Source organism: Paracoccus shanxieyensis, from assembly GCF_009711265.1.
Lineage (GTDB): Bacteria > Pseudomonadota > Alphaproteobacteria > Rhodobacterales > Rhodobacteraceae > Paracoccus > Paracoccus shanxieyensis.
Genome location: NZ_WMII01000010.1, coordinates 55,477 through 164,223, shown reverse-complemented (window position 1 = coordinate 164,223; position 108,747 = coordinate 55,477). Strand labels below are relative to the sequence as shown.

Sequence of the window (108,747 nt, the reverse complement as noted above, 5' to 3'; positions counted from 1 at the left end):
TGAGCCTTGAAACGCTCGCCCGTGTGACCGACAATCCAACCGTCAGGCTGCCCGCCGTGGCCACCTGAACAAGCCCTGACCTCTCCGAGGGTCGGCGCTCCTACACCACGCCGCGGGGCACTATCAGTCAGGGTTACATAAGTTGGCCTGTTGGACGTTTGCTCCGGGCGTCGCCTCGAATTGCCGCAGCAGGAAGTTTGCAAGCCACACGGTCGTCATATCAAGGTGCTGCACATTCAGATTGGACAACCGCCTTCGCCCACGCCGCCACGCAGGAACCGGATCCTGCGCATGACTGCTATGGACCGAACGGGATTCAGGCTGTGATAGAGACCTCTGAGCCAGAGATACGCCACACCAATCATCAGGCAATCGGCGATTCATCGATCAAGCGGCTGAAGCGTCATTCGGTGCCCTAAAAGCGCACCGGCTTTCGGCATTTTGACCCTGTGCAAAAAGAAGCGCCGCCGCCCCTTGCAGGGCTGGCGGCGCGTTCGCTTGAAGAAAGCCGTTTCGGCTTAGGCAGCCAGAAACTTCGCGACGGCCTTGCGGCGGACATCGTTTGCCAGCGCCGGGATGTCATGGCGGCTGATGCCAAGGTCGGCCAGATCGCGGCTGCGCAGGCTGTTCAGTTCTTCGGTGGTGCGCATGGCCGCGCGGCGGCCTGCCATATAGGCGCCAAGGCTGCGGCGCAGCAATGCGACAAGACCAGCTTCGTCGCGGCGGTCGATATTGGTGGCGGTCAGGGTCATCGTCTTGCTCCTGCTGTGTTGGGTCCGTTTGCGCTAACATAAATGCTGCGGCGCGGCATGAGCAGAGGGGCTTTCGACAATGCAGCTATGCCGCCGAAGCATCCGACGGCAGGATTGGTCAAGCAAGGTTAATGAAATCAGGGCGGCGACTGCGCCGGTTCAGTCGCGCCCGTCGATCCGCACGAAGTCCAGAACGCTGCCCTGCCCCGCCTGAACATCGGACCAGTCGTCGATCTGGAAATCCACCACCAGCGTCGCGGCAGTGGGATAGCGGCGGAAATCGGGATCCATCGGCGGACGGGCGGGCAGCAGCGCCGCGAATTCCGCAATGCCGGGGTTGTGGCCCAGCATCATCACCGTCGGCGCCTCGGCGCTGCGCAGGACGTTCAGCATCTGATCGGGGCTGGCGTGATACAGCTTCGGCTCGAACCGGATCCGCGGGCGCACTTCCAAGGGCGCAACCGCCACCCGCTCCCACGTTTCGCGCGTGCGCTGCGAGGTCGAACACAGCACCTCTTCCGGCTCATATCCCCGGCTGGCCAGCCAATCCCCCAGCGCCCGGGCCGAGCGACGGCCACGGTCGTTCAACGGCCGGTCGTGATCGGGCTGACCCGGATCGTCCCAGGACGATTTCGCGTGACGGGTCAGGATCAGTCGGCAGTGTCCAAGCGGAGTCATGCAATAGCCTTTGCGACCGAAAGAGGAATTAGGCCGCAGCCTGCCACAGCTTTAAGCAGGCTCGCAAGGGTCGATTCCATTCCCGGTTCCCCGGTCGCGGATCAAAGCTCACTGACGCCCTGACGCAGCCCGTGCGGCTTGACCCGAGGCTCGGTCGTGCGGATCAGCGAGCCCGCGCCATGTTCGGTGAACAGCTCCAGCAGCGTGGCATTGGGCACGCGGCCATCCAGAATGACCACGGCGCGCACGCCTTCGTCCACGGCCTTCAGCGCGGTTTCGGTCTTGGGAATCATGCCGCCCGCGATGGTGCCATCGGCGATCATCGCGCGCACCTGATCGGGATGCATCTGGGTCACCACCTCGCCCGTGCCGTCCTTGACGCCCGACACATCGGTCAGCAGCAACAGACGATCGGCCTTCAGCGCCCCGGCAATCGCCCCGGCAGCCGTATCGCCATTGACGTTGAACGTCTCATTATCGGCCATCCCCGTCGCCACGGGGGCGATGACGGGGATCAGCCCGGCATTGTAGAGGTCGCGGATGATCTGCACGTTCATTTCGACCGGGCGACCGACGAAGCCCAGTTCGGGATCGTCCGCTTCGCAGACCATCATGTCATCGTCCTTGCCCGAGATGCCGACGGCGCGCCCGCCCGCATCGTTGATGGCCTGCACGATGCGCTTGTTGACCAGCCCGGACAGCACCATCTCGACCACCTCGACCGTATCGCGGGTGGTGACGCGCTTGCCGCGCACGAAATTGCTTTCGATGCCCAGCTTCTGCAGCAGATCGTTGATCATCGGGCCGCCGCCATGCACGACGACCGGATGGATGCCAACCTGCTTCATCAGCACGATGTCGCTGGCGAATTCGGCCATTGCCGCGTCGTCGCCCATGGCATTCCCGCCGAACTTGACCACCACGACCGCGCCGGAATAGCGCTGCATATAGGGCAGTGCCTCGGACAAAGTGCGGGCGGTGGCCATAAAGTCGCGATTCATGTTCTGCTTTCTCATGATGGACCCCTGTTCGTTGCGATGGACCCTAGGACCGTTGCGCCCGAAGGTCCAGAGGATCGGGCGCTAGTCCAGCCCGGCGATGATCGCGCGCAGCGTGGCGATGCCCTGCCCCTTGTCCGAACTGGTGATGACGATTTCCGGATAGGCGGCGGGGTGCTTTTGCAGCGCCTCGGCGACCTGCGCCACGGTCGCGTCCATCGCGTCGCGGCCGATCTTGTCGCCCTTGGTCAGCACGACCTGAAACGGCACGGCGGCGCGGTCCAGCAGGCGCATGATCTCGTGATCCACGTCCTTCACGCCATGGCGCGAATCGATCAGTGCGAAGGCGCGCCGCAGCGTCGGCCGCCCCGAGAGATAATTCTTCAGCAGCGCCTGCCATTTCGCCACGACCGCGACGGGCGCCTTGGCAAAGCCATAGCCCGGCAGGTCGACCAGATAGGATTGTTCGCCCAAGGTGAAATAGTTCACCTCTTGCGTGCGGCCCGGCGTGTTCGATGCGCGCGCCAGACCATTGCGCCCGGTCAGCGCGTTGATCAGGCTGGATTTCCCGACATTCGAGCGTCCGGCAAAGCACACTTCGGGGCGGTCCGCCGGGGGCAGGCCGTCCATGGCGACGACGCCTTTCAGGAAATCGACCGGGCCCGCAAACAGCTTGCGCGCCGCCTCGGCCACTTCGGGATCGGGCTCCGGGGCGATGGGAAAGGCAACCTTCATGCCGCGATCCTGTCCTGCAAGGCGATCTGGCCGCCGGTGACGACCTCGGCATAGATGCCGAAATCCTTGTGTCCGAACTGCGCCTGCAGCGCCTCGGGCATGTCGATGTCGATCTGGCCGCTGTCGGTATTGGCGCTGGTCGCCGGGCAGCGACCGATGGTCTCGGTCACGCGCAACTCGACCCCGCCGATGGTCAGGATATGCCCGATCAGATCACGCTCGGCATAGGCGTCCCAGCCGTCGACCCACAGGTTCGCGCGCCAGCGTTCGATCCCCAGCCGTTGGCCCAGACGCTGTTCCAGATCACGCAGGCTGGCAAGCGACAGGATCGAGATCCACGGCTGGTTCACATCGGTCCAGCCGGTCGGCCCCTGCACCAGCCGCGTCGGCGCGGGCTTGTCGTCGGGCCAAAGCGGGCGCACCCAATCCAGCAGCAGATCGCCTTGCGTTTCGGGGTCGAAACGCAGCGCCGGACGAGCCGGATGGTTCAGCGTCAGCGCGCCTTCCGGCGCCCCCTCGCCCCAGCCGCCACTGACGGCCTGCAGCGGGGCCGAGGCCGCGCCGCGCAGAAAGCAGGACTTGGGAAGCCAGCGGCCGGGACGGTCGCCCGGCCCGGCATGACGTTCGCCGCCCTCGGTCAGCATCGCCCAGACCCGATCCCCCGGCAGCCGCTGGGCCGCGTGAAGCGGCGTGCGGGCAAGATCCTCGCCCCCCAGCGACTTGATCGGATGGCGGCGGATCCGCGCGATATATCCGGTCATTTACCGCCCTTGCTGCCGGTTTTCGGCGCGGGTTTTTCGGCCGCCGCGTCCCCCTTGCCGCGGGACGGCAGGCTGGAGCGGATATTGCCGAAGAAGTCGGGCCGGTGGCCGTGCATCGACATGATCGTGTATTGCTGCGCGATCGTGATGAAGTTGTTGGTGATCCAGTACAGCACCAGACCCGAGGCGAAGCCGCCCAGCATGAACATGAAGACCCAGGGCATCCACGCAAAGATCATCTTCTGCGCCGGATCGGCGGGGGCCGGGTTCAGTTTCTGCTGCATCCACATCGAGATGCCCAGAACGATCGCCAGAACCGGCAGCGTGAAGCTGTGCAGGAAGCTGCCAGCGCCCGGCGTGGCATAGGGTAGCAGACCGAACAGGTTCCACAGGCTGGTCGGATCGGGGGCGGACATGTCGTGGATCCAGCCGATCCACGGCGCGTGCCGCAGCTCGATGGTGACGAAGATCACCTTGTACAGCGAGAAAAAGATCGGGATCTGCAACAGCACCGGCAAACAGCCCGCAGCGGGGTTCACCTTTTCGCGCTTGTAAAGCTCCATCACCTCTTTTTGGTATTTCATCCGGTCGTCGCCGACGCGTTCCTTGATCGCCTCCATCTCGGGCTGCAGTTCCTTCATCTTCGCCATCGAGATGTAGGATTTGCGCGCCAGCGGGAAGACCAGGGTTTTCAGGATGAAGGTCAGTGCGATGATCGACCAGCCCATATTGCCGATGAAGCCGTGCAGCCAGTGCAGCAGGCGGAAGATCGGCTTGGTCAGGAAGTAGAACCAGCCCCAGTCGATCGAGTCGACGAAGCGGTCGATGCCCGGGTTCTGCTGATAGCCGTTGATGGTTTCCCAGACCTTGGCGCCGGCGAACAGATAGCTGGAGCTTGTCGCCGTCGCGCCGGGCGCCACGGTTTCGACCGGCATCCGGGTCTCGGTCTGATAGATATCGGCACCGGGGGCATATTTCACCACGGCCGTGAAGGGCGTGCCGGGCGCGGGCGCCAGCGTCGTCATCCAATATTTGTCGGTAAAGCCGACCCAGCCGTTTTCCTTGACATCGACCAGTTGCGCCGGACCTTCGCCCGCAGTCGGATCAAGTTCGGTCAGGGCCTTGTATTTTTCCTCAAGCAGCTTGCCGTCGGTCATGCCGACAGCGCCCTCGTGCAGCACGAAGAAGTTCTGCGTATCGGGCTTCCCGTGCCGCGCCAGAATGCCATAGGGCGCTGCGGCAAAGGGCGCGGTGCCGGTGTTTTCCAGCGTCTGCGTCACGGTGAACAGGAACTTGTCGTCCAGTTCATAGATGCGGCGGAAGATCTGGCCCGCGCCATTGTCCCAGCGCAGCGTCACGGGCTGGCCCGGCGACAGCGTGTCGCCCGACTCGATCTGCCAGACGGTCGCGGGACCGGGGACCAGCGCCGGATCGGTGCCCTGCGCGGGCATCCAGCCATAGACCGCATAATAGGGCTTCTGCACGGTGACCGTCGGATCGCCGCCGGGCGCCACGGGCGAGCCGTCGGCCTTCAGCGCCAGTTGCGAGGTCGGCGACAGCAGCCGGACAAAGGGCGAATTCGGGTCCAGCGTTTCGCGATAGCCGGTCAGCTCCAGATCGTCGATCCGGCCACCCGCAAGCGAGATCGAGCCACGCAGCGACGGCGATTCGATCTGGAAGCGACCCACAGGGGCGGCAGCGTCCGCCGCAGGTGCGGCATCGCCCGCCAAGGCCGGCGCGGTGCCGCCCTGCCCTGCCGCCTGCGGGGTCGCAGGCGCGTTCTGGCCGTCAACGGTCTGGCTTTGCGCCGTTTCCGGGGCCGGTTGCGTCGGCTCGGGCGCAAAGAAGAACGACCAGACGAGGATGACAAGCGCCGAAAGCACCATCGCCAGAATGAGGTTGCGGTTGTTGTCTTGCATGCCAAACCTGCCCTTTGTCGTCTTATGCCCCAAGGGGTTCGCGCCGCTTCAACAGAAGCGACCAGCAAAGGTCAAGGGAATTTCCAGAAAACCCGGCGCGGACAGGCCCGCGCGCGCCTGCCGGATCTGGCTTTTTCCACATTGCATCGCCGGTTTCCTGACGGCGATACAGCCCCCTTACGCCTTGCGCGGCACGACGAAGGGCGGCGGCAGGGCCAGATCGTGGCTTTGCAGAAAATCGTCCAGCTCGGTCGCGGACAGGATCGGAGCGACCGCCTTGCCCTGGACCGCGTCAAATCCGATCTGCGCAAGAAACGCGCGTTCGTCCAGCGTCGCCACGCCACAGGCCAGGGTCTGCAGTTTCAGATGCTCGGCCAGGGCCAGCACGGCCAGGATCATGCGCTGCTGATCGGCGCGGTGGTCGCACCCCGCGACAAAGCCGCGACCGATGCGGACCCTGCGGATGCCGAACATGCGCAGCGTATCCAGCCCGGCGCTGCCCGTCCCGAAATCCCCCAGCGCGATGCGGCAGCCGGCGGCGGAAAGCCGTTGCAGGCTGGCGGTCACCGGCATGCGGCCACCGCTGCGGCCAATGGGCTCGGTCACCTCGATCTCAAGCCGGGCGGGGGCCAGATCCAGCCGGTCCAGCTCCCACAGCACGGCCTCGGCCAGGGTCGGGTCGGCCAGTTCGCGATCGCTCATCGACAGGCTGACGAATGGCAGATCGCGGCCCAGCCGGTCCCAGCCGCGCAACGCCGCCAGCGACAGGCGCAAGGTGGTGCGGAACACCTCGGCCAGCGTCTGTTCATCCAGCCGCATCCGCAGATCGTGCAGATCCAGCGCGCCCAGTTCCGGATGGTCCACCCGACCCACGACACGCAGCCCAAGAATCCGGCCCGTATCGCAGCAAAGCTGCGGCTGAAAGCAGGTGCGGATCTGTTCCGGAGAGAACAGCGGCTCGGCCTGACTGACCTGCTGGCTGTCCACGCCGGAATATTCGACGAAGCGGATCTGCCCGGTTTCGGCCAAGGGGCTGCAGGCACGGATCGCGCGATGACCATAGGCCCAAAGCGCCGCAGCATCCGCCGCCCCGGCCATATCGCTGACGATCACCGCGTTGATCACCGGCGTCATGCGCAGATCGCCCAGATCGATGCTGCTGCGGCAGATCGCGCCAAGCTGCGCCAGAAGGCCCGGCAGCGCCTCGGTCCGGGCGGCAAGCAGGCCGCACAGCACCGTCTGGCCCGGCATCCGCCCGCGCGGCAGCAGCCGCAATTCCGTGCCCAGCCGCATGGCCAGCACATCCATCATCCTGTCCAGAAGCACCGGCCCGATGCTGGCGCGCAGCTGGTCGCCGTTTTCAACGCGCAGGATCAGCGCGGATTTGGGCGTGTCCCGCCGCGCCGCGCCGCCCGTGATCAGCCGGGCAAACCGCGCGGCCTTTCCGATACCGTATGCCATCTGTCATTCCGAATCATGTTTCCTGATCCGGAGACTAAGCGCAGGAAGCTTTTTGTTCCGTTAAAGTTCGCGCAGCACCGGCGCGTCGGATTGCGGTTTATCGCTAAAATCCGATGGAAAAAGCTGCGTGAAATCGAACAGCTTGGGATCGGGCAGATGCGAGGGGCGCACATTCATCAGCGCCCGGAACATCACCTGACGACGCCCCGGCGCGCGGCTTTCCCATTCGTCCAGCAGGCGCTTGACCTGCACGCGCTGCAGGCCTTCCTGACTGCCGCACAGATCGCAGGGGATCACCGGATAGTTCATCGCGCGGGAAAACCTTTCGCAATCGGCCTCGGCGATGAAGGCCAGCGGGCGCAGGACGTTCAGATCGCCCTCTTCGTTCAAAAGCTTGGGCGGCATCGAGGCCAGACGACCGCCGTGGAAAAGGTTCATGAAAAACGTCTCAAGGATATCGTCGCGGTGATGGCCCAGCACGACGGCCTGACAGCCTTCCTCGCGCGCGATGCGATACAGGTTGCCGCGGCGCAGGCGCGAACACAGCGCGCAATAGGTCCGGCCCTCGGGCACCTTTTCCTTCACGATGGAATAGGTGTCCTGATATTCGATGCGATGGGCCACCTGACGGTCGGTCAGAAACTCGGGCAGCACCGTCGCCGGAAAGCCGGGCTGGCCCTGATCCAGATTGCAGGCCAGCAGGTCGACGGGCAGCAGGCCGCGCCATTTCAGCTCGTGCAGCACCGCCAGCAGGGTATAGCTGTCCTTGCCGCCCGACAGGCAGACCAGCCATTTGTCGCCGGGGCGGATCATGTCATAGGTTTCGATGGCCGCGCGGGTTTCGCGCACCAGACGCTTGCGCAGCTTGCGAAACTCGGTCGAGGTCGGCGCGCCGCGAAACAGCGGGTGGATTTCCTCAAACGTATCGTCCTGGCTGTCAAGCTCGTCGCGCATGGCATTCATCCTGTTGGCATTCCCGTTTCATAGCATGGCGCGCCCGCGCCGTCAGTCCCGAGGTTCGGTTCCCGGCACCGGATCGAAGCCATGCCCGCCCCAGGGGTGGCACCGGCAGACGCGCCGGACCATCAGCCAGCCGCCCTTGGCCGCGCCATGCCGTTCCAGCGCCTCAAGCGCATAGGCCGAGCATGTGGGCTGAAAGCGGCAGCCATGCCCGACCCAAGGGCTGGCGACCAGCCGATATGCGCGCACCGGCAGCGCAACGATATGGGCCAGCGGCGTCATTTGCGCGGCGCGTGGATGCGGGACAGCGCCTGTTCAAGGTCGCGCTTCAGATCGGTGAAATCACGCTCGACCGTGACGCCGGGGCGACCGACCAGCACATAATCCCAGCCCGTCACCGCCAGACCCGGCAGGATGTCATGCGCCAAGGCACGCAGCCGCCGCTTGGCGCGGTTGCGCATCACGGCGTTGCCGATCTTCTTCGAGCAGGTAAATCCCACGCGGACGGCATTGCTGCCATCATCGCGGCGGCGGGCCTGCAACAGGAAGCCCTGCGCCCCCTGCCTGCGGGCCTGCGCGGCGCGCAGGAAATCTGCCCGCTTGCGCAGGATCTCCGGCTTCAGCGGCATGTCATGCCCTGAAATGCCGGAAGCCGCCCTGTCCGGTTCGCCAATATGGCTTTCCCGGTCAGCGGCGGCGTTTTCGGCGGCCTGATCCATCAGCGCTCCTACGCCTTGCGGCGCAAGACTTATGCGCTGAGCGACTTGCGGCCCTTGGCGCGGCGCGCGTTCAGCACGCGACGGCCACCCTTGGTCGCCATGCGCGCGCGGAAGCCGTGACGGCGGGCGCGAACCAGGTTCGACGGCTGGAAAGTGCGTTTCGACATCTTCAAACTCCGGGTCAAGGCGTGTCAGGGTATGGGCACTCAGCCCACGCAAGACGCGCCGGTCTATTCGAGACCCGCTGCATAGTCGCAGCCCGGACCTGAGTCAACCGCCTGTCGGGTCTTTTCGGCGGAAGTTGCGCGGGCGGGAACCGTTCCGCAGTCACGCATGTTTGAACTGCAACGCCGCAGCCATTATGTGGATGATGCAGCCACGAATTTCGGGTGGAATACAAAGGTCGACATGTCCCTGAATAGCCTTTCCGGGCGATTCGCGCTCCTGACAGGGATCTTCGTGCTTCTGGCCGAATTGCTGATCCTGCTGCCATCGATCGCGAATTATCGTCTGGATTTTCTGGAATCGCGGCTTGAGCGCGCGCAGATCGCCAGCCTTGCGCTGCTGGCGACCGATGAATCGCTGGCATCCGATCTGGAATCGGAACTGCTGGAGAATGCGGGCGTCTTCAACGTGGTGTTGCGGCGCAACGATGTGCGCCAGCTTGTGCTGTCCTCGCCCATCCCCGGCCCGATCGCCGCGACCTATGATCTGCGCGAACAGCCCTTCTGGGCGTCGATCCGCGACGCCATGCGCCAGTTGGCCGACCCTGACGACCGGGTGATCCGGGTCATCGGCGCGCCGGTGAACCAGGCCGGGCAGCTGATCGAAATCACTACCGACACCAAGCAGCTGCGGACCGAGATGATCGATTACGGCCTGCGCCTGCTGCTGATCTCGGCGGCGTTCTCGATCCTGACGGCGCTTTTGCTGAACGTCGCGGCGCAGCGCATGTTGCTGGTGCCGATCCGCCGCGTCATCAGCCACATGACCGCCTATGCCAATGCCCCCGAGGATGCGCGGCTGATCATCACCCCCTCGGCCCGACTGGCGGAACTGCGGCAGGCCGAAACCTCGCTGGCGGCGATGCAGACGACGGTGACGTCGGCGCTGAAGCAAAAGGCGCGGCTGGCGCAGCTGGGGCAGGCCGTGGCCCGGATCAGCCATGATCTGCGCAATATCCTGACCACGGCGCAGATTTTCGCCGACCGGCTGGAAACCAGCGAAGACCCCGCCGTGCGCCGCGCCGCGCCCAAACTGGTCAATTCGATCAGCCGCGCGGTGAACCTGTGCGAAACCACGCTGGCCTTCGGCAAGGCCGAAGAACCGGCGCCGTCGCTGTCGCGCTTCAACCTGTCGGCGCTGGTCGCCGAGGTGACCGAGGCCGAGGCGCTGGCCGCCGAAAGCGTCGATGGCAACGCGCCCATCGAGTTTCTCAGCGACGTGCCCGCAGGCTTGATGATCCGCGCCGATCGCGATCAGCTGTTCCGCGTGCTGTCGAACCTGTCGCGCAATGCCCGGCAGGCGATCGAGGCCACCCGCCAGCCCGGCACCATCGAAATCGGTGCCGGTGAGGACGAACAGGAATGGTTCATCCGCGTTGGCGATACCGGCCCAGGCCTGCCAAAGAAGGCGCGCGACTTCCTGTTCCAGCCCTTTTCGGGCGGGTCGCGCAAGGGCGGCACCGGGCTTGGTCTGGCGATTGCCGCCGATCTGGTGCGCAATCACGGCGGCCGTCTGGAACTGCTGCGCAGCGACGAAGAGGGCACGCAATTCTGCCTGCACCTGCCCCGCGAACTTGCCGGCAGCGTGGCGCGCGCGGATGCAGATTAAGCGGGCTTTTCAGGCCCAAGGCGAAACTTCGGGCGTTTTTGGAAAATCTTCATTTTCGCCCTTGCGCCCCCCCGGCACTATCTCTAGATAACCGCCTCACAGCGGACCCATAGCTCAGCTGGATAGAGCACCAGACTACGAATCTGGGGGTCGGGCGTTCGAATCGCTCTGGGTCCGCCATTTATCTCCCTGTAAATTGCCGGAAAAAAAGTCCGCTGCGGCGCGAGATTTCCTCGTGTCGCTGTTTGGCATGTCCGGCCTTTTCGGCGCGGCCAAGACCAAGGCCCCTTGGGGGTGTCATCCTGACAGCTTGCTTCTGCTGTTGACCAGCACCGGCGGCCCCAGGCCGCACAAGGCCGGATCAGACGCGCAGCCAGCGCGTTGGCTCAGGCATTTATTCGCCCAATGAAGACCTCAGGAAGCAATCCCGTCCAATATGTCCCGGCGTTGACCGCGCCCCTCAGGACGTGGCGAACATCTGGTAACCGGGATGGAACGCCAGCCGGGCCGAGGTGATGGCGCCAAGGTCGTTGAACGTCGTGCGTTGCAGGATCAGAAGCGCCGTGCCCTGCCGGGTTTCCAGCAGCCGGGCATCCCGGGCATTGGCGTTCTCGGCGGAAAACGCCATGTCGGCGCGCAGCCACGGGAAATTCCGCACCAGCCATTCATTGGCGTTGATGCGCTGGAAATCGATCGCCTCGGCGCCCGGCGCGGCCTGCGGGTTGATCCAGCGATCCTCGACCTGAAAGGGCTTGCCGTCCCCATAATGCACGGTGCGCAGATGGATCAGCAGCGCTGCCTCGGGCAGGGCCATGCGGGTCGAGGCATCGGCGGGCAGCGGGCTGAGCTTCTGGGCGATGACGCGGTGGCTGTATTCCATCCCCGCCTGCTCGATCTGCTCGCGCACGATGGGGATGGTCAGCGTGGCCTTGTGGGCGGGGTTCAGCGTGACATGTGTCCCCGCCCGGCGCTTGCGGTCCAGAAGCCCCTCTTCGGCCAGCAATTGCAGGGCCTTGTTCACCGTGGCGCGGGCGACGCCGAATTCTACGGCCAGTTCGGCCTCATCGGGGATGCGGTCGCCCTGCCGCCATTCGCGGTCCGCAATCCGGCGGCGCACTTCGCTGGTGATGGCCTGTGCCTTGCTGGAGCTTCGTTCGGTCACATGCGGTCCTCAAGGCGGCTGATCGTTGCCATATAGTCGGCGATGATCGCGTCGTGGTCCATATGCCTGCCGTCTTTCACCACATGACGGCCCGCCGACCATGTGTCGGTGACCAGACCGTCATGGCCGGAAAAGATCAGGCTGTCCAGCATCTGGTCCCCCTTGCGCCCCACCATCACCGGATTGGCGGTGTCGATGGCCACAAGATCGGCCCACAGGCCCGGCCTGATCGCGCCGGTATCGCGCCCCGCCGCCGTCGCGCCGCCGTCCAGCCCCGCATCATAGATCACGCGGCCGGTGGTTTTTCCCGGCACAGCCAAGATCGCCCGCCCGCGGTCGCGCAGGCGCTGGCTGTATTCCAGCGTCCGCATCTCCTCGGTCAGCGAGATGCGGATATTGCTGTCCGAGCCAAACCCATAGCGGCCCTGCGATCCCGCCCAGATCGTGCCGTTGAAGATCCCGTCGCCCAGCGAGGATTCGGTGATCGGGCACAGACCCGCGACAGCGCCGGTCGCGGCAAGGCGGCGGGTCTCATCCTCGGTCATGTGGGTCAGGTGGATCAGGGTCCAGCGCCGGTCGACGGCTTGATTGTCCAGCAGCCATTCCACGGGGCGGCGGCCATAGGCGGCGCTGATCTCATCGACCTCGGGGATCTGCTCGGCCAGATGCATGTGCAAGGGACGGTCCGGGCGCAGCGTGGTGCAGATCGCCAGCCCCTCGGGCGAAACCGCGCGCAGACTGTGCGGCGCGACACCGATCCCGGCATCGGCGGGCAGGTCGCGCAGCGTGGCCTCGGCACCGTCCAGCAGGCGCAGGAACTCCTCCGGGGTGGTGCCGAACCGGTCCTGACCGGGGGCCAGCGCGCGGCGGTCGACGCCGCCGAACTGGTAATGCACCGGCAGCAGGGTCAGCCCGATGCCGGTGCGGCGGGCGGCGGCGGAAATGCGGGCGGCCATCTCGGCGATATTGTCATAATGCCCGGCGCCGGGACGATGGTGTAGATAGTGGAATTCGACATTGGTGGCATAGCCCGCCTCCAGCATCTCCATCTGCACCAGCGCCGCGATCGCCTCGACATCCTCGGGCGTCAGCAGGTCCAGAAAGCGATACATGATCTGGCGCCATGTCCAGAACGTATCGCGCGGCTCGGGGCCCTTGGCTTCCGAAAGGCCGGCCATCGCGCGCTGAAAGGCGTGGCTGTGCAGGTTCGCCATGGCAGGCAGCAGCAGACCCACGCGCGGGCCGCCCGTGACGCCGGTTTCCACGCCCGAAATGCGGCCCTGATCGACCGTTACGCAGACATTTTCTGCCCATCCTTCAGGCAGCAAAGCCCGCTCTGCCCAGATCTTTTCCATCACGCCGCCCTTTTCTGCGTCAAAATAAGTTTAGACATAGAGATCCGTTAAGTTTAGACATAGAACGAATGAGAAATCAATCCGGGACGACAGCCGATGCAGCTTCTTGCGAATGCCCAGATCGCCACCATGACCGAAAAATCAGGCGGTTACGCCCTGATCCAGGATGGCGCGCTGGTGATTCAGGATGACAGAATCGCCTGGGTGGGCGCGCGGGCGGATCTGCCGCAGCACTATGCGGGTGCTGCCTTGCAGGATCTGGGCGGGCGACTGGTCACGCCCGGTCTGGTCGACTGCCACACGCATATCGTCTTTGGCGGCGACCGCGCCCGCGAGTTTGAAATGCGGCTGGAAGGCGCCTCGTATGAAGAAATCGCCCGCGCTGGCGGCGGCATCCTGTCCAGCGTCAACGCCACCCGCGCGGCGGATGACGCGGAACTGCTGGCCCGCGCCCTGCCCCGCGTCGACCATCTGATCGCCGAGGGCGCCACCACGCTGGAGATCAAATCGGGCTATGGCCTGACCGTCGCGGATGAGATGAAGATGCTGCGGGTGGCGCGGCAGATCGGGGAAAAACGTGCAATCCATATCAAAACCACATGGTTGGCCGCACATGCCCTGCCCGCCGAATACAAGGACGACCGCGCGGGCTATATCCGCGATGTGGTGATCGCAGGCATGGACGCTGCCCATGCCGAAGGGCTGATCGACGCGGTGGACGGCTTTTGCGAAGGCATCGCCTTCAGCCGCGACGAGATGGCGGCGATCTTTGATCACGCCCACGCCTTGGGGCTGCCGGTCAAGCTGCATGCCGAACAGCTGTCAGACCTGCACGGCGCGGCGATGGCGGCCGGGCGCGGCGCGATTTCGGCGGACCATCTGGAATGGCTGGGGCAGGACGGCATCGACGCCATGGCTGCGGCGGGCACGGTCGCGGTGCTGCTGCCGGGCGCGTTTTACACGCTGCGCGAAACCAGATTGCCGCCGGTTCAGGCGCTGCGCGACGCGGGCGTGCCCTTGGCGCTGGCGACCGACAGCAATCCGGGCACATCGCCGCTGACCTCGCTTTTGCTGACGATGAACATGGGGGCGACCCTGTTCCGCATGACGCCTGCGGAATGTCTGGCGGGCGTCACCGCCCATGCCGCGCGCGCACTGGGTCTGTCGGATCGCGGCACCTTGGCCGCCGGGCAGCGCGCCGATCTGGCGATATGGAATGTCGATCACCCGGCCGAGCTGACCTATCGCATCGGCTTCAACCCGCTTCATGCCCGCATCTTCGGAGGCGATCTTGTCTGACCTGAACCCTGAAACCTCGGATCCCGCGCCCGTCGAGGTCGTCCAAGGCGATAGTCCCGTCATCCTTGGCCTGCCGCATACCGGGACGTTTCTGCCCGAAGACATCCGCGCGGCGCTGAACGCGCGGGGTCGGGTGCTGGCCGATACCGACTGGCATATCGAGCGGCTGTATGACGGGCTGCTGCCCGGCGTGACCACGGTGCGGGCGACGTTTCACCGCTATGTCATCGACGCCAATCGCGGCCCCGACGATGCGAGCCTGTATCCCGGCCAGAACACCACGGGCCTTGTGCCGCTGACCGATTTCGACGGCCAGCCGATCTGGGACGTGGCACCGACCGAGGCCGACATCGCCGACCGCAAGGCCCGGTTCCACGCGCCCTATCACGCGGCGCTGGCGGCTGAAATCGCGCGGGTGCGCGCCCGGCACGGCGTGGCGATCCTTTACGATTGCCACTCGATCCGCAGCCATATCCCGTTCCTGTTTGACGGCATCCTGCCCGATTTCAACATCGGCACCGACAGCGGGCGCTCTTGCGCGCCGGCCATCGAGGCCGCCACGCAAGAGATCGCAGCCGCGACGGGCCGGACCCATGTTCTGAATGGCCGATTCAAGGGCGGCTGGACCACGCGGCATTACGGCCAGCCGGACCACGGCGTCCACGCCATCCAGATGGAACTGGCGCAATCCACGCATCTGGCGTCCGAAGCCCCGCCCTTTGCCTATGACGCGCAGAAGGCCGAAGCGTTGCGCGTGCCGCTGAAAGCGATTTTGACGAAACTCGCGGCGCTTGCCGCCGAACTGAAGGCTTGAACCCATGGACAACCCCCGTCACAACATCCGCGACATCTTCCCGGCAACGGGCACCGAGATCACCGCGAAAAGCTGGCTGACCGAGGCGCCCTTGCGGATGCTGATGAACAACCTGCATCCCGATGTGGCCGAAAACCCGCATGAGTTGGTGGTCTATGGCGGCATCGGCCGCGCCGCCCGGACGTGGAAGGATTTCGACCTGATCGTCGATGCCTTGCGCAAGCTGGAAGACGACCAGACCCTGATGGTGCAATCGGGCAAGCCGGTTGGCGTGTTCCAGACCCACAAGGACGCGCCGCGCGTACTGATCGCCAACTCGAACCTAGTGCCGCATTGGGCGAACTGGGATCATTTCAACGAGTTGGACAAGAAGGGCCTGGCCATGTACGGCCAGATGACGGCGGGCTCGTGGATCTATATCGGCACGCAGGGCATCGTTCAGGGCACCTATGAAACCTTTGTCGAGGCCGGGCGCCAGCATTACAACGGCGATCTGAAGGGCAAATGGGTGCTGACCGGCGGGCTTGGCGGCATGGGCGGCGCCCAGCCTCTGGCCGCAGTGATGGCCGGGGCCTGCTGTCTGGCCGTCGAATGCGACGAGACCCGCGCCGATTTCCGCCTGCGCACCCGCTATGTCGATGAAAAGACGCACAGCCTTGACGAGGCGCTGGCGATGATCGAACGCTGGACCAAGGCCGGCGAGGCGAAATCCGTGGCGCTGATCGGCAATGCCGCCGAGGTGTTCCCGGACATCCTGCGCCGCATGAATGACGGCGGGTTGCGCCCCGACATCGTGACCGACCAGACCAGCGCGCATGACCCGGTGCATGGCTATCTGCCCGAGGGCTGGACCGTCGCCGAATGGCGCACGCGTCAGCAGACCGAACCCAAGGCCGTCGCGGCCGCGGCGAAAAAGTCGATGCGCAAGCAGGTCGAGGCCATGGTCGCCTTCAGCGATGCGGGCATCCCGACCGTCGATTACGGCAACAATATCCGCCAGATGGCGCTGGAAGAGGGCTTTGAGCGCGCCTTTGCCTTTCCGAGCTTCGTGCCCGCCTATATCCGGCCGCTGTTCTGCCGCGGCATCGGGCCGTTCCGCTGGGCGGCGCTGTCGGGCGACCCGGAAGACATCCTGAAAACCGATGCCAAGATGAAGGAACTGTTCCCCGACAACCATCATCTGCACAACTGGCTGGACATGGCGCAGGAACGCATCGCCTTTCAGGGCCTGCCGGCGCGGATCATGTGGATCGGGCTGGGGGATCGGCATCGCGCGGGCCTTGCCATCAACGAAATGGTCCGCAATGGCGAATTGAAAGCCCCGGTTGTCATCGGCCGCGACCATCTGGACAGCGGCAGCGTCGCCTCGCCCAACCGGGAAACCGAGGCGATGCAGGACGGCTCGGACGCGGTTTCCGACTGGCCGCTGCTGAACGCGCTCTTGAACACCGCCTCGGGCGCGACCTGGGTGTCGCTGCATCATGGCGGCGGCGTCGGCATGGGATTCTCGCAGCATTCCGGCATGGTGATCTGCTGCGACGGGTCCGAGGACGCCGACCGCCGCATCGCCCGCGTGCTGTGGAACGACCCCGCCACCGGCGTCATGCGCCACGCCGATGCAGGCTATGACATCGCGCTGGACTGCGCGCGCGAGCATGGCTTGAACCTGCCCGGCATTCTGTAACCCGGGCGCTGCCCCCTCTTGGTGTCGGGCCACGAGAAGACGCGAAAACGCGCGCCGTGGCCCGATCATCGACCTTGTGCAAGATATCCAACAGGAACCCATCCCATGAAGCCTTATCTGGCCGCACTTGCCCTTTCCGCCCTTCCCGTCGTCGGACTGCCTGCGATGGCCAATGCCTCGTATTGCTCGGACGGCAACACCGTCACATTCGCGGGCCTGCCATGGGAAAGCGGCGATTTCATCACCCGCGTGGTCGAGACGATCCTGAAAGACGGCTATGACTGCAAGACCGACACCATCCCCGGCAATTCGGTGACGCTGGAACAGGCGACCTCGACCAATGACATCCAGATCTTTGCCGAGGAATGGGTGGGTCGCAGCGAAGTCTGGAAAACGGCGGTCGAACAGGGCACCGTGCTGAATATCGGTGACACCATTCAGGGCGCGATGGAGGGCTTTTTCGTGCCCTCTTATGTCATCAAGGGCGATGCCGCCCGCAATATCACCGCGGCAGCCCCGGATCTGACATCCGTTGAACAACTCAAGGATCCCAAGATCGCCGCGCTGTTCAGCGACCCCGAGGAACCCTCGAAAGGCCGTTTCCTGAACTGCCCGTTCGGATGGACCTGCGAAGGTGAATCGACGCAGAAGCTGACCGATTACGGCATGCAGGACGCCTATGTGAACTTCCGTCCCGGCAGCGCGGCGGCCTTGGATGCGGCGATCACCTCGGCCTATCTGCAGGGGCAGCCGATCCTGTTCTATTACTGGTCGCCCACGGCGATCATGGGCAAATATGATCTGGTGCGGCTGGATGCGCCGGAATTCAGCGATGAGTGCCGCGCCCAGATTGCCGCCGGTGGCAGCAACCGCGACGGCGTCTGCGAGGTGAAGCCCATCGAGGTGGCCTATGGCGTCAACGCCGAGTTTGCCAAAGAAGCCCCCGAGATCATCGAGGTGCTGGATAAAGCCAGCTTCCCGCTGCAAGAGCTGAACCTTGCGCTGGCCTATATGGTCGACAACAAGGCCGATGCCGCGACCGCCGCCGAGAATTTCCTGAAAGAGAAATCGGATCTGTGGGGCACATGGGTCAGCCCCGAGGCAAAATCCAAGATTCAGGCCGCCCTGCAATAACCCTTGCCAGAGGCGGCCCCGACACGGGCCGCCCGCATCTTCGCAATCCAGCATAAGGAGTGCCGGAACGTGTTTCCTGACAGCTTGAGTATCTCGATACAGGAGCCGATCAACCAGTTTGTTACCGCACTTGTCACCAATTACGGCTCGGTTTTTCGCAGCATCTCTTCGGCGATCCTGAATGTCCTGCTGGTCATCGAAAGCGGCCTGCGCGGGGCGCCATGGTGGGCGATCATCATCGTCTTCATGGCGCTGGCATGGTTTGGCACGCGGCAGGTGACGATCACCATCCTTGTGGGCGTGCTGCTGTTTGCGGTGGGCGTGCTGGGGCTGTGGGATCAGACCATGCAGACGCTGGCGCTGATGCTGATGGCCACGCTGATCTCGGTGGTGATCGGGGTTCCGGTGGGGGTGCTTGCGGCCAAATCGGACTGGTTCCGCCGCATTACCATGCCGGTGCTGGACGTGATGCAGACCATGCCCAGCTTTGTCTATCTGATCCCGGCGCTGATGCTGTTCGGTCTGGGCAAGGTGCCTGCGGTGCTGGCGACGATCATCTATGCCGTGCCGCCGCTGATCCGCCTGACCGATCTGGGCATCCGTCAGGTCGATCGCGAGGTGGTCGAGGCCGCGACCGCATTCGGCGCCAATCCGCGCCAGATCCTGTTCGGCACCGAACTGCCCTTGGCCATGCCGACCATCATGGCGGGCCTGAACCAGACCATCATGATGGCCCTGTCCATGGTCGTCGTCGCCTCGATGATCGGGGCGCGCGGGTTGGGCGAATCCGTCCTGAACGGCATCCAGACCCTGAATGTCGGGCTGGGCCTTGAAGCCGGGCTGGGCATCGTCATTCTGGCGGTTGTGCTTGACCGCATCACGCAGGGCTTCGGCCGCAAGCGGAGATAACACATGTCCAGTAACATCCAGATCCGAAACGTCTACAAGGTCTTCGGCGACAATCCCAAGAAGGCGATGGAGATGGCGCGCCAAGGCATCGGCAAGGCCGAGATCCTTGCCGCGACCGGCTGCGGCGTCGGGCTGAACAATGTCAGCCTAGATATCCCGGCGGGCGAAATCTTCGTCATCATGGGGCTGTCGGGCTCGGGCAAGTCGACGCTCGTGCGCCACCTGAACCGCCTGATCGAGCCCACGGCGGGCGAGATCGTCTTTGGCGATACCGATGTGCTGAAGCTGGATCCCGCAGCCTTGCGCAAGTTCCGCACGCATCGCGTCAGCATGGTGTTTCAAAGCTTCGCGCTGGCGCCGCACCGCACGGTGATGCAGAACGTGATCTATGGCCAGTCGGTGCGCGGCACGCCCAAGGCCGAGGCCGAAGCCATCGGCCGCAAATGGATCGCCACCGTCGGGCTGTCAGGCCATGAGGACCGCTATCCCGACCAGCTTTCGGGCGGCATGAAGCAGCGCGTCGGTCTGGCCCGTGCGCTGGCGGCCGATACCGATGTGATCCTGATGGACGAAGCCTTCAGCGCGCTGGATCCGCTGATCCGGGCCGAGATGCAGGATCAGCTGCTGATGCTGCAACGCGATCTGGCCAAGACCATCGTCTTCATCACGCATGATCTGGACGAGGCTCTGCATATCGGCTCGCAGATCGCGATCCTGAAGGATGGCGAACTGGTACAGGTCGGGCCGCCGGACCAGATCCTGAACCAGCCCGCCAATGACTATGTTGCCCGCTTTGTTCAGGGCCGGAGCAGATCTCATGCCTGAAACCGTTCTGCTGGACGCGCCGCTTTCGGCGGCGCAGATCGTGCGTGTCGCCCAGGGCGCGCCGCTGGCCCTGTCGCCGGCGGCAGCGGCCCGCATCCGCACGGCGCGCGCCATTGTCGACGTGATCATCCAGCGCGAGATCCGGGGCTATGGCATCAATACCGGCGTCGGCGCGCTGTGCGACGTGATCGTCTGCCCCGACGAACAAAGCCGGCTGTCGCATAACATCCTGTTCAGCCATTCCTGCGGTGTCGGCGATCCCCTGTCACGGGTTCAGGCACGCGCCGTCATGGCCGCGCAGATCAACAATTTCGCGCATGGCCGGTCCGGCATCAGACCCGAGGTCGTCGACACCCTGCTGGCGCTGCTGAATGCCGATCTGCTGCCGGTCATCCCGTCGCGCGGCTCGGTCGGCTATATCACCCATGCCGCGGCCATCGGCCTTGTGCTGATCGGCGCGGGCGAGGTGATGGATGGTGACCGCCGCATCCCCGCCACCGAGGCCCTGCACCGCGTGGGCCAGACACCGCTGGTCCTGCGCGCCAAGGAAGGCCTGAGCCTTGTGAACGGCACGCCCTGCGCCACCGGGCTTGCCTGCATCGCCCATGCCGAGGCCGTCCGGCTTCTGGACTGGGCCGATGCGGCGGCGGGGTTCTGTCAGGGCATTCTGGGCCGTCAAAGCAACATCTTCGACCCCGAGGGCATGGCCCTGCGCCAGTCCCAAGGGCTGCGCGACACGGCGGCCCGCATCCGCGCCGCCGTTGCCGGGACCGAATATCACGACGGCATCATCCGCACGCAGGATCCGATGAGCCTGCGCGCCGTGCCGCAGATCCATGGCGCCGCGCGCGACGGTCTGGCCCAGATCGCGCAGGTGATCGACGAAGAACTGCGCAGCGCCACCGACAATCCGCTGATCGGCGGCGATACCGAGCAGCCGCAGGTCTATTCCCAGGCCCATGCGGTCGGATCGGGCATGGGATTTGCCATGGACCAGCTTGCCATTCTGGTGGCGCAGATCGCGGCCACGTCGGAACGGCGCATCGACCGGCTGGTCAATCCGCTGGTCAGCGGCCTGCCCGCGTTTCTGTCTGCGGAAAGCGGCGTAGGCTCGGGCTTCATGATCGCGCAATACACCGCCGTGTCGCTGGTCAGCGAAAACCGCCGCCTGTCCTTGCCCGCCAGCCTTGACGGCGGCATCACCTCGGCCCTGCAAGAGGACGTGCTGCCCCATGCCACGCCCGCCGCCGAAAAGGCGCTGCGCATCGTGGCCAATCTGCGCGTCATCCTTGCCATCGAACTGCTTTGCGCCGCACAGGCGGCCGAGCTGTCCACGCAGACCGTCAGCCTTGGCGCGCCGTTGCAGCGCCTGCACGACTGGGTGCGCAAGGCGGTGCCGTTCTATGCCGACGACCGGCCGCTGAACCGCGACATCATGACCATGGCCGGTCTGATCGCGGCCCAGAATGGCGACGCGCCGCTCTGACCGGGCTGGTCTGCCAGGTCCGCGACAGCCGCCATGCACTTGGAAAAAAGCCGCCCTTCGGGGCGGCTTTTGCGTGATGGCGACCCCGGCCTTACTGCCGGGCCAGCCAGTCGGTGATGGTGCGGCGCAGGTTCACCTCTCCGGCATCGCGGGCCGCGTCGATGACGCGCTTCAGTTCGGACAGATCGACGCGGCGGATCAGATGCTTCACCGGCCCGATCGAGGCCGGGCGCATGGACAGCCGCCGGAACCCCAGCGCGGCAAAGGTCACGGCCTCGATGGGTCGCCCCGCATCCTCGCCGCAGAAGGACACCGGCACGCGCGCATCGTCGCAGCGTTGCAGGATCTGCTCCAGCAGATTGATGAACGATGTCGCCAGCGTATCATAGCGCCGCCGCACGCGCTCATTCTCGCGGTCGGCGGCAAAGAAGAACTGCTTCAGGTCATTGCCGCCGACCGAGATGAAATCGCACATCTCGAAGAACTTCTTCGGCGCGAATGCCAGCGACGGCGTTTCCAGCATCGCCCCCACCCGCACATCCGAAGGCGTGGCGTGCCCCAGCCGCTGTTCGCGCGCGATCTGCTCCATCAGCAGGCGGTGGGCTTCCTCGAATTCCTGCATCTCGGTGACAAAGGGGAACATCACATAAAGCGGCTGCCCGACCGAGGCGCGGATCAGCGCCTGCAACTGCATGCGCAGGACGCCGCGCTTGTCCAACCCGACGCGGATCGCACGCCAGCCCATCGCGGGGTTCGGCTCGTCCTGCGGCTTCATATAGGGCAGCACCTTGTCCGACCCGATGTCCAGCGTCCGAAACATCACCGGCTTGCCATGGGCATTTTCCAGCACCCGCGAATACAGCGAGGCAAGCTCGCCCCGGCGCGGCACGCGGGTGCGGGCCAGAAACTGCAATTCGGTGCGAAACAGCCCGACGCCTTCGGCGCCTGAGCTTTCAAGGCTGGGCAGATCGGCCATCAGCCCGGCATTCATATACAGCGCGACCGTGGTGCCGCATTTCGCCGTGGCGGGCAGATCGCGCAGCCCGGCATAACGGCTTTGCGCCTCGGCCTGCATGGCCATCTTGTCGCGAAAGGCATTGGCGACGGATTCCTCGGGGCGCAGATGCACGATGCCCATATCGCCATCGACCAGGATCGTATCGCCGTTCAGCGCCTCGGATGTGATGCGTTCGGCATGGATCACCAGAGGAATGGCCAGCGCGCGGGCGACGATGGCGGCATGACTGCCGACCGAGCCCTCTTCCAGCACCACGCCTTTCAGCTTGCGCCCGTAATCCAGCAATTCGGCCGGGCCGATATTGCGGGCGATCAGGATCGGATTTTCCGGCATCTCGGCCCCGGTATCCCTGCCCTGCCCGGTCAGGATACGCAGCAGCCGGTTCGACAGATCGTCCAGATCGTGCAGCCGGTCCCGCAGATAGGGGTCGGCGGCGCTTTCCAGCCGCGCCCGCGCCTGACTTTGTTCCTTTTCCACCGCAGCCTCGGCGGACAGGCCCAGATCTATGGTTTCCTCCATCCGGCGCAGCCAGCTGCGGGAATGGGCGAACATGCGATAGGTCTCCATGACCTCGGCCCCGTCGCCACGCCCCATATCCGTTGCCGCCAGCAGGCTGTCGACGGTGGTGCGCAGCATGGCCACGGCTTCGTTCAGCCGGGCCTTTTCCTTCAGGGGATCTTCGCCCACCGGATTGGTGACGACCACGCGCGGCTCATGCAGCCAGACGCGGCCCTCGGCCACGCCCTCTTGCCCGGTCGCGCCGCGATAGGCGGTCGGGAAGCGATGCGCCGAGGGCAGGCTGTCGGATTGCGTGCCGAGAAAGGCGCCCAGCTCGGCCATTTCGGCCAGCACCATGGCGACGACCTCAAGGCCGTAAACCTCGTCTTCGGAAAACTGGCGGGCGTCGCGCGACTGCACGACCAGCACGCCCAGCTTTTCCCCGACACGCTGGATCGGTACGCCCAGAAAGCTGGAATAGACCTCCTCGCCCGTCTCGGCCATATAGCGGAAACCGGGCTCGGCCGGGGCGTTGGCGGTGTTCACATGCCGCCCGGACCGCGCCACGCGGCCGACCAGCCCCTCGCCCAGACGCAGACGGGTCTGATGCACCGCCTCGGGTTTCAGCCCTTCGGTGGCGCAAAGCTCAAGCGTTTCGGGATCGCGGAACAGATAGATCGAACAGACCTGCGTTCCCATGGAATCGGCGATGTGATGGGTGATCTGGTCCAGACGGTCCTGACCGCCACCCGGTGCTGCCAATGTCTCGCGCAGCCGCCCCAGCAGCTTGCGCGAGTCGCTGTCCTTGCGTTCGGCCAACCGATCCTCCGATCAAGGCCCGAGCGGTGGCTCAGGCCTTCTCAAGCTCGAAGGCATCATGCAGCGCCTGCACGGCGAGTTCCATATATTTGCGGTCGATCAGGACCGAAATCTTGATCTCGCTGGTGGAAATGACCTTGATGTTGACGTTTTCCTGCGACAGCGCCTTGAACATGCGGGCGGCGACGCCGGCATGGCTGCGCATGCCGATGCCCACGACCGACACCTTGGCCACGTCTTCGTCGATGATCAGTTCGTCGTAATTGATCAGATCGGCGGTCTTGGCATCTTCCAGCGCCTTGCGGGCGCGGGCCACCTGATTGATCGGGCAGGAAAAGGTCATGTCGGTGACGGCGCCGGGATGCGCCTCGTCATAGTCCTTTTCCGAGATGTTCTGGACGATCATGTCCACATTGATCCCGGCATCGGCCAGCGGCCCGAAGATGCTCGAAGCGACGCCGGGGCGGTCTTCGATGGTGAACAGCGTGATCTTGGCTTCCTCGCGCGAGAAGGCGACGCCCGAGACGACTTTCGATTCCATGATATCATCCTCGTCACAGACCAGGGTTCCAGAGTTCTCATCCGTATCCTCGAACGAGGACAGGACGCGCAGCTTGACCTTGTAGCGCATCGCCAGTTCGACCGAACGGGTCTGCAGCACCTTCGCGCCAAGGCTGGCCAGTTCCAGCATCTCCTCGAAGGCGATGCGTTCCAGCTTGCGCGCTTTCGAGGTGATGCGCGGGTCGGTCGTATAGATGCCGTCCACATCGGTATAGATGTCGCAGCGTTCCGCAGCGAAGGCCGCCGCAAAGGCCACGGCGGTCGTGTCCGACCCCCCCCGGCCCAGCGTCGTCACGCGGCCTTCGGGCGACACGCCCTGAAACCCTGCGACCACGGCGACCTTGAAGCCTTCGGCGAATTTCGCGTCGATATTGGCGCGGGGAATATCCACGAACCGGGCCGAGCTATGCGCGGCGGTCGTGTTGATCGGCACCTGCCAGCCCTGCCAGCTGCGCGCGGGCACGTCCATTTCCTGAAGCGTCAGCGCCATCAGCCCGGCGGTCACGTTCTCGCCCGAGGCGACCACGGCGTCATATTCGCGCGCGTCAAACAGCGGCGAGGTCTTTTCGACCCAGCCCACGAGCTCATTCGTCTTGCCGGACATGGCGCTGACGATGACGATCACGTCATAGCCGCGCTCGACCTCGCGCTTGACCTTCTGGGCCGCATTCTTGATGCGATCCAGATCGGCGACGGATGTGCCGCCGAATTTCATTACCAGAAGTGGCATCCGTGCCCCCCAGCATCCCCACGATTTTCAACCGGGGCTTCTAGGGCTGGCGCGAAAAAAGGGCAAGGCCAGAAAGCCTTGCCCATCGCAGATGTTTGGGATCGGGCCCGGCTCAGGCGTCCTTGACACCGATCATCACATCCGAGGCCTTGATGACGGCCGAGGCTTTCGCGCCGACCTGCAATCCCAGTTCCGCCACCGCATCATTGGTGATCGAGGCGGTGACCGTCGTGCCGCCGATGTCCAGCCGGACATGGCTGGTGACCGCGCCCTTGACGATTTCGGTCACGGTGCCGTCCAGAACATTGCGCGCGCTGAGTTTCATGGCGTCCTCCTGCTTCATGCCGGGCGGAACGGTCGGCCATCCGTGTCCTTGCGTCAAGATGGGCATTGGCGGGTGCGGTATCGGTCCCTGCGTCACGTCCGCGCGATCAGGCGATTGATCTTTGTTCATTCGGGATGACGCAGCGGCAGCGCCGCCCCATATGACCCCCTATCCTCGGTATGTTCCGAGGGCATCAGGAGGTCCCGATCATGGGTGCCGACAACAAACCGACCAACCCTGCCCAGCAGGAAAGAAACCCCGCACAGCAAGATCAGAGCCAGAAACCCGGTCAGCCGCAGCAAGGCGATCCGGATGATCGCCGGTCCGGCAAGATGCATGATGAGCACAAGAACCAGCAGCGCGACCAGCGCAGCTAGGATTGCCTGATGACGTGGCCTCCGGCGGCAAAACGCCGGGGGCTGAGCGGTCGCGGCATTGGTCCCGGTGCGAAATTTCGCAAACCGGACTGCAAACCAAAGACATTCAGGGAAGCTAAGTGCTGGTCGGGGCGAGAGGATTCGAACCTCCGGCCTACGGTACCCAAAACCGTCGCGCTACCAGGCTGCGCCACGCCCCGAACCACGCCGCTGTCTAGCGGCTGCGTGACGCCGTGAAAAGGGGCAAACTGCGGCTTTCGTCACCCGCAGGGACGTTCCGCCATGGATTGCGGCAGGCGGGGATGGGCCAGCACCATGCCGGGCGTGATGCCCAGCCGCGCGGCATCGCCCCCCGGAACCTCCAGCACCATCAGCCGCTCGGGCGACGGATCGCCGGGCGTGGCGCCGGGGATGGATGTTTCGTCCAAGGGTCTTGCCATCGGATGCACATGGCGCACCCGGCCCCTTGCGTCGATAAAGATCATGTCCAGCGGAATCGGCGTGTTGCGCATCCAGAATGCGACCCGCTGCGGCGTTTCATAGATGAAAAGCATCCCGGTATCGGGTTGAAGATCGCGGCGGAACATCAATCCGCGGGCGCGTTCTTCCTGATCGTCGGCGATTTCGACAGAAACCGCTACGCTACGACCGTTGCCCTTGAACAGGGCCTTGTCCGCCGCACACTCCGCCGCCCGGGCGAGAGAAACTGTGCTAGTGAGTATTCCAAGAATGACTGCTGCAGCCTGCCATTTCATACCGTGCCCGCGACCAGCCGCAGTTTAGCGAGCGCGGCCGCTCCCCCCGGTTGGCTACCTCGGACCTCGGCGGCGGCGCGTTCCCATGACAGCACCTGCGCGGCCATCATGCCGCGACGGCCATCGACCACCCGCAGCGCAATCGCCTCGCCCACCGCCAGATCCGAAAAACCGGAATGGCGCAGGACTTCGACATGCAGAAAGACATCCGCTTTCTGCTCGAAGATATTTGCAAAGCCGAAGCCCTTGGCCTTGTCGAACCACTTGACCCGCGCCGGCAGCAGCGGCAGGCGCGCCACCTCTTCGGGCGTGGCCGAGCACAGGTCGGCAATGGCAGGCATGGGTTCGGTCGCCGGCGGCTCGATCGCATAGATCTCGACCGCCTGAATACCACGCGGCGTCTTCTGGATCAGGGCCTTGACGACCGACCCTTCTGCCACCGAACTTTGGCCAAAATTGCGCAGGACATTGGCGTGCAAAAGGATATCGGGACCACCTTCGGGATCGGTGATGAAACCGAAGCCCTTGTTCCCGTCGAACCATTTCACGACGCCCGCGACTTCCCGCTGTTGCTCGTCGTTATCGCTCATTTTACGCAGCTATCCTGTTTGTATCAACCAAATGAATTCCGTTCGGGCCGACAATTCCTTCTGCGAGCGAGCCGCAAAACTAAACTGATCGGACCAGAACCGGAAATTAGGTCAGGTTTTCCCTACCATGGATAAAACATCATGCGGCATCAAGGGCTAAGACGCCGCACCTTCCAGAAACTTTCAACATCCTCGGCAGAGGCATCGCCCAGAACATTGTTTTCCTTGACATACTGGGTGGATAACCACTGGAAGCGATCGTGCAACCTGAAGGCGCCATCGGCCCAGAATTCAATCTGATCGGGACGAATCCTGTAGCCGCCCCAATGCCGAGGCCGCGGCAGACTCAATCCCAGATTGATCCCTTGCCGCGCAACCTCGGCCATCAGCGCGCCGCGGCTGTCCAGCGGACGGCTTTGCCTTGAAGCCCATGCTCCGATGCGCGACTGCAACGCGCGCGACGCATAATAGTCATCCGCCACAGCGTCCTGAACCCGGCTGACATGGCCGCGCACCCGGATCTGGCGCCGAAGCGACTTCCAGTGCATCACGAACGCGGCCACCCCCGTCGCTTCGATCTGCTGCCCCTTGGCGCTTTCAAAATTCGTGTAGAACACGAATGCCCCGTCGCCATGGCTGCCCTCGATTTCCTTCAGCAGCACCATGCGCACATCGGGCAGGCCCTGCGCATCGACGGTGGCCAGCGCAATGGCGTTCGGATCGTTCGGTTCGGTCTTTTCCGCCTCGGCCAGCCACGCCCGCGCAATGGCAAAGGGGTCGTTGCCCGCAAAAATTCCCGTTCGGTCACTCATGATCGCACCCTCACCAACACTTGATGCCCCCTTACAGTTGTCCTAATCCTGCGAAAACCGAAGAAGCTTAGGGGCAGCATCATGTCAAGTGAAGCCGGGAACGGGCTGATGAAAGGGCGTCGCGGCCTCATCATGGGGCTCGCCAACGACAAGTCGATCGCCTGGGGCATCGCAAAGGCACTGGCCGATCAGGGGGCAGAGCTTGCCTTCTCATATCAGGGCGAGGCGCTGAAGCGCCGGGTCGAGCCGCTGGCCGCGCAACTGGGATCCGATCTGATCGCGGAATGCGACGTGTCGAACGAAGCCTCCATCGACGGGCTGTTCGACGCCATCCGTCAGCGCTGGGACAGCATCGACTTCATCGTCCATGCGATCGGCTTTTCCGACAAGGACCAGCTGCGCGGGCGCTATGCCGACACCACGCGCGACAACTTCATGATGACGATGGATATTTCCGTCTATTCCTTCACCGCTGTCGCCCGTCGCGCGGCGGCGATGATGAACCCCGGCGGCTCGATGCTGACCCTGACCTATTACGGGGCCGAGCGCGTCATGCCGCATTACAACGTCATGGGTGTGGCCAAGGCCGCGCTTGAGGCGTCGGTGCGCTATCTGGCCGAGGATCTGGGCAAGGACGGCATCCGCGTCAACGCCATCAGCGCCGGGCCGATCAAGACGCTGGCCGCCTCGGGCATCGGCGATTTCCGCTATATCCTGAAATGGAATGAGCTGAACTCGCCCCTGCGCCGCAATGTCAGTCAGGATGAGGTCGGCAAGTCGGCGCTGTATCTGCTGTCCGATCTGGGCTCGGGCGTCACCGGCGAGACGCATCACGTCGATTCGGGCTATCACATCGTCGGCATGAAGGCCGTCGACGCACCCGATATCGCGACGACGAAAAAAGACTAAGCCATGAGCGCCGAGCAGGTCATGGCCCTGATCTCGGCGCTGTCGCTGGCGATCCTGACGCCGGGGCCGTCGATCATCGCGACGGTGCAGACTGCCTTCAACCATGGCCGCGAACGCGCCCTGCCCTATGCGCTGGGGCTGGCCTGCGGCGCATCGTTGTGGTGCATCTTCGCGCTGGCCGGGCTTGCGGTGCTGTTCCGGCTGCATCCGGGCCTGTTCGTGGCGCTGAAGATCTTTGGCGGCTGCTATCTTTTGTGGTTCGCCTGGAAGCTCTGGGCGGCCTCGACCAAGCCGCTGCCCTCGGCGGCGCAGGGGGCCAAGGGCTTCTTTGGCGGCATCGCGCTGAACCTGTCGAACCCGAAACCGGCGCTGTTTTACGCGGCGCTGATCCTGTCGGTCTTTCCCCAGCCGTCGCGGCCCGTCGCGATCTATGCGATCTGCCTTGCGACCGAGCTGTTCTGGTATGTGCTTGTCGCGCTTATGATGTCGACAGCGGTGATGCGGACACGCTATTTTGCCGCGAAATTCTGGATCGACCGGGCTGCCAGCATCGCGATGGCAATGCTGGGCCTGCTGCTGATCGTCAAGCACTGAAAGGACCGACGATGAACGACCGCCTGCCGCATGAACGTGGATTCCACATCAGCTGGGATCAGCTTCACCGCGATGCCCGCGCGCTGTCATGGCGTCTGGACGGCACCGCGTGGCGGGCCATCCTTGCCGTGACGCGGGGCGGGCTGGTGCCTGCAATGATCGTCGCGCGCGAGCTGGACATCCGCACCATCGACACGATCTCGGTCAAATCCTACAAGGGCGTCGGCACCGAGGCCGGACAGGGCGAATTGCAGGTCATCAAGCGCCCGGACCCCGAACTGATGCGGGACGGCGAAGGTATTCTGGTCGTCGACGATCTGGTCGACAGCGGCCGCACGCTGGAACTGATCCGCGAGATGTATCCCAAGGCGCATTTCGCCACCGTCTATGCCAAACCCAAGGGCCGCCCGATGGTCCAGACCTTCGTGACCGAGGTCAGCCAGGACACCTGGATCTTTTTCCCTTGGGACATGGCGCTGCAATATGTCCAGCCCTTCCGGGGCGAAGATTGACCAGACATATCGCGGGCGCAAAGGGCTGGCTGCACTGGCTGTTCGAATCCACCCTGCTGGTGAAATCCGTCTTTGCCCTGTTCGAGATCGCCGCAGGTCTGGGCCTGCGGCTGGTTCCCCATGCGCGCATTGCCGATCTGACCGGCTGGCTGGCGCATAACCAGTTGATCGAGGGGCGGCACGGCCCGATCTTCACCCGCCTCTCGGCCGAGCTGGCGGGCTTTTCCGGCGCCAGCCAGCATTTCTATGCGCTGTATCTGCTGGCGCATGGCGCGATCAAACTGATCATCATCGTGATGCTGATGCGCAAGCTGGCCTTTGCCTATCCGCTGGGAATTGTGGTGTTTGCGGGCTTCATCGTCATGCAGATGCACCGCTGGACCGATACCGGATCGCCCGCCCTGCTGGCGCTGAGCGTGCTGGACGCAACGGTGATCTGGCTGACATGGCGGGAATGGCGCGCCGTGCGCTGATCCCGAGCAGACCGACTGGCCCCCTCGGCCATCGCAGCAAAATCGTTGCCTATGCCTATGATTCTGCCCAAGACTGCGCGATGTGGCCCCTGCCCTGTGCCCAAATCTGCCTTTTGATCCCCCTGTAACGGCATCCGTGCCCCGTATTTTCACGAGTATCACATGGCGACACCCTATTCTCATCTGATCGGCACCAATCGCGGAGAACTGCTTCTGGGCACCTCCAGCAGCTATGACGACAACTGGTCAGGAAACGACCTGATCGAGGCGGTCGGTGGCCATGACACCATCCGCAGCTTCAACGGCGCCGATACCGTGTTGGGCGGCGCGGGCAATGATCTGATCGTGACGCGCGGCCCCCCTGAACAATAACGGCGAAGACGATTGGGGCGGTATCATCGTGCTGTCCGGCGGCGCAGGCGATGACCGCATCATGAACGATTTCAATGGCTATTTCGACCGTGTGGTCTTTCACCGGATGTCCGGCGGCTCAGGCGACGATCTGCTTGTGCTGCACTCGATGTCCATTGGGGAGCTGTCTGGCGGCAGCGGCAATGACCGGATCTTTCTCAGCGGAGAAGGCGGCGTCGCGCGCGGCGGCGGTGGCGACGATCTGGTATCGGCGGTGAATTCCGACCAGATCGGGCGAATGGTATGGCTTCAACCGCTATGACGGCGGGGCCAGCGATACGCTGATCGGCGGGCGCGGCAATGACCGGATCGTCTGTTATGCGGGCAATGAGGACACGATCATCTTTCGCCCCGGCGACGTGCGCGATGTCCTGCGCTATCTGAACGCCACGCCGGACGGCGATCCTTACGGAGACGAACTGCCCATCGACCGCATCGTCCTGACATCCTTTGATCTGGACATGACCGCCGAGGAGTTTCTGGCCGCACACGCCACCGATCTGGGCGACCGGGTGATCCTGCGGCCCGGCGCGGGCAGTGATGCGCTGGTGATCTGGGATGTGCGGATCGACGATCTGGCCGATGTGCTGATCCTTTAGACCAGCCCGAAGGGGGTGCCACAGCCGCCCCCTTCGCCCGTCCCTCAGCTGTTCCCGCGCACGAACCGCGCCGCTTCCTGCGCGGCGCGGCGCAGGGCGTTCGACTTGTTCACGGTTTCCATGAATTCCGCCTCGGGGTCGCTGTCATAGACGACGCCGCCGCCGGCCTGAATGTAAAGCTGCCCGTCCTTGACGACTCCGGTGCGCAGCGCGATGCACATGTCCATTTCGCCATTGGCGGCGAAGTAACCCACGCCGCCCGCATAGACGCCGCGCTTTTCCGGCTCCAGCTCGTCGATGATCTGCATGGCGCGGACCTTGGGCGCGCCGGACACCGTGCCCGCGGGCATCCCGGCCAGCAGCGCCGACAGCGCGTCTTCATCCGCGCGCAATTCGCCCACCACGTTCGAGACGATGTGCATCACATGGCTGTAACGCTCGACGATGAATTGCTCGGTCGGCTTCACCGTGCCCATCTTGGCCACGCGGCCCACATCGTTGCGGCCAAGGTCCAGCAGCATCAGATGCTCGGCCAGTTCCTTCTGATCGGCCAGCAGATCGGCCTCAAGCGCGTTGTCCTCGTCCGGGGTTGCCCCGCGGGGACGGGTTCCGGCGATGGGGCGGATCGTCACCTCTCCGCCGCGCAGACGCACCAGAATTTCAGGCGACGCGCCGACGATCTGAAAGCCGCCGAAATTCAGATAGAACATGAAGGGCGACGGGTTGGTGCGGCGCAGGCTGCGATACAGCGAAAACGGCGGCAGCGGGAAATCCATCGCCCAACGCTGCGACGGCACCACCTGAAAGATGTCGCCCGCGCGGATGTAATCCTTGGCCTTTTCCACCGCCGCCAGATAAGCGGGCTTGCTGAAATTCGAGCGCAGTTCACCGACGCTGAGGTCATGGCCCAAGGCGCGCGGCTCACTGGGCTGACGATCCAGCGAGCGCAGCGCCTCCATCAGCCGCTCGGCCGTCTGGGCATAGGCGGCGCGGGCGGGAATGTCGGAATGCCACGCGGGCGCACAAAGCAGCACCTCGCCCTTTACCCCGTCCAGAACCGCCACGACCGAAGGGCGCAGCATTACCGCATCCGGCAGACCCAGCGGGTCGGGGTTCACATCGGGCAGACGCTCGACCAGCCGGATCATGTCATAGCCCAGATAGCCGAACAGTCCCGCCGCACCCGCGGGCACGCCTTCGGGCATGTCGATGCGGGTTTCGGCGATCAGGGCGCGCAGACTGTCCAGCGCCGGGCGGTCATCGGCCTCGAATTCGTCGGAATAGCGGGCATTGCGGTTGATGCGGGCGCGACCGTCGCGGCAGTCCCAGATCAGATCGGGCTTCATCCCGACAAAGGAATAGCGCCCCCGGACCTCGCCGCCCGTCACGCTTTCCAGCATGAAGGAATTCGGCGCGGCCTCGGCCAGTTTCAGCATCAGGCTGACGGGCGTGTCCAGATCGGCGGCCAGCCGCAGCGTCAGAAGCTGGTTGCGACCGGCAGTCCAGCCGCGTTCGAATTCGGCAAAATCAGGTGAGATATCCATCACTGCATCTGTGCATTCGCCGCGTCCACAGCGGTCTGGTTCACGGTCGCACCGGCACGCGCCTGCAGCGCGCGGGTGTAGTATTCAAAGACATCCTGACGCAGGCTGTCGGACTGGCTGTTGGTGATGCCGTCGCGGATCTGCTGGGCCTGTTCGGCCTTGGTGTCTGCGGCATGGATCTGGTCCAGCGTCACCAGAAACACCCGGTTGTCGGCGTCGATGACGGCGGTTTCGCCCGGCTCGGCAATCTGGAACGCCTGCGAGATCACATCCTGCGGCACGCCCTGAATAAAGCCGCCACGCGCCAGCGCCTTGACCTCGGCGCCCTTGTCGGGGCTGGCGGGCGCAACCGGAGCGGGGGCTTGCTGCGTCGCGCCCACGGCCTGCGCCACCGGCGCGGTCGCTGCAGGGGTCGGGCCAAGCGCCGGGGCGACAGCGGCTTCGGTCGCGACGCGCTGTTCTTCGGCCAAAGCCAGAAGCTGGCGGTGGGTCTCGTTCTGGCGCCAGTCCTGTTCCACGCGGTCGCGGACCTCCTCAAAGGGGATCAGCGCAGCCGGTTCGATCGCATCCAGCCGCAGCGTGAAGACGCCGCCATCCTCCATGGTGAACAGTTCCGGGAAATCGCCTTCATGGACCGATGCGGCATGCTGGCGGAATTCGGGATAGGCCGAAATGCCGTCCGGCGTGCCCGGATTGTCGTTGGTCCAGTCGATCGTGCCCAGTTCCATCGGCGTATCGCGGGCCAGATCCTCAAGGGCCGAGCCGCCTGCCAGCATGTCCGAGAAGCTGGCGGTCTGTTCGTCGATCTGGCGGCGGGCGCGGTCCAGCGCCGCCTCGACCCGCAGATCGTCGCGGGCATCCTCGAACGAGACGTTCACCGGCTCAAGAATGGCGTTCATCGAATACAGCGCCGGACCCAGATTGCTGGGCGCGGGACCGGCAACGCCGGGCTGGTCCAGCGCAAAGACGGCATCGCCCGCAGCGCCCAGATCGGCCTGCGAAACCTCGCCCAGATCGATATCGGCCAGCGTCAGGCCGCGTTCGGCGGCCAGTTGCTCAAAATTCACCTCGACCCGGTCGATGCGGGCCTTGGCTTCGGCTGCCGCGGCGTCGGTGGGAAACACCAGACGCTCGACCATGCGGCGTTCGGGCTGCTGGAATTCGTCCTTGCGGCTGTCATACAGATCGCGCAGCGCCTGATCGTCGACCTGAACGCTGTTTTCCAGCATCTCGGGCGTGACCCAGGCATAGGTGATCTTGCGCGTCTCGGGACGGGTGAAGCGGTCGGCATTGGCCTGATGCCACGCCTGCAACGTCGCGTCATCGGGTTCCGCGATGGGCGCGGTCAGCGCATCCGCGGTCAGTTCGCGCCAGTGGATGTCGCGCGTCTCAAGGATCCAGCCAAGCGCATGTTCGGTCACAGCGGCGGGGGCGGTGACGGCGGCCAAGGTCGCGCGTTGCAGGATCATGCGGGCTTCGTCCATGCGCAGGTCGTGTTCAAACTGCGGCTCGCGGATGCCTTCGCGGTTCAGCGTGTCGGCATAGCGGGCGCGGTCGAACTTGCCATCCAGCCCCGCAAATGCCGGAGAGCTGACGATCTGTTCGCCCACCACCTTGTCCCCGACCGAGATGCCAAGCCGGTTCGCCTCATCCTCAAGTGCTGCGGCGGTGAACAGGCGCGACATGGCCATCTGGTCGATGCCGATGGTGCGGGCTTCGTCGGGCGACAACTGGCGGCCGGTGCGGGCGGTGAAGTCCTGCATCTCGCTGCGCAGCGCGCGCGCATATTCCGGCGCGCTGATCTCGACATCGCCCACCGCGCCGATATCGGCCCCGCTGCCCCCCGAGAAATTGGTGACGCCAAAGCCCCCGAGCCCCAGTACCAACATCCCCATCAGCAACCAGACGATGGTCGATTTGCCCTTGCCGCGCATATGCCCTGCCTTGCCTTTTCTTCGTCCTTTGCCAGTCTTTAGGGTGCGCGACGCGTGCGGGCAAGGCCCGCTGCCGGTTCGGCGATCACAAGCAGCTTAGGGACGGAAGGCCGCAAGCCGTCCGGCAAGTGCCGCGATGCCCTGCGCATCGACATTGGCAAAGGCGATGCGCAGATGCCGCGCGCCCTGCGCGTCACCGTCCGGCATGAACATCGTGCCGGGCAGCATCAACACCCCCGCATCGGCCACAAGGCGCTTGGCCAGCTGGTCCGAGGCCATGTCGAACGGATGTTCCACCCACGCGAAATAGGCCCCGCAGCCCTTGACCTGCCAGCCCGGCAGATCGGCCATCGCCGCCTGCATCGCAGCGCGCCGGGCCAGAATCTCGGCCCGTTCGCCCGCCAGCCAGTCGCCCAGATGCGCCATGCCCCATTCCGCGCCGATCTGGCCGATCTGGCTGGCGCAGATGGCGACGGTATCCAGAAATTTCTCGACCTGAACCATGCGCGCCTCGCTGGCGATCAGCGCACCGACGCGGTGGCCGGTCAGGCGATAGGCCTTGGAAAAGCTGTAAAGGTGGATCAGCGTATCGGCCCAGTCGGGGTCGGTGAACAGATCATGCGGCGCCCCGTCGCGGCTGTCGAAATCGCGATATGTCTCATCAAGGATCAGCGCGATGCCGCGCGCGCGGGCCAGCGTCATGAAGGCGCGCAGGGTTTCGGCCGGGTATTCCGCGCCCGAGGGGTTGTTGGGGCTGACCAGCACGATGGCGCGGGTGCGGTCGGTCAGCAGCTTTTCGGCCTCGGCGGCGTCGGGGATCATGCCCTGCCCGCAATGCAGCCCGACCGCGCCGATGCCCTGCATGTCCAGCCACATCTTGTGATTGAAATACCATGGCAGCGGCAGAATGATCTGATCGCCCGGCCCGGCCAGCGTCTGCATCACCGCGCAGAACGCCTGATTGCAGCCCTGCGTGATGGCGACCTGTGCGGGCCGGATCGTGCCGCCATAATCGCGCGACCAGTCCCGCGCCACCGCATCGCGCAGCGTCGGGCGGCCAAGAACCGGGCCATACAAATGCGCATCGGCCTGCTGCAGCAGCGCATCGGCCATGGCGCGGCGCAGCGGTTCGGGCGGCGGCTGGACGGGCGCCGCCTGACTGACATTGATCAACGGGCGCTCAGGCGGGAAGGTCACGCCCTCCAGCCAGCGCCGCGCCTCCATGACGGGCGGGCGGGAGGTGGCGGCAATGGCGGCGTTCAGGGGCTGCATCGGTTATTGCGGGCTTTCGGTCAGGGTGGACAGATCGGGCGGCGTGGACAGATCGAACCCCGCGCCTTGGGCTGCGGGCAAGGCCGCCACGGCAGGACGGACCAGCCGGTCAGCGTCCTGCACCAGCAGCGGCGTGGCGGCTGCCAGCGGGGCCTGCGCCAGTTGCTGCGGCGGCGCGTCCACCCCCGGCGTCAGAACGCGGCCGGGCGGGGCAACGGGCATCGGTGTTTCGGCTGCGGCCTGAGGCAGCTCAAGGCTTTCCGGGGCGGGCGGGGTCATGACGGGGGCGGCAGGCGCATCGGCCCGCACCACGGGCTGCGCGGTCGGATCGGCGGGCGCAGGCGCGGCCTCATCCCCCGGCAGATCGATCGCAGGCGCGGCCGCGACGATCGGCGTGTCAGACAAGGGCTGCGGCGCGACGGGTTGCAGATCATCCGCGGCGCGGGCGAATTCCGAGTTTTCCGGGGGCGTGGGGGTGTCGATCACGGGGGCATCGGCAAGCGGCGTGTCGGCGACGGGTTCGGGTGCCGCAGGCTCGGCTATCGCGGCGACTTGCGGCGCGGGTGCCGGCGTGTCGGGCGCGGGCGTCTCGGACGCAGCGGGCACCTCGGGGGCGGCGGGCGTCTCGGTCGCTGGCGCTTGCGCGGGTTCGGGCGCTGCCGGGGTCGCGTCGACGGATGCGGCAGGCGCGGCCACATCCGGCAGCGCCGCGATCTGCGCCGGCGCGCGCGGTGGTTGTGGCAAGGCCAGCGACAGCGCGGCCAGCGCCGCCCCACAGACCAGCGCGCCCTGAACCAGCCCCGCCGCAAATCCCCGTGCCATAGATCCCCGCCCTGTTTTTTGCCCCTTGGGCTTGACCCTTGGCGGCGCTTTATCACATCTATAGCGGCAGATTTTCCGGGCTTCGCCCCAAATGCAAGGCCCAAGGCCGAAAGCGCGCACCATGATCCTGCTTATCGACAATTACGACAGCTTCACATGGAACCTGGTTCACTACATGGGTGAGGCCGGGGCCGAGGTCGTCGTGCGCCGCAACGACGCCCTGACCGTGGATGAGGCATTGGCCATGGGCGCGCAGGGCATTCTGGTGTCGCCCGGCCCCTGCGATCCGGCGCAGGCGGGCATCATCGTGCCGCTGATCAAGGCGGCGGCCGAACGCGCGCTGCCGCTATTCGGTGTCTGCCTTGGCCATCAGGCCATCGGCGAGGCGTTCGGCGGCAAGGTCGTGCGGGCCTCGCGCATCGTGCATGGCAAGACCGACGCGATCAGCCATGACGGCACCGGGGTGTTTTCCGGCCTGCCCTCGCCGCTGACGGCCACGCGCTATCATTCGCTGACCATCGAACCTGAAAGCCTGCCCGACTGCCTGCGCGTCACCGCGACCAGCCCGGACGGCACGATCATGGGCATCATGCACCGAACCCTGCCGATCGAGGGCGTGCAGTTCCACCCAGAAAGCATCGCCTCGGAACATGGCCATGACATGATCCGCAATTTCCTGCGCCGCTGTTCCAATCTGGATGCCGCGGCATGAGCCTGTCGGATATCCGCCCGCTGATCGGCATTGCCGCCGCGCGTCCGCTGACCGGCACCGAGGCCGAGGCCGCCTTCGGCGCGCTGTTCGAGGGCGCGGCGACCCCTGCCCAGATCGGCGGCCTGCTGATGGCGATGCGCGTGCGCGGCGAAACGGTCGAGGAAATGGCCGCAGCCACCCGCGCCATGCGCGCCCGGATGAACCGCATCAAGGCCCCGGACGGGGCGATGGATATCGTGGGCACCGGCGGCGACGGCAAGGGCACGCTGAACATCTCGACCGCGACGGCCTTCGTGGTGGCGGGCGCGGGTGTGCCGGTGGCCAAGCATGGCAACCGCAACCTGTCGTCGAAATCGGGCAGCGCGGATGCCATGACGCATCTGGGTCTGAATGTCATGACCCCGCCCAACGTGGCCGAGCGCGCCTTGGCCGAAACCGGCATCTGCTTCATGATGGCTCCGATGCACCATCCCGCGATGCGCCATGTCGGCCCGGCCCGGACCGAGCTTGGCACGCGCACGATCTTCAACCTGCTGGGGCCGATGACGAACCCCGCTTCGGTCCGGCGTCAGTTGACCGGGACGTTCGACCGCGTGTGGAACCGCCCCATGGCCGAAACCCTGCGCGAACTGGGCAGCGACATGGCGTGGCTGGTGCATGGCGGCGACGGCACGGACGAAATTTCCATCGCCGCGCCAAGCTGGGTCGCGCAGCTGAAAGACGGCCAGATCACCGAATTCGAGATCTCGCCCGAAGATGCGGGTCTGGCCGTGCATCCGTTCGAGGCGGTGCTGGGCGGCGATCCCGCGCAGAATGCCGCCGCGCTGCGCCGCTTGCTGGACGGCGAGACCGGGGCTTACCGCGATGCGGTGCTGCTGAACGCCGCCGCGGCCCTGCTGATCGCGGGCAAGGCCCCGGACCTGCGCTCTGGTGCGGAAATCGCCGCCGAGGCCATCGACAGCGGTGCCGCCAAGGCGCGGCTGGCGGCGCTGGCCGCACAGGTCGGCGCGCCCGAACCGCAGCCGTGATGGCAACGGTCCCGCAGGCATGGGCCGATCTGGCGTTTTTCCATGACGACTGGCCAAAGATCGCGGCGCGTCTGGCGGATCAGGACTGGCTGCCCGGCGCGGATCGCGTCTTTGCAGCCTTGGCGCTGACGCCGCCGGATGCCGCGCGCGTCGTGCTGCTGGGACAGGATCCCTATCCGACGCCGGGCCATGCGAACGGGCTGGCGTTTTCGGTGACGCCGGACACCGCGCTGCCGCGCTCGTTGAAAAACATCTATGCCGAGATGCGGGACGATCTGGGGGCCGCGCCGCCGAATGGCGATCTGGCGCATTGGGCGCGGCAGGGGGTCTTGCTGCTGAACACCTCGCTTTCGGTGCTGCCGGGTCAGGCGGGGGTGCATGCGAAATGGGGCTGGGACCGTCTGGCGCGGCAGGCCGTGGCGCGGGCGCAGGCGCAACGCCCGCTGGCCTTCATCCTATGGGGCGGCCATGCGCAGAAGGCACTGGCCGGACTGCCGCGCGACTGCGATCTGGTGATCGAAAGCGCCCATCCCTCGCCCCTGTCGGCGCGGCGGGGCTTTTTTGGCTCGCGCCCGTTCAGCCGAGTGAATGACTGGCTGACCGCGCGGGGCGAGGCCGAGATTGATTGGACGGCGGGCAAAGGGTAAGGACAAGGCATGGATATTCTGGACCGCATCAAAGCCTACAAGCTGGAAGAAATCGCCGCCGCGAAGGCCGCGCGCCCCCTGTCGCAGATCGAGGCAGAGGCCCGCGCCGCCGAAGCGCCGCGCGGCTTTGCCCGCGCCCTGACCGAAAAAGCCGCGACCGGCCATGCGCTGATCGCCGAGATCAAGAAGGCCAGCCCCTCGAAAGGTCTGATCCGGCCCGATTTCGATCCGCCCGCCTTGGCCCGCGCCTATCAGGCCGGGGGTGCGGCCTGCCTGTCGGTCCTGACCGACGCCCCCAGCTTTCAGGGCGCGCCCGAATTTCTGACCGCCGCCCGCGCCGCCTGCGACCTGCCGGCGCTGCGCAAGGATTTCATGTATGACACCTATCAGGTGGCCGAAGCGCGCGCATGGGGCGCCGATTGCATCCTGATCATCATGGCCTCGGTCGATGACGCGCTGGCGGCCGAACTGGAGGACGCAGCCCGGCATTGGGGCATGGACGCGCTGATCGAGGTGCATGACCGCGACGAGCTGGACCGCGCCCTGCGGCTGACATCGCCGCTGATCGGCGTGAACAACCGCAACCTCAAGACCTTTGATATCACGCTGCAAAACACCGTCGATCTTGCGCCGCACGTTCCCGCCGACCGCGATCTGGTCTGCGAAAGCGGGCTGTTCACCCCCGCCGATCTGGACCGTATGGCCAAGGCCGGCGCGCGGCGCTTCCTGATCGGCGAAAGCCTGATGCGGCAGTCCGACGTGACCGCCGCCACCCGCCAGATGCTGGGCGCCGCATGAGCCTGACGCATTTCGACGCCGCCGGTCAGGCACATATGGTCGATGTCTCGGACAAGCCCGACACGGCGCGCGAAGCCGTGGCCGAGGGCTGCGTCATCATGGCCCCCGCGACCTTGGCGCTGGCACAGGGCGGGGCAGCCAAGGGCGATGTCATGGGCGTCGCACGTCTGGCCGGGATCATGGGCGCCAAGCGCACCGCCGATCTGATCCCGCTGTGTCATCCGCTGCCGATTGCCAAGGTCTCGGTCGATCTGGTGGCCGATCCGGCCCTGCCCGGCATCCGCGTCACGGCGACGGTCAGGACCACCGGCAAGACCGGCGTGGAAATGGAAGCGCTGACGGCCGTATCGACCGCCTGCCTGACGGTCTATGACATGCTGAAGGCCGCGCAAAAGGACATGCGGATCGAAGGCATCCGCCTGCTGTCCAAGACCGGCGGCAAATCCGGCGAGTTTCGCGCGTGATCAGCGTCGATGAAGCCCGCGATCTGGTTCTGGCACTGGCCCACCCGCCATCGCCCGAGGATGTGGCGGTGCAGGACGCGCTTGGCCGTGCGCTGATCGCGCCCGCGATTGCCGGACTGACGCAACCGCCTTTCGATGCCTCGGCCATGGACGGCTATGCGCTGCGCAGCGCCGATCTGCCCGGCCCGCTGACCGTGATCGGCACGGCGGCGGCGGGTGTGCCCTACCCGGGCGACACGCCCCCCGGATCGGCCATCCGCATCTTTACCGGCGCGCCGGTCCCTGCGGGCTATGACCGGGTGGTGATGCAGGAAATCGTCACGCGCGAGGGCGACCATATCACTGTCGCCGATGCCGGCCACAATCTGAACATCCGCCTGATGGGAAATGATTTTTCCGAAGGCACGCCGTTTTTGCCGCCGCGTCCGCTGCGCGCCTCGGATCTGGGTCTGATCGCGGCGATGAACGTGGCGCGTTTGCGCGTGGCGCGGCGTCCGCGTGTGGCGGTTCTGGCGGGCGGGGACGAACTTGTGCTGCCCGGCGAAACGCCCGCTGCGGGCCAGATCATCAGTTCGAACGACATCGCCATCGCCGCGCTGGCGCGCGAGGCAGGGGCCGATGTCACGGTCCTGCCCTTGGCGCGCGATACCGAAGACAGCCTGCGCGACCGCTTTGCCCAAGCCGAAGGCTGCGACCTGATCGTGACGATCGGCGGCGCCTCGGTCGGCGATCACGACCTGATCGGCAAGGTCTCGGCGGATCTGGGGATGCAGCGCAGTTTCTATAAGCTGGCCATGCGTCCGGGCAAGCCGCTGATGGCCGGGCGGATGGGCAAGGCCGCGATGCTGGGTCTGCCGGGCAACCCGGTCTCGGCCATCGTTTGCGCGAAACTGTTCATGCAGCCGCTGCTGCGCGCGATGCAGGGTCTGCCGCCCGGTCCTGATCTGCAACAGGGCATTCTGGCCCGCGACCTGCCCCCCGAGGGCGACCGTCAGCACTATCAGCGCGCCCGGCTTCTGCCCGGCGAACAGCCTCGGATCGACCCGTTTGGCGATCAGGACAGCGCCCGCCTCTGGCTGCTGGCCGAGGCCGACGCCCTGCTGGTCCGCCCCGCGCATGATGCTGCCCGCCCCGCGGGCGACCGGGTTTTGTTCCTGCCGCTTTAGTCGGTTAACCCGTTCTTTACCCGAATCGGCATAAAGATCGACGGAAAGGGTTGACCAATCCGGAACATTCAAGGAACATGATGGCTGACGCGGCGAAGCAGGGACCAACGATGCTGACGAAAAAGCAAATCCAACTGCTGGAATTCATTCAGGCGCGTATGGCTCGGGACGGGGTTCCGCCCTCGTTCGATGAAATGAAACTGGCGCTGGACCTGCGCTCGAAATCGGGAATTCACCGTCTCGTGACAGCTTTGGAAGAACGCGGCTTTATCCGCCGCCTGCCGCACCGCGCGCGTGCGCTGGAAATCGTGCGCCTGCCCGACAGCCTCAGCAAGGGAACCGGCTTTCAGCCACGGGTGATCGACGGCAGCCTGCCCGACCGCCCTGCCCCCATGCCGCGCGGCGCGATGGAAATTTCGGTCTCGGCCGTCGATCTGCCGGTGATGGGGCGCATCGCCGCAGGCGTCCCGATCGAAGCGATCTCGGAGGTTTCGCATCACATCGCCGTGCCGGGCTCGATGCTGTCGGGTCAGGAACGCCATTACGCGCTGGAGGTGCGGGGCGATTCCATGATCGAAGCGGGGATCAACGATGGCGATGTCGTGGTGATCCGCGAACAGGACACCGCCGAAAACGGCGATATCGTGGTGGCCTTGGTCGAAGGCTCGGAAGCCACGCTGAAACGCTTTCGCCGCAAGGGCGGCATGATCGCGCTGGAGGCGGCGAACCCCGCCTACGAAACCCGCGTCCTGCCCGAGGACAAGGTGCGCGTTCAAGGCCGTCTTGTCGGGCTGATCCGCAGCTACTGAAATGTCACGCCCGCAACTTTCGGGCGTTCACATTCGCGGTCGATCACCCAAGCGGCGTTGCGGCTTTTTGCCGTCTGCGATATCCATAGGCGCAAATCAGCCTGTCAAGGAATACCCATGCGCGCCCTGACGCTTCGCATCCTCGCCCTGCTCATGCTTGCCGCGCTGCCCGCGCGCGCGTTCGAGACAAATGCCAGTGCCGCCTGGGTCTATGATGTCTCGACCGGCACCGTGCTGATGGAGAAGAATTCCGACCAGCCGCTGCCCCCAGCCTCCATGTCAAAGCTGATGACGCTGAACATGCTGTTCGAGGCGCTGCATGACGGACGCGTGACCATGGACACGACCTTCCCCGTCTCGACCAAGGCGTGGAAGATGGGCGGCTCCAAGATGTTCGTGGAACCCGCGGACCGGCCCTCGGTCGAGGAACTGATCCACGGCATCATCATCAATTCCGGCAATGACGCCTGCGTGGTGGTTGCCGAAGGCCTGGCAGGCACCGAAGAGGCCTTCGCCCGGCTGATGACCGAACGCGCGCCGCAAATCGGCATGGACGCGTCGCATTTCGCGAATTCCTCGGGCTGGCCGCATCCCGATCACCGGATGTCGATGCATGATCTGGGCATTCTGGCGACGCGCCTGATCACGCAGTTCCCCGAGCTTTACAAGAATTTCGCGCTGACGGATTACAACTACAAGAACCGCGTGCCCTCGAATGCGAACAACCGCAACCCGCTACTTGGTCTGGGGATCGGCGCGGACGGGCTGAAGACCGGGCACACGCAGGAAGCGGGCTACGGGCTGGTCGGGTCAGCCATGCAGGGGGATCGTCGTGTGGTGTTCGTCATCACCGGCCTGCCCAGCGAAAAGGCCCGCGCCGAAGAGGCCGAGCGGATCGTCAACTGGGCCTATCGCCAGTTCACCATGCGCACCATCGTGCCCAAGGGCGACATCGTGGCGCAAGCGCCGGTCTGGCTGGGCGATCGCAGCCGCGTCGGCCTGACCACCGAAGACGGCGTCAAGGTGCTGCTGCCCGCAGGCGCGCAAGCGGGCGTCACCGCCGAGGCGGTCTTCAACGGCCCTGTCGAAGCACCGATCAGCAAGGGCGATCATATCGGTGAATTGGTGGTCAATATTCCGGGGGCCGGCCAGTCGCGCTTGCCCCTGCTGGCCGCCGATGACGTGGCGCGTGCGGGCGTCGTGGGACGGCTGCAAAACGCCGCAATGCGCCTGGGCGAACGCGCGGTTCAGGCCGCCACCAACTGACCGCGCCGATGTTCATCAGCTTTGAGGGCATAGACGGCTCGGGCAAATCGACCCAAGCCCGCAGGCTGGCCGATACGTTGCGTGCCCAAGGCAAATCCGTCGCGCTGACCCGCGAACCCGGTGGCAGTCCTGGCGCCGAAGAAATCCGCCGCCTGCTGGTCGAAGGTCAGGGCGAACGCTGGTCGCCCGAGACCGAGCTTTTGCTGTTCACCGCCGCCCGCCGCGACCATGTCGAACGGCTGATCTCGCCCGCCTTGGCACGGGGGGAACATGTCATCACCGACCGTTTCGCCGACTCCAGCCGCGTCTATCAGGGCCTCGTGCGGGCCGAAAACCGCCGTCTGGTCGAGGCCCTGCACGATCTGATGATCGGGATCGAGCCGGACCGCACCTTCCTGATCGACATCGAACCGGATGTCTCACTGGCGCGCGGACAGGCGCGCGGCGGGGCCGAAGACCGCTTTGAAAGCCTGGGCCTGACTTTTCAACAACAGCTCAGGGCGGGGTTTCTGGCACTGGCCGCCGAACAGCCGGACCGTATCCGCGTCATCGACGGGCGCGGCTCGCAGGATCAGGTCGCCGCGCGCGTCCTTGCCGCGCTATGAGTGATGACACCCTGCCCGAACCCGATCGCCTGCCCGGCGCGCCGCATCCGCGCGATGCGGACCGCGTTCTGGGCCAGAATCACGCGGTTCAGGATTTCCTGTCCGCCGCACAAGTCGGGCGGCTGCATCACGGCTGGCTGCTGACCGGCCCGCGCGGCACGGGCAAGGCCACGCTGGCATGGGCGATGGCGAAATGGCTGCTGTCCGAGGGCGACACCGACAGCCTGCAGACCGATCCCGATGCGCCGGTGGTGCGCCGCATCCGGGCGCTGTCCGAACCCAGATTGCAACTGATCCGCAAACCCGTGGACGAAAAGACCGGGCGGATCAGGACGGAAATCACCGTCGATGAAATCCGCCGCCTGCAATCCTTCTTTCACATGAGCGCGGCCGAGGGCGGTCGCCGCGTCGCCATTATCGATGCGGCGGATGAGATGAACACCGCCGCCGCCAATGCCCTGCTGAAACAGCTTGAAGAGCCGCCGCGCGACGCGACGCTGATCCTGATCGCGCATCAGCCGGGACGGCTTTTGCCGACCATCCGCTCGCGCTGCCGCGAATTGCGGCTGCAACCGCTGCCTGCCGACGACATGGCGCAGATCCTGTCGGATCTGGGCATCGATGGCGATGCGCAGCAATTGTCGGCCTTGGCGGGCGGCTCGGTCGGCGAGGCGGTGCGGCTGGCGGCGCAGGATGGTCTGCCGCTGTATCGGCGCATCGTTCAGCTGTTCGCGGACTATCCCCGCCTTGACCGGCGGGCTGCTGCGGGCCTTGCCGAAACCGCAGCGGGGCGCGCCACCGCCGATGGCGACCCGTTCGATCTGATGGTGACGCTGCTGGACCGTTTCCTGACCCGCGCCGCGCGGACCGGGCTGCTGGGCGCGCCCTTCCCGGAAGCCGCCGCGTCCGAGGCCGAGGTGCTGACCCGCATTTCGCCCGATCCGCAGGCAGCGCGGCTTTGGGCCACGGCACAGGCGGAACTTTCGGCACGGGCGCGCGCGGGCCGGGCGGTCAACCTTGACCCTTCCGCGCTGGTGATGGATATGCTGATCGGGCTTGCGAACCAGCCCGCCCGCTAAGGCGGGCCAAGGAATCCCGATGTCAGACCCTGCCCTGCCCGAACTTGTCGACAGCCATTGTCATCTGGATTTTCCCGATTTCGACGGAGAGCAGCCCGAACTGATCGCGCGTGCCAATGCCGTGGGCGTCGGGCGCATGGTCACGATCTGCACGCGGATGCACAAGGAACCCGCCGTGCGCGCCTTGGCCGAGGCGCATGAGGGGCTGTTTTACGCCGCAGGCATTCACCCGATGTATGCCGCCGAAGAGCCGCTGATTTCGGTCGAGGAACTGGTGCTGCTGGCCCGGCATCCGAAATTCGTGGGCATCGGCGAGACCGGGCTGGATTATCACTATACCGCCGACAGCGCTGCGGTTCAGGCCGAAAGCCTGCGCACCCATATCGAGGCCGCGCGCCGCACCGGCCTGCCGCTGATCATCCATTCGCGCGACGCGGATGAGGATATGGCCCGCATCCTGACCGAGGAACACCGCATCGGCGCGTTTTCATGCGTCATGCATTGCTATACCAGCGGCCCGGAACTGGCGCGGGTGGCGCTGGATCTGGGCTTTTATCTGTCGATGTCAGGCATTGCCGCCTTCCCGCGCTCGACCGAGATCCGCGAGATCTTTGCCGCCGCGCCGCGCGACCGCATTCTGGTCGAAACCGACGCGCCCTATCTGGCCCCCCCGCCCCATCGCGGCAAGCGCAATGAGCCGTCCTTCGTGGCCCATACCGCCCGGATCGGCGCCGAGGCGCTTGGCCTGTCCGAGGCCGAATTCCGCGCCCAGACCACCGCGAATTTCGACCGGCTGTTTCACAAGGCCGCCAGATGATCCGCGCGGTGATCCTTGGCTGCGGGTCGTCGGGGGGCGTGCCGCGTCTTGGAAATCTGTGGGGCGAATGCGACCCGGAAAATCCGCGCAACCGTCGCCGCCGCTGTTCGCTGCTGATCGAGCGCGCGGGGCCAAACGGCACGACGCGCGTGCTGATCGACACCGGCCCCGACATGGTGCCGCAGCTTCTGGATGCGGGCGTCGGCGCGCTGGATGGCGTCGTCTATACCCATGCGCATGCCGACCATATCCACGGCATCGACGATCTGCGCCAGATCGTCTTCAATTCGGGCGGCATGATCGACACCCATGCCGATGCGCCGACCGCCGAGGCCTTGCTGCGCCGCTTTGGTTATGTCTTTGAAACGCCGGTGGGATCGTCCTATCCGCCGATCTGCCGGATGGTGCCGATCACCGGCCAGATCCGCATCGACGGCGCTGGCGGGCCGGTGGATCTGACGCCGTTTCAGGTCAGTCATGGCGATATTCCCGCGCTTGGCTTCCGCATTGCCGCAGCGGGCGGCGGTCTGGTCTATCTGCCCGATGTCAAAGCCATCCCCGAGGCGGCATGGCCCGTCATCATGGGCTGCGAGGTCTTTGTCTGCGACGCCCTGCGCCGCCGCCCGCATTCCAGCCACGCGCATCTGCCGCTGGCGCTGGAATGGATTGCACGGTCAGGCTGCCCGCGCGGCGTGGTGACGAACATGCATATCGATCTGGACCATGATGCCGTCATGGCCGAGACGCCCGAAAACGTAATTCCCGCATATGACGGATTGGTGCTTGAACTGACATGACCACGCTTTTCGATGTCATCCTTCCGGTCTTTCTGATCATCGGGTTCGGCTATCTGGTTGCATGGCGGAAGATGTTTTCCGAGGTGGGCGTCGACGGGCTGATGCGCTTTGCGCAGAATTTCGCGGTGCCGGTGCTGCTGTTCACCAATGTGGCCAAACTGGACATGGCCGAGAACTTCAATCTGTGCATGTGGATCGCGTTTTATACCGGCGCGTTCCTGAGCTATTTCATCGGCTGGGCAGTGGCGCGGTTCTATCTGAAACGCTCGGCCGAGGATGCGGTGGCCATCGGGTTCTGCTGTCTGTTTTCAAACTCGCTGCTGCTGGGTATTCCGATCATGGAACGGGCCTATGGTGCCGAGGCGATTGCCGGAAACGTCGCCATCATCGCCATCCATTCGCCGGTGCTGTATACGTTCGGGATCACCATGATGGAGATCGCCCGGTCGCGCGGGCAAAGCCTGAGCATCGGGCAGGTCTCGATGCGGGCGCTGTCGGGCGTGCTGCATACGCCGCTGATCATCGGCATTCTGTCCGGGGCCGTGGTGAACCTGCTGGTGCAGGCCGGGCTGGTGGTGCCGCAGGGTTTTTGGGCGGCGGCCGACATGATGGCGCGGGCGGCGCTTCCGGCTGCGCTGTTCGGCATGGGCGGCGTGCTTTACCGTTATCGTCCCGAGGGCGACAGCACGGCGATTGCCCTGTGCTGCATCTGTTCGCTGGTGGTGCATCCGGTCACCACCTATGGGCTGGGGATGCTGTTCCAGCTGCCTGCGGGCGCGATGCGTTCAGCGGTGATTACCGCCGCCATGGCGCCGGGGGTGAATGCCTATCTGTTTGCGGCGATCTATAATTCCGCCAAGCGGGTGGCGGCGACGACGGTTCTGATCTCGACCGGGTTGTCGATCCTGACGATCTGGTTCTGGATCGCCGTGCTGCCCTGAGGTGCTGCCCTGACAGGAAGACCGCCTCCGGCGGGAGTATTTGGGGAACAGAGAAAAACGGCCGGGGTCGTCCCCCGGCCGTTGTTCATTTGCCCGCCCAGACGGTGGATCAGTGCGGGGCGATGCCGCGCATCTTTTCCGAGCGGCGGCGCAGCATCTCGACCGTGGCCAGCAAGGCGATCGAGAAGATCACCAGCAGCGTTGCCACCGCAAGAATGGCCGGAGAGATCTGTTCGCGGATGCCGTTCCACATCTGGCGCGGAATGGTTTGCTGATCGGGACCCGCGATGAACAGAACCGCGACCACTTCGTCGAACGAGGTGACGAAGGCAAACAGTGCGCCCGAGATCACGCCGGGCAGGATCAGCGGCATGATGATGCGGAAGAAGGTGGTGCGGGGGTTGGCGCCAAGGCTGGCCGCCGCCCGTGCCAGCGACTGGTCAAAGCCGATCAGCGTGGCCGTCACCGTGATGATCACGAAGGGGATGCCCAGCGTGGCATGGGCCAGGATCACGCCCAGATAGGTGCCGGCCAGTCTGCCGCATTGCGGGTTCAGGCCGATCCAGGTCAAGGGCTCGCACGGGTTCGAGTAGAAGAAGAACATCCCCGTCGCCGTGATGATGATCGGCACGATCATCGGCGAGATCAGCACCGCCATGATGATGCGGCGGAACGGCATTTCCGGGCGCGACAGGCCCAGTGCCGCCAGCGTGCCCAGCACCGTTGCCAGAATGGTCGAGAAGAAGCCGATGATGGCCGAGCTTTTCGCCGCCTGCACCCATTTCGCGTTCTGCCAGACATCGGCCCACCAGCTAAGCCCGCGCGGCGCGTCCGGGTTCACCATGCCGAAGGTCAGCAGGCTGTCATACCACCGCATCGAATAGCCGGACGGGTCGAAGGACAGCATCTTGTCGGTGAAGGTGAAGTAGGGCTCGGCGTTGAACGACAGCGGGATGACCACCACGATCGGCGCGATCAGGAAGAAGAAGATCGCCGCGCAGATCGCCAGCCGGGTGTAATACCAGGTCTTTTCCAGCGGGGATGCGTAAGTCGGAAGGGCCATGATGCTTATCCCAGCTTGAGGTTGTCGATGCCGACCAGACGATCATAGACCCAGTAGAGGATCAGCACGCCGCCCAGAAGGATAGCCGCCAGCGCTGCCGCCATCGACCAGTTCAGCGTCTGCGTCATGTGCATGGCAATCATGTTCGAGATGAGCTGCCCCGAGGATCCGCCGACCAACGCGGGCGTGATGTAATAGCCCACCGCCAGAATGAAGACCAACAGCGCCCCTGCCCCCAGCCCCGGCAGGGTCTGCGGGAAATAGATGCGGCGGAACGCGGTCCAGCTTGTCGCGCCAAGGCTGCGGGCCGCGCGGACATAGGACGGGTTGATCGTGCGCATGACGGAATACAGCGGCAGGATCATGAAGGGCAGCAGGATATGTGTCATCGCGATGATCGTGCCGGTCTGGTTGAAGATCATCTGCAACCGGCCCGTGTTTCCGATCACGCCCAGCCAGACAAGGATGTCGTTCACCACGCCCTGCTGTTGCAGCAGCACCATCCACGCGGTCGTCCTGACCAGAAGCGAGGTCCAGAAGGGCAGCAGCACAAGGATCATCAGCAGGTTCGACTGCCGCGTGGGCAGCGTGGCCAGCAGATGCGCGATGGGAAAGCCCAGCAGGAATGTGGTGAAGGTGATGACCAGCGACAGCCACAGCGTGCGCATGAACAGCATCAGATAGACGCGCTGCTGTTCCGGGGCCTGCACGATATTGCCGTTGTCATCGCGGGTGCGGTCGACCGCGGCCAGATAGAAATTGGCGGTATAGGGCGTCGATGCCTCGCGCATCACCGACCAAAGCTTGGGGTCGGCCCATTTCTGGTCCATCTCGACGATGGCGTCGCGATAGGGCGGCTCGAGCCCGCGCCGGGCTTGACGGCCGGCCGAGGTGAACATCGACCGCGTGCCGGGCATGTCATAGTTGATGCGCGTGCCGACGACGCCGATGCTGCGCGCCTCGGCGCTGGCGGTCAGGTCTGCGGCCAGCGCGGCCCATGCGGCTTCGTCGGGATCGGTGCCGCGCGGGTGTTCGGCAAACCACGCCGAAAGCTGCGGCATATTCGCCGAAAAGCCGTCATTCTTGACCGAGCGTTGCAGCATCTGCCCGATCGGGACCACGAAGGTCAGAAGGATGAACAGCAAAAGCGGCAGCACCAGCAAAAAGGCACGGCGGCGTGCCCGGCGCGAGCTTTTCGCCAGCGCGCGCGCCAGCGGCTGCCCATCCGCAGTTTTCAGCCCGCCGCGCGTATCAAGGCCACCGGCCTCGGTCGCGATGGCGGCGTGGGGATCAAGCGCATTGGCCATCTTGGTCTTTCACGATATCCGGTTCAGGACGCCGCCCGGAGCCTGACCCCGGACGGCGAAACGGCTTAGCTTGCGGCAAGCCAGGCGTTGAAACGCTCGCTCATCTCGGCCTGGTGGTCGGCCCAGAATTCCGGATCATCCATGACGGCGGTGGTCATGTGTTCGGGATTGGTCGGCATATGCGGACCCATTTCGGTCTTGCCGTCCTGATACATCCCCACCAGCGCCGCCGAGCTTTTGCGGGCCGGGCCATAGGCGATCCATTTCGCCTGATCCGCCAACTGCTGCGTTGCGGTGGCGAATTTCAGGTATTCCATCGCGGCTTCGGGGTTGGGCGAATCCTTGGCGACGACGAACATGTCCATGTCCATGTATTGCCCGTCCCAGATGATCTCGAAGGGTTTGCCCTCGGCCACCATGGCGTCGAAGAAGCGGCCGTTATAGCCGGTCGCCATCACCACTTCGCCATCGGCCAGCAGCTGCACGGGCTGCGCGCCCGCTTCCCACCAGACCGTGTCCTTCTTGATGGTGTCCAGCTTGGCAAAGGCGCGGTCGACACCTTCGGGCGTGCCCAGCACGTCATAGACATCAGCCGCCGGAACGCCATCGGCGATCAGCGCCAGATACAGCGTGCGCTTGGGGTTCTTGGGCAGGCCACGCTTGCCGGGATATTTGGCGGTGTCGAAGAAATCCGCCGCCGTGCTGGGCTTGCCATCCGGGAACTTGGTCGAATCGAAGGCGATGACCGTGCCCCAGAAGATGTTCGCAACCGCGCAATCCTGCAGCGCGCCGGGGATGAAGTCGTCGGCGGCAGCCGTGCCATCGGGCGCGGCGGGCAGGCTTGCCGGGTCGATTTCGACCAGCGCGCCTTCGTCGCACAGGCGGATGGCGTCCGATGTTTCGATGTCGAACACGTCGCCGGTGATATTCTTGGCCTCGACCTGCGCTTTCAGCGGCGTGGCCGGGTTGTCGGCGGCGATCATGTTGACCTTGATGCCGGTCGCCTCGTTGAAGGGCTTGTTGTAAGCCTCAACCTGCGATTTCTCATAGGCTCCACCCCATGAGACGACGTTGACCTCTTTGTCCTGCGCCTGCGCCGAAACGGCCAGCACGCAAAGAGCCGAAGTCAGAAGAACTGTTCTTTTCATGGCTTTCTAAACTCCCGTTGGTGGTTGCGGCGCTTTGGCCGACGGTTCTTGGCGCCAGGTTCGGCGCGGACTGCGGCGGTTTTGCCGCCGCAGCCGTCTTGGGTCAGCTTGCAGCCAGCCAGGCGTTGAAACGCTCATTCAGCTCAGCGTCGTGATCGACCCAGAAATCAAGGTTCGAGGCCAGAGCGGCCGTCATGTTGTCAGCATAGGTCGGCAGGTTCGGCCCCATCGGCACATCGGTGCCGTCGATATTGCCGACCAGCGCGGCTGCCGATTTGCGCGGCGGGCCATAGCTGATGAATTCAGCCGCACGCGCCTGATTTTCCGGCGCGGTCGAGAAGGCGATGAATTCCTTCGCGGCCTCGGGATGCGGCGCGCCTTTCGGCATCACCCAGCCCTCCATCTCATAGATCTGGCCGTCCCACAGGATCTTGAAAGGCTTGCCCTCTTTCTGGGCGGCGTCGAAGATCCGGCCATTGAAGGCAAAGGCCATGCTGACCTCGCCATCGGCCAGAAGCTGCGGCGGCTGCGCGCCGGCTTCCCACCAGATCACGTCCTTCTTGATGGTCGCAAGCTTGGCAAAGGCACGGTCCACACCCTCGGGCGTTCCCAGCACCTGATAGACCTCGGCCGCGGGCACGCCATCGGCCATCAGCGCCAGTTCCAGATTGAACTTCGCGCCCTTGCGCATGGTGCGCTTGCCGGGGAATTTCGCGGTGTCGAAGAAATCGGCGGGCGTCGCGGGCTTGGCGTCGGCGAACTTGCCGTCGTCATAGGCGATGATCATCGAATAGACATCGGTGCCGACGAAGCAATCGGTGATCGCGCCTTCGATGAAATCGTCGGTCGCGGCGGTGCCATCGGCGGCGGGCAGCAGGATCGAGGGGTCGATTTCCTCAAGCAGGCCTTCATCGCACAGACGCACGGCATCGGCATATTCCACGGACGCCACATCAGCCGAGACATTGCCCGCCTCGACCTGCGCTTTCAGCGGCGTGGCCGGGTTGTCGGCATCGGCGACCGAAACCTTGATGCCGGTCTTGGCCTCGAAAGGTTTGGTATAGGCCTGAACATGGCTGTTGCCATAGGCGCCGCCCCAGCTGAGCAGGTTCATTTCCTTGTCCTGCGCCTGCGCGGTCGCGGCAACCAGCGTCAGGGCCGAAGTCAGGATAAGCGTGCGTTTCATATCATTTCCCTGTTATTGCCAAATAGAAAATCAGACCGGATCCAGCGCGCGCGCGTCTTCCGGGTGCCAGCCGATGCGGATGGTCTGGCCCGGGTTCAGCTTGGTCTGGCCCAGCGTGTTGCGGTATTTCATGACAAAATCGTCCTGCCCGGCAACCTTCAGCCGCGCCCGCAGAATGTCGCCCATATAGACGACATCGCGCACCTCGGCCTCGATCGTATGCGCGCCCTTGGGCATCAGCTCGGGCTTGAATTCGACGCGCTCGGGGCGGACCGAGACGGTCGTGGTCTTGCCCGCTTCGCGGATATTCACCGCGGTTGCGTCGATCAGGTCGCCATTGCCCAGACGCACCAGCGCCTTTTCGCCCTCCAGCTTCTCGATCTGGCCGCGTAGCGCGTTGTTTTCGCCGATAAAGCCCGCGACGAAGCTGTTTTCGGGCTGTTCATACAGCACCGGCGGCGGGGCAAGCTGCTGGATGCGCCCGTCATTGAACACCGCGATGCGGTCCGACATAGTCAGCGCCTCGCCCTGATCGTGGGTCACATAGACAACGGTGATGCCCAGACGGTCGTGCAGCGCCTTGATTTCAAACTGCATATGTTCGCGAAGCTGCTTGTCCAGCGCGCCCAGCGGTTCATCCATCAGTACCAGTTCCGGGTCAAAGACCAAGGCGCGGGCCAGCGCGATCCGCTGCTGCTGACCGCCCGAAAGCTGCGCCGGGCGGCGGTTCTTGAACTGGCCCATCTGCACCATGTCCAGCGCGCGGGTCACGCGGCTTTCGCGTTCATCCTTGGACATGCCACGGACTTCCAGCGGGAAGGACAGGTTTTCGCCCACGGTCATATGGGGAAACAGCGCGTAGTTCTGAAACACCATGCCGATGCCGCGCTTGTGCGGCGGCACATCGTTGATGTTCTTGCCGTTCAGGCGAATCTCTCCATGCGTGGCGGTTTCAAAACCGGCCAGCATCATCAGGCAAGTCGTCTTGCCCGAGCCAGACGGCCCAAGCATGGTCAAGAACTCGCCCTTGCCAATGGTAAGGTTCAGATCCTTTACGACAAGGCTCTGACCGTCATAGCTTTTTTGCACATGATCGAAGACGACGAAGGCGTCGTTTGCGGCTGCATTGGCCAAGTGCGGGGCTCCCTGATTGTCTGGTTTGTTGTTTTCCGCAAACCCAACTATGCGGCGGTTCCAGCGCTTTGCAACTGACATGTGCAGTTTTCATCAGCCACGCCGTTTCTGCACGAATTTCGGGCAATCGCGCTGAGCTTGTTTCACCCGCGATCCGCCGCCCAGCGCGGAACAGGCAAAAAACCTAAAAAATCCTGATGCAACGCCTTGAAGTTCAGGGTCAGCCGCCCCGCCCCGCAAACTGGCAGATGCTTGGACATTTGGCCACGGGGTTGAGTGCCCGGCCAGACCGCTTGCGCAAACGTCGCATTCATCCACCTCAGGCGTCGCAAAACCGTCCCGGCACAGCACGCCGGAAAAGCAAAAAGGCCCGGTCGATGACCAGGCCCTGCGGCTTTTCCTGCGGTTCTTACAGGGTTCTGTTTGGTGCGGCCGAAAAGACTCGAACTTTCACTCCGGTTAAGGAACAGCGACCTCAACGCTGCGCGTCTACCAATTCCGCCACGGCCGCATCCTGGTAGGCTCGGGTCTCATAGACGCTTGCGTGGCGGATGAAAAGGGAATTTTCACCCGCCAAACGCGATTTTCACTCGGCTGCGACGGCGGCCTGCGGGATATAGTTCAGGATCGGGGCCAGCCAGCGTTCCGCCTGAGCGACGGTCATGCCCTTGCGCGCGGCATAGTCCAGAACCTGATCGTGTTCGACCTTGGCCACGCCAAAGTAATACGCATCCGGATGGCCGATATACAGCCCCGAGACCGAGGCACCGGGCCACATCGCCATGGACTCGGTCAGTTCGACCCCGGTCGCCGCTGTCGCATCCAGCAGATCGAACAGCGTCACCTTTTCCGTGTGGTCGGGCTGGGCCGGATAGCCGGGCGCGGGGCGGATGCCGGGATAAGGCTCGCCAATCAGCTCGTCGGGGGCGAAATCCTCGTCGGAATAGCCCCAATAGGTCTTGCGGACCCGTTCATGCATCATTTCGGCCAGCGCTTCGGCAAAGCGGTCGGCCAGCGCCTGCACCAGAATGGCCGAGAAATCGTCATGCGCGGCCTTGAAGCGGTCGGCGATGCCCTGTTCCTCGGCGCCTGTCGTCACCACGAAGCCGCCGACGTAATCGCGATGGCCCTTGGGGGCCACGAAATCCGACATGGCGACATTCGGGCGGCCATCGCGTTTGGCCACCTGCTGACGCAGCGTGTGCAGCGTGGCCAGCGGCGTGTCGCGGGTTTCGTCGGTAAACAGGCGGATATCGTCGCCGTCGCGGTTCGCGGGCCAGAAGCCGATGACGGCGCGCGGCTTGAACCATTTCTCGTCGATGATCCGCGCCAGCATGGCCTGAGCGTCGGCGAAAAGCTGGCGCGCCACCTCGCCCTGTTTCTCATCCTCAAGGATGCGCGGATAGACCCCCTTCAGCTCCCATGTCTGGAAGAAGGGCGTCCAGTCGATATAGCGCGCGATCTGCGCCAGATCGAAATCATCGATCACGCGCGGACCCAGAAACTGCGGCGCCTTCGCGTCAAATCCGGTCCAGTCGATCTGCACCGCATTGTCGCGCGCCGATGCCAGAGGCAGGCGTTTCTTTTCCGCCTCGGCGCGGGCGTGCTTATTGGCCACGTCCAGATATTCCGAACGGATATCATCGACATAGGCAGATTTTCGTCCCGACAGAAGGTTGCCCACCACACCCACGGCGCGGCTGGCATCGGTGACATAGACCGTCTGACCCTTGGCATATTTCGGATGGATCTTGACCGCCGTATGCACCCGGCTTGTCGTCGCGCCGCCGATCAGCAGCGGAATATCGAAGCCTTCGCGCTCCATTTCGCTGGCGACATGCACCATCTCGTCCAAGGACGGGGTGATCAGCCCCGACAGGCCGATGATATCGACGTTTTCCGCCTTCGCGACCTCAAGGATCTTACTGGTCGGGACCATCACGCCCAGATCGATGATCTCATAATTGTTGCAGGCCAGAACGACGCCGACGATGTTCTTGCCGATGTCATGCACGTCACCCTTGACCGTCGCCATCAGCACCTTGCCCGCGCTGGAGGACGCGCCGCCCCCGGCCTTCTCGGCCTCCATGTAAGGAAGCAGATGCGCCACGGCCTGCTTCATCACCCGTGCCGATTTCACCACCTGAGGCAGGAACATCTTGCCGCTGCCGAACAGATCGCCCACCACGTTCATCCCGGCCATCAGCGGGCCTTCGATGACATGCAGCGGACGTTCGACCGACAGGCGGGCTTCTTCGGTGTCCTCGTCGATGAATTCGGTGATGCCGTTGACCAGCGCATGTTCCAGCCGCTTGTCGACGGGCCACGTGCGCCATGTCATATCCTTTTCGCGCGCCTTGGCCCCGCCCTGACCGTGGAAACGCCCGGCAATGTCCAGCATGTTTTCGGTGGCCGAGCCCCCTTTGGCAGGCGTGCGGTTCAGGACCACATCCTCGCAGGCTTCGCGCAGATCGGCGTCGATCTGGTCATAGACCGCCAATTGCCCGGCATTGACGATGCCCATGTCCATGCCCGCCTGAATGGCGTGATACAGGAACACGGCATGCATCGCCTCGCGCACGGGTTCATTGCCGCGGAAGCTGAAGGACAGGTTCGACACCCCGCCCGAGATATGCACATGCGGCAGGGTCTGCATGATGCGGCGCGTGGCGTTGATGAAATCGACGCCGTAATTGTCATGCTCCTCGATCCCGGTCGCCACGGCGAAGATGTTGGGATCGAAGATGATGTCCTGCGGCGGAAAGCCCACGCGGTTGACCAGAATGTCATAGGCGCGGCTGCAGATCTCGACCTTGCGGTTTTCGGTGTCGGCCTGCCCCACCTCGTCAAAGGCCATGACGACGACCGCCGCGCCATAGCGGCGGCACAGGTCGGCATGGTGGATGAAGGCCGCTTCGCCCTCTTTCAGGCTGATCGAGTTCACGATGGCCTTGCCCTGGACGCATTTCAGCCCGGCCTCGATCACCTCCCATTTCGAGCTGTCGATCATGATCGGCACGCGGGCGATGTCGGGTTCCGCCGCGATCAGGTTCAGATAGTCGATCATCGCCTGCCGGGAATCGATCAGACCCTCATCCATGTTCACGTCGATGATCTGCGCGCCGTTTTCGACCTGATCGCGGGCCACATCCAGCGCCGCGGTGTAATCGGCATTGGTGATCAGCTTGCGGAACTTGGCCGAGCCGGTGACGTTCGTGCGCTCGCCCACATTCATGAAGGGGATGTCGTCGGTCTTGGTGAACGGCTCCAGCCCGGAAAGCCGCAGGCGCGGTTCGATTTCGGGGATGGCGCGGGGCGGCAGCCCCTCGACCGCGCGGGCGATGGCCGCGATATGGTCGGGCGTCGATCCGCAGCAGCCGCCGACCACGTTCACCAGACCTTCGCGCGCAAATTCCAGCACCTGCGCGGCCATGTCCTCGGGCGATTCGTCATATTGGCCCATCTCATTGGGCAGGCCCGCATTGGGATAGGCGCAGATCAGCGTATCCGCGACGACCGACAGTTCGGCCAGATGCGGGCGCATCGCCTCGGCCCCCAGGGCGCAGTTCAGGCCCACGGTCACGGGCTGGGCATGTGCGACCGAATACCAGAACGCGGTGGGCGTTTGCCCCGACAGCGTGCGGCCCGACAGGTCGGTGATCGTGCCCGAGATCATCACCGGCAGCCGCAGGTTGTTGCGCGCGAACACCTCTTCGCAGGCAAAGATCGCGGCCTTGGCGTTCAGCGTGTCGAAAATCGTCTCGATCAGGATCAGATCGGCCCCGCCATCAATCAGCCCGCGGATCTGTTCGGCATAGGCCACGCGCAGGTCATCGAATGTCACCGCGCGATAGCCGGGATTGTTCACGTCCGGGCTGATCGAGGCCGTGCGGTTGGTCGGCCCCAACGCGCCCGCCACCCAGCGCGGGCGCCCGTCTTCTGCGGTGGCGCGGTCCAGCGCCTGCCGCACCAGCCGCGCGCCGTGAAAGTTCAGGTCATAGACCGCCGCCTCAAGCCCGTAATCGGCCTGCGCGATGGTGGTCGAGGAAAACGTGTTCGTCTCGACGATATCGGCGCCCGCCTTGGCATAGCGGTAATGGATCTCTTCGATCGCGGCGGGCTGGGTCAGGATCAGCAGATCGTTGTTGCCCTGCTGCGGATGCTCGCCCGGTATCGGAGGATGGCAGCCGCAGCCGCACCCGCCGCCATGGCCACGAAAATCGTCCTCGTTCAGGCCAAGCTGCTGGATCTGCGTGCCCATCGCGCCGTCAAGGATCAGGATGCGGTCGCGCGCGGCTTGCGCGATGGCTTCAAAGACGGGCGATTTGGGCAGCGTCATGGCGGACTCCGGGCAGGGTTGAGCCGTTCATATAGGCGTTGAAGCGCTTTTAGTGAAATTCAACATCCGCACAATGATCATGCACCAGATTCATGATCTGCCTGCCCCCCCTTGCGGCACGGACGAATTGCCGCCAAATGGCAGGCATGACCGACTGGATCACCGCCCCCGGACTGACCGACTATCAAAAGGCCGTGGCCTTCATGGAGGCCCGCGCCGCAGCCATTGCCGCAGGCGAGGCGAATGAGCTGATCTGGCTGGTCGAACATCCGCCGCTTTACACCGCCGGCACCAGCGCGCAGGCCGCCGATCTGCTGCGCCCGCGCTTTCCGGTGCATGAAAGCGGGCGCGGCGGGCAATATACCTATCACGGGCCGGGGCAGCGGGTGGTCTATGTCATGCTGGACCTGAACCGCCGGGGCCGCGACATCCGCGCCTTTGTCAAATCGCTGGAAAACTGGGTCATCGACGCCCTGGCCGAATTCAACGTCACCGGCCAGATCCGCGATGGCCGCGTCGGCGTCTGGGTGCAGCGCCCCGACAAGGCTGCGCTGCCGGACGGGTCCATGCGCGAAGACAAGATCGCGGCCATCGGCGTCAAGCTGCGCCGCTGGGTCAGCTTTCACGGCATCTCGGTCAATGTCGAACCGGATCTGGGGCATTACGACGGGATCGTGCCCTGCGGCATCGCCGAACATGGCGTCACCAGCCTTGTCGATCTGGGCCATCCGGTCGAACTGGCCGATCTGGACGTGGCGCTGATGCGGGCCTTCGCCAGAAATTTCCCGCCGCTTCCCGGCTGAAATTCGGGCTGAGTTTCGGGCTGAATTTCGGGCATTTTCAACAAATCGTGCTGTCTGTCTTATGCCTCATGCGACCTTTTGGTCGTATCCAGCCGGGTTGACCCATGCTAGCCGTCAACCCAGGGAAGGGAGAGGTCCCATCCGTTTTTCATGGAAAACGACCTAAGAGGAACCAAGATGAAGACCGCGATCTATGCCTCGGTTGCCGTGGCGATGTTTGCGCTGCCCGCCGTGGCGCAGGATGCCGCCAATGGCGAAAAGGAATTCCGCAAGTGCAAGGCCTGCCACATGATCCAGTCGCCCGACGGGACCGATGTGGTCAAGGGGGGAAAGGTCGGCCCGAACCTTTACGGCGTCGTCGGTCGCAAGGCCGGAACCGCCGAGGGCTTCAAGTTCTCGGACGCGCTGATCAAGCTGGGCGAGGCCGGTGAGATCTGGACCCCCGAGGATCTGGCGGGCTACGTCACCGACCCCAACAGCTATGTCGAGGAAAAGGTCGGCGACAAGTCCCTTAAAACCAAGATGACCTTCAAGCTGGCCAAGAATCAGGCGGATGTGATCGCCTTTCTGGCCCAGCACTCGCCCGATGCAGGGGCCGCGCCTGCGGCAGACGCCGCCACCCCTGCGGAACCGGCGGCACCCGCGACCAACTAGGACGCACAGACGCAGCTTGGCCACAACCTGCGGCAAGACCGGGCCCGATCCGGTCGCCGCGATTGCCGGTCGCGGGAATGTGTTCTAGAAATTGATCCGAGTCCGTCGGCCCCCGGGCCGGCTAGCCGCATGTTTAGGGAGTTCAGCATGGCAGACGCAGCCGTTCACGGCCACGGGGACCATCATGACACGCGCGGGTTCTTTACCCGCTGGTTCATGTCTACAAACCACAAGGACATCGGAATCCTGTATCTGTTCACCGCGGGCATCGTGGGTCTGATCTCGGTCAGCTTCACGGTCTATATGCGGATGGAGCTGCAGCATCCCGGCGTGCAATACATGTGTCTGGAGGGGGCACGTTTCATTGCGGACGCCAGCGCGGAATGCACGCCGAACGGCCATCTGTGGAACGTGATGATCACCTATCACGGCGTGCTGATGATGTTCTTCGTCGTCATTCCGGCGCTGTTCGGCGGCTTCGGCAACTATTTCATGCCGCTGCATCTGGGCGCGCCCGACATGGCGTTTCCGCGTCTGAACAACCTGTCCTACTGGATGTATGTCTGCGGTGTCGCACTTGGCATCGCCTCGCTGCTGGCGCCGGGGGGCAGCGACCAGCCCGGCTCGGGCGTGGGCTGGGTGCTGTATCCGCCGCTGTCCACGACTGAAAGCGGCTATTCGATGGATCTGGCGATCTTTGCCGTCCACGTTTCGGGCGCGTCGTCCATTCTGGGCGCGATCAACATCATCACCACCTTCCTGAACATGCGCGCGCCCGGCATGACGCTGTTCAAGGTGCCGCTGTTCGCGTGGTCGGTCTTCATCACCGCATGGCTGATCCTGCTGTCGCTGCCGGTGCTGGCCGGGGCCATCACCATGCTGCTGATGGACCGCAATTTCGGCACGCATTTCTTCAACCCGGCGGGCGGCGGCGACCCGATCCTGTATCAGCACATCTTGTGGTTCTTTGGCCACCCCGAGGTCTATATCATCATCCTGCCCGGCTTCGGGATCATCAGCCACGTCATCTCGACCTTCGCCAAGAAGCCGATCTTCGGCTATCTGCCGATGGTGCTGGCCATGGCCGCCATCGGCATTCTGGGCTTCGTCGTCTGGGCGCACCACATGTATACGGTCGGCATGTCGCTGACCCAGCAAAGCTATTTCATGCTGGCCACCATGACCATCGCCGTGCCCACGGGCATCAAGGTGTTTTCGTGGATCGCGACAATGTGGGGCGGCTCGATCGAGTTCAAGACGCCGATGCTGTGGGCCTTTGGCTTCCTGTTCCTGTTCACCGTCGGCGGTGTGACAGGCGTGGTGCTGAGCCAGGCGCCGCTGGACCGGGTGTATCATGACACCTATTACGTCGTGGCGCATTTCCACTATGTGATGTCGCTGGGTGCGGTCTTTGGCATCTTCGCGGGCGTCTATTACTGGATCGGCAAGATGTCGGGCCGCCAATATCCGGAATGGGCGGGCAAGCTGCATTTCTGGATGATGTTCATCGGCGCCAACCTGACCTTCTTCCCGCAGCACTTCCTTGGCCGTCAGGGGATGCCGCGCCGCTATATCGACTATCCCGTGGAATTCGCGTTCTGGAACAATATCTCGTCGCTGGGGGCCTATCTGTCCTTTGCCTCGTTCCTGTTCTTCATCGGCATCGTCTTCTACACCCTGTTCCGCGGTCAGCGCGTGAATGTTCCGAACTACTGGAACGAACATGCCGACACGCTGGAATGGACCCTGCCCTCGCCCCCGCCCGAGCACACGTTCGAGCAACTGCCCAAGCGCGAGGACTGGGACCGCAGCCACGCGCATTGATGCCTTACGCATGGCATGACACGGCCCCGGAGCAGGACTCCGGGGCCGTTTTGCATCTGTGGCCAAACCGCTCCCTGCCCACGCAAGGCTTCGTCTGGGTCATCGGGCTGACAGCGGGTTTTCTGGCGCTGCCCTTGCTGGCGGTCCTGGGCACGGCGGCGTTGTGGGGTGTGCTGCCCTTTGCCGCGCTGGCGGTCTGGGCGCTGTGGGCTGCAATCCGCCGCAGCTATCGCGGCCCGTCCGAGATGTTGCAGCTGTCCCGGCAGGCGCTGATCCTGACCCGCAGCGATCCGGGCCGCGCGGATCGCGTGTGGCGCACGGATCCGTATTGGGTGCGCCTCGCGCTGCACCACAACCATCCCATCGAAAGCTATCTGACCCTGACAAACGGCCAGCGCGAGATCGAGCTGGCCGCGTTTTTATCGCCCGAGGAGCGGGTCGCGCTGCATGATGATCTGCAGCGCCGTCTGCTGGCTTTGCGCTGAGGCTGCGGGCTATTTCACCGCCGCATTTCCTCCGTCTGCATAAAGCGCCGTCCCGGTCACGAAACTGGCCATCGGGCTGGCCAGAAACAGCGCCGCCGTCGCGATTTCCGAAGGCGCGGCGATGCGCTTCATCGCATGCAGGCCCGCCGCCCAGTCCTTCTGCGCCTGATCGCCCGCCATTGCCGTGTCAGTCCCGCCCGGCAGCAGGGCATTGGCGCGGATCCCCAGATGCCCGTAATCCGCGGCAATGCCCTTGACCAGCCCGCTCAGCCCGGCCTTGGCCGCGCCATAGGCCGCCATTCCGGGCAGACCGACACTGCTGCCCACAAAGCTTGAGATCATGATGATCGCCCCCGAGCCGCGCCGCAGCATGGCCGGGATCTGTGCGCGCACGCCCAGAAAGCCCGCCGTCAGATTGGTTGCCAGCACCTGATCCCAATCTTCGGGTGCCAGATCCGCCAAAGGCTTCACCGGCCCCACCAGCCCGGCATTGTTGACGGCGATGTCCAGCCCGCCAAACTGATCGCAAGCCAAGGCCACGGCGCGCAGGTGCGGATCGGCCTGCGTTGCATCACCCACCACGACCGCCGCCCTGCCACCTCGCGCGCGGATGCCATGTGCCACCTCGTCCAAGGGTCCGGCACGCCGGGCCATCAGCACCACCGCCGCGCCTTCGGCGGCGAACAGTTCGGCGATCGCGCGGCCGATCCCTGCGGATGCTCCGGCGATCAGCGCCACCCGGTCTTTCAGCATGGTCATGTCTTTCGTCCCTTCCACATTGCCATGCGGCAGGGATAGCCAGATCCGCGCGGCCTGACCTCCTGCGGATTGCGCTCAAATCGGCAGGCAGCGGCGCGCAAAAGGCCCGGCATTTGCGCCGGGCCCTGCGTTAGTCATGTCGTCACCGTGGCCGGATCAGCCATCCACGCGGATGACCTTGTTTTCCGGGTCATAGGGGCTGTCCTCGGTCACCACCGCATCCCAAAGCTGGCGCTGCATGCGCACTTTCAGGCGGGTGCCGGGCTGGGCCAGATCGGGGCGGACATAGCCCATGCCGACCGACTTGTTGAACGCAGCCCCCCAGCCGCCCGAGGTCAGGCGGCCGACCTTGGTGGCGCCGTCTTCGGTGTAAAGCGCCTCGCGGCCCCACGGATCGGCGTCAGGCGGCCCGTCGATCAGCAGCGTCACGCATTGCGAGCGCAGGCCCTTGTCCAGCATGGCCTGCTTGCCGTTGAACTCTTTGCCCAGATCGACAAAGCGGTCCAGCGCGGCCTCGAGCGGCGTCGCGTCGCGGCCAAGCTCGGTCCCGAAGGCGCGATAGGACTTCTCTTGCCGCAGCCAGTTCTGCGCCCGCGCGCCGACCAGCTTAAGCCCATGCTTTTCACCTGCGGCGACCAGTTGATCCCACAGATAGCGGCCAAATTCGATCGGGTGGTGCAACTCCCAGCCCAGCTCGCCGGTATAGGCGACGCGGATGGCGCGGACCGGGCACATGCCCAGCTCGATATTGCGCATCGACAGCCACGGGAAACGCTTGTTGCCCAGAACCGTCGCAGGGTCGGCATCGCGGACGATTTCCTTCAGGATGTCGCGCGATTTCGGCCCGGCAATGGCAAAGACGCCCCATTGCGTGGTGATGTCCTGAATGATGACCTGACCGAATTCGCCCTCCATCTCCTCGGCGGATTTGCGCAGGAAATCGGCATCGTAATCGGTCCATGCCCCGGCCGAGATCAGGTAGTAATCATCCTCTGCCAGACGCACGATGGTGTATTCGGTGCGCGTGGTGCCGGCATCGGTCAGCGCATAGGTCAGATTGATCCGGCCGACCTTGGGCAGCTTGTTGGTGGTGAACCAGTCCAGAAACGCCGTCGCGCCCGCGCCATAGACGCGATGCTTGGTAAAGGCCGATGCGTCGATCAGGCCCGCGGTATTGCGCACGGCCTCGGCTTCGGCCTTGGCATATTGCCACCAGCCACCGCGGCGGAAACTGCGGGCGGCGTGATCGTCAAAGCCGATGGGCGCGTAATAGTTCGGACGCTCCCAGCCGTTCACCTGCCCCATCTGCGCGCCAGCGGCGATCTGGCGGTCATAGGCGGGCGCGGTGCGCAGGGGCCGCGCGGCTTCGCGTTCCTCGTCGGGGTGGTGCAGGATGAAGACATGCTCATAGCATTCTTCGTTCTTCTTGACGGCGTATTCGGTCGTCATCCAGCTGCCATATCGGCGCGGATCCAGCGACGCCATGTCGATCTCGGCCTCGCCTTGGGTCATCATCTGGGCCAGATAGTGACCCACGCCACCCGCTGCGGTGATGCCGAAGGAAAAGCCCTCGGCCAGCCACATGTTGCGCAGGCCCGGCGCGGGGCCGACCAGCGGGTTGCCATCGGGGGTATAGCAGATCGGGCCGTTGAAATCGTCTTTCAGACCCACGGTTTCGGAGGTCGGAAGCCGGTGGATCATCGACATGTATTCTTCCTCGATCCGTTCCAGATCCAGGGGGAACAGGTCGGCGCGGAAGCCTTCGGGCACCTCATAGGGGAAGCGTGCGGGCGCATTGCGTTCATAGGGTCCAAGGATCCAGCCGCCGCGTTCCTCGCGCACATACCATTTGGCATCGGCATCGCGCAGCACCGGATGTTCGGGATTGCCCGCCGCGCGCCATGCGACCAGCGCCGGGTCCGGCTCGGTCACGATATACTGGTGTTCGACCGGAATGGCGGGGATCTTGATGCCCAACAGACGCGCGGTGCGCTGCGCGTGGTTGCCGGTCGCGGTCACGACATGTTCGGCCCGGATCTCGAAGGGTTCGTTCGCAGGGACAAGGTTGCCGCCCTTTTCGACCATGCGGTCACAGGTGACGATCCATTCGTCGCCGGTCCATTTATAGCCGTTGACCTGAATCCTGCGCTCGATGGTGGCGCCTGCCATGCGGGCGGCGCGGGCCATGGCCTGCGTCACGTCGGCGGGGTTGATATAGCCATCGGTCGGGTGGAACAGCGCGCCTTTCAGCCCGTCGATATTGACCAAGGGCCAGCGTTCCTTGATCTGCGAGGGGGTCATGAACTCATGCTCGACGCCCACGGTTTCCGCGATCGAGGAGTAAAGCTGATATTCGTCCATCCGGTCCTGCGTCTGTGCCATGCGCAGGTTGCCGCAGCGGGTGAACCCGGCATTCAGCCCGGTCTCGGCCTCAAGCCCGGCATAGAGCTTGACCGAATAGTCGTGGATGTGGCTGGTCGCATAGCCCATGTTGAACAGCGGCAAAAGCCCGGCGGCGTGCCAGGTGGACCCGGCGGTCAGCTCATCGCGTTCGACCAGCATCGTGTCCCAGCCCGCGCGCGCCAGATGCAACGCAATACCGCAACCGACGGCACCGCCTCCGACCACAAGGGCCTTCACATGGGTTTTCATCGCAAGCGACTCCTTTTTCGCGCGTGGGCTATCCTTGTGCGATTACTGCCAGAGGTCAAAACCGGCGACATGATTTCTGCGACATTTTCACGGCGAAAAGCGACATGTCGCATTTCGCTGATCTATCGGACGCAGAGATGCCGCGCCCGCGCGCCCCGGCCGCGCCTAAAGCATCGAGGGCACGACCAGATCGGGCGGGCGATGACCATCGGCGAAGGTCTTGATGTTGATCAGGACTTTCTCGCCCATCTCGATCCGGCCTTCGACCGTGGCGCTGCCCATATGCGGCAGCAGCACGACATTCGGCAGCTCGCGCAGGCGGGGGTTGATTTCATGGCCGTGTTCAAAAACGTCAAGACCGGCGCCCGCGATCTCGCCCGCGCGCAGCATCCGGGTCAGGGCGTTTTCGTCGATCACCTCGCCGCGCGAGGTGTTCACCACCACCGCCGAGGGCTTCAGCAACTTCAACCGCCGCGCGTTCAGCAGATGAAAGGTCGAAGGCGTGTGCGGCGCGTTCACGCTGATGATGTCCATCCGCGCCAGCATCTGGTCCAGACTTTCCCAATAGGTCGCGTGCAGGTCGGCTTCGATTTCCGGGCGCAGGCGGCGGCGGTTGTGGTAATGCACCTGCATCCCGAAGACATGCGCGCGCCGCGCCACGGCCTGCCCGATCCGACCCATGCCCAGAATGCCCAGACGCCGCCCGCCGACGCGCCCGCCCAGATGCGCGGTGGGCGACCAGCCTTCCCAGCGCCCGGCCTGCATCTCGGCCAGACCTTCGGGAATGCGGCGCGTGACGGCAAGGATCAGCGCCATGGTCATGTCGGCGGTGTCCTCGGTCACGACGCCGGGGGTGTTCGACACCAGCAGGCCGCGCTGGCGCGCCGATTGCACGTCGATGTGATCGACCCCGGCGCCGTAATTCGCGATCAGCTTCAGCCGCTCACCGGCCTGCGCCAGCATGTTCGCGTCGATCCGGTCGGTGACGGTGGGCACGATCACGTCGCTTTCCTGCATCGCCGCAACCAGTTGTTCGCGCGTCATCTTGCGATCTTCGTGTTTCAGCGACAGGTCGAACAACTCGGCCATGCGCGTCTCGACCGCCTCGGGCAGGCGGCGTGTGACAGTGACCTTCAGGCGCGTGCGGGCCGGATCGGCTGCGGACATGAGGCTCTCCCTATCTTGGGGCCGTCCCGTCTTTCCAAACCGGGCGGCTTTTGGCAAAGTGCCTGCGTTGAGGGGCCGGCACAAGACCCCCGGAATGCAGGAACGGCAGATGACATATCGACAGGCATTGCTGGGCGCGGCGGCGCTGGCCATTTGGTCATGCGTCGCGGGCGCTTCGCTGGCGCAGGCCACCGACCCGGGCGAGAATATCGAAAACGAGATGCCCGAGGTGTCGGCCGATGCCGAGATCCAGCGCGACACGCGCGATCCCAGTCGTGGGCCCGTCACCAATCTGCCCCTGCCCCGCTATGTCAGCCTGAAGGGCGGCGAGGGCAATGCCCGGCGCGGCCCTAGCCTGTCGCATCGCGTCGACTGGGTATTCCGCCATGCCGGGATGCCGCTGCGCGTCGTCGCGGAATTCGGCCATTGGCGCCGGGTCGAGGATCAGGACGGCGCGGGCGGCTGGGTGCATTACGCGCTGCTGTCGGGCGTGCGCACTGCCATCGTGCAGCAGGACATGCTGGAACTGCTGTCAAAGCCCGAGGAAAACGCCAATGTCGTGGCCCGCGCCGAAGCCGGGGCCATCGTCCGGCTGCATGAATGCACCAAGGACTGGTGCCGGGTGTCTGGCGGCGGCGAAAAGGGCTGGGTGCCCAAGACCACCATCTGGGGCGTCGATCCCGACGAGACGCGCGACTGAAACGATATCGGGCCGCCAACCCGGCGGCCCGTTTCGTTCTGCGATCCGCGCGGGATCACAGGACAAAGATCATGCGACCGGGATCACATGGACTGGCCGACCAGCGAATCCGTGCTGGCCTGCGCGCTCATGCATTGGAAATAGGTCAGCGTGATCGTGTCCTCGGTCAGGCGCAGCGTGCCATCCGGACGGGTCTGCAGATCGACGATCCGGTTGCCCGCCGCAGGCGAGCCTTCGCAGGCCAGCGTCACGCGCGTGCGGTTCACCTGACGCTCGGATCCGGCGATGGTGCAGCTTGCCCCGGGGAACATGAACTTGTTGCCGTCGATCACCAGGCTCTTGTCGCTGGTCATGTCACCGCAATCCGAGCGCAGCAGGTTATAGGTGCCGTTCAGCGCGCTGGATTGCGCGATGGGACCGGGGGTGGGCTCGGGGGCGACGGGCGCGACCTGATCGCAGGCGGCAACCAGACCCAGGGCTGCGACGGTGGCAAGCGCGAGCAGGGGCTTGTTCAGTTTCATTCCAGATCTCCCTTTGGTTTCAGGAACCGTCGGGCAAAAGCCCACGTCCTTTCAACAAAGCGTGAACCCCCGGTTTTCGTTCCCTGAATTTCAACCAAAGTTCGTCGGCGGGCAAAGAATCCCCTTTGGACAGGATCCATTCCTGCAGTTTTTCGGCGGTTTCGGGGTCAAAGGCGCTGCCTTTTTCCAAGAAGGCGTCAAAGGCATCGGCATCCATCACCTCGGACCACATATAGCTGTAATACCCCGCGCTGTAGCCGTCGCCCGAAAAGACATGCGCGAAATGCGGCGTGGCGTGGCGCATGGGAATGGCGGCAGGCGCGCCCAGTTCGGCCAGCACCTCGGCCTGCCGCGCCATGGGATCGGCGGGCGGCGTGCCGCGATGGAACGCCAGATCGACCAGCGCGCTTTCCAGATATTCGACGGTGGCAAAGCCCTGATCGGCATTGCCCGCCGCGATGATGCGGTCGCGCAGATCCGCAGGCAGCGGCGCGCCGGTTTCCGCATGGCGGGCGTGGCGGTCCAGCACTTCGGGCTGCTCCAGCCAATGCTCGAAAAGCTGGCTGGGCAATTCGACGAAATCGCGCGCCACCGCCGTCCCCGAAATCGAGGGCCAGCTGACATCCGACAGGATATTGTGCAGCGCATGGCCGAATTCGTGAAACAGCGTATGCGCGTCATCCCATGACAGGAAGGCGGGTGCGCCTTTTTCCTCGGGCGGGGTGAAGTTGCAGACATTGACGACGATGGGCCGCTGGCCCGCGCCGATCTTGTGCTGCGATTGCAGCGTCGAACACCACGCACCCGAGCGTTTGCTGGGCCGCGCATAGAAATCGCCCAGAAACACCGCCAGATGCTGCCCGTCGCGCGTCACCTCCCACGCGCGGGTGTCGGGCGACCACAGCTTCGCCTCGAAGGGGCGCATCTCGATGCCGAACAGCCGGTGTGCGGTGTCGAAGACCGCGCCGATCATCGCATCCAGCGTCAGGTAGGGCTTGACCTCGGCCTCATCCAGATCATGTTCGGCTTTGCGGCGGCGTTCGGCATAGAAGCGCCAGTCCCACGGCTCCAGCGCGCCGTTGCCGCCATCGGCATGCAGCATGTCGGTGAACCGCGCGGCATCGGCTTCGGCGCGGGCCTTGGCGGGGGTCCAGACCTGCATCAGCAGGGCTTCGACATTCGCCGCATTCCGCGCCATTTCCGGCTCCAGCTTGTAGCTGGCAAAGTCGTCATAGCCCAGCAGCGTGGCGCGTTCATGGCGGAGCACCAGGATCTCGGCTGCGACCGGCCGGTTGTCGGTGGCAGCGCCCCCCGCGCCCGAACCATCGCCGCGCGCGGCCCATGCCCGCCACGCGGTTTCGCGCAGGCTGCGATCGGTCGAATATTCCAGAAACGGCACGATCAGGCTGCGATTCAGCGTCACGATCTGCCCGGTCTGCCCCCGTTCGCGGGCGGCGGCGCGCATGCTGCGGATCAGCCAGTCGGGCAACCCGCCAAGCGCATCATCGGCAACGGGCATGGTGAAATCGCGTTCATCCGTCAGCATGTTCTGGGCAAACTGCGTCGAGAGCACCGCCAGACGTTCGCGAATGGCGGCCATCCGTTCGCGCGCAGCACCCGTCAGCCCCGCACCGGACCGGCGCAGCCCGCGCAGCGTCAGTTCGGTCAGGCGGCGATCTTCGGGCGCCAGTTCGTCGCGTTCCTGCAACACGGCCTCGACCCGGTCGAACAGGCGCGGATCCATGCTGACCTTGCTGCCATGCGCGGCCAGACGCGGGGCGATCTGACGCTGCAGATCCTCGCGCGCGGGGTTCGAATCGACGCCCGCCAAGGTGTAGAAAATCGCGCACAGCCGGTTCAGCGGGTCTTCGGCGGTTTCCAGCGCCGCGACGGTGTTCTGGAAATCCGGAGGGGCGGGGTTGGCGGCGATGGCCTCGACCGCGGCGGCGGCTTCGGCAAGGCAGGCATCGAAGGCCGGGGCGAAATCGGCATCCGCGATCAGGTCGAAGCGCGGCAGGCCCAGCGGGCCGGTCCATTGGGTGATTTCGGGGTTCATGCGTGCCTCCTGCAGCTTTGCCCCGATCTTTTCACCCCAGCCGGGAATGTCCAGAGCCGCAGACCGGACAATCGACGCGGCGGCGGATTTTCACAGAACGGCTTTCGCCGTAAAGCCCGTCAAAGATCAGCATCTGTCCGCGCAACGGCGTGCCGGTCCCGGCGATCAGCTTGATGGCCTCCAGCGCCATCATGCTGCCCAGAACGCCGGGCAAGGGACCGACGACGCCCGCCTCGGCGCAGCTTGGAGCAAGTCCGGCGGCCGGCGCGTCGGGAAAGAGGCAGGCCATGCAGGGCGCATCGCGGGCGGGATCCCAGATGGTCAACTGCCCCTCCCATTGCGCAATCGCCCCGGCGATCAGCGGCACGCCCGCAGCCGTGCAGGCCGCGTTCACCGCCTGCCGGGCGGCGAATGTATCCGTGCCGTCGATCACCAGATCATGCGCGGCGATCAGGTCCACGTCATCCGCGCCGATGCGGCGCTCCAGTGCGGTCACCGCGACATGCGGGTTCAGCGCCAGCATCGCGTCGCGCGCCGCCTGCGCCTTGGGCCGGCCTTCGTCGCGGGTGGCAAAGATCACCTGCCGTTGCAGGTTCGAGAGGCTGACCCGGTCGTCATCGGCCACCGTGATCCGCCCCACGCCCGCCGCCGCCAGATACAGCAGCACCGGTGCGCCAAGACCTCCTGCGCCAACGACCAGCGCGCGCGCGCGTTTCAGCGCCGCCTGCCCCGGCCCGCCCAACTCGCGCAGGATGATATGGCGGGCATAGCGGTCGATCTCGGCCTCGGGGATGGTGGGGGCGGGGATCGTCGGGGCGGCTTTGCGATGCAGCCGCACCAGCACGGCGCGATAGCCAAGAACCAGCGCCAGCACGCCGCCGATCAGCAGCCAGCCGCGCGGATCGCCTGCGGCCACGGCCATGCCCAGCCCCATCAGCCACAGCACGCCGATCAAGGTCCAGACGACGCGGCGCGGCCAATGAAAAAGCCGCCCCGCCATCAGCGAAGCGGCCATCAGCAGCAGCCAGATCAAGGGTCAGCCCCGCCCGGTCGAGCCGAAGCCGCCCGAGCCGCGCGCCGTATCCTGCAACGTATCGGCTATGACATAGGCCGCGCGGATGACCGGCGCGATCACCGCCTGCGCGATGCGTTCGCCATGCTGAATGGTATAGGGCGCCGCACCCAGATTGATCATGATGACGCCCAGCGGCCCGCGATAATCGCTGTCGATCGTGCCGGGCGTGTTCGGCAGCGTCACCCCATGCTTCAGCGCAAGGCTGGAGCGGGGGCGGATCTGCATCTCATAACCTTCGGGGATCTGAACGCGCAGGCCGGTCGGGACCAGCTTGATCTGACCGGGCTCAAGCACCAGATCGGCCCCGCCCAGATCGGCCCGCAGATCGGCCCCGGCCGAGCCTGCGGTCTGATATTCGGGCAAGGGCAGCGCCGGATCGGCACCGGGTTCACGCAAAACCAGAATCGTCACCGGCGCGGCTGTCATTATTTCGGCGCAATCATCATGACCATCTGGCGGCCTTCCAGCTTGGGCATGGATTCGATCTTGCCCGCCTCGCCGACATCGCCAGCCACGCGGTTCAGAAGCTCGACACCCAATTGCTGGTGCGCCATTTCGCGGCCACGAAAGCGCAGGGTGACCTTCACCTTGTCGCCTTCGCCCAGAAATTTCATCACCGAGCGCATCTTCACGTCATAGTCATGCGTATCCGTGCCGGGACGGAACTTGATCTCTTTGATCTCGATGACTTTTTGCTTTTTGCGGGCTTCGGCTTCGCGCTTTTGCTGTTCGTATTTGAACTTGCCAAGGTCCATGATCTTGCAGACCGGCGGCACAGCGTTCGGCGAGATTTCGACCAGATCAAGGCCGGCCTGCTCGGCAAGCTCCAGCCCGCGGGCGGGCGACACGACACCGATGTTTTCGCCTTCCGCACCGATCAGGCGGATTTCGGCGACTCGGATGCGTTCATTGACGCGGGGGCCGGTGTCACGGGTGGGCGGAGCGTTATGGGGTCTGCGAGCTATGGCTGAGTTCCTTGTATCGCCAAAAGGTTTGCGCGGTTAGATAGTCGCGCAAATGCCATATTTCAACCGGATTCGCAGCGTTGCGGGCATGGTTTTGCCTGCTTTTCGTCCGGACTCGACCCTTGGTTGAACGAATGGCGCCGCGCCCGCTTTACCCTTCCCGCGCGAGCATGGCATACAGACTTCGCCACCACCGACGCGATGGAGAACCCGATGCGGATGCTGCCTGCCCTTGTGCTGATACTTGCTGCCGGATTGGGCGTGGTGTGGTATGTCAGTGGCGGCGATCCCATGCGCCTGCTTGACGGCGGCGACCAGCAGCTTGCGCAGGCAGAAGCCCCCGCCCCCACGGCCCCAGCTGCCCCTGCCGAGCCGCCGCCCGAAGCCGCCGCTGCCGTCGATGCGGCGGGCAATGCGGCTGACGCGGCAGCCGATGCCGCAGCCATCGCCGCAGATGTCGCAGCCGAAGCCCATGCCGCGACTCAGGGCGCAGATTCCGCCGCAACCGCGCAGGCCGAGGCCGCAGCCGAAGCCGCCATCGCCGCAGCCGACCGCGCGGCGGATGCCGCCGCAGAAGGCGCGCAAGCCGTCAGCGCCGAACAGGCCAAGGCTGCGGCCAATGCCGCCGGGGCCGCCGCGCTGGCCACCGCCACCGCCGCCCGCACCGCAGGCGCTGCGGCGGGTCAGGTTCTGGCATCCGACCCTGCGCTGACCGTCGACGGCTTCGAGGCCGACCGGGTGCGCCAGATCATCGCCGCAGCCGACCTGCCCGAGGCGCGGAAATCCGAACTGACCTCAGCGCTGGATAGCGCCGCAGCCGACCCGGCCCGCATCCCCGCCACGCTGGATCAGATCCGGGCCGCGCTGCCATGAGCCACCCGACCCTTGCCGAGTTTCTGAAGGATTCGCCGGACCGTCTGATCAAGGGCCCCATCGCCATTCTGCTGATCGAAGACGGCGTCGCCGTCGGCCCGACGCTGAACCATCACCTGAAGGCGGGCTTCAAGCTGATCCTTGCCTTGTCGCCCGATCCCCTGCCCCCGCATCTTCTGCCCGAGGACGGCGGCGAAAAGATCGTAAATCTGCGCCATGACGCCCGCAACACCCGCGCCCATGTCGCCGCGGTCAATGCCGTGATCGAGGCCGCGCCGCCCAACACATGGATGTATTACGGCTATAACGCCGAATTCCTGTTCTATCCCTTTTCCGAAAGCCGCACCGTCGGCGAGATGCTGGCCTTCCACACCGAGGAACGCCGCCGCTCGATGCTGACCTATGTCATCGACCTTTATGCGCCGGACCTGAACCGCTTCCCCGATGCGGTCAGCATGAATGAGGCGATGTTCGACCGCACCGGCTATTTCGCGCTTGGCCGGACGGACCGGGACGGCAATTTCCTGGAACGCCAGCTGGACTTTCACGGCGGCCTGCGCTGGCGCTTCGAGGAGCATGTGCCCGCCGACCGCCGCCGCATCGACCGCATCTCGCTGTTCCGCACCCAGCCGGGCCTGAAGCTGCTGGCCGACCACCGCTTCAATGTCGAGGAATACAACACCTATTCCTGCCCATGGCATCACAACCTGACGGCGGCGGTCGCCTCGTTCCGGGTGGCGAAGGCCCTGGCGCGCAATCCCGGTTCGCGCCACCAGATCCAGAATTTTGCCTGGCGCAACTCGCACCCGTTCCGCTGGCATTCCCAGCAGTTGATGGACTTTGGCCTGATGGAACCGGGACAGTGGTTCTGACGCAAAACCTGTCCTTTCCGGGTGCAACAAAGCCGGGAATCGCGCAATAAGCTGCGGGTCTTGCACCTTTGCCGGGCCCGATGATAGACCGGGCCAAGGTTTCGCGCCGGTTGACGCCGATGCGGGTGCCACGAAATGACGCCACGTCGGACCAACGGAGACCAGACGCAGATGACGATGACCCGGACCAGCTTTGACAAGAACGATCTGCTGGCCTGCGCCCGCGGAGAGCTGTTCGGCCCCGGCAATGCGCAACTGCCCGAACCGCCCATGCTGATGATGGACCGCATCACCGAGATCTCGGCAGATGGCGGGCTGCATGGCAAGGGCCATGTCGTGGCCGAATTCGACATCACGCCGGACCTGTGGTTCTTTTCCTGCCATTTTCCCGGCAATCCGATCATGCCGGGCTGCCTTGGCCTTGATGGGCTGTGGCAGCTGACCGGCTTCAACCTTGGCTGGCGCGGCTGGCTGGGTCGCGGCTATGCCTTGGGCGTGGGTGAGGTCAAGCTGACGGGCATGGTCCGCCCCGACCGCAAGATGCTGCGCTATTATGTCGATTTCACCAAGGCCGTGCAGACCCGCCGCCTGACCATGGGTGTGGCCGATGGCCGCGTCGAGGCGGATGGCGAAGTCATCTATCAAGTCAAGGACATGAAGGTCGCGTTGTCGGAAAGCTGATCTCGCTTCGGTTCCGTGCATCGAATTCAGGAGAACGCCCATGCGCCGCGTCGTCGTCACCGGTCTCGGCATCGTTTCCAGCATCGGAAACAATGCTGAAGAAGTTCTTGCCTCGCTGAAAGCGGGCAAATCCGGCATCACCGCCAATGAAGACATGAAGGAATACGGCTTCCGCAGTCAGGTCGCGGGGGCCGTCAATCTGGATATCAAGGAAGCCGTGGACAAGCGCGTCCTGCGCTTCATGGGTCCGGGCGCGGCCTATGGCTATATCGCCATGCAGCAGGCCATCGCCGATGCCGGCCTGTCTGAGGCTGAGGTGGTCAACCCGCGCACCGGCCTGATCGCCGGGTCCGGCGGTCCTTCCACATCCAGCATGTTCGCCGCGCATCAGATCGTGCTGAATTCCGGCTCGCCCAAGCGGATCGGGCCGTTTGCGGTGCCGAAATGCATGTCCTCGACGATTTCGGCGAACCTCTCGACGGCGTTCAGGATCAAGGGCGTGAACTATTCGATCACCTCGGCCTGCTCGACCTCGTTGCATTGCATCGGCAATGCCGCCGAACAGATTGCGATGGGCCGTCAGGACGTGATGTTCGCGGGCGGCGCCGAAGAGCTGGACTGGACGCTGAGTTGCCTGTTCGACGCGATGGGCGCCATGTCGTCGAAATACAACGACCAGCCGGAAAAGGCCTCGCGCGCGTTCGATGCGAACCGCGACGGCTTCGTCATCTCGGGCGGTGGCGGCATCATCGTGCTGGAGGAACTGGAACACGCCAAGGCGCGCGGTGCGAAAATCTATGCCGAGGTGACGGGCTATGCCGCGACCTCGGACGGGCATGACATGGTGGCCCCCTCGGGGGAAGGCGGCGAACGCGCCATGCGTCTGGCGCTGGAGACGCTGAAGGATGGCCGCAAGATCAGCTATATCAACGCGCATGGCACCTCGACCCCGGTCGGCGACGTGGGCGAGGTCGAAGCCGTGCGCCGCGTCTTTGGCGAAGGCCAGACGCCGCTGATTTCCTCCACCAAGTCGATGACCGGGCACAGTCAGGGCGCAACCGGCGCGCAAGAGGCGATCTATTGCCTGCTGATGCTGCAAAACGACTTCATCGCGCCGTCGATCAATGTCGAAACGCTGGACCCGGCCATCCACGCGGGCGAGATTGCGACAAGCCTTGTCGAAAACGCCGGATTGGATACGGTGATGACCAATTCCTTTGGTTTCGGCGGCACCAACGGCTCGATGCTGCTTTCCAAGTATAACGGATAACAAGATGTCGGATTTGATGAAGGGGAAGCGCGGCCTTGTGATGGGGGTCGCGAATGACCGCTCGATCGCATGGGGCATTGCCAAGGCGCTGGCCGATCAGGGCGCAGAACTGGCCTTTTCCTATCAGGGCGATGCGTTCGGCAAACGGGTCGAGCCGCTGGCCGCCACGGTCGGATCGGATTTCCTGCTGGACGTGGACGTGAACAACGACGCCTCGCTGGATGCGGCCTTCGGGCAGATCGCGGAACGCTGGGGCAAGCTGGATTTCGTGGTCCATGCCATCGCGTTTTCCGACAAGAACGAACTGACCGGCCGCTTCGTCGATACCTCGCGCGAGAATTTCAAGAATTCGCTGACGATTTCCTGCTATTCGCTGATCGACGTGGCGCGTCGCGCCGCCCCGCTGATGACCGAAGGCGGCACGATCATCACGCTGACCTATGCCGGGTCGAACCGGGTGACGCCGTTCTATAACGTGATGGGCGTGGCGAAGGCGGCACTGGAATCGGCGGTGCGCTATCTGGCGAATGATCTTGGCCCGCAGGGCATCCGCGTCAATGCGATCAGCCCCGGCCCGATGAAGACGCTGGCAGGCGCGGCCATCGGCGGCGCGCGCAAGACCTACCGCCACACCGAAGCCAACGCGCCCCTGCGCGCCAATGCCACGCTGGACGCCATCGGCGGCACTGCCGTCTGGCTGTGTTCGGACTGGGGCGCCTGCACCACGGGCGAAACCGTGCTGGTGGATGGCGGCTATCACGTTCTGGGCATGCCACAATCCGAAAACCTGTAAGGGAAGGAACCCTCGCGATGGATGTCAGACATTTCACCGCGGGGGACGGCGCCCGCCTTGCCTATCGCGAACAGGGTCAGGGCCTGCCGGTTCTGGCACTGTCCGGCCTGACACGGACGGGGCGGGATTTTGAATATCTGGCCCCGCATCTGGATGGCGTGCGGCTGATCTGCCCCGATTACCGCGGACGCGGCGATTCCCAATGGACCGGGCCTGCCAGCTATACTGTCCAGCAAGAGGCGCAGGATGCCATCGACCTGCTGGACCTGCTAGAGATCGAACAGGCCGCCGTTCTGGGCACATCGCGTGGCGGGATCATCGGCATGTATCTGGCCGCGACCTCGCGCCATCGGCTGCACGGGCTGTGCCTGAACGATGTGGGTCCGGTGCTGCACAAGCCGGGTCTGGCGCGGATCATCGATTATGTCGGGCGCAACCCGGTGGCCTCAAGCCATGCCGATCTGGCGCGCAAGCTGCCGCTGGTGATGCCGGAATTCCGCAACGTGCCGCGCGACCGCTGGCTGGCCGAGGCGCAATTGCATTACGCCCAGACCGAGGCGGGGTTGAAGATCACCTATGATCCGCAACTGCGCGAAGGCTTCGTCGCCGCGTTCGAGGGGCCCGAGATCAACCTTTGGCCGCTGTTCGATGCGGCGCATGATCTGCCGCTGGCGCTGATCCGGGGCGGCAATTCCGACCTGCTGTCGCCAGACGTGGCCGCCCAGATGCGCAGCCGCCGCCCCGATATGATCTATGCCGAAGTGCCCGATCGCGGCCATATCCCGTTTCTGGACGAACCCGAGGCTTTGGCCGCAATCGAACAATGGCTGGCGCTGATCCCGCGCGCCTAGCGCGTGGTGGCAGCCCCGACAGTCGCCCCGGCCACAGCGCCCACCGGGCCTGCCACGACCGCGCCGCCCAGACCGCCGGTCGCGGCGCGCTCGGTCGCATTGTTTCCGCAGGCAGCCAGGGTCAGCATCATTCCACCCAGCAGTGCAGCGCTAAGATATTTCATCATCTTCTCCCCAATGCGGCGCCGTGCCGCGTATGGGAAGATGACGCGGCAAGGCGGCTTTTGGTTCCGCCGCCCGCGTTACAGCCCGGTCAGGCGCTGCGCGCGCACCACATCCCAGGTGATTTGCTGCATCCGTGCCGCCAGTTCGGGCGATGGCGCATCTGCCTCGGTTCCGTCCGCCCGCTGCAACTGGTTCGGCAATCCCACCGGGCTTTTGCCGTAAAGCGTGGCGTAATGCGTCAGCGCCACCAGATAGACCCCCAGATCGTTGGGATGGATCGGATCCAGCGAGCCGTCGGGATTGCGGCCGAACAGTTGTTCGCGATGGGTCAGTTCGGCGATGCCCTGCGCCTCGGCCTCGGCCACGACGGCGGCCATGACCTGCCCCGCCGGGATCAGCCAGACCGGCTTGCCGTTGACCTTTTCGGTGGCGCGGCTGGCTGACCACAGGATCTGGCTCCACATCTGGTCCAGATCGCCGGGGAAACGCCCCAGCCATTCCGGCTGATCGTCCAAGGCGTGCCAGCTTTCATACAGAAACACCTGCGTCGCGGGGTTGGCGCTGATCGCCTCGGCCGCCCAGTTCGCGGCGCTGGCGGTGCTGTCTTTATACAGCAGCGCGTCTTTCAGCTTGACCATCTCGGTCATGACAAAGGCGTCGTATTCGCCGCTTTTCAGCGCCTCATGCGCATCGCGATAGCGGGGCGTGGCGTTTTCCTGATCGAAGCCGTTGATCGACTGCCGGCCCTGCCAATGTTCGCCCAAGGCCGTGCCCCAGCCCAGTTGCAGGTTGTAATCATGCCCCGCCATCTGGGCCAGCATCGCGGGCATGTCGCGACCGACAAGGCTGTGGCCAAGGTGAAAGACCTTCAGCGGTCCCTGCGGCAACTGGCGTTTCGTGTCGTAAAGCGCCTGCACATCGGCGCCAGCGTCGTGACGGGGCAGACCCTGCGGTTTCAGCGTCCACACCCCTGCCACGATGACGGCCAGCCCGGCCAGCACCAGTCCCAGACGCGGCACCATGCCGCCCCGCCAGCGCCACGCCAGCCAAAACGCGGCGACCGCCGCCAAAAGCACAACCAAAAGAACCAGATACCGCATCACCAAACCTTTTCAAGAACTGCGCCCGGTATAACAAACCCGATCCGGGCGCGCAGTAAAAAGGCCGCTATCCTTTCGGACAGCGGCCAATCCGGATCTGATCGTGGCGATCAGCCCTGTGCGCGGTTGGCCCGGTTCCAGCGGATCGAGGCCCAAAGCGAGATCCCGATCAGCGTCGCACCGCCAAGTCCGGTGATGACCTCGGGGATATGCATCAGCGGCTGGATGAACATGATGACCGACAGCGTGATGATGGCGTAAAACGCGCCATGCTCCAGATAGCGGTATTCCGCCAGCGTGCCGCGTTCGACCAGCATGATGGTCATCGAACGCACATACATCGCGCCGATGCCAAGGCCGATGGCGATGATGAACAGGTTATGCGTCAGCGCAAACGCCCCGATCACCCCGTCAAAGCTGAACGAGGCATCCAGCACCTCCAGATACAGGAACGCGCCCAGACCGCCCTTGGCGCCTGCCTGCAGGGTTTCCTGCGTGCTGTCCAGCAGACCGCCCAGCACCTCGACCAGCAGGAAGGTCAAGAGACCCCAGATGGCCGAGCTGAAGAAGACCTGCGATTCGGCGGGCTCGAGGAAGCGCGAGAAGATCAGCACGGTGACCAGCACGATGGCGACCTCGATGCCGCGGATCGTGGCATAGCGCGTCATCTTGGCTTCCAGCCATTTGACCCAATGCACGTCCTTTTCGTGGTCGAAGAAGAACGACAGGCCGACCATCATCAGGAACGTCCCGCCAAAGGCCGCGATGGGCAGGTGGGCGTCATGCATGATGCGCGAATATTCGCCCGGCTGGCTGGCGGCCAGCACGATGGCCTGCCACGGGCCGATATTGGCCGCGATCACCACGATCAGCAACGGGAAGACGATCCGCATCCCGAACACGGCGATCAGGATGCCCCAGGTCAGGAAGCGCCGCTGCCAGACCGGCGTCATGTCCTTGAGCTTGTTGGCATTCACGATGGCGTTGTCGAAGGACAACGAGATCTCCAGCACGGCAAGCACCATGCAGATGAAAAAGATCGACAGCGTGCCGCCGACGGTCCCGGTCATCTGCCAGCCAAGCACGACCCCCAGCGCAAGACCGATGATCGTGACGATGAAGGACCAGCGAAAGTAGCTGAGCGTAGAGGCCCCCGCGCGAGGGGTGTTGCCTTGTTGCATGTCAGAAAGGTTCCAGGCGGCTGGCCAAACAAAGGATGCCGACATCGCGAACGTGCCGCCACGTTCGCCAGAGGGGCCCGGCATCAAGTTCCGATTCACGGCTTCGCGAATGCGCAGAAGATGACTTTTTCACGTCAAAAACGCAAGTGTGATCTGATGTGATCGCGGGTTTCAGCCCGGATCGGCGGGTTTCGCCATCATCGGGAACGACAGCCGGGCGATCAGCCCCCGGTCGCCCGGCCCGGCCTCAAGCCGCAGGCGGCCTGCAAACAGGCGGGCGATTTCATCGACGACCGGCAGGCCAAGCCCCATGCCGGGGCCATGCGTCCGGCCGCGCGCGAACCGCCCCAAGGCGGCGTCGCGGGCGGGTTCGGGGATGCCGGGTCCGTCATCCTCGACCTCAAGGATCGCGGCATCGCCTGCCGCACGGACCCGCACCGTCACCACGGTGCCGCGCCCGGTATGCAGGATGGCGTTGTTGATCAGGTTCTGCAGCGCCTCGGCCAGCAGCAGCGGTTCGGCCCGGACCTGCAGCGGGCCTTGATCCTCGAAGCCCAGATCGACGCCCGCATCGGCGGCCGAGGGGATGTTGTCCGCCGTCAGCGCGCGCGCGAACGCCGTCAGGTCCAGCGGATCGGGGGCGCGCCCCGCTGCGGCATCGACCTTGGCCAGCAGCAGCAGCTGGGCAAGGATGCGTTCGGCATGGGCGACGGCGGCATCGCCTTTCTGCGCGGCCTCTTGCGCCTCGGCCAGCGTACCCGCGCGGGCGGCCAGCGCCAGTTGCGTGCGCACCACCGCCAGCGGCGTGCGCAGCTGATGCCCGGCATTGCCGGTAAAGTTGCGCAGCCCGTCCAGCGCCGATTTCAGCCGGGACATGAACAGGTTGATCGTGCCGACCAACCCGCGCACCTCGGAGGGCACGGGCGTTTCCACGGCGGCAAGATCGTCCGGGCTGCGGGTGGCGATGACCTCGCCCAGCTTGCGCAGCGGCCGCAGGCTGACGGTCACCGCCACGCCAACGACCAGCGCCGCGCCCAGCATCATCAGCGACAACCGCAGCGCCGACCGCATCAGGATCGTCCGGGTCAGTTCCCGCCGCGCATTCGTGGTTTCCGCCACCGTCACCACGAATGGCACCTCATCGATGCCGGTCGAGGCGGCGCGTGCAAGACTGGCCACCCGCACGGGCTCGCCCCGGAACGCATCATCGGCAAAGACCGGATCGCCGCCGGGCTGCGCCTGCGCCATGGGCAGATCCGCATAGCCGGTGACCAGCCGCCCAGGCGGGCCGTCGACGCGGTAAAACACCCGGTCTTCGGCGGCAGAGCTCAGCATCTCCAGCGCGCCATAGGGGATTTCGATGGCGATCAGCCCGTTCTCATCCAGCGAGGCGCGCTCGGCGATGACCAGCGCGGAACCGGCCAGCACGCGGTCGGCCAGCGCATTGGCCATGCGCACCGCCTCGCGCCATGTGTCGATCAGCGCCAGCGTGCCAAAGACCAGCGTGCCCGCAAGCAGCCAGACCAGCAGGCGCCGCCGGATCGAGAAAGGGCGGCTCACGGTCCGGCCCGGTCAAGGAAATAGCCGATGCCGCGCGCCGTCCTGACCGTCAGACCGGCGGGGCCAAGGCGTTTGCGCAGGCGGCTGACATATTGCTCGATCGCATTGGCGGACAGATCGTCCTCAAGACTGGTCAAGGATTGCACGATGGCTTCGCGCGGCACGACCTTGCCCGCGCGGGTGATCAGCAGTTCCAGCAGGCCGCGTTCTCGGGCGGGCAGATCCAGTGCCTGATCGGCCACGGAAAAGCTGCGGCTGTTCTGGTCGAAGGTCAGGCCACCAAAGCTGACCGTCGCCGTGCGCAGACCGGCCTGCCGGCGCAGCAGCGACCGGATGCGCGCCTCGAATTCGCCGATGTCGAAGGGCTTTATCAGATAGTCGTCGGCCCCCAGATCAAGCCCCCGCACCCGTTCTTCGGGCGTGCCGCGCGCGGTCAGGATCATCACCGCCGCCGTGCTTTTGCGCGCCCGGATCGAGCGCAGCACCTCAAGCCCGTCCATCTGCGGCAGGTTCAGATCAAGGATCACCAGATCGAAGCTTTCCGCCAGCGCCAGCGCCTCGGCCGAGGCGCCGTCATGGACCACATCCACCGCATAGCCGGTCTGGCGCAGCAGTGTGACCAGCCCCTCGGCCAGCGAAAGATTGTCCTCGACCAGCAAGATGCGCATGAGCCCCCCTGCCCGCGACCCTAGCGTCCCGCTTGCGGGCGGGCAACGGCTGGGGCAAGCTTCAGCGATGCGTCTGCCTGCCCTTTTGCCAGCACTTGCCGCGCTGTTTTTCAGTCAGGCGGCGGCCCAGCCCACGATCTTTCCCGCACCGCGGGGCGATGGGCGGGAGCTGGTGATCTATTCCTCGCTGGACGATCATCTGGCGCAGCCGCTGATCGCGGCGTTTCAGGCCAGCCATCCCGATGTGCGCGTGGCCTATGAAAACCTGCTGACGGGCGAGCTGCACGACCGCATCGTCGCCGAAACCGCAGCCGGGACCGGGACGGCGGATTTTGCCTTTTCCTCGGCCATGGATCTGCAGGTCAAGCTGGCGAATGACGGCTATGCCCGCCCGGTCGTCACGCCCGACACGCCCGGCTGGCCCGATTGGGCGAACTGGCGCGACACCGCCTATGCGCTGACCTTCGAGCCCGCGGTCTTTGCCTATCACAAGCCCAGCTTTGCCGGGCAGACCCCGCCCGCCACCCGCGCCGACCTGATCCGCTGGATGGCCGAACATCCCGATCAGGCGCGGGGGCGCATCGGCACCTATGACGTGGCGCGCTCGGGCGTGGGCTATCTGTTTCTGGCGCGCGATCAGGAACTTTATCCCGGCATCTGGTCGGTCGCCGCCGCGATGGGCCGCGCCGATGTGCAGCAATTCTCGACCACCAGCGACCTGCTGGCACGGATCGCGGATGGGCGGCTGGCGCTGGGGTATAATCTGCTGGGATCGTATGTCGCGGAATGGGCGCGGCGCGATCCGGATGTGGGCATGATCCTGCCGCAGGATTTCACGGTGGTGGTATCGCGCGTTGCGGTCGTGCCGACGGCGGCGCGCGATGCGCAACTGGGCGGGGCGTTTCTGGCCTTCCTGATGTCCCCGCCGGGTCAGGAGCTGCTGTCGCGCACGCTGCGCCTGTCGGCGGTCAGCCTTGAGGTCGCCGGTCAGGACACGCCTGCGGGCGGGATGCAGGATCTGGCCGGGCTGCGGCTGAAGCCGGTGCCGGTCAGCCCCGGCCTGCTGGCCTATCTGGATCAGGCGACGCGCAGCCGTCTTCTGGCGCGCTGGAACGCCGCGCTGTCGGGCAGGTGAAATTTCTCAGCCCCGCGTCAGGTGCATGACAGGTTTGTGTGCTGGATATAGCTGATGCCCGCCACGTCGCGGGTTCAGGAGGCGACCCCGCACTTTGGGAGAGGTGGGGGTTTCACAAAACCAGACATGAAAGCGAGCGGCGCTGCGGAGCGCCCATCGCCAGCGGAGGAATGTCATGAAGCATCTTGTTCTCGCCAGCGTCTTTGCCGGTGCCTTTGCCCTGCCCGCACTGGCCGATTATACCATCATCGCGCCCGCCAATCCGGGTGGCGGCTGGGACCAGACCGCGCGCACCATGCAGCAGGTCATGCAGGAAGACGGCATCTCGCCCTCGACCCAGGTGCAGAACGTGCCGGGCGCGGGCGGCACCATCGGGCTTGCGCAATTCGCCAGCCAGATGAAGGGCAATCCCGATGCGCTGATCGTCGGCGGCTATGTGATGGTCGGCGCGATCCTGACCAACAATTCCCCGGTGTCGCTGAAGGATGTCACCCCCATCGCCCGCCTGACCGGCGAATATGAGGCGATCGTGGTGCCCGCCGCGTCCGACATTCAGGACATGGCCGGGCTGGTCGCGAAGCTGAAGGAAAATCCCGGCGCGGTCAGCTGGGCCGGCGGCTCGGCCGGGGGCACGGACCATATCGCGGTCGGCATGATCGCCAAGGCGGCGGGCGTCGATCCGACGAAAATCAACTACATCGCCTATTCCGGCGGTGGCGAGGCGCTGGCCGCCATCCTTGGCAATCAGGTGACGGCGGGCGTGTCGTCCCTGGGCGAATTCGAAGCGCAGGTCAAGGCAGGCACGCTGCGCCTGCTGGCGATCTCGGCCCCCGAGCGGGTCGAGGGCGTGGACGCTCCGACGCTGAAGGAAGCCGGGCTGGACATCGAATTGCAGAACTGGCGCATGGTCGCCGCCGCACCGGGCCTGTCGGACGATCAGAAGGCCAAGGTGACGGCGGATATCGAAAAGATGGTGAAATCCGAAAACTGGCAGAAGCAACTGTCGGACAAGGGCTGGATGGACACCTATCTGTCGGGCGCGGCCTTTGACGAACAGCTTGCCAAGGATGAGGCCGCGACGCAGGCCATCCTGAAAGACATCGGTCTGGTGAAATGAGCCATTCCGGTCAGGAACCGCAGCGCCGCCCCGACCGGGCGGCGCTTGTCATCGCGGTGTTTCTTGCCGCCGTCGCGGGCGTGATGCTGTGGGACAGCGCGCGCCTTGCCGATCTGGGCGGCTATTCCGGCGTCGGCCCCGCCAGCGTGCCGCGCGTCGTGGCATGGTGCCTGCTGGGTCTGGCGGTCTGGACGGGCTTTGCCGCCCTGCGCGGCGACTTTCCCGAGCGCGAGCCGCAGGACCCGAAGCCGGTCCTGTGGATCATCGCGGGCCTTGCCGCGCAGCTGATGCTTCTGCACATCGCGGGGTTTTCCATCGCGACGGGCATTCTGTTCGCCTTTACCGCCCGCGCCTTCGGCAAGCGCAATCTGGCGATGACCCTGCCCATCGGCATCGTCGTCGCCTTCGTGGTCTGGGCGATTTTCGCAAAACTCCTGATGCTGCACCTGCCGCCCGGCCCGCTTGAGCATCTGTTCTTTCCGGGGGGCTGATCCATGAGCGCCTTTGACTTCCTGATGCAGGGCCTTGCGACCGCTGCCGAGCCGATGATGCTGCTTTACGCGCTGATCGGCGTGACGCTGGGCACGATGGTCGGCGTTCTGCCCGGCATCGGCCCTGCGCTGACCGTGGCGCTGCTGCTGCCCGTGACCTATCGGCTGGACCCGGCGGGGTCGCTGATCATGTTCGCGGGGATCTATTACGGCGGGATGTATGGCGGCTCGACCACCTCGATCCTGCTGAACACGCCCGGCGAAAGCGCCTCGATCATCACCGCGCTTGAGGGCAACAAGATGGCCCGCAAGGGGCGCGGCGGCCCGGCACTGGCGACGGCGGCCATCGGCTCGTTCATCGCGGGTCTGATCGCCACGCTGCTGCTGGCCTTTCTTGCGCCCAGCATCGTCAAGATCGCGCTGACCATGGGACCGCGGGAAAACTTTGCGCTGATGGTGCTGGCCTTCGTGACCGTCTCGGCCGCACTTGGCGATTCGGCGCTGCGCGGGCTGACCTCGTTGTTTCTGGGGCTGGCGCTGGCCTGCGTCGGCATCGACCAGCTGACCGGACAGGCGCGGCTATCCTTCGGCGTGCCGGAACTGCTGGACGGGATCGAGGTCACCACCATGGCCGTCGCGATGTTCGCCATCGGCGAGGCGCTGGCCATTGCAGGAACCAAGGTCAAGGGCGATGAGACCGTCACCGCCGTCAAGGGCTCGGTCTGGATGAACCGCAAGGATTGGGCGCGGTCGTGGAAGCCCTGGCTGCGCGGCACCGTCATCGGCTTTCCCATCGGTGCCATGCCCGCAGGCGGGGCCGAGATCGGCACCTTCCTGTCCTATGCCACCGAAAAGAAGCTGTCCAAACACCCCGAGGAATTCGGCCATGGCGCCATCGAAGGCGTGGCCGGACCCGAGGCCGCCAACAATGCCAGCGCGGCAGGCACGCTGGTGCCGCTGCTGACGCTGGGGCTGCCGACCTCGGCCACGGCGGCGATCATGCTGGCGGGTTTCCAGCAATTCGGGCTGCAACCGGGGCCGCTGCTGTTTGCCACCAACCCGACGCTGGTCTGGGGGCTGATCGCATCGCTGCTGATCGCGAACTTCATGCTGCTGGTGCTGAACCTGCCGCTGATCGGGTTGTGGGTGCGGCTGCTGACCATCCCGAAACCGTGGCTTTACGCGGGCATCCTGCTGTTTGCGACGCTGGGCACCATCGGCGCGAACCCGTCCAGCTTCGAGCTTGGAATGCTGCTGGCCTTCGGCGTTCTGGGCTATGCCATGCGGCTTTTCGGCTATCCCATCGCGCCCATTGTCGTGGGCCTGATCCTGGGGCCGATGGCCGAACAGCAACTGCGCCGCGCGCTGGCCATCAGTCAGGGCGACTGGACGGTTCTGGTCGGATCGCCCATCGCCGCGACCCTGCTGGGTCTGGCGGCGCTGGCCCTGATCGTGCCGCTGATCATGCGCGCCCGCGGCAAGGGCAAGGTGCTGTCCCAGATGGGCGGAGACGAGGACTGACACCCTGAACAAGACCCCCGGCCTTCTGGGGCCGGGGTTGCCATGTCGCGGACGCATGGCGGCAATGCCCTATGCTGCATTGCAGAAAAACCGCTCGCACCCCATGTCTTGCTTGACGAAACATTCATCCGAATAGGCAAGGACATGACCGCTCTCCGCTTTATCCGCAACGCTTTCAGCATTCTGAACGCTGCCATCGCCGTCACCTCGGACGTGCGCCAGCACCGTATGCCCACGGCAGGCGCGCTGCAGAAGCTGGGCATCCGCGAAGCCGATTTCCGTACGATCCAGCTGTAAGCTGCATCTACCGCATCCGCATGACGACAAAGGCGAAGTGTCCACCCTCGCCTTTTTTGCATTTGTGCCGCTCCATGCGGCAGCTTACAAAACGATGTATTCACACATCCGTGAGTTTAGGGTAAAATGCGCCCTACACGCGATTTTCCTGCGCTGACACCACCCCCGGTTCAGCACAGCAAAGCTGCGTGCTTATGCGTATGTGAGGTTATATCATGCAAAAGCAACTGGCAGCCGAGGCGATTGGCACCTTCTGGCTGGTATTCGGAGGTTGCGGCAGCGCTGTGCTGGCTGCGGGCTTTCCTGAACTTGGGATCGGCTTTGTCGGCGTATCGCTGGCCTTTGGCCTGACCGTCCTGACCATGGCCTATGCGGTCGGCACCATCTCGGGCGGACATTTCAACCCGGCGGTCACCATCGGCCTGATGGTTGCGGGGCGTTTCCCCAGCGCGCGCGTGGTTCCCTATATCATCGCGCAGCTGGTCGGCGCGATCCTTGCGGCGCTGGTGCTGTATTCCATCGCCTCGGGCAAGGCTGACGCGCAACTGGGCGGCTTTGCCTCGAACGGGTATGGCGCGAATTCGCCCGGCGGCTATTCGATGTTCTCGGCCCTGCTGATCGAGATCGTGCTGACCGCCTTCTTCCTGATCGTGATCCTTGGTTCGACCCATGGCCGCGCGCCCAAGGGCTTTGCCCCCATCGCCATCGGTCTGGCGCTGGTGCTGATCCACCTGATTTCGATCCCGGTGACGAATACCTCGGTCAACCCGGCACGTTCGACCAGTCAGGCGCTGTTTGCAGGCGGCGCGGCGATCCAGCAGCTTTGGCTGTTCTGGGTGGCACCGATCGTCGGGGCCGTCATCGGCGCGGTGATCTGGAAAGCGATGGGCGAAAAGGACGACGAGGTCGTCGGCGACCTGCCCGCGCCCCAGCCGCCGCTGACCCCGCAGCACTAAGGCGAAAGGCCCGGCCATGCCGGCCGGGCCTTTTTCTTATTCGACGGTGACCGATTTCGCCAGATTGCGCGGCTGGTCCACATCGGTGCCCTTGGCGACCGCCGTGTGATAGGCCAGATACTGCATCGGCACCGCATAAAGGATCGGCTGGAACATCCCGCCGCCCTGCGGAATGGCAAGGCTGGCATAAACCCCGTCGCCGCCCGCCTCGATCCCTTCGGCATCCGAGATCAGCAGAACCTGCCCGTGCCGCGCCATGACCTCTTGCATGTTCGAGACGGTCTTTTCAAAAAGATCGTCGCGCGGCGCCAGCACCACCACCGGCACATTGCGGTCGATCAGCGCAATGGGGCCATGCTTCAATTCGCCCGAGGCGTAGCCTTCGGCGTGGATATAGCTCAGCTCTTTCAACTTCAGCGCGCCTTCCAGCGCCACCGGATACAGCGCGCCCCGGCCCAGATACAGCACGTCCTGCGCCTCGGCCAGCCAACCGGCCAGATTGCGGCAGCCGTCGCCCACCGCCAGCGTCTGGTTCACCAGCCCCGGAATGGCGCGCAGATCATCCAGATGCGCGGCCAGCCCCGCATCGTCCAGCCGCCCGCGATCATGCGCGGCCTTCAGCGCCAGCACCGCAAGCACCGCCAGCTGACAGGTGAATGCCTTGGACGAGGCCACGCTGACCTCGATCCCGGCCAGCGTCGGCAGCGCGATATCGGCATCGCGCGCAATGGCCGAGGTGCCGACATTGACGATGCCCACGGTCTTGGCCACCTTGTCGCGCGCGTAATGCAGCGCGGCCAGCGTATCGGCGGTTTCGCCGGACTGGCTGACGAACAGCGCCCAGCTTTTGGCCGACATCGGCGGCTCGCGATAGCGGAACTCGGACGCGACATCCAGATCGCAGGGCAGGCCCGCCAGTTGTTCAAACCAGTAACGCGCCACACAGGCCGCGTAATAGGCCGTGCCGCAGCCCACCAGCGTCAGCCGGTCCACCTCTGAAAAATCGATGGAATCGGGCAGAACGATGCGGTCGCCCTTGATATAGTGGCTGAGCACATCGCCCAACACGACCGGCTGCTGGGCGATTTCCTTGGCCATGAAATGCCGGTAGCCGCCCTTGTCGATCTGGGTCGCGCCCACGTCGATGCGCTGGATCTCGCGGTGGACGGGCCGATTATCGGCGTCAAAGATCTGCGCGCCCGCGCGGGTGATGACGGCGTGATCTCCGTCCTCAAGATAGGTGATGCGGTCGGTAAAGGGGGCCAGCGCCACCGCGTCCGAACCGATGAACATCTCGCCATCGCCGCTGCCCACGGCAAGCGGGCTGCCCTTGCGGGCGGCGATCATCAGATCGCCCTCGCCTTCAAACAGAAAGGCCAGCGCGAAGGCGCCATGCAGGCGGGTCAGCGTCTGACGCGCCGCCTCGACCGGGCCAAGCCCCTGCGCCATGTGCCATGCGGTCAGCAGGGCCACGGTTTCGGTGTCGGTCTGGGACTCCGGGGTCATGCCCAGCGCCACGACCTCTTCGCGCAATTCGCGGAAGTTCTCGATGATGCCGTTATGGACCACGGCGACGGGGCCGCGCTTATGGGGATGGGCGTTGGCTTCGGTCGCGGCACCATGTGTGGCCCAGCGAGTATGGCCGATGCCGGCATGGCCGGGCAGCGGCTCATGCACCAGCTTGTCGGACAGGTTGACCAGCTTGCCCACCGCCCGACGCCGCGCCAGCGTGCCATTGGCATCGACGGTTGCCACGCCCGCGCTGTCATAGCCGCGATATTCCAGCCGCTTCAGCGCCTCGACCAGTTGCGGCGACACTTCGTGGCTGCCCAGAATTCCGATGATTCCGCACATGTTATTTGCCCTTCTTCTGGCGCAGCGCCTGCATCAGCCGCGCGGCAAGGCCGGGTTTCGTCACCTGCCGCGACCGCGCGATCGCCATGGCGTCATCGGGGATATCCTCGGTGATGACCGAACCCGATCCCGTCATCGCCCGCGCGCCCACGCGAACCGGCGCGACCAGCATGGTGTCCGACCCGATAAAGGCGTCCGCGCCGATTTCCGTCTTGTGCTTGAACACACCGTCATAATTGCAGGTCACCGTGCCTGCGCCGATATTCGTGCGCTCGCCGATATGGGCATCGCCCAGATAGGTCAGATGGCCGACCTTGACGCCTTCGTCCAGAACCGAGTTCTTGATTTCCACGAAATTGCCGACATGCACGTCGCCGCCCAGTTCCGCGCCGGGACGCAGGCGGGCAAAGGGGCCGACAGTGGCGCCCGCGCTGATATGGCAGCCCTCCAGATGGCAGAAGGGCAGGATTTCCGCGCCGCTTTCAATCGTCACACCGGGACCGAAGACCACGTTCTGCCCGATGATCGCATCACGCCCGATCACCGTATCCAACGCGAACCAGACGGTCGCCGGATCGCTGAGCGTCACGCCGTCCTCAAGCGCAAGCGCGCGGGCGCGGGTCTGGAAGGCGGCTTCGGCGGCGGCCAGTTCGGCGCGGGTGTTGATGCCCAGCGTCTCGGCCTCATCGCAGGTGACGACCTCGACCCGGCGGCCGCTGGCGCGGGCCAGCGCGGGAATGTCGGTCAGGTAATATTCACCCGAGGCGTTGTCATTGCCGATCTGCGGCAGCAAGTCCCGCAACAGCGCGGCATCTGCGGCAAGAACGCCCGAATTCACCAGCCTGATCGCGCGCGTGGCCTCGTCGGCATCCTTGAACTCGACGATCTTTTCCAGCCCGTCGGGGCCGGTCACCAGACGGCCATAGCGGCCGGGATCCTGCGTCTCAAAGCCCAGCACCACCACATCGGCCGTGTGGCTGGACAGCGCCAGAAGCGTATCCTCGCCGATAAACGGCGTGTCGCCATAAAGCACGATCACCCGGCCCTCGAAGCCGTCCAGATGCGGAATGGCCTGCAACACGGCATGGCCGGTGCCAAGCTGTTCGGTCTGCAGCGCGATCACCGCATCGGGTTCCAGCCTTGCAACGGCCTTGCGCACGGCATCCGCCCCATGCCCGGCCACGACGACGATGCGTTCGGGGTCCAGCGCCCGGCCCGCGGCAAGGGCGTGCCCGACAAGGGGAACGCCGCCCAGACGATGCAGCACCTTCGGCAGATCCGATTGCATCCGGCTGCCCTGCCCGGCGGCCAGAACGATAAGCGCTGCGGGATTATCCGTCATGACTGCCTCGTCGCCTCTTTTCTTATGTTTCGTCTGCGTTCTACCTAGGGGCCGGGATCGGGGAAAGACCCCCGGGGATCAAACATCTTGACGGAAGGTTACAGCATGGCGGGCACGGTTGTCTTTGATCTGGACGGAACGCTGGCGGATACGTCGGGCGACCTGATTGCGGCGGCAAATGCCTGCTTTACCGGGCGCGGATTGCCGTCTTTGCTGGACCCGGTCGAAGATGCGCTGATCGCGTTCCATGGCGGGCGGGCGATGCTGCGCGCGGGCTATGCGCGGATTGCCGCCGGCACGCTGCTGCCCCCCACCGCCGAGGATGAGGATTACGCCCGCCTGCTGGGCCATTACGGCGACGCCATCGCGGTGCATACGCGGCTGTATCCGGGGACCGAGGCGGCGCTGGACGCACTGGCGGATGCGGGCCACATCCTGTCCGTCTGCACCAACAAGCCCGAGGCCCTGGCCGAAACCCTGCTGCGTGAACTGGGCATCCGTGACCGTTTCGGGGCGCTGGTCGGGGCCGATACCCTGCCCGTCCGCAAGCCCGATCCCCGCCCCTATCAGGCGGCGGTCGAACGCGCGGGCGGCACGGTCGCCCGGTCATTCCTTGTCGGAGACACCGAAACCGACCGCAAGACCGCCGCCGCCGCAGGCGTTCCCGTGGCACTGGTGGCCTTTGGCCCCGAGGGTCAGGCGCTGGACCGTCTGGCCCCCGAGGCGATGCTGGCGCATTTCGACGACCTGCCAAAGCTTGCGGCGCAGTGGCTGGCGTGACAGCCAGCCCGGTTCACTCTGCCTGACTGGCCGGTTTGGCGTTCAGATGGCCATAATTCTGCGCGCCGATCTGGTCATGCAGCTCAAGCTGGGTTTCAAGGAAATCGATATGGCCTTCCTCATCCGAGATCAGGTCCTCGAACAGGATCTTGCTGACGTAATCGCCGACGCTTTCGCAATGATCCCGCGCCTCGATATACAGGTTGCGGGCGTCATGTTCGCCCGCAAGATCGGCCTCCATCGTTTCCTTTAGGTTCTGGCCGATGCGCAGCGGGTCCAGCTTTTGCAGGTTCGGATGGCCTTCCAGAAAGATGATGCGCTGGATCAGGCGGTCGGCGTGATGCATTTCCTCGATCGATTCGGCGCGGGATTTGTCGGCGATATGGCCGTAACCCCAATCCTCTTGCAGCCGGTAATGCAGCCAATACTGGCTGACGGCGGTCAGTTCAGACCGTAACGCTGCGTTCAGATATTCGATGACCTTTGCGTCGCCCTTCATGGCTCACCTCGATGCGGTTGGCTTTCATGCCCCGAAGGATGGGGGGCACGGCCAGATTATCGCATCGGCGCATCGTGTCCAGAAACAAGGGCATACAGCCGCCACAATCGGCGCGCTTGCCAAGGGCGTGATAGACCTTGCCGGGGGTGATGATGGTTTCCGGATCGGCGGCACGCATCCAGTCGAAAGCCACGCGGATGTCGTGGTCGGAAATTTGCATGCAGTGGCAGACGATCATTGAATCACCCTTGGCTGCGCATGTCTTACCATTTCTATCAACCAAGTAAAGTCCGACCATTTCACTTTGTGATTACAGCGCCGCTTGACGCTGCCAATCGGCGGCGCGAAAACGCCGCGCATGAAGCTTGATGATTTCGATTTCCACCTGCCGGAAGGGCTGATCGCCACACGCCCCGCACGGCCCCGCAGCTCGGCCCGGTTGCTGGTCGCCGAGGGTGATGGGCTGCGCGATCTGCATGTGCGCGACCTGCCGTCGCTGCTGGGTCCGGGCGATCTGCTGGTGCTGAACGACACCAAGGTCATCCCCGCCCGCCTGTCGGGTCAGCGCAGCCGTCAGACCCCTCAGGGTACGGTCAGCGCCAAGGTGGAAATCACCCTGTTGGAGCCGCAGGCCGATGGCACATGGCGCGCCCTGGCCAAGCCGCTGCGCAAGCTGAAACCCGGCGAGACGGTGCGCTTTGGCGATCTGCTGTCGGCCGAGGTCGTGGCGATGACCGACAGCGACCTGTCGTTGCGCTTCGATGCCGAGGGCGAGGCCTTCGATGCCGCATTGGCGCAGGTCGGCGCGATGCCGCTGCCGCCTTATATCGCGGCGCTGCGCGCACCGGATGCGGCGGATCGGGAGGATTACCAGACCGTCTGGGCCGAAAAGACCGGCGCCGTGGCCGCCCCCACCGCCAGCCTGCATTTCGATCAGGATCTGCTGGAGACGCTGCGCGCACGCGGCGTGCGCTTTGCCCATGTCACCCTGCATGTCGGCGCGGGCACGTTTCTGCCCGTCAAGGTCGATGACGTGACCACGCACAAGATGCATGGCGAATGGGGCGAGGTGACGCCTGCCGCCGCCGATGCGATCAACGCAACCCGCGCGGCAGGCGGCCGGGTGATCCCGGTCGGCACCACGGCGCTGCGGTTGATCGAAAGCGCCGCGCACGACGACGGCACGGTTCAGCCGTTCCGGGACGTTACAGAAATCTTCATATATCCGGGGTATCGCTTCCGCGTGACCGACGCCCTGATGACGAATTTCCACCTGCCGAAATCGACGCTGCTGATGCTGGTCAGCGCCCTGATGGGACAGGACCGCATCCGCGATCTGTACGATCACGCGGTCAAATCCGGCTATCGCTTCTTCAGCTATGGCGATGCGTCGCTTCTGATACCCTAAGGAGGGGACCATGCTCAGCGTGCTGCGCACCACCTGGCCATTGCTTCTGGGCATCCTGCTGCTGATGGTCGGCAACGGGATGCAAGGCACATTGCTGGGCATCCGCGGCAAGATCGAGGGCATCTCGACCACGCATATGTCGGTGGTCATGGCGTCCTATTTCGGCGGCTTCCTGCTGGGATCGCGGGTGGTGCCGAACATGATCCAGAAGGTCGGGCATGTGCGCGTCTTTGCGGCGCTTGGCTCGATCATCTCGTCGGTGCTGATCCTTTACGCCTTCGCACCGCACTGGATCGCATGGGCGGTGATGCGGCTGCTGATCGGGTTCTGCTTCTCGGGCGTCTATATCACCGCCGAAAGCTGGCTGAACGCCAGCGCCCGCAATGAGACGCGCGGACAGGCGATGTCGGCCTATATGATCGTGCAGATGCTGGGCATCATCGCGGCGCAGCTGCTGATGAACACCGCCGATCCGGCGGGCTATCTGCTGTTTCTGATCCCGTCGCTGCTGGTCAGCGTGTCGTTCCTGCCGATCCTGCTGTCGCGCCAGCCCGCGCCGCAATTCTCGACCATCAAGCCGATGAGCTTTGCGGCGCTGTTCCGCGTCTCGCCGCTGGGCTGCGTGGGGATCTTCCTGATGGGCGGGGTGTTTTCGGCGATCTTCGGCATGGCCTCGGTCTGGGGCTCGATCAAGGGCCTGTCCGTGACCGAGATCTCGGCCTTTGTCGCGGCGATCTATGCGGGCGGGCTGGTGCTGCAATACCCGATCGGCTGGATGTCGGACCACAGCGACCGCCGCCTGATCGTCATGGGCCTGTCGCTGGTCGGCTTTGTGGTCGCGCTGATCACCTTCTTCGTGCAGCCGGGCATCTGGGGGCTGATCGCCACCGCAGCCATCGTGGGCGGTGTGGCCAACCCGGTCTATTCGCTGCTGCTGGCCTATACCAATGACTTTCTGGACCAGTCGGACATGGCGGCGGCGTCGGCCGGCCTGCTGTTCATCAACGGCGTCGGCGCCATCAGCGGCCCGCTGATCGTGGGCTGGTTGATGTCGATGATGGGGCCCGACGGCTTCTGGGCCTATCTGGCCGCGCTGCTGCTTTTGCTGGCGGCCTATGCCGGTTGGCGCCGCACGCGCCGCCCCGCGCCGGCCCACGATCAAAGCTTTGCCATCATCGCACCCTCCGCCACGCCGCTGGCGGTCGAGGCGGCGCTGGAAAATGCCGGCTCGGACGACGCGGGGGCGAAACCCTCGGCCTGAACCTTGCGGCCCCGGCCCGGCTCTGCCAGCATCCCCCTGATGACATCAGGAGGGATGCACATGCCGCTGAACAAGACCCCGGAAGACATCTACCGGTTCTGGCTGGAAGAGGTCGGAGAGAAAGGCTGGTATGAGCGTTCGGACGCGTTGGACGCGCAGATCCGCGACCGCTACATGGCAAGCTGGCAACAGGCCGAACGCCTGACCGCCGATTGGGCCACCACGCCCGAAGGCGCGCTGGCCAGCCTGATCCTGACCGACCAGTTCCCGCGCAACATGTTCCGCGACGATCCCCGCGCCTTCGCCACCGACGATCTGGCCCGTAGGATCGCGAACGACGCCATCGCCGCCGGGCACGACCTGCGCATCGACCCGCCCGCGCGGCAGTTCTTCTATTTGCCCTTTGAACACAGCGAGGACATGACCGATCAGGACCGCGCGGTCGAGTTGTTCACCGAATTCATGCCGGGCGAAAACCAGCGCCATGCCGAACTGCACCGCGATACCATCGCGAAATTCGGCCGCTTCCCATGGCGCAATGCCGCGCTTGGCCGGACGCCGACCGATCAGGAAACCCAGGTCATGCAGGCGGGCGGCTATAGCGCGCTGGTCTCGGGCAAGCTGTCGCTTGCCGATCTGGAATAATTGGTTTAACGCTCAACTATATTTTGCAACAGGGGGAATACCATGGCGCAGTCCTTCGACATGGTGGTGATCGGCTCGGGTCCGGGGGGTTATGTCTGCGCCATTCGCGGCGCCCAGCTTGGCCTGAAGGTCGCCGTGATCGAGCGTGAGCATCTGGGCGGCATCTGCCTGAACTGGGGCTGCATCCCGACCAAGGCGCTGCTGCGCTCGGCCGAGGTGTTCCACCTGATGCACCGCGCCAAGGAATTCGGCCTGAAAGCGGATGGAATCGGCTATGACCTGAATGCCGTGGTCCAGCGGTCGCGCGGCGTGGCCAAGCAACTGTCCGGCGGCATCGGCCACCTGCTGAAAAAAAACAAGGTCACCGTCATCATGGGCGAGGCTGCGCTGACCGCCCCCGGCAAGCTGTCGGTCAAGACAGATAAGGGCAGCGAAGATGTGACCGGCAAGTCGATCGTGCTGGCGACAGGTGCCCGCGCCCGCAACCTGCCGGGGCTCGAGGCCGATGGCGATCTGGTCTGGAACTACAAGCACGCGCTGCAACCGCCGCGGATGCCGAAAAAGCTGCTGGTGATCGGCTCGGGTGCCATCGGCATCGAATTCGCCAGCTTCTTCAACACGCTGGGCGCCGACACCACTGTGGTCGAGGTGATGGACCGCGTGCTACCGGTCGAAGATGCGGAAATCTCGGGTCTGGCGAAAAAGCAATTCGTCAAGCAGGGAATGAAGATCCTCGAAAAAGCCACGGTCAAGAAGCTGGATCGCGGTCAGGGCAAGGTCACCGCCCATATCGAGAAAGACGGCAAGACCGAAACGCAGGACTTCGACACGGTGATCTCGGCCGTGGGCATCGTCGGCAATGTGGAAAACCTCGGCCTCGAAAAGCTGGGCGTGAAAATCGACCGCACCCATGTCGTCACTGACGAATATTGCCGCACCGGCGTCGAGGGGCTTTTCGCCATTGGCGACGTGGCAGGCGCACCGTGGCTGGCGCATAAGGCCAGCCATGAAGGCATCATGGTGGCCGAACTGATCGCGGGCGGCCATCCGCACCCGATCAAGCCGAACTCGATCCCCGGCTGCACCTATTGCAACCCGCAGGTCGCCTCTGTCGGCCTGACCGAGGAAAAGGCCAAGGCCGCAGGCTATGACATCAAGGTCGGCCGCTTTCCCTTCATCGGCAATGGCAAGGCCATCGCGCTTGGCGAGCCCGAAGGGCTGGTCAAGACCATCTTCGACGCCAAGACCGGCGAACTGCTGGGCGCGCATATGGTCGGCGCCGAGGTGACGGAACTGATCCAGGGCTATGTCGTCGGCCGCACGCTGGAAACCACCGAGGCCGAGTTGATGGAAGCCGTCTTCCCGCATCCGACGCTCAGCGAAATGATGCATGAATCCGTGCTCTCGGCCTATGGCCGCGCCATCCACTTCTAAGATCCACAAGGGGGCCACAGGGCCCCCTTCGCCTTTGAAAGCTTCTCTGTTCCCGAAATACTCCACGGGGGTCCGGGGGTGTGAACCCCCCGGCGCGGCAGACCGAACCGGGCGCGGTCAGCCAGCCACAGGCAGGCGCGTCTCGACCATCCGCGCATACCAGCTCGACCCTGCCGGGATCGCCCCATCGTCGAAATTATACCCGGCAGTATGCAGCATGCCGCTGTCGCCATTGCCGATGAAGATATAGGCGCCGGGACGGCTTTCCAGCATATAGCTGAAATCCTCGCCCGCCATCAGCGGGGCCACATCCAGATCGACCGCCCCGGCGATCTCGCGCGCGGCCTCGGCGGCATGGATCGTCGCATCCGGATGGTTCAGCGTCACCGGATAGCCCCGGTCGTAATCAATCTCGACCTGCGCGCCATAGGCTGCGGCAACCCCTTCGGCCACGCGCCGCACGCCATCTTCAAGCTGATCGCGCACCCCGGCATCCAGACTGCGCGAGGTGCCCTTCATCCGCACCACATCCGGGATCACGTTATGCGCGCGGCTGTCGGTTTCGACCACGCAGACCGACACCACGCCGCTTTTCAGCGGATCGACATTGCGCGACACGACCGATTGCAGCGCCACGATGATCTGCGCCGCCACAAGCGTCGTATCGATCCCCTCATTCGGCTTGGCCGCATGGCCGCCCCGCCCCGTCACGGTGATGTCGAACTGATCGGTCGAGGCCATGATCGCCCCCGGCTTGATCGCGAAAGCCCCGACCGGCAGGCCCGGCATATTGTGCATCCCGTAATATTCGTCGATCCGCCAGCGGTCGGTCAGCCCGTCCTCGATCATCGCCAACCCGCCGCCGCCGCCTTCTTCGGCAGGCTGGAAGATCACCACGGCGGTCCCGTCGAAATTCCGCGTCTCGGCCAGATATTTCGCCGCGCCCAGCAGCATCGCGGTATGGCCGTCATGGCCGCAGGCATGCATCACGCCGGGCTGCCCCGAGGCGTAATCCAGCCCCGTCGTCTCATGGATCGGCAGCGCATCCATATCGGCGCGCAGGCCCACCACGCGCCCGGACAGATCGCTGCGCCCGCGGATCACGCCGACGACGCCCGTGCGACCGATGCCCTCGGTCACCTCATCGACGCCAAAGCTGCGCAGCAATTCGGCCACTTTCGCCGCGGTGCGATGCACCTCGTACAGCAGTTCGGGATGACGGTGAAAATCATGTCGCCAGCCGGTGATTTCCGGCAGCATTTCGGCGAAGCGGTTCTTGACGGGCATCAGGGTATCTCCTTCGCGGCAAGAGTGACGGTTTTGCCGGGCCTGCGCAACGGTCGGCAATCATCGGGCGCGCTGCATATCGCGCTTGCTTTCAGGCGCGATGCTGGCAAAATTCTCACGATTCTGTGAGGCTGATTTCAGGCAGGAGCATCCGATGCGTCACCTGACTATGCTTTTCGGCACGATGCTTTTCGGCGTTTGCGCGCTTGGCGCCCTTCCGGCCCATGCCCAGCGTGGCGCGGATGGCCAGCTGAAGATCCTCTACTGGCAGGCCCCCTCGACGCTGAACCCCTATCTGTCCTCGGGGACCAAGGATCTTGAGCCCTCGTCGCTGGTGATCGAGCCTCTGGCCGGGTTCGATGAACAGGGCGCGGTCTTTCCGCGCCTTGCCGCCGATATTCCCAGCGTCGAAAACAACGGGATCTCGGCCGATCTGAAAACCGTCACATGGCGGCTGAAACCGGATCTGCAATGGTCCGATGGCAGCGCCGTCACCTCGGCGGATGTCAAGTTCACCGCAGATTACTGCATGAACCCCGATGGCGGCTGCGCCCAGCTTGGCCGCTATCAGGGGATCGCGCGGATCGAGACCCCGGACCCGCTGACCGTGGTGATCCATTTCACCGATCCGCGCCCGAACCCCTTCACCGCCTTCACCGGCGCGCAAAGCCCGATCCTGCAAAAGGCGCAATTCGCGCATTGCATGGGCGCTTCGGCCTCGGGATGCACCCAGCAGAACTTTGCCCCCATCGGCACCGGCCCCTTCCGCGTCACCGAATTCCGCACCAATGACGCCGTGACGCTTGAGATAAACCCGCATTACCGCGACCCCGCCAAACCGGCCTTTGCCAGCGTCACCATCAAGGGCGGCGGCGATGCGGCGGGGGCCGCGCGCGCGGTGCTGGAAACCGGCGAATACGATTACGCATGGAACACGCAGGTGCCCCCCGATCAGTTGCAGGCCATGCAGGCGGCGGGCAAGGGGCAGATCGTCACCGCCTTCGGCACGCTGGTCGAACGGGTCGAGATCAACCTCTCGGATCCCTCGCCCGCTTTGCCGCAGGCGGAACGCGCCACGATGAAGCATCCGCATCCGATCCTGTCGGATCTGCGGGTGCGTCAGGCGCTGTCCATGGCGCTGGACCGGGAATTGCTGGCGGAAATCGGCTATGGCCCCTCGGGCCGGGCGACCTGCAATCTGGTGCCTGCGCCTGTGGCCTATGCCTCGGAAAACAGCGCATGCCTTGCGCAGGACATCGCCGGGGCCAGGGCGCTGCTGGATCAGGCGGGCTGGCAGACAGGCCCGGATGGGATCCGCGAAAAGGACGGCAAGCCGCTGCATCTGCTGTTTCAGACCTCGGCCAATCCGATCCGGCAGGATTATCAGGCGCTGATCAAACAATGGTGGCAGGATATCGGCGTCTCGACCGAATTGAAGGTGGTCGATCCCGCGATCTTTTTCGGCGCGGATGCCAATGCCCCCGACAATTTCATCCGCTTCAACGCCGATGTCGAAATGTTTGCCAACAACTTCGACGGCACCGACCCCGAACCCTATCTGGCGCGATATACCTGCGACAAGGCCCCCGGTCCCGACAGCCAATGGCAGGGCGAAAACATCAACCGCTATTGCAATGCCGACTTCGACCGGCTGCTGGCCCAGCTTGGCCGCACCTCGGGCATCGCGGCGCGCGGCCAGATCGCCAAACGCCTGAACGACATGCTGACCAAGGATGGCATGGTGCTGCTGCCGCTGGTCGATCGCGGGCGTGTCTCGGCCCATTCCAACACGCTTCATGGTGTGGTGATGAACGCATGGGACAGCGAGCTTTGGAACATCGCAGACTGGTCCCGCGCCGCAGACTAGGCGTCCTGCGGCGGCTTTGGGTGCTGCTGCCGATTTCGCTGATGATCTTTCTGCTGCTTGAGGCCGCGCCGGGCGATCCCTTGGGCCAGATCCCCCTGACCCTGCCGCCCGAGGTGGCAGACGCCATGCGCGGCGCCCTTGGTGTGGGTGAGCCGTGGCCTCTGCGCTATGCCCTGTGGCTGAAGCAATTCTTCTGGACCGAGCCGCTGCATTGGGCGGGCCTTGCGCCCGACGCGCCGCGCATCGTCAGCTATCAAAGCCGCGCCCCGGTCTTCGACGTGATCGCCCAGCGGCTGCCGCAGACGCTGTGGGTGCTGGGGCTGGCCTATCTTCTGGGCATCGCACTGGCTGTGGGCATCGGCATGGCCGCAGGCTGGCGTCCGGGCGGCTGGCTGGACCGGCTGTGCAGCGCGGCGGCAATGCTGGGCTGGTCGCTGCCGACCTTTCTGACGGGTCTGGTGCTGATCTGGGCCTTTGCCATCCGGCTGGGCTGGCTGCCCTCGGTCTATGACACGACGCTGCGGGTGCGCGACGGGTCCAGCCTTGCGCAGCAGATGCGCCAGATGGCGATGCCGGTGGCGGTGCTGGCGCTGTATAACGCCGCCCAGCTTGGGCTTGTGCTGCGCGCCGCCCTGCTGGAGCAGCGTCCGCAGGACTATGTTCGCACCGCGCGCGCCAAGGGGATGTCGCCGCGCCGCGTGCTGTGGCACATGCTGCGCAATGCGCTGGCCCCGCTTGTCACCACGATTGCGCTTGGCCTGCCCGGCGTGTTTGCCGGCGCGATCATCACCGAACAGCTGTTCCGCATCAACGGGCTGGGCCAGTTGCTGATCGGCGCGGTGCAGGCCAATGACCTGCCGATGGTCATGACGCTGTGCTTTCTGTCCGCCGTGCTGATCGTGCTGTGCAATCTGGTTGCGGACATCGCCTGCCGCTGGCTGGATCCGCGTCTTGGCTAGGCGGGCGCTGGTGCTGATTGCCGCGCTGGTGCTGCTGGGGCCGGTCCTTTGGCGCGTCGATCCCGGCCTTCTGGATCTGCGCGCGCGCAATCTTGGCCCCGGCTGGGCGCATCCTTTGGGCACCGATCAGCTTGGCCGCGACATGCTGGCACGCCTGCTGGCCGGAGGCCGCGTGACGCTGGCCGTGGGTCTTGCCGCCAGCGCGCTGGCCGTAACGATCGGCACAGCCATCGGGGCGCTGGCGGGCACGTTCCGCCGCGCGGATGCGGCGCTGATGCGGCTGACCGACATGTTCCTGTCGCTGCCGCTGCTGCCCCTGCTGTTGCTGGCGGTGATGCTGTTTCGCGATCCTCTGGCACAAAGGCTGGGGGCGCAGGCGGGGGCCTTCGTGCTGATCGTCGCGGCCATCGGGCTGACCTCATGGATGCATCTAGCCCGCATGGTGCGCGCGCAGGTCATGGCGCTGGCAGGGCGCGACTTCATCCTCGCGGCGCGGATGGTCGGCAATGGCTCGGGGCGGCTGATCGTGCGGCACCTGCTGCCGAATGTCGCGCCGCAGATCGGGGTCGCGGCGTCGCTTGGCTTTGCCTCGGCCATCATGACGGAAAGCGGGCTGTCCTTTCTGGGCTTCGGCTTTCCGCCCGACCTGCCGACATGGGGCAGGATGCTGGCCGAGGGCGTGGCCCAGATACAGACCCATCCCGCCCGCGTCCTGCTGCCCGGCGCGTTGATTGCCGTGACCGTGCTCTCCGTCAACGCGGTCTGCGGCGTCAAAGCGCCGCAATAAGCCGCGCCAGACACGCACGCGGCAGCATCAGAAGCATCGGCCCCGCCATCTGCAGCACCACCGGCCCCAGCGCCCGGTTCGAGGTCCCGACCGCCCCATCCGGCGCAAAGCCGATGCCATCTATCGGATATTCCAGCCCGGTCGAGCGGCCCTGCGCCGCCCCCATCGGAAACAGCGACAGGCGCGTGCCCGGCGGCAGATCCAGCGCGATGCGCGGCGGGCACAGCGCGATCACGTCATCCCCGGCGATCAGGATGCAGGGCGGGCCGATGCGGCGGGCCAGCACATTCAGCGCCGCCAGAAAATGATCCTGCCGCGCGCCGGAAAAGCCCACGGCCAGAACCAGCGGCGCGGCGATCCGCGACAGGCATTTGTGAAAATCCGTGCTGTCCTGTTCGGCCACGCGGTGCAGATGCGCCGCAGGAATGGCCGCCTGGGCCGAGGCCGACAGGGAATCGAAATCTCCGATCACCGCCTGCGGCATCAGCCCATGCGCCAAGGCCGCAGCGGCGCCGCCATCCGCCGCCACGACATCGCGCACAAAGGGCCGCACCAGATCCAGATCGGCCTGCCCGAACGGCCCGCCGCCGATCAGCAGCACCGGATCGGGGCTGGCAAGGACGGTCATTCGCCCTTGCCGATGCCGCGAAAGACGCGGCGAAAGGGCAGCGCCCACAGGATGCCCAGCCCGGCATAGACCAGAAGCTCGACAAGGATCGGCTGGCGCCCGAAGCGGGCGTCCAGCCAGTTCATCGCCGTGACGGCCACCACGATATACAGCGGCAGACCGATCAGCAGGATCACCAGCGACCAGCGTTTGCGGGCGCGCAGGTCCATGTCAGTCCGCGAACGGGTCGGTGACAAGAATGGTATCGTCACGCTCGGGGCTGGTGGACAGCAGGGCGACGGGGCACTGGATCAGTTCCTCGACGCGGCGGACATATTTGATCGCCTCGGCAGGCAGGTCGGCCCAGCTGCGCGCGCCCTGGGTCGATTCTTTCCAACCCGGCATCTCTTCATAGATCGGCGTCACCTTGGCCTGCAGCGCAGCGGCGGTCGGCAGGTGGTCGTAATGCGTGCCGTCGATTTCGTAGCCGGTGCAGATCTTGATGGTGTCGAACCCGTCCATCACGTCCAGCTTGGTCAGCGCGATGCCATCCACGCCGGAAATCGCGCAGGTCTGGCGCACCAGCACCGCATCGAACCAGCCGCAGCGGCGCTTGCGCCCGGTGACGGTGCCAAACTCATGGCCGCGTTCGCCAAGGCGCTGGCCATCGGCATCCTCAAGCTCGGTCGGGAACGGGCCCGAACCCACGCGGGTGGTATAGGCCTTGACGATGCCCAGCACGAAGCCGATGGCGCTTGGCCCCATGCCGGTCCCCGAGGCCGCCATGCCCGACATGGTGGTCGACGAGGTGACATAGGGATAGGTGCCGAAGTCGATATCCAGCAGGCTGCCCTGCGCGCCCTCGAACAGGATGCGCTTCCCGGCCTTGCGGTAATCGTTCATCACCTTCCAGACCGGCTGCGCGTATTGCAAAAGCTTCGGCGCGATCTCCAGCAGCTTGGCGCGCAGCTCGGCCCGGTCGACGGGCGTGGCGCCAAGGCCCTGACGCAGCGGCTCGTGATGGGCCAGCAGGCGGTCGAGGCGCGCGTCCAGCGTTTCCTCATCGCCCAGATCGGCGACGCGGATGGTGCGGCGGCCAACCTTGTCTTCATAGGCGGGGCCGATGCCGCGCCCGGTCGTGCCGATTTTCGAGGCACCCGCGGCCTCTTCGCGCAGCTTGTCCAGATCCTGATGCAGCGGCAGGATCAGCGGCGTGTTCTCGGCGATCATCAGGTTGTCGGGGCTGATCGCGACGCCCTGCGCGGCCAGCTTGTCGATTTCGGCAAACAGCGCCCAGGGATCCAGCACCACGCCATTGCCGATGACGGCCATCTTGCCCTTGCGCACGATGCCCGAAGGCAGCAGCGACAGCTTGAAGACCTGATTGCCGATGACCAGCGTGTGGCCGGCGTTATGACCGCCCTGGAACCGCGCGATCACATCGGCACGTTCGCTGAGCCAGTCAACGATCTTGCCCTTGCCTTCGTCGCCCCATTGCGCGCCGACGACCACCACATTGGCCATGTTGCTTCCCTTCCGCCATCATGAATGCCGCGCATGGTATAATGTCCCACGCGCCAAGGGGAAAGCCGAATTGCCGATGCGCATAATTTGTGCATATGATTTCAGGATAGGCTGTTTGATAAGCCTACGCGACAAGACCGGCTGCAAGATTGCGCATCCGTCCGTTATTTGCCCATGGTTCAGGCATGTTTCATGTTCCGCCCCCTTCGCTGCTGCCCCGCGCGCATGGCGTGCTGCGCGCCGGATTCGCGCAGTCGCGCGGCGCGACGCGGCTGTTGCGGCTGCATCAGGCGGGCAGCGCCAAGGCCATGCTGCCCCCGGCCGCGGGGTGCGAGCTGGTGATGCTGAACACCTCGGGCGGACTGACCGGCGGAGACCGGATGCAGATCGCCGTGACGCAGGGGACGGGCACGCATCTGACCGCCACGACCCAGACCGCCGAACGCGCCTATCGCAGCACCACGGGCCGCGCGTATGTCACCGCGCAATATGACGTGGCGGATGGCGCGCATCTGGACCTGCTGCCGCAGGAAACCATCCTGTTCGATCGCGCCGCCCTGTCACGCGATCAGCATATCGCGCTGACCGGCAGCGCCACCTGCCTGTGGGTCGAGACGCTGATTCTGGGCCGCGCCGCCATGGGCGAGACCGTGACCCGTCTGGATGTCACCGACCGCCGCCGCATCACCCGCGACGGCCGCCCGGTCTTTGTCGAGAACCTGCGGCTGACCGATGACATCCTGCCCGGCGGCTTGGCCACGCTGGCAGGCGGCCGCGCCTTCGCGACGCTGGTTCTGGTCGCACCAAACGCCGCCGACCGCCTGCCCGCCGCCCGCGCGGCACTGAGCGATGCGGCACTGGGCGATGCGGGCGCGGCCAGCGCCTTTGACGGAAAACTGGTTGCCCGGCTGATGGCGCGGGATGGCTGGCCCCTGCGGCAGGCGCTGATCCGCCTGATCCGGGCAATCCGCCCCGGCCCCCTGCCCCGCGTCTGGCAGATTTGAACGACATGAGGAACGCATGAACCTAAGTCCACGCGAAAAGGAAAAGCTGCTGATCTCGGTCGCGGCCATGGTGGCGCGCGGCAGGCTGGCGCGCGGCGTCAAGCTGAACCACCCCGAGGCCATCGCGCTCATCACCGATTTCGTCGTCGAGGGCGCGCGCGACGGCCGCTCGGTCGCCGATCTGATGGAGGCGGGCGCCCATGTCATCACCCGCGACCAATGCATGTCCGGCATCCCCGAGATGATCCATTCGGTGCAGGTCGAAGCCACATTTACCGACGGCACCAAACTGGTCACCGTCCATGACCCCATCCGCTAAGAGGCCCATCATGAAGCGCATCCTGCCTTTCCTTCTGTTCCCCACCGCAGCCCTGGCGCATCCCGGACATCACAGCCACGGGGCGCCCTTCAATGAAGGCTGGATGCATCCGCTGGGTGGCGCCGATCATGTGCTGGCCATGGTGGCGGTTGGCCTTTGGGCGGCGACGGCCAGTGACAAGCGCGGCCTTTGGGCACTGCCCCTGACCTTTGTCGTGGCCATGGTCGCCGGCGGTGCGATGGGGGCCGCGGGCATCCATCTGCCGGGGGTCGAGCCGGTGATCCTTGCTTCGGGCATCATCCTTGGGCTGGCGGTGGCGCTGGCGCTGCGCCCCTCGCTGGGCTTTGCCTTGCCGGTGGTGGCGCTGTTCGGCATCATGCACGGCCATGCGCATGGCGCGGAAGGCCCGGCGCAGGGGCTGTTGGCCTATGGTGCGGGCTTCGTGCTGGCGACAAGCGCGCTGCATCTGGCGGGCATCGGGCTGGGCCGTCTGGGCATGGCGCGGGTGCTGGGCGGGCTGACCGCGGCGGCAGGGGTTGCGCTGACGGTGATGCCATGATCCCCGGCGAAATCTTCCCCGCCGATGGCGAGATCACCCTTAATGCCGACCGGCAGGCCATCACGCTGATGGTCGCCAATACCGGCGACCGCCCGGTGCAGGTCGGCAGCCATTATCATTTCGCCGAGACCAACCCGGGCCTTGATTTCGACCGCAAGGCGGCGCGGGGCATGCGGCTGGACATCGCAGCAGGCACCGCCGTCCGCTTTGAACCCGGCCAGCAGCGCGAAGTGTCGCTGATCCCCTTGGCCGGGGATCGGAAAGTCTTTGGCTTCAACGCGAACATCATGGGAGCGTTGGATTGACCGGGGCAGTCCCGGCCGCATCAGGAGCAAGACCATGTGCAATGCCTGCGTGATCGAAAGCGTCAAACAGTCGATGATAAGCCGTCGCAGCCTGTTCGCGGGGGTCGCGGCCACGGGGGCTGCCGCCATCGCAGCCAGCACTCTGGCCGCGCGCCCCGCGCTGGCGCAGGCCAGCGGCAAGGTGGTGGATCTGACCTATGTGTTCGATGAGACATTCCCCACCTTCGACGGCGTGCCCGGCATCGCCTATGAAGAGGCGGTGAATTTCGACGCCTCGGGCTATCAGCTTTGGAAGATCACGTTCTTTGAGCACTCGGGCACGCATATCGACGCGCCGCTGCATTTTTCAAAGGACGGATTGTCGGTCGCCGAACTGGCGCCGGAAAGCCTGATCTGTCCGCTTTGCGTCATCGACATCACCGCCAAGGCCCGCGACGACGCCAATGCGGCGCTGGAGGCCGAGGATGTCGAGGCGTTCATCTCGGCGCATGGCGAGATCCCCAAGGGCGCTTGCGTGGCGATGAATTCCGGCTGGGGCGCCAAGGTCGCGACGCCGGAATTCCGCAACACGCCGGATGGCAAGTTCGCCTTTCCGGGCTTTGGCAAATCGGCGACCGACCTTCTGGCACAGATGGGGGTCGCGGCGATTGCCAGCGACACGCTGTCGCTGGACCCCGGCAGTTCGGCGGATTTCGCGGTGCATAATTCGTGGCTGCCCTCGGGGCATTACGGCATCGAGAACCTGGCCAATGTCGATCAGCTGCCCGCCACCGGCGCCACGATCTTTGTCGGCGCGCCGAAACATGCGCGCGGCACCGGCGGCCCGGCCCGCGTCATGGCGGTGGTCTGATGGCCACTGTGCCGCTGCTGACGGATCAGGACGCGCCAGCCGCATCGCGGGCCGTCTTTGACGATATCCGCGCCGCCCGTGGCACCGATTACGTCAACAATTTCTGGCGCGCCTTGGCGCATGATCCGGACAGCCTGCGCGCCATATGGGACCGGCTTGGCGCGGTCATGGCGCCCGGCGCGCTGGATCCGCTGGTCAAGGAGCTGGTCTATATTGCCGTATCCGCCACGAACGGCTGTTCCTATTGCGTGCATTCCCATACGGCAGCGGCGCGCGCCAAGGGGATGACCGCGCAGCAACATGCCGAATTGCTGGCCGTGATCGGCATGGCCAGCCAGACCAACGCGCTTGCGACCGCCCTGCAAGTGCCGACCGATCCCCGCTTTCAGGAGGACTGAATGGCTCTGACCATCTCCCGCCCCGACTATGCCCAGATGTATGGTCCGACCACCGGCGACCGCCTGCGTCTTGGCGATACCGAGATCATCATTCAGGTCGAACGCGACCTGACAACCTATGGCGAAGAGGTCAAGTTCGGCGGCGGCAAGGTGATCCGCGACGGCATGGGTCAGTCGCAGATCAGCCGCGCGGGCGGAGCGATGGATACCGTCATCACCAATGCGCTGATCCTTGACCATTCGGGGATCTACAAGGCCGATATCGGGCTGCGCGACGGCCGCATCGCCGGGATCGGCAAGGCGGGCAATCCCGACACTCAGCCCGCAGTGACGCTGGTCATCGGACCGGGCACGGAAATCATCGCAGGCGAAGGACGGATCGTCACGGCGGGCGGGTTCGACGCGCATATCCATTTCATCTGCCCGCAGCAGGTCGAGGACGCGATTTCATCCGGCGTGACCACCATGCTGGGCGGCGGCACGGGCCCGGCGCATGGCACGCTGGCCACCACCTGCACGCCGGGGCCGTGGCATATCGGGCGCATGATCGCGGCGATGGACAGCGTTCCGGTGAACATGCTGATCTCGGCCAAGGGCAACGCCTCGCGCCCCGAGGCGCTAGAGGAAATGGTGCGCGCCGGGGCCAGCACGCTGAAGCTGCACGAGGATTGGGGCACCACCCCCGCCGCCATCGACTGCTGCCTGTCGGTCGCCGATGCGATGGATGTGCAGGTGACGATCCATACCGACACGCTGAACGAATCCGGCTTCGTCGAAAACACCCTGGCCGCCATCAAGGGCCGCACCATCCATGCGTTCCACACCGAGGGCGCGGGCGGCGGCCATGCCCCGGACATCATTAAGCTGGTGGGCGCGGGCAATGTCATCCCCAGTTCCACCAACCCGACGCGGCCCTTTACAGGCAACACGCTGGAAGAGCATCTGGACATGCTGATGGTCTGTCACCATCTGGACAAGCGCGTCCCCGAAGACGTGGCCTTCGCCGAAAGCCGCATCCGGCGCGAGACCATCGCCGCAGAAGATATCCTGCACGACATCGGCGCGTTTTCGGTGATTTCCTCGGACAGTCAGGCCATGGGCCGGGTGGGCGAGGTCGTCACCCGCACATGGCAGACCGCCCATAAGATGAAGGTGCAGCGCGGGCGGCTGGCCGATGAAACCGGCGAAAACGACAATATCCGCGCCCGCCGCTATGTTGCGAAATACACCATCAACCCGGCCATCGCGCATGGCATCGCGCATGAGATCGGCAGCATCGAGCCCGGCAAGCGCGCCGATCTGGTGATCTGGGATCCGGCGATGTTCGGCGCCAAGCCCGAAATGGTGCTGGTCGGCGGCATGATTTCATGGGCGCAGATGGGCGATCCGAACGGCTCGATCCCGGTGCAGCCGATGTATATGCGGCCGATGTGGGGCGCGATGGGCCGCGCGATGCAGGCCAGCAGCGTGACCTTCGTGTCGCAGGCCGGGCTGGATGCCGGGGTCGGCGCGGCGATGCTG

The 108,747-nt window shown here is 65.0% G+C and carries 111 protein-coding genes and 3 tRNA genes (1 of these 114 only partly in view); 62 read left to right on the top strand and 52 right to left on the bottom strand.

Translation table 11 applies throughout. The features are described from left to right. Positions 1–518: 518 nt before the first annotated feature. From GL284_RS12370 to rpmH, 11 genes are all read right to left on the bottom strand, one after another. On the bottom strand, positions 519–752 hold the full coding sequence (locus GL284_RS12370) for a YjiS-like domain-containing protein (RefSeq protein WP_230383043.1): 234 nt from the start codon (positions 750–752) through the stop codon (positions 519–521). Between the two features lie 159 nt (positions 753–911). Then, complete coding sequence (locus tag GL284_RS12365; RefSeq protein WP_155044934.1) at positions 912–1,430, bottom strand: SixA phosphatase family protein; 519 nt, start codon at positions 1,428–1,430, stop codon at positions 912–914. Between the two features lie 101 nt (positions 1,431–1,531). Then, positions 1,532–2,431 carry an acetylglutamate kinase gene (argB, locus tag GL284_RS12360; RefSeq protein WP_155044933.1) on the bottom strand — a complete coding sequence of 300 codons (900 nt, stop codon included), beginning with the start codon at positions 2,429–2,431 and terminating at the stop codon, positions 1,532–1,534. A gap of 81 nt (positions 2,432–2,512) precedes the next feature. Continuing rightward, positions 2,513–3,163, bottom strand: coding sequence for a ribosome biogenesis GTP-binding protein YihA/YsxC (yihA, locus tag GL284_RS12355; RefSeq protein ID WP_155044932.1), 651 nt, complete (start codon positions 3,161–3,163; stop codon positions 2,513–2,515). Beyond that, positions 3,160–3,924, bottom strand: coding sequence for an MOSC domain-containing protein (locus GL284_RS12350; RefSeq protein WP_155044931.1), 765 nt, complete (start codon positions 3,922–3,924; stop codon positions 3,160–3,162). Before GL284_RS12350 ends, yihA begins: the two co-directional genes overlap by 4 nt. After that, positions 3,921–5,843 carry a membrane protein insertase YidC gene (yidC, locus tag GL284_RS12345; protein ID WP_155044930.1) on the bottom strand — a complete coding sequence of 641 codons (1,923 nt, stop codon included), beginning with the start codon at positions 5,841–5,843 and terminating at the stop codon, positions 3,921–3,923. Before yidC ends, GL284_RS12350 begins: the two co-directional genes overlap by 4 nt. A 177-nt stretch (positions 5,844–6,020) precedes the next feature. Beyond that, positions 6,021–7,304, bottom strand: a complete 1,284-nt coding sequence (locus GL284_RS12340; protein ID WP_155044929.1) for an EAL domain-containing protein — start codon at positions 7,302–7,304, stop codon at positions 6,021–6,023. A 60-nt stretch (positions 7,305–7,364) separates the two neighbouring features. Then, the gene (ttcA, locus tag GL284_RS12335; RefSeq protein WP_155044928.1) at positions 7,365–8,258 is read right to left on the bottom strand and encodes a tRNA 2-thiocytidine(32) synthetase TtcA; all 894 of its coding nucleotides are present in this window, start codon (positions 8,256–8,258) and stop codon (positions 7,365–7,367) included. Positions 8,259–8,309: 51 nt separating this feature from the next. Further along, entirely contained in the window at positions 8,310–8,546 is a 237-nt protein-coding gene (gene yidD, locus GL284_RS12330) for a membrane protein insertion efficiency factor YidD (RefSeq protein ID WP_155044927.1), read from the bottom strand. Continuing rightward, a complete protein-coding gene (gene rnpA, locus GL284_RS12325; RefSeq protein ID WP_155044926.1) occupies positions 8,543–8,983 on the bottom strand; it encodes a ribonuclease P protein component in 441 nt (146 codons plus the stop codon). Before rnpA ends, yidD begins: the two co-directional genes overlap by 4 nt. A 29-nt stretch (positions 8,984–9,012) precedes the next feature. Next, on the bottom strand, positions 9,013–9,150 hold the full coding sequence (gene rpmH, locus GL284_RS12320; protein WP_036742148.1) for a 50S ribosomal protein L34: 138 nt from the start codon (positions 9,148–9,150) through the stop codon (positions 9,013–9,015). 241 nt (positions 9,151–9,391) lie between these two features. On the opposite strand from rpmH, the gene GL284_RS12315 reads away from it, so the two are divergent. Together GL284_RS12315 and GL284_RS12310 are read left to right on the top strand one after the other, a co-directional pair. Continuing rightward, positions 9,392–10,816 (top strand): sensor histidine kinase, encoded by a 1,425-nt coding sequence (locus GL284_RS12315; protein ID WP_155044925.1) that lies wholly within the window; start codon positions 9,392–9,394, stop codon positions 10,814–10,816. Between the two features lie 103 nt (positions 10,817–10,919). Next, positions 10,920–10,996, top strand: a tRNA-Arg gene (locus tag GL284_RS12310). A gap of 280 nt (positions 10,997–11,276) precedes the next feature. Here GL284_RS12310 and GL284_RS21900 read toward each other — a convergent pair. After that, the gene (locus GL284_RS21900) at positions 11,277–11,978 is read right to left on the bottom strand and encodes a GntR family transcriptional regulator (protein ID WP_341870361.1); all 702 of its coding nucleotides are present in this window, start codon (positions 11,976–11,978) and stop codon (positions 11,277–11,279) included. After that, positions 11,975–13,333, bottom strand: coding sequence for a formimidoylglutamate deiminase (locus tag GL284_RS12300; protein ID WP_155044924.1), 1,359 nt, complete (start codon positions 13,331–13,333; stop codon positions 11,975–11,977). Before GL284_RS12300 ends, GL284_RS21900 begins: the two co-directional genes overlap by 4 nt. Positions 13,334–13,429: 96 nt before the next feature. Between GL284_RS12300 and hutI the strand changes: the two genes are divergently transcribed. The 7 genes from hutI to GL284_RS12265 all read left to right on the top strand — a co-directional run bounded on the left by hutI (position 13,430) and on the right by GL284_RS12265 (position 21,484). Beyond that, a complete protein-coding gene (gene hutI / locus GL284_RS12295) occupies positions 13,430–14,632 on the top strand; it encodes an imidazolonepropionase (protein ID WP_155044923.1) in 1,203 nt (400 codons plus the stop codon). Further along, positions 14,625–15,446, top strand: a complete 822-nt coding sequence (hutG, locus tag GL284_RS12290; RefSeq protein ID WP_230383044.1) for an N-formylglutamate deformylase — start codon at positions 14,625–14,627, stop codon at positions 15,444–15,446. The genes hutI and hutG overlap by 8 nt, the downstream gene beginning before the upstream one ends. 4 nt (positions 15,447–15,450) lie before the next feature. Next, positions 15,451–17,130, top strand: a complete 1,680-nt coding sequence (hutU, locus tag GL284_RS12285; protein WP_155044921.1) for a urocanate hydratase — start codon at positions 15,451–15,453, stop codon at positions 17,128–17,130. Between the two features lie 105 nt (positions 17,131–17,235). Beyond that, the gene (locus tag GL284_RS12280) at positions 17,236–18,264 is read left to right on the top strand and encodes an ABC transporter substrate-binding protein (protein WP_155044920.1); all 1,029 of its coding nucleotides are present in this window, start codon (positions 17,236–17,238) and stop codon (positions 18,262–18,264) included. A 69-nt stretch (positions 18,265–18,333) separates the two neighbouring features. Continuing rightward, positions 18,334–19,173 carry an ABC transporter permease gene (locus tag GL284_RS12275; protein ID WP_341870362.1) on the top strand — a complete coding sequence of 280 codons (840 nt, stop codon included), beginning with the start codon at positions 18,334–18,336 and terminating at the stop codon, positions 19,171–19,173. A gap of 3 nt (positions 19,174–19,176) precedes the next feature. After that, a complete protein-coding gene (locus GL284_RS12270; protein ID WP_155044918.1) occupies positions 19,177–19,998 on the top strand; it encodes a quaternary amine ABC transporter ATP-binding protein in 822 nt (273 codons plus the stop codon). Beyond that, complete coding sequence (locus GL284_RS12265; RefSeq protein ID WP_155044917.1) at positions 19,991–21,484, top strand: HAL/PAL/TAL family ammonia-lyase; 1,494 nt, start codon at positions 19,991–19,993, stop codon at positions 21,482–21,484. The genes GL284_RS12270 and GL284_RS12265 overlap by 8 nt, the downstream gene beginning before the upstream one ends. 91 nt (positions 21,485–21,575) lie before the next feature. Here the strand turns inward: GL284_RS12265 and ptsP are convergent, their stop codons facing one another. The 3 genes from ptsP to GL284_RS12250 all read right to left on the bottom strand — a co-directional run bounded on the left by ptsP (position 21,576) and on the right by GL284_RS12250 (position 25,435). Then, positions 21,576–23,819 (bottom strand): phosphoenolpyruvate--protein phosphotransferase, encoded by a 2,244-nt coding sequence (gene ptsP, locus GL284_RS12260; RefSeq protein WP_155044916.1) that lies wholly within the window; start codon positions 23,817–23,819, stop codon positions 21,576–21,578. A gap of 31 nt (positions 23,820–23,850) precedes the next feature. After that, entirely contained in the window at positions 23,851–25,110 is a 1,260-nt protein-coding gene (locus tag GL284_RS12255; RefSeq protein ID WP_155044915.1) for an aspartate kinase, read from the bottom strand. 112 nt (positions 25,111–25,222) lie between these two features. After that, a complete protein-coding gene (locus GL284_RS12250; protein ID WP_155044914.1) occupies positions 25,223–25,435 on the bottom strand; it encodes a TOBE domain-containing protein in 213 nt (70 codons plus the stop codon). Between the two features lie 209 nt (positions 25,436–25,644). Here GL284_RS12250 and GL284_RS12245 point away from each other — a divergent pair, with 209 nt between their 5' ends. Continuing rightward, positions 25,645–25,812: a hypothetical protein gene (locus GL284_RS12245; RefSeq protein ID WP_155044913.1), complete on the top strand. Its 168-nt coding sequence runs from the start codon at positions 25,645–25,647 to the stop codon at positions 25,810–25,812. Positions 25,813–25,935: 123 nt separating this feature from the next. Here the strand turns inward: GL284_RS12245 and GL284_RS12240 are convergent. The 4 genes from GL284_RS12240 to pdxH all read right to left on the bottom strand — a co-directional run bounded on the left by GL284_RS12240 (position 25,936) and on the right by pdxH (position 27,969). Further along, positions 25,936–26,012 (bottom strand) — tRNA-Pro (locus GL284_RS12240). 60 nt (positions 26,013–26,072) lie between these two features. Further along, positions 26,073–26,435, bottom strand: coding sequence for a DUF192 domain-containing protein (locus GL284_RS12235; protein WP_341870532.1), 363 nt, complete (start codon positions 26,433–26,435; stop codon positions 26,073–26,075). Positions 26,436–26,563: 128 nt separating this feature from the next. Then, the gene (locus GL284_RS12230; protein ID WP_155044911.1) at positions 26,564–27,157 is read right to left on the bottom strand and encodes a cold-shock protein; all 594 of its coding nucleotides are present in this window, start codon (positions 27,155–27,157) and stop codon (positions 26,564–26,566) included. A gap of 149 nt (positions 27,158–27,306) precedes the next feature. Further along, entirely contained in the window at positions 27,307–27,969 is a 663-nt protein-coding gene (pdxH, locus tag GL284_RS12225; protein WP_155044910.1) for a pyridoxamine 5'-phosphate oxidase, read from the bottom strand. An 81-nt stretch (positions 27,970–28,050) separates the two neighbouring features. Here pdxH and fabI point away from each other — a divergent pair, with 81 nt between their 5' ends. The 7 genes from fabI to GL284_RS12195 all read left to right on the top strand — a co-directional run bounded on the left by fabI (position 28,051) and on the right by GL284_RS12195 (position 31,467). After that, positions 28,051–28,878, top strand: a complete 828-nt coding sequence (fabI, locus tag GL284_RS12220) for an enoyl-ACP reductase FabI (RefSeq protein ID WP_155044909.1) — start codon at positions 28,051–28,053, stop codon at positions 28,876–28,878. Between the two features lie 3 nt (positions 28,879–28,881). Next, complete coding sequence (locus GL284_RS12215) at positions 28,882–29,472, top strand: LysE family translocator (RefSeq protein ID WP_155044908.1); 591 nt, start codon at positions 28,882–28,884, stop codon at positions 29,470–29,472. An 11-nt stretch (positions 29,473–29,483) separates the two neighbouring features. Next, a complete protein-coding gene (gene gpt / locus GL284_RS21320) occupies positions 29,484–29,984 on the top strand; it encodes a xanthine phosphoribosyltransferase (protein WP_196216765.1) in 501 nt (166 codons plus the stop codon). After that, positions 29,981–30,457: a DUF2127 domain-containing protein gene (locus tag GL284_RS21315; RefSeq protein ID WP_196216766.1), complete on the top strand. Its 477-nt coding sequence runs from the start codon at positions 29,981–29,983 to the stop codon at positions 30,455–30,457. Before gpt ends, GL284_RS21315 begins: the two co-directional genes overlap by 4 nt. Before the next feature lie 162 nt (positions 30,458–30,619). After that, positions 30,620–30,829, top strand: coding sequence for a hypothetical protein (locus tag GL284_RS12205; RefSeq protein ID WP_155044906.1), 210 nt, complete (start codon positions 30,620–30,622; stop codon positions 30,827–30,829). A 61-nt stretch (positions 30,830–30,890) separates the two neighbouring features. Beyond that, positions 30,891–31,130, top strand: a complete 240-nt coding sequence (locus GL284_RS12200; RefSeq protein WP_155044905.1) for a hypothetical protein — start codon at positions 30,891–30,893, stop codon at positions 31,128–31,130. Positions 31,131–31,227: 97 nt separating this feature from the next. Next, on the top strand, positions 31,228–31,467 hold the full coding sequence (locus GL284_RS12195) for a hypothetical protein (RefSeq protein WP_155044904.1): 240 nt from the start codon (positions 31,228–31,230) through the stop codon (positions 31,465–31,467). A gap of 44 nt (positions 31,468–31,511) precedes the next feature. Here GL284_RS12195 and trpE read toward each other — a convergent pair whose 3' ends face one another. The 4 genes from trpE to GL284_RS12175 all read right to left on the bottom strand — a co-directional run bounded on the left by trpE (position 31,512) and on the right by GL284_RS12175 (position 37,039). After that, positions 31,512–33,011: an anthranilate synthase component I gene (gene trpE, locus GL284_RS12190; protein ID WP_155044903.1), complete on the bottom strand. Its 1,500-nt coding sequence runs from the start codon at positions 33,009–33,011 to the stop codon at positions 31,512–31,514. After that, entirely contained in the window at positions 33,011–34,945 is a 1,935-nt protein-coding gene (locus GL284_RS12185; protein ID WP_155044902.1) for a peptidylprolyl isomerase, read from the bottom strand. The genes trpE and GL284_RS12185 overlap by 1 nt, the downstream gene beginning before the upstream one ends. A 96-nt stretch (positions 34,946–35,041) precedes the next feature. Then, positions 35,042–36,217 carry an aminotransferase gene (locus GL284_RS12180; RefSeq protein WP_155044901.1) on the bottom strand — a complete coding sequence of 392 codons (1,176 nt, stop codon included), beginning with the start codon at positions 36,215–36,217 and terminating at the stop codon, positions 35,042–35,044. A gap of 3 nt (positions 36,218–36,220) precedes the next feature. Then, positions 36,221–37,039: a hypothetical protein gene (locus GL284_RS12175; protein ID WP_155044900.1), complete on the bottom strand. Its 819-nt coding sequence runs from the start codon at positions 37,037–37,039 to the stop codon at positions 36,221–36,223. A gap of 121 nt (positions 37,040–37,160) precedes the next feature. Between GL284_RS12175 and GL284_RS12170 the strand changes: the two genes are divergently transcribed. The 13 genes from GL284_RS12170 to GL284_RS12110 all read left to right on the top strand — a co-directional run bounded on the left by GL284_RS12170 (position 37,161) and on the right by GL284_RS12110 (position 48,168). Then, positions 37,161–37,751: an anthranilate synthase component II gene (locus tag GL284_RS12170; protein ID WP_155044899.1), complete on the top strand. Its 591-nt coding sequence runs from the start codon at positions 37,161–37,163 to the stop codon at positions 37,749–37,751. Beyond that, positions 37,748–38,779: an anthranilate phosphoribosyltransferase gene (trpD, locus tag GL284_RS12165; RefSeq protein WP_155044898.1), complete on the top strand. Its 1,032-nt coding sequence runs from the start codon at positions 37,748–37,750 to the stop codon at positions 38,777–38,779. Before GL284_RS12170 ends, trpD begins: the two co-directional genes overlap by 4 nt. Further along, positions 38,779–39,426 carry a uracil-DNA glycosylase gene (locus tag GL284_RS12160; RefSeq protein ID WP_155044897.1) on the top strand — a complete coding sequence of 216 codons (648 nt, stop codon included), beginning with the start codon at positions 38,779–38,781 and terminating at the stop codon, positions 39,424–39,426. Before trpD ends, GL284_RS12160 begins: the two co-directional genes overlap by 1 nt. A 9-nt stretch (positions 39,427–39,435) precedes the next feature. Continuing rightward, the gene (gene trpC, locus GL284_RS12155) at positions 39,436–40,224 is read left to right on the top strand and encodes an indole-3-glycerol phosphate synthase TrpC (RefSeq protein ID WP_155044896.1); all 789 of its coding nucleotides are present in this window, start codon (positions 39,436–39,438) and stop codon (positions 40,222–40,224) included. Further along, positions 40,221–40,688 carry a cyclic pyranopterin monophosphate synthase MoaC gene (gene moaC / locus GL284_RS12150; protein WP_155044895.1) on the top strand — a complete coding sequence of 156 codons (468 nt, stop codon included), beginning with the start codon at positions 40,221–40,223 and terminating at the stop codon, positions 40,686–40,688. The genes trpC and moaC overlap by 4 nt, the downstream gene beginning before the upstream one ends. Then, positions 40,685–41,854, top strand: a complete 1,170-nt coding sequence (locus tag GL284_RS12145) for a molybdopterin molybdotransferase MoeA (protein WP_341870363.1) — start codon at positions 40,685–40,687, stop codon at positions 41,852–41,854. The genes moaC and GL284_RS12145 overlap by 4 nt, the downstream gene beginning before the upstream one ends. Before the next feature lie 110 nt (positions 41,855–41,964). Beyond that, a complete protein-coding gene (lexA, locus tag GL284_RS12140; RefSeq protein WP_155044894.1) occupies positions 41,965–42,663 on the top strand; it encodes a transcriptional repressor LexA in 699 nt (232 codons plus the stop codon). Positions 42,664–42,780: 117 nt separating this feature from the next. Further along, positions 42,781–43,929 carry a D-alanyl-D-alanine carboxypeptidase family protein gene (locus GL284_RS12135; RefSeq protein ID WP_155044893.1) on the top strand — a complete coding sequence of 383 codons (1,149 nt, stop codon included), beginning with the start codon at positions 42,781–42,783 and terminating at the stop codon, positions 43,927–43,929. 8 nt (positions 43,930–43,937) lie between these two features. Continuing rightward, on the top strand, positions 43,938–44,534 hold the full coding sequence (gene tmk / locus GL284_RS12130) for a dTMP kinase (protein WP_155044892.1): 597 nt from the start codon (positions 43,938–43,940) through the stop codon (positions 44,532–44,534). After that, positions 44,531–45,613, top strand: coding sequence for a DNA polymerase III subunit delta' (locus GL284_RS12125; RefSeq protein WP_155044891.1), 1,083 nt, complete (start codon positions 44,531–44,533; stop codon positions 45,611–45,613). The genes tmk and GL284_RS12125 overlap by 4 nt, the downstream gene beginning before the upstream one ends. A 19-nt stretch (positions 45,614–45,632) precedes the next feature. Next, positions 45,633–46,430 (top strand): TatD family hydrolase, encoded by a 798-nt coding sequence (locus GL284_RS12120; RefSeq protein ID WP_155044890.1) that lies wholly within the window; start codon positions 45,633–45,635, stop codon positions 46,428–46,430. Then, positions 46,427–47,227, top strand: a complete 801-nt coding sequence (locus GL284_RS12115; RefSeq protein WP_155044889.1) for an MBL fold metallo-hydrolase — start codon at positions 46,427–46,429, stop codon at positions 47,225–47,227. The genes GL284_RS12120 and GL284_RS12115 overlap by 4 nt, the downstream gene beginning before the upstream one ends. Next, positions 47,224–48,168 carry an AEC family transporter gene (locus GL284_RS12110; RefSeq protein ID WP_155044888.1) on the top strand — a complete coding sequence of 315 codons (945 nt, stop codon included), beginning with the start codon at positions 47,224–47,226 and terminating at the stop codon, positions 48,166–48,168. Before GL284_RS12115 ends, GL284_RS12110 begins: the two co-directional genes overlap by 4 nt. Positions 48,169–48,277: 109 nt before the next feature. Here the strand turns inward: GL284_RS12110 and GL284_RS12105 are convergent, their stop codons facing one another. The 7 genes from GL284_RS12105 to metH form a co-directional block, all read right to left on the bottom strand. After that, positions 48,278–49,231, bottom strand: a complete 954-nt coding sequence (locus GL284_RS12105; RefSeq protein WP_155044887.1) for an ABC transporter permease — start codon at positions 49,229–49,231, stop codon at positions 48,278–48,280. Positions 49,232–49,236: 5 nt separating this feature from the next. Further along, a complete protein-coding gene (locus GL284_RS12100) occupies positions 49,237–50,538 on the bottom strand; it encodes an ABC transporter permease (RefSeq protein WP_155044886.1) in 1,302 nt (433 codons plus the stop codon). A gap of 65 nt (positions 50,539–50,603) precedes the next feature. Continuing rightward, on the bottom strand, positions 50,604–51,686 hold the full coding sequence (locus GL284_RS12095; RefSeq protein WP_155044885.1) for an ABC transporter substrate-binding protein: 1,083 nt from the start codon (positions 51,684–51,686) through the stop codon (positions 50,604–50,606). Positions 51,687–51,789: 103 nt separating this feature from the next. Beyond that, entirely contained in the window at positions 51,790–52,872 is a 1,083-nt protein-coding gene (locus tag GL284_RS12090) for an ABC transporter substrate-binding protein (protein ID WP_155044884.1), read from the bottom strand. 30 nt (positions 52,873–52,902) lie between these two features. Further along, entirely contained in the window at positions 52,903–54,006 is a 1,104-nt protein-coding gene (locus tag GL284_RS12085) for an ABC transporter ATP-binding protein (protein ID WP_155044883.1), read from the bottom strand. Positions 54,007–54,430: 424 nt separating this feature from the next. Then, positions 54,431–54,517, bottom strand: a tRNA-Leu gene (locus GL284_RS12080). Between the two features lie 75 nt (positions 54,518–54,592). Further along, positions 54,593–58,345, bottom strand: coding sequence for a methionine synthase (gene metH / locus GL284_RS12075; protein ID WP_155044882.1), 3,753 nt, complete (start codon positions 58,343–58,345; stop codon positions 54,593–54,595). 137 nt (positions 58,346–58,482) lie between these two features. On the opposite strand from metH, the gene lipB reads away from it, so the two are divergent. From lipB to GL284_RS12055, 4 genes are all read left to right on the top strand, one after another. Further along, positions 58,483–59,148, top strand: coding sequence for a lipoyl(octanoyl) transferase LipB (lipB, locus tag GL284_RS12070; RefSeq protein WP_255453259.1), 666 nt, complete (start codon positions 58,483–58,485; stop codon positions 59,146–59,148). A 177-nt stretch (positions 59,149–59,325) separates the two neighbouring features. Next, the gene (locus tag GL284_RS12065) at positions 59,326–59,802 is read left to right on the top strand and encodes a c-type cytochrome (protein ID WP_155044880.1); all 477 of its coding nucleotides are present in this window, start codon (positions 59,326–59,328) and stop codon (positions 59,800–59,802) included. 147 nt (positions 59,803–59,949) lie between these two features. Further along, complete coding sequence (gene ctaD / locus GL284_RS12060; RefSeq protein ID WP_155044879.1) at positions 59,950–61,626, top strand: cytochrome c oxidase subunit I; 1,677 nt, start codon at positions 59,950–59,952, stop codon at positions 61,624–61,626. Next, positions 61,626–62,111 carry a DUF2244 domain-containing protein gene (locus GL284_RS12055; RefSeq protein WP_155044878.1) on the top strand — a complete coding sequence of 162 codons (486 nt, stop codon included), beginning with the start codon at positions 61,626–61,628 and terminating at the stop codon, positions 62,109–62,111. The genes ctaD and GL284_RS12055 overlap by 1 nt, the downstream gene beginning before the upstream one ends. Before the next feature lie 9 nt (positions 62,112–62,120). Here GL284_RS12055 and GL284_RS12050 read toward each other — a convergent pair whose 3' ends face one another. The 3 genes from GL284_RS12050 to GL284_RS12040 form a co-directional block, all read right to left on the bottom strand. Beyond that, entirely contained in the window at positions 62,121–62,870 is a 750-nt protein-coding gene (locus tag GL284_RS12050; protein WP_155044877.1) for an SDR family oxidoreductase, read from the bottom strand. Positions 62,871–63,026: 156 nt separating this feature from the next. Next, positions 63,027–65,522: a GcvT family protein gene (locus GL284_RS12045; protein WP_155044876.1), complete on the bottom strand. Its 2,496-nt coding sequence runs from the start codon at positions 65,520–65,522 to the stop codon at positions 63,027–63,029. Between the two features lie 165 nt (positions 65,523–65,687). Beyond that, positions 65,688–66,689: a 2-hydroxyacid dehydrogenase gene (locus tag GL284_RS12040; protein WP_155044875.1), complete on the bottom strand. Its 1,002-nt coding sequence runs from the start codon at positions 66,687–66,689 to the stop codon at positions 65,688–65,690. A 109-nt stretch (positions 66,690–66,798) separates the two neighbouring features. Here GL284_RS12040 and GL284_RS12035 point away from each other — a divergent pair, with 109 nt between their 5' ends. Beyond that, positions 66,799–67,389: an SH3 domain-containing protein gene (locus GL284_RS12035; RefSeq protein ID WP_196216767.1), complete on the top strand. Its 591-nt coding sequence runs from the start codon at positions 66,799–66,801 to the stop codon at positions 67,387–67,389. A gap of 83 nt (positions 67,390–67,472) precedes the next feature. Here GL284_RS12035 and GL284_RS12030 read toward each other — a convergent pair whose 3' ends face one another. From GL284_RS12030 to infC, 5 genes are read right to left on the bottom strand one after another with little or no spacing between them, the layout of a single operon-like run. After that, positions 67,473–67,910 (bottom strand): hypothetical protein, encoded by a 438-nt coding sequence (locus GL284_RS12030; protein WP_155044873.1) that lies wholly within the window; start codon positions 67,908–67,910, stop codon positions 67,473–67,475. A 19-nt stretch (positions 67,911–67,929) separates the two neighbouring features. Beyond that, positions 67,930–69,966, bottom strand: coding sequence for a M3 family metallopeptidase (locus GL284_RS12025; protein ID WP_155044872.1), 2,037 nt, complete (start codon positions 69,964–69,966; stop codon positions 67,930–67,932). 31 nt (positions 69,967–69,997) lie between these two features. Then, entirely contained in the window at positions 69,998–70,999 is a 1,002-nt protein-coding gene (locus tag GL284_RS12020) for a HesA/MoeB/ThiF family protein (RefSeq protein ID WP_230383046.1), read from the bottom strand. 3 nt (positions 71,000–71,002) lie between these two features. Next, positions 71,003–71,467, bottom strand: a complete 465-nt coding sequence (gene dut / locus GL284_RS12015) for a dUTP diphosphatase (protein ID WP_155044871.1) — start codon at positions 71,465–71,467, stop codon at positions 71,003–71,005. Beyond that, complete coding sequence (infC, locus tag GL284_RS12010; RefSeq protein ID WP_341870367.1) at positions 71,467–71,943, bottom strand: translation initiation factor IF-3; 477 nt, start codon at positions 71,941–71,943, stop codon at positions 71,467–71,469. Before infC ends, dut begins: the two co-directional genes overlap by 1 nt. Positions 71,944–72,219: 276 nt before the next feature. On the opposite strand from infC, the gene GL284_RS12005 reads away from it, so the two are divergent. From GL284_RS12005 to GL284_RS11980, 6 genes are all read left to right on the top strand, one after another. Further along, a complete protein-coding gene (locus tag GL284_RS12005) occupies positions 72,220–72,879 on the top strand; it encodes a hypothetical protein (protein ID WP_155044870.1) in 660 nt (219 codons plus the stop codon). Further along, positions 72,876–73,751: a glycosyltransferase family 2 protein gene (locus GL284_RS12000; protein ID WP_155044869.1), complete on the top strand. Its 876-nt coding sequence runs from the start codon at positions 72,876–72,878 to the stop codon at positions 73,749–73,751. Before GL284_RS12005 ends, GL284_RS12000 begins: the two co-directional genes overlap by 4 nt. Positions 73,752–73,922: 171 nt before the next feature. Further along, entirely contained in the window at positions 73,923–74,432 is a 510-nt protein-coding gene (fabA, locus tag GL284_RS11995; protein WP_155044868.1) for a bifunctional 3-hydroxydecanoyl-ACP dehydratase/trans-2-decenoyl-ACP isomerase, read from the top strand. A gap of 40 nt (positions 74,433–74,472) precedes the next feature. After that, a complete protein-coding gene (fabB, locus tag GL284_RS11990) occupies positions 74,473–75,702 on the top strand; it encodes a beta-ketoacyl-ACP synthase I (RefSeq protein ID WP_155044867.1) in 1,230 nt (409 codons plus the stop codon). A 4-nt stretch (positions 75,703–75,706) separates the two neighbouring features. After that, positions 75,707–76,495 carry an enoyl-ACP reductase FabI gene (locus tag GL284_RS11985; RefSeq protein ID WP_155044866.1) on the top strand — a complete coding sequence of 263 codons (789 nt, stop codon included), beginning with the start codon at positions 75,707–75,709 and terminating at the stop codon, positions 76,493–76,495. A gap of 17 nt (positions 76,496–76,512) precedes the next feature. Then, positions 76,513–77,346: an alpha/beta fold hydrolase gene (locus GL284_RS11980; RefSeq protein WP_155044865.1), complete on the top strand. Its 834-nt coding sequence runs from the start codon at positions 76,513–76,515 to the stop codon at positions 77,344–77,346. On the opposite strand, the gene GL284_RS11975 is transcribed toward GL284_RS11980, so the two are convergent. From GL284_RS11975 to GL284_RS11955, 5 genes are all read right to left on the bottom strand, one after another. After that, entirely contained in the window at positions 77,343–77,510 is a 168-nt protein-coding gene (locus tag GL284_RS11975) for a hypothetical protein (protein WP_155044864.1), read from the bottom strand. The two genes, GL284_RS11980 and GL284_RS11975, sit on opposite strands and share 4 nt — an antisense overlap. A gap of 78 nt (positions 77,511–77,588) precedes the next feature. After that, on the bottom strand, positions 77,589–78,611 hold the full coding sequence (locus GL284_RS11970) for a hypothetical protein (RefSeq protein WP_155044863.1): 1,023 nt from the start codon (positions 78,609–78,611) through the stop codon (positions 77,589–77,591). A gap of 110 nt (positions 78,612–78,721) precedes the next feature. Next, a complete protein-coding gene (locus tag GL284_RS11965) occupies positions 78,722–79,792 on the bottom strand; it encodes a DUF475 domain-containing protein (protein ID WP_155044862.1) in 1,071 nt (356 codons plus the stop codon). Positions 79,793–79,963: 171 nt separating this feature from the next. Then, on the bottom strand, positions 79,964–81,352 hold the full coding sequence (locus tag GL284_RS11960) for a sensor histidine kinase (RefSeq protein ID WP_341870364.1): 1,389 nt from the start codon (positions 81,350–81,352) through the stop codon (positions 79,964–79,966). Beyond that, positions 81,349–82,020 carry a response regulator transcription factor gene (locus GL284_RS11955; RefSeq protein ID WP_155044861.1) on the bottom strand — a complete coding sequence of 224 codons (672 nt, stop codon included), beginning with the start codon at positions 82,018–82,020 and terminating at the stop codon, positions 81,349–81,351. The genes GL284_RS11960 and GL284_RS11955 overlap by 4 nt, the downstream gene beginning before the upstream one ends. Before the next feature lie 67 nt (positions 82,021–82,087). Here GL284_RS11955 and GL284_RS11950 point away from each other — a divergent pair, with 67 nt between their 5' ends. From GL284_RS11950 to aqpZ, 6 genes are all read left to right on the top strand, one after another. Continuing rightward, positions 82,088–83,155 (top strand): ABC transporter substrate-binding protein, encoded by a 1,068-nt coding sequence (locus tag GL284_RS11950; protein ID WP_196216768.1) that lies wholly within the window; start codon positions 82,088–82,090, stop codon positions 83,153–83,155. Positions 83,156–83,330: 175 nt separating this feature from the next. Next, a complete protein-coding gene (locus tag GL284_RS11945; RefSeq protein WP_155044860.1) occupies positions 83,331–84,272 on the top strand; it encodes a Bug family tripartite tricarboxylate transporter substrate binding protein in 942 nt (313 codons plus the stop codon). Further along, positions 84,269–84,763, top strand: coding sequence for a tripartite tricarboxylate transporter TctB family protein (locus GL284_RS11940; protein WP_155044859.1), 495 nt, complete (start codon positions 84,269–84,271; stop codon positions 84,761–84,763). The genes GL284_RS11945 and GL284_RS11940 overlap by 4 nt, the downstream gene beginning before the upstream one ends. Before the next feature lie 3 nt (positions 84,764–84,766). Continuing rightward, entirely contained in the window at positions 84,767–86,284 is a 1,518-nt protein-coding gene (locus GL284_RS11935) for a tripartite tricarboxylate transporter permease (protein WP_155044858.1), read from the top strand. Between the two features lie 144 nt (positions 86,285–86,428). Beyond that, a complete protein-coding gene (locus GL284_RS11930) occupies positions 86,429–86,581 on the top strand; it encodes a hypothetical protein (RefSeq protein WP_155044857.1) in 153 nt (50 codons plus the stop codon). A gap of 215 nt (positions 86,582–86,796) precedes the next feature. Next, positions 86,797–87,537, top strand: a complete 741-nt coding sequence (gene aqpZ / locus GL284_RS11925; RefSeq protein ID WP_155044856.1) for an aquaporin Z — start codon at positions 86,797–86,799, stop codon at positions 87,535–87,537. Between the two features lie 36 nt (positions 87,538–87,573). Here aqpZ and glmS read toward each other — a convergent pair whose 3' ends face one another. Together glmS and glmU are read right to left on the bottom strand one after the other, a co-directional pair. Continuing rightward, positions 87,574–89,391 carry a glutamine--fructose-6-phosphate transaminase (isomerizing) gene (gene glmS / locus GL284_RS11920; protein WP_155044855.1) on the bottom strand — a complete coding sequence of 606 codons (1,818 nt, stop codon included), beginning with the start codon at positions 89,389–89,391 and terminating at the stop codon, positions 87,574–87,576. A 1-nt stretch (position 89,392) separates the two neighbouring features. Then, on the bottom strand, positions 89,393–90,733 hold the full coding sequence (gene glmU / locus GL284_RS11915) for a bifunctional UDP-N-acetylglucosamine diphosphorylase/glucosamine-1-phosphate N-acetyltransferase GlmU (RefSeq protein ID WP_155044854.1): 1,341 nt from the start codon (positions 90,731–90,733) through the stop codon (positions 89,393–89,395). A gap of 105 nt (positions 90,734–90,838) precedes the next feature. On the opposite strand from glmU, the gene GL284_RS11910 reads away from it, so the two are divergent. Continuing rightward, entirely contained in the window at positions 90,839–91,513 is a 675-nt protein-coding gene (locus GL284_RS11910; RefSeq protein WP_155044853.1) for an HAD-IA family hydrolase, read from the top strand. Between the two features lie 13 nt (positions 91,514–91,526). Here GL284_RS11910 and bfr read toward each other — a convergent pair whose 3' ends face one another. Beyond that, positions 91,527–92,012: a bacterioferritin gene (gene bfr / locus GL284_RS11905; protein WP_155044852.1), complete on the bottom strand. Its 486-nt coding sequence runs from the start codon at positions 92,010–92,012 to the stop codon at positions 91,527–91,529. Continuing rightward, positions 91,960–92,250, bottom strand: coding sequence for a (2Fe-2S)-binding protein (locus tag GL284_RS11900; protein ID WP_155044851.1), 291 nt, complete (start codon positions 92,248–92,250; stop codon positions 91,960–91,962). The genes bfr and GL284_RS11900 overlap by 53 nt, the downstream gene beginning before the upstream one ends. A 120-nt stretch (positions 92,251–92,370) precedes the next feature. On the opposite strand from GL284_RS11900, the gene queA reads away from it, so the two are divergent. The 4 genes from queA to lpdA are packed head-to-tail and all read left to right on the top strand — an operon-like array spanning position 92,371 to position 96,760. Further along, complete coding sequence (queA, locus tag GL284_RS11895) at positions 92,371–93,420, top strand: tRNA preQ1(34) S-adenosylmethionine ribosyltransferase-isomerase QueA (protein ID WP_155044850.1); 1,050 nt, start codon at positions 92,371–92,373, stop codon at positions 93,418–93,420. A 10-nt stretch (positions 93,421–93,430) separates the two neighbouring features. Beyond that, positions 93,431–94,681: an MFS transporter gene (locus tag GL284_RS11890; RefSeq protein WP_155044849.1), complete on the top strand. Its 1,251-nt coding sequence runs from the start codon at positions 93,431–93,433 to the stop codon at positions 94,679–94,681. A 60-nt stretch (positions 94,682–94,741) separates the two neighbouring features. Continuing rightward, positions 94,742–95,326: a DUF924 family protein gene (locus tag GL284_RS11885; RefSeq protein ID WP_155044848.1), complete on the top strand. Its 585-nt coding sequence runs from the start codon at positions 94,742–94,744 to the stop codon at positions 95,324–95,326. Between the two features lie 42 nt (positions 95,327–95,368). Further along, positions 95,369–96,760, top strand: coding sequence for a dihydrolipoyl dehydrogenase (lpdA, locus tag GL284_RS11880; protein ID WP_155044847.1), 1,392 nt, complete (start codon positions 95,369–95,371; stop codon positions 96,758–96,760). 117 nt (positions 96,761–96,877) lie between these two features. Here lpdA and GL284_RS11875 read toward each other — a convergent pair whose 3' ends face one another. Further along, positions 96,878–98,047 (bottom strand): M20 aminoacylase family protein, encoded by a 1,170-nt coding sequence (locus GL284_RS11875; RefSeq protein WP_155044846.1) that lies wholly within the window; start codon positions 98,045–98,047, stop codon positions 96,878–96,880. Positions 98,048–98,216: 169 nt separating this feature from the next. On the opposite strand from GL284_RS11875, the gene GL284_RS11870 reads away from it, so the two are divergent. Genes GL284_RS11870 through GL284_RS11860 form a run of 3 tightly spaced genes read left to right on the top strand, consistent with a single transcriptional unit; the run spans position 98,217 to position 101,660 of the window. After that, the gene (locus tag GL284_RS11870; RefSeq protein ID WP_155044938.1) at positions 98,217–99,914 is read left to right on the top strand and encodes a peptide ABC transporter substrate-binding protein; all 1,698 of its coding nucleotides are present in this window, start codon (positions 98,217–98,219) and stop codon (positions 99,912–99,914) included. A 41-nt stretch (positions 99,915–99,955) separates the two neighbouring features. Then, positions 99,956–100,873, top strand: coding sequence for an ABC transporter permease (locus tag GL284_RS11865; protein WP_230383052.1), 918 nt, complete (start codon positions 99,956–99,958; stop codon positions 100,871–100,873). Further along, a complete protein-coding gene (locus GL284_RS11860; RefSeq protein WP_230383047.1) occupies positions 100,866–101,660 on the top strand; it encodes an ABC transporter permease in 795 nt (264 codons plus the stop codon). The genes GL284_RS11865 and GL284_RS11860 overlap by 8 nt, the downstream gene beginning before the upstream one ends. On the opposite strand, the gene GL284_RS11855 is transcribed toward GL284_RS11860, so the two are convergent. The 3 genes from GL284_RS11855 to GL284_RS11845 are packed head-to-tail and all read right to left on the bottom strand — an operon-like array spanning position 101,644 to position 103,791. Continuing rightward, positions 101,644–102,288 carry a thiamine diphosphokinase gene (locus GL284_RS11855; protein ID WP_155044843.1) on the bottom strand — a complete coding sequence of 215 codons (645 nt, stop codon included), beginning with the start codon at positions 102,286–102,288 and terminating at the stop codon, positions 101,644–101,646. The two genes, GL284_RS11860 and GL284_RS11855, sit on opposite strands and share 17 nt — an antisense overlap. Beyond that, positions 102,285–102,497 carry a DUF2842 domain-containing protein gene (locus GL284_RS11850; RefSeq protein ID WP_155044842.1) on the bottom strand — a complete coding sequence of 71 codons (213 nt, stop codon included), beginning with the start codon at positions 102,495–102,497 and terminating at the stop codon, positions 102,285–102,287. The genes GL284_RS11855 and GL284_RS11850 overlap by 4 nt, the downstream gene beginning before the upstream one ends. Position 102,498: 1 nt before the next feature. After that, on the bottom strand, positions 102,499–103,791 hold the full coding sequence (locus GL284_RS11845) for an adenylosuccinate synthase (RefSeq protein WP_155044841.1): 1,293 nt from the start codon (positions 103,789–103,791) through the stop codon (positions 102,499–102,501). 185 nt (positions 103,792–103,976) lie between these two features. Here GL284_RS11845 and GL284_RS11840 point away from each other — a divergent pair, with 185 nt between their 5' ends. The 7 genes in view from GL284_RS11840 to ureC are tightly spaced (at most 34 nt apart) and all read left to right on the top strand, a layout consistent with a single transcriptional unit that may run on beyond the window. Beyond that, positions 103,977–104,795, top strand: coding sequence for an urease accessory protein UreD (locus GL284_RS11840; protein WP_155044840.1), 819 nt, complete (start codon positions 103,977–103,979; stop codon positions 104,793–104,795). 16 nt (positions 104,796–104,811) lie between these two features. Beyond that, positions 104,812–105,114, top strand: a complete 303-nt coding sequence (locus tag GL284_RS11835; RefSeq protein ID WP_155044839.1) for an urease subunit gamma — start codon at positions 104,812–104,814, stop codon at positions 105,112–105,114. A 10-nt stretch (positions 105,115–105,124) separates the two neighbouring features. Beyond that, entirely contained in the window at positions 105,125–105,673 is a 549-nt protein-coding gene (locus tag GL284_RS11830) for a HupE/UreJ family protein (RefSeq protein ID WP_155044838.1), read from the top strand. Further along, positions 105,670–105,978 carry an urease subunit beta gene (locus tag GL284_RS11825; RefSeq protein ID WP_155044837.1) on the top strand — a complete coding sequence of 103 codons (309 nt, stop codon included), beginning with the start codon at positions 105,670–105,672 and terminating at the stop codon, positions 105,976–105,978. Before GL284_RS11830 ends, GL284_RS11825 begins: the two co-directional genes overlap by 4 nt. Positions 105,979–106,012: 34 nt before the next feature. Then, positions 106,013–106,828 (top strand): cyclase family protein, encoded by an 816-nt coding sequence (locus tag GL284_RS11820; protein ID WP_155044836.1) that lies wholly within the window; start codon positions 106,013–106,015, stop codon positions 106,826–106,828. Beyond that, positions 106,828–107,226: a carboxymuconolactone decarboxylase family protein gene (locus tag GL284_RS11815; RefSeq protein WP_155044835.1), complete on the top strand. Its 399-nt coding sequence runs from the start codon at positions 106,828–106,830 to the stop codon at positions 107,224–107,226. Before GL284_RS11820 ends, GL284_RS11815 begins: the two co-directional genes overlap by 1 nt. Continuing rightward, positions 107,227–108,747, top strand: partial view of an urease subunit alpha gene (ureC, locus tag GL284_RS11810; protein WP_155044834.1) — the 5' portion only. Its footprint extends 180 nt past the window's final position; only the first 1,521 of its 1,701 coding nucleotides appear in the window; the start codon lies at positions 107,227–107,229; its stop codon lies off the right edge, out of view.

Excerpts from the sequence above, each read along its gene's own strand:
- GL284_RS11980 (WP_155044865.1), top strand. The coding sequence starts at position 76,513 with ATGGATGTCAGACATTTCACCGCGGGGGACGGCGCCCGCCTTGCCTAT.
- GL284_RS11910 (WP_155044853.1), top strand. The coding sequence starts at position 90,839 with ATGGCGGGCACGGTTGTCTTTGATCTGGACGGAACGCTGGCGGATACG.
- yihA (WP_155044932.1), bottom strand. The coding sequence starts at position 3,163 with ATGAAGGTTGCCTTTCCCATCGCCCCGGAGCCCGATCCCGAAGTGGCC.
- GL284_RS11870 (WP_155044938.1), top strand. The coding sequence starts at position 98,217 with ATGCTTTTCGGCACGATGCTTTTCGGCGTTTGCGCGCTTGGCGCCCTT.
- GL284_RS11935 (WP_155044858.1), top strand. The coding sequence starts at position 84,767 with ATGAGCGCCTTTGACTTCCTGATGCAGGGCCTTGCGACCGCTGCCGAG.
- GL284_RS12180 (WP_155044901.1), bottom strand. The coding sequence starts at position 36,217 with ATGCAGCCCCTGAACGCCGCCATTGCCGCCACCTCCCGCCCGCCCGTC.
- GL284_RS12230 (WP_155044911.1), bottom strand. The coding sequence starts at position 27,157 with ATGAGCGATAACGACGAGCAACAGCGGGAAGTCGCGGGCGTCGTGAAA.
- GL284_RS11820 (WP_155044836.1), top strand. The coding sequence starts at position 106,013 with ATGTGCAATGCCTGCGTGATCGAAAGCGTCAAACAGTCGATGATAAGC.
- GL284_RS12105 (WP_155044887.1), bottom strand. The coding sequence starts at position 49,231 with ATGGCCCTTCCGACTTACGCATCCCCGCTGGAAAAGACCTGGTATTAC.
- GL284_RS12055 (WP_155044878.1), top strand. The coding sequence starts at position 61,626 with ATGCCTTACGCATGGCATGACACGGCCCCGGAGCAGGACTCCGGGGCC.
- GL284_RS11865 (WP_230383052.1), top strand. The coding sequence starts at position 99,956 with ATGATCTTTCTGCTGCTTGAGGCCGCGCCGGGCGATCCCTTGGGCCAG.
- GL284_RS12040 (WP_155044875.1), bottom strand. The coding sequence starts at position 66,689 with ATGTCCGCAGCCGATCCGGCCCGCACGCGCCTGAAGGTCACTGTCACA.
- GL284_RS12135 (WP_155044893.1), top strand. The coding sequence starts at position 42,781 with ATGCGCGCCCTGACGCTTCGCATCCTCGCCCTGCTCATGCTTGCCGCG.
- GL284_RS12370 (WP_230383043.1), bottom strand. The coding sequence starts at position 752 with ATGACCCTGACCGCCACCAATATCGACCGCCGCGACGAAGCTGGTCTT.
- GL284_RS12270 (WP_155044918.1), top strand. The coding sequence starts at position 19,177 with ATGTCCAGTAACATCCAGATCCGAAACGTCTACAAGGTCTTCGGCGAC.
- GL284_RS11840 (WP_155044840.1), top strand. The coding sequence starts at position 103,977 with ATGTTTCATGTTCCGCCCCCTTCGCTGCTGCCCCGCGCGCATGGCGTG.
- yidD (WP_155044927.1), bottom strand. The coding sequence starts at position 8,546 with ATGACGCCGCTGGCCCATATCGTTGCGCTGCCGGTGCGCGCATATCGG.
- gpt (WP_196216765.1), top strand. The coding sequence starts at position 29,484 with ATGAACGACCGCCTGCCGCATGAACGTGGATTCCACATCAGCTGGGAT.
- GL284_RS11940 (WP_155044859.1), top strand. The coding sequence starts at position 84,269 with ATGAGCCATTCCGGTCAGGAACCGCAGCGCCGCCCCGACCGGGCGGCG.
- GL284_RS12035 (WP_196216767.1), top strand. The coding sequence starts at position 66,799 with ATGACATATCGACAGGCATTGCTGGGCGCGGCGGCGCTGGCCATTTGG.
- metH (WP_155044882.1), bottom strand. The coding sequence starts at position 58,345 with ATGACGCTGCCCAAATCGCCCGTCTTTGAAGCCATCGCGCAAGCCGCG.
- GL284_RS11945 (WP_155044860.1), top strand. The coding sequence starts at position 83,331 with ATGAAGCATCTTGTTCTCGCCAGCGTCTTTGCCGGTGCCTTTGCCCTG.
- GL284_RS12100 (WP_155044886.1), bottom strand. The coding sequence starts at position 50,538 with ATGGCCAATGCGCTTGATCCCCACGCCGCCATCGCGACCGAGGCCGGT.
- ctaD (WP_155044879.1), top strand. The coding sequence starts at position 59,950 with ATGGCAGACGCAGCCGTTCACGGCCACGGGGACCATCATGACACGCGC.
- fabB (WP_155044867.1), top strand. The coding sequence starts at position 74,473 with ATGCGCCGCGTCGTCGTCACCGGTCTCGGCATCGTTTCCAGCATCGGA.
- GL284_RS12170 (WP_155044899.1), top strand. The coding sequence starts at position 37,161 with ATGATCCTGCTTATCGACAATTACGACAGCTTCACATGGAACCTGGTT.
- queA (WP_155044850.1), top strand. The coding sequence starts at position 92,371 with ATGAAGCTTGATGATTTCGATTTCCACCTGCCGGAAGGGCTGATCGCC.
- GL284_RS11975 (WP_155044864.1), bottom strand. The coding sequence starts at position 77,510 with ATGAAATATCTTAGCGCTGCACTGCTGGGTGGAATGATGCTGACCCTG.
- GL284_RS11830 (WP_155044838.1), top strand. The coding sequence starts at position 105,125 with ATGAAGCGCATCCTGCCTTTCCTTCTGTTCCCCACCGCAGCCCTGGCG.
- GL284_RS11825 (WP_155044837.1), top strand. The coding sequence starts at position 105,670 with ATGATCCCCGGCGAAATCTTCCCCGCCGATGGCGAGATCACCCTTAAT.
- GL284_RS12280 (WP_155044920.1), top strand. The coding sequence starts at position 17,236 with ATGAAGCCTTATCTGGCCGCACTTGCCCTTTCCGCCCTTCCCGTCGTC.
- GL284_RS11965 (WP_155044862.1), bottom strand. The coding sequence starts at position 79,792 with ATGCAACAAGGCAACACCCCTCGCGCGGGGGCCTCTACGCTCAGCTAC.
- moaC (WP_155044895.1), top strand. The coding sequence starts at position 40,221 with ATGAGCCTGACGCATTTCGACGCCGCCGGTCAGGCACATATGGTCGAT.
- GL284_RS12125 (WP_155044891.1), top strand. The coding sequence starts at position 44,531 with ATGAGTGATGACACCCTGCCCGAACCCGATCGCCTGCCCGGCGCGCCG.
- bfr (WP_155044852.1), bottom strand. The coding sequence starts at position 92,012 with ATGAAGGGCGACGCAAAGGTCATCGAATATCTGAACGCAGCGTTACGG.
- GL284_RS11845 (WP_155044841.1), bottom strand. The coding sequence starts at position 103,791 with ATGGCCAATGTGGTGGTCGTCGGCGCGCAATGGGGCGACGAAGGCAAG.
- glmU (WP_155044854.1), bottom strand. The coding sequence starts at position 90,733 with ATGACGGATAATCCCGCAGCGCTTATCGTTCTGGCCGCCGGGCAGGGC.
- GL284_RS12030 (WP_155044873.1), bottom strand. The coding sequence starts at position 67,910 with ATGAAACTGAACAAGCCCCTGCTCGCGCTTGCCACCGTCGCAGCCCTG.
- tmk (WP_155044892.1), top strand. The coding sequence starts at position 43,938 with ATGTTCATCAGCTTTGAGGGCATAGACGGCTCGGGCAAATCGACCCAA.
- GL284_RS12065 (WP_155044880.1), top strand. The coding sequence starts at position 59,326 with ATGAAGACCGCGATCTATGCCTCGGTTGCCGTGGCGATGTTTGCGCTG.
- fabA (WP_155044868.1), top strand. The coding sequence starts at position 73,923 with ATGACGATGACCCGGACCAGCTTTGACAAGAACGATCTGCTGGCCTGC.
- hutU (WP_155044921.1), top strand. The coding sequence starts at position 15,451 with ATGGACAACCCCCGTCACAACATCCGCGACATCTTCCCGGCAACGGGC.
- pdxH (WP_155044910.1), bottom strand. The coding sequence starts at position 27,969 with ATGAGTGACCGAACGGGAATTTTTGCGGGCAACGACCCCTTTGCCATT.
- rpmH (WP_036742148.1), bottom strand. The coding sequence starts at position 9,150 with ATGTCGAAACGCACTTTCCAGCCGTCGAACCTGGTTCGCGCCCGCCGT.
- GL284_RS11850 (WP_155044842.1), bottom strand. The coding sequence starts at position 102,497 with ATGGACCTGCGCGCCCGCAAACGCTGGTCGCTGGTGATCCTGCTGATC.
- GL284_RS12265 (WP_155044917.1), top strand. The coding sequence starts at position 19,991 with ATGCCTGAAACCGTTCTGCTGGACGCGCCGCTTTCGGCGGCGCAGATC.
- GL284_RS11930 (WP_155044857.1), top strand. The coding sequence starts at position 86,429 with ATGACCGCTCTCCGCTTTATCCGCAACGCTTTCAGCATTCTGAACGCT.
- GL284_RS12300 (WP_155044924.1), bottom strand. The coding sequence starts at position 13,333 with ATGGAAAAGATCTGGGCAGAGCGGGCTTTGCTGCCTGAAGGATGGGCA.
- GL284_RS11955 (WP_155044861.1), bottom strand. The coding sequence starts at position 82,020 with ATGCGCATCTTGCTGGTCGAGGACAATCTTTCGCTGGCCGAGGGGCTG.
- GL284_RS12200 (WP_155044905.1), top strand. The coding sequence starts at position 30,891 with ATGAACGATTTCAATGGCTATTTCGACCGTGTGGTCTTTCACCGGATG.
- lpdA (WP_155044847.1), top strand. The coding sequence starts at position 95,369 with ATGGCGCAGTCCTTCGACATGGTGGTGATCGGCTCGGGTCCGGGGGGT.
- ttcA (WP_155044928.1), bottom strand. The coding sequence starts at position 8,258 with ATGCGCGACGAGCTTGACAGCCAGGACGATACGTTTGAGGAAATCCAC.
- GL284_RS12110 (WP_155044888.1), top strand. The coding sequence starts at position 47,224 with ATGACCACGCTTTTCGATGTCATCCTTCCGGTCTTTCTGATCATCGGG.
- GL284_RS11835 (WP_155044839.1), top strand. The coding sequence starts at position 104,812 with ATGAACCTAAGTCCACGCGAAAAGGAAAAGCTGCTGATCTCGGTCGCG.
- GL284_RS12245 (WP_155044913.1), top strand. The coding sequence starts at position 25,645 with ATGGGTGCCGACAACAAACCGACCAACCCTGCCCAGCAGGAAAGAAAC.
- GL284_RS12120 (WP_155044890.1), top strand. The coding sequence starts at position 45,633 with ATGTCAGACCCTGCCCTGCCCGAACTTGTCGACAGCCATTGTCATCTG.
- GL284_RS12095 (WP_155044885.1), bottom strand. The coding sequence starts at position 51,686 with ATGAAAAGAACAGTTCTTCTGACTTCGGCTCTTTGCGTGCTGGCCGTT.
- GL284_RS11885 (WP_155044848.1), top strand. The coding sequence starts at position 94,742 with ATGCCGCTGAACAAGACCCCGGAAGACATCTACCGGTTCTGGCTGGAA.
- GL284_RS11970 (WP_155044863.1), bottom strand. The coding sequence starts at position 78,611 with ATGCGGTATCTGGTTCTTTTGGTTGTGCTTTTGGCGGCGGTCGCCGCG.
- GL284_RS12350 (WP_155044931.1), bottom strand. The coding sequence starts at position 3,924 with ATGACCGGATATATCGCGCGGATCCGCCGCCATCCGATCAAGTCGCTG.
- GL284_RS12025 (WP_155044872.1), bottom strand. The coding sequence starts at position 69,966 with ATGAACCCCGAAATCACCCAATGGACCGGCCCGCTGGGCCTGCCGCGC.
- GL284_RS11950 (WP_196216768.1), top strand. The coding sequence starts at position 82,088 with ATGCGTCTGCCTGCCCTTTTGCCAGCACTTGCCGCGCTGTTTTTCAGT.
- dut (WP_155044871.1), bottom strand. The coding sequence starts at position 71,467 with ATGACAGCCGCGCCGGTGACGATTCTGGTTTTGCGTGAACCCGGTGCC.
- GL284_RS12000 (WP_155044869.1), top strand. The coding sequence starts at position 72,876 with ATGAGCCACCCGACCCTTGCCGAGTTTCTGAAGGATTCGCCGGACCGT.
- glmS (WP_155044855.1), bottom strand. The coding sequence starts at position 89,391 with ATGTGCGGAATCATCGGAATTCTGGGCAGCCACGAAGTGTCGCCGCAA.
- GL284_RS12215 (WP_155044908.1), top strand. The coding sequence starts at position 28,882 with ATGAGCGCCGAGCAGGTCATGGCCCTGATCTCGGCGCTGTCGCTGGCG.
- argB (WP_155044933.1), bottom strand. The coding sequence starts at position 2,431 with ATGAATCGCGACTTTATGGCCACCGCCCGCACTTTGTCCGAGGCACTG.
- GL284_RS12250 (WP_155044914.1), bottom strand. The coding sequence starts at position 25,435 with ATGAAACTCAGCGCGCGCAATGTTCTGGACGGCACCGTGACCGAAATC.
- fabI (WP_155044909.1), top strand. The coding sequence starts at position 28,051 with ATGTCAAGTGAAGCCGGGAACGGGCTGATGAAAGGGCGTCGCGGCCTC.
- GL284_RS12005 (WP_155044870.1), top strand. The coding sequence starts at position 72,220 with ATGCGGATGCTGCCTGCCCTTGTGCTGATACTTGCTGCCGGATTGGGC.
- GL284_RS12115 (WP_155044889.1), top strand. The coding sequence starts at position 46,427 with ATGATCCGCGCGGTGATCCTTGGCTGCGGGTCGTCGGGGGGCGTGCCG.
- rnpA (WP_155044926.1), bottom strand. The coding sequence starts at position 8,983 with ATGGATCAGGCCGCCGAAAACGCCGCCGCTGACCGGGAAAGCCATATT.
- GL284_RS12090 (WP_155044884.1), bottom strand. The coding sequence starts at position 52,872 with ATGAAACGCACGCTTATCCTGACTTCGGCCCTGACGCTGGTTGCCGCG.
- lexA (WP_155044894.1), top strand. The coding sequence starts at position 41,965 with ATGCTGACGAAAAAGCAAATCCAACTGCTGGAATTCATTCAGGCGCGT.
- lipB (WP_255453259.1), top strand. The coding sequence starts at position 58,483 with ATGGCAGGCATGACCGACTGGATCACCGCCCCCGGACTGACCGACTAT.
- trpC (WP_155044896.1), top strand. The coding sequence starts at position 39,436 with ATGGATATTCTGGACCGCATCAAAGCCTACAAGCTGGAAGAAATCGCC.
- GL284_RS12340 (WP_155044929.1), bottom strand. The coding sequence starts at position 7,304 with ATGGCATACGGTATCGGAAAGGCCGCGCGGTTTGCCCGGCTGATCACG.
- GL284_RS11875 (WP_155044846.1), bottom strand. The coding sequence starts at position 98,047 with ATGCCCGTCAAGAACCGCTTCGCCGAAATGCTGCCGGAAATCACCGGC.
- GL284_RS11855 (WP_155044843.1), bottom strand. The coding sequence starts at position 102,288 with ATGACCGTCCTTGCCAGCCCCGATCCGGTGCTGCTGATCGGCGGCGGG.
- trpE (WP_155044903.1), bottom strand. The coding sequence starts at position 33,011 with ATGGATATCTCACCTGATTTTGCCGAATTCGAACGCGGCTGGACTGCC.
- GL284_RS12160 (WP_155044897.1), top strand. The coding sequence starts at position 38,779 with ATGGCAACGGTCCCGCAGGCATGGGCCGATCTGGCGTTTTTCCATGAC.
- GL284_RS12175 (WP_155044900.1), bottom strand. The coding sequence starts at position 37,039 with ATGGCACGGGGATTTGCGGCGGGGCTGGTTCAGGGCGCGCTGGTCTGT.
- yidC (WP_155044930.1), bottom strand. The coding sequence starts at position 5,843 with ATGCAAGACAACAACCGCAACCTCATTCTGGCGATGGTGCTTTCGGCG.
- GL284_RS11985 (WP_155044866.1), top strand. The coding sequence starts at position 75,707 with ATGTCGGATTTGATGAAGGGGAAGCGCGGCCTTGTGATGGGGGTCGCG.
- GL284_RS12045 (WP_155044876.1), bottom strand. The coding sequence starts at position 65,522 with ATGAAAACCCATGTGAAGGCCCTTGTGGTCGGAGGCGGTGCCGTCGGT.
- GL284_RS12255 (WP_155044915.1), bottom strand. The coding sequence starts at position 25,110 with ATGCCACTTCTGGTAATGAAATTCGGCGGCACATCCGTCGCCGATCTG.
- GL284_RS12185 (WP_155044902.1), bottom strand. The coding sequence starts at position 34,945 with ATGCGCGGCAAGGGCAAATCGACCATCGTCTGGTTGCTGATGGGGATG.
- GL284_RS12205 (WP_155044906.1), top strand. The coding sequence starts at position 30,620 with ATGGCGACACCCTATTCTCATCTGATCGGCACCAATCGCGGAGAACTG.
- GL284_RS12050 (WP_155044877.1), bottom strand. The coding sequence starts at position 62,870 with ATGACCATGCTGAAAGACCGGGTGGCGCTGATCGCCGGAGCATCCGCA.
- hutI (WP_155044923.1), top strand. The coding sequence starts at position 13,430 with ATGCAGCTTCTTGCGAATGCCCAGATCGCCACCATGACCGAAAAATCA.
- GL284_RS11815 (WP_155044835.1), top strand. The coding sequence starts at position 106,828 with ATGGCCACTGTGCCGCTGCTGACGGATCAGGACGCGCCAGCCGCATCG.
- trpD (WP_155044898.1), top strand. The coding sequence starts at position 37,748 with ATGAGCCTGTCGGATATCCGCCCGCTGATCGGCATTGCCGCCGCGCGT.
- aqpZ (WP_155044856.1), top strand. The coding sequence starts at position 86,797 with ATGCAAAAGCAACTGGCAGCCGAGGCGATTGGCACCTTCTGGCTGGTA.
- GL284_RS12315 (WP_155044925.1), top strand. The coding sequence starts at position 9,392 with ATGTCCCTGAATAGCCTTTCCGGGCGATTCGCGCTCCTGACAGGGATC.
- GL284_RS11900 (WP_155044851.1), bottom strand. The coding sequence starts at position 92,250 with ATGATCGTCTGCCACTGCATGCAAATTTCCGACCACGACATCCGCGTG.
- GL284_RS11890 (WP_155044849.1), top strand. The coding sequence starts at position 93,431 with ATGCTCAGCGTGCTGCGCACCACCTGGCCATTGCTTCTGGGCATCCTG.
- GL284_RS12365 (WP_155044934.1), bottom strand. The coding sequence starts at position 1,430 with ATGACTCCGCTTGGACACTGCCGACTGATCCTGACCCGTCACGCGAAA.